This window comes from Ureibacillus aquaedulcis, assembly GCF_030418165.1.
GTDB lineage: Bacteria > Bacillota > Bacilli > Bacillales_A > Planococcaceae > Ureibacillus > Ureibacillus aquaedulcis.
Map to the genome: position 1 here is coordinate 1 of NZ_JAUHTQ010000001.1, position 115,343 is coordinate 115,343.

Genomic DNA, 115,343 nt, shown 5'->3' on the forward strand with positions numbered 1-115,343 from the left:
TATGCGGGATTTTTTCTTATGTAGGACGGATTGTTAGTAACTTGCTGCAAAGTAAATGGATATATATATTAAGGTGTTAATAGATGAATTTAAGTACTTGATGAAAGGCCTTTTATTGGTTAAGAAAGTCGAAATATGAAGTGGAAAGTTAATCTTGCAAGTTGCTTATGCTTGAAGACGCTATTTAAATTCCAAAAGGGGTAAAAATCATGACTCAATACATATACATCGCTTCGCCCATGAAACTGCCACAAGGTTCTTTCGGTTTAAATCCGGTTTCTTCCGAACAATCCAATGTCTATAAAAGTGAATTAGATTTTGCTCATCTCTATTTTGAAAATAATTATGATAGCGAACGTAAACGGAAATTTTCATATAGCCCTCATTTTTCATTCGCTCACCAAGTAGCAGTTTATGTTAATTATATACCTTTTAAGTATAGATTAAAGGGAACGGCGGAAGAAGAAAAGTGTTTGGAAATACTATATTCTTATTTAGAAGAAGCTCTTCACTCAAGTGGGGTTGTAGAGTATTTTACTTCCCTCAACGGTAAAGAGGATTTAGAAATTTTGAAACGAAGAAATGTTCGTTGGATGGAATTAAAGACTCCGTATGACCTAGTTCTGGAAGATCGTGAGTTTTGGGTAATTACATTATAAAATGGGTTTTAAAAACAACTTCCAAAAATAAGTGTGGGGTAGGGTCAACTCCCGAGGAAAGAGTGCGAAGCCTGGAACTACAGTTTCATGCCATCCAACGGGAAGCTTACCTAAAAAATATTTCCACTCTACCAGTATTTTTATCTGGTATCTAGATTCTATAAAACCTCTTGGTATTTTCATATAAAATCTCTGTCGTTTCTTTAACGGAACGATTTTGTAGTTCGGCAATCTTTTTTATGGAATAAACCATCATTTGCGGTACCGTTCTTTGATTTGTGAAGGGTCCCTCGAATGGCCATGGCCCATCTGTTTCAACCATCATTTGTTCTATAGGGAACTTGCAAATGAGCTCTTGAATTTCATCCTCGTATAAGCAATCAGGCGTAATCGATATAAAATACCCATTTTCAATTATCCGCCTTACCACGATTTCATCCCCCTTAAACCAGTGGAAATGAGCTTTTGTGACGCCATGCTTTTCTAGTAGATCACAAGCTATATGTGCATCTTCATATACTGCATGGAGAACAATAGGTTTTTGGTGTGAGGCAGCAAACGCCACAAATCGGTCCAGCAACTGAATATAAGGTGTGTAATTTAAAGGAACTTGACTTTCAAGTTTCTTATAGTAAGGTAATCCGACTTCACCGACTGCTACCATTTCTTCTATATGCTCTTCCATCCAGGAAAATAGTTCATCGACTTCCTCATTCGAAGGGATTTCTTGTTCAGGGTGAAAACCAAAAGCCGCTTTTATACGAGAATCCTCTAAAGAGAGGCTTCGATTCTTAATGCAAGAAGACAAGCCGAAGGACACCGTAACCAGGGCCACCATTCCATGCTCCGAAAGGCTGTTTAAAATCTCCTTGCGATCCTGCTCTTCATAATGATCGAGATGGATATGTGCATCAATCATCATCAGCAATGTCCTCCTTCATGTGTTGGAAAATCTGTTTCTTTAAATGGAAGAATTCATTCGTTTCAAGCAGACGCTCGTTTCTCGGGCGAGAGAAGGGGACTGTTATTTCTGCTTTTACATGTGCAGGTCTTTTTGAAAGTACGTAGATACGGTCTGCCAGAAACATTGCTTCCTCAATACTATGAGTAATAAATAAAATGGATTTGCGATTTTCTTCCCAAATCGAAAGAAGCCAATTCTGCATTTTGATTCGCGTAAATTCATCTAAAGCTGAAAAAGGCTCATCTAGACAGAGAAGACTTTGTTTACTGAGCAACGCCCGAATAAAAGCGACTCGTTGTTTCATACCACCTGATAACTCATTCGGATAAGAATTTTCAAATTCGGCCAACCCTGCTTTTTCAAGCAACCGTTTAGCTTCTTCATATTCGGGTTTTCCTTTAATTTCTGCTGCAAGGACCACATTTTCTAACACAGTACGCCATGGGAATAGGGATGGATGCTGCGGCATGTAGCTGATCAATCCTTTCTTTCCATTAATCGATTCTCCGTTTAACTGAATCATTCCGTTATCTGGTGTCAGAAGGCCACCAATAAGCTGAAGAAGGGTACTTTTCCCACTTCCTGAAGGACCAAGAATTGCAACGAATTCGTCATTATTCACTTGGAGATTCATCTTTTCCAGTACTGGAAGCTGTCCAAAAGCTATGTCTAATTCAGTAATAGTTAAACTCATTTCTTTTCCTCACTTCGTCCCTTGACCATTATTTTTTCCGCAAGGCGGATGACGCCGAACAAACCAACACTTAGTAACATGATGAAGCCAATTGCTACGAATACGCGGTCGATACGAAAAGAAGATTGCGCAAGAGTCATATAGACCCCAATACCTTTTTTGGCTCCGAGCCATTCGGAAATAACCGCTCCCATCACACTGTAGGTCGCTGCAATTTTCAACCCTGAAAAAATGGAGGGAAGGGCATGGGGCAGCTCGAGCTTCCAGAACAATTGCTTATTTGTTGCACCAATCATTTTCATATAATGCCTTAACTCAGGAGCGGTCTGTCTAAATCCATCCATACTGGCTACGACGACAGGGAAGAAGCAAACCAGGCTAATGATTATAAGCTTAGGTAGCAGCCCGAAACCAAACCAAATAATCAGTAGGGGAGCCAAGACAATCGTCGGGATATTTTGCGATAGGATTAAAAGCGGATATAGGACTTCATTTACTTTTGGCAATCGATGAAGAATGATTGAAATCAGAAGTCCGACACTGCAACCTATTACAAGTCCAAGTATCGATAAACTAATGGTGGAAAGTAGGTGACCATAAAAATCACCGAATCCTATTGCAGCTTCTTTCAGGACATCGCTTGGAGCCGGCAATAGCCATTTAGGTGTTTCGGTTAGCCGAATGAGCAGCTCCCACAGTATAAATAAAAAGAGGAGGAAGAAAAGAGACCTTCCTCCGTGCATACTCATCTTTCGCATTAATGATATTTCTCCGTTAGTGCTTCCATGGATGTTCCACTTGGCTGGTATAGAATTTTGACCTGTGTAATAACATTTACGCTACCTAGTTCAATCATCTTTTTATTCATTTTTTCAATGATGGATAAAAGCTCGGAAAGTTCGCCCTCCATGGTTGTTTCCAATGGCTGGACCTTGTATTTTACACCGGACTCCTCAATGACGGCAATTGCTGCATCTACCAAGGGAATCACATCTTCCAACACTTTTGTTTTGGGGATGATTTGTACACTAATTAATGAGTTTGCCATTTTATTCTCCTTCTTTCGGTAAGAATTCATTTGTAAATGCTGTTTCCGGGTCAAAGTCACCATCAAGTACTCCGTTTTCTTTCATCCATGCGGCATAGTTCTGCCAAACTTCCAATTTTTGCTCACCAAAGCGCGGCGCATCATCTTGATATTTATCAGCCAGCCATTTTTGACTTTCCAACACTAGCTCGGTATCAAGTTCAGGAGCTGCTTTAGAAAGGATAGCTGCCGCTTCCTCTGGTTTTTCGATTGCATATTGGTAGCCCTGAGATGCTCCTGCTACAAAGGCTTTTACGATTTCCGGCTTTTCTTCGATCATTTTTTCGTTTGTTGCGAGGACCGGAGTATAGTAATCGAGCTTGTCGCTATAGTCAGTCAGGTAGACCATGTTGATGTCTTCACCGCGAAGTTTTGCTTCAATCCCTGTCCATGCATAATAAATCCACGCAAAATCGATCCCTTGATTGGTCATTGTGAAAAAGTCGGCGTCACCGGCATTCACGATATCAAGTTTATCGATATCTGCATTTTCTGTGTTCATAAGAGTTTCTAACACAGCTTGTTCAATAGGGGAGCCCCAACCTCCATAAACGCGGTTTTCGAATTGTTTGGGGGAAGTAATATTTTTACCTGCTGGTGAAGCAAATCCGGATGTGTTGTGCTGAATCACTGCTGCAATTGAGACGATCGGCACATCCTGTGTACGCGCTAGTGTAATTGCTTCTTGGTAGCTAACGCCAAACTCTGCATTGCCTGAAGCAACAAGCTGATCGGCTCCCGCATCGCCTGGTTGAATGATTTCAACGTCCAAGCCTTGTTCTTCAAAATAGCCATTTTCTTTGGCAACATAAAGACCTGTATGATTCGTGTTAGGTGTCCAATCCAATACTACGCTTACTTTCTCCAGCTCTTTTGTTCCACTCGTTTGCTCGCTTGATGCTGTGCTTGTTTGGGCTTGGTTCGATTGGCAGCCAACAAGCGCGAAAACTGCCATGACCACTAAGGTGAAAAGTCTTTTCATGGGAATCCTCCAATAGATTGAATTAATCCATAAAAGAAGAAATAAAAAACGTCCAGGATTAAAATCCCAGACGCAATTAACATTTATTCCAAAATGAAAGAAAATCAAATTGAAGCCAATGTTCCCTACGCTGGTATTAACCAAATCAGGTTCAAAGGGTCAGTATCTAACGGATACAGTCTCAGCTGGCTAAACCAGCCCCCCTACATTCTTCTTGATATGAACTTGTATTTCAATTTTAGCCATAGTTAAAAGAAAAGTTCAATATTATTTTAATATATCAATTTTGATGAATTGGGCAAGAGAGAAACCTTTATACGGAACAAGACTAGAATTCCTGCTGTTCACCTGGTTACAGGAAGATGTAGGTTTTGTTATAATCAAGATAAGAGAATCTTCAAAATAAATAGAGTTGAACATTAGGAGAGAAAAACATTTGCCAATTGCTATCACTATCTTAGTACTTGCCATCATATTGACAGTGTATATCGGCCGGAACAAAGAGAAGAAAAAGAAACTTGTAACCTGGGGAGTGGCGACTATTGTTGCTATTGCACCTTTAATATCGTGGATTGCCGGGATTTTATTTGGTATGGATGAAGGAGATGGGTTTATAGGATTTACTGTTATGGTATACAGCTTCATCCTGCTGGAAGTTATCGGTTTTGCCCTTGTATATCTCGGGATTTTTAAAAGAATGGTAAAATAAGTGTTTCTGCAATTGTAGGGATGCTTTTTATTTTTGTACATCGTCCTAAAGATTCTATTGTATTCGCTTGTAAATAGAATTAACATGAATTTAAAATTAAAATTATGAGGTGTTTTGATGGCACTAGAAATTACATTTCGCGATGCAGCACTAGAAGATTTACCGAGAATTGTAGACATTTATAATTCAACGATTCCAGGCAGAATGGTTACGGCAGACACTGAACCGGTTACGGTAGAAGATCGTTTAAAGTGGTTTCATGAACATAACGCCTCCAAAAGACCGCTTTGGGTAGTGGAAACAAGCGGCGAAATTTGCGGATGGGTGAGCCTTCAAGACTTTTATGGAAGACCTGCTTACCAAGCAACTGCCGAAGTCAGCATCTACCTGGATGAAAACTATAGAGGACACGGACTAGGAAAGACCGTATTATCGAAAGTCATTGAAACGGCACCAAGCTGTGATGTGGATACATTATTAGGATTTATCTTTGGCCACAACGAGCCAAGCCTGCGTTTATTTGAGAAATTCGGCTTCGAAAAATGGGCCCACTTCCCGGAAGTGGCAACATTGGACGGAGTAAAAAGAGATCTAGTTATTTTAGGGAAAAAGCTTTAATGGTCTATTATAAAAAACCAAGTCATGATGATGATTTGGTTTTTATTTTTTTTGATATAGTAATTTTTATTTGAAATGTGAGTCCTCTAGGGGGGCGGTGAGAAATGCCTTACAGAATCTGGTTGAGGGGGATCATTTGAAGGGAATGAAGCACTTTTGAATAACGGTTTTCATATGAAAAATGCATCATAAAAGAAGTGAAGCACTTTCCATATTTTAACCGATAAAAAAGAACTTCATATTACCGAACTATTGATAAACGCTGCGTTACTTGATTTTTAAGTCTATTTAATAGTCGGAAAATTTGGTATACTGAGAAACGATTCCCTTTCTTTGGAAATTAAAGGGTATGAAAGACTTGTTATTGAAAAAGGAGGCTATCTATGTGGAAGCTTTTTAAGAATGATTTTCTTATAGAACGAACAAACAAGAAAAATATTATTGCCTGTATTGCCGTTGCACTATTTGTTTTTGGCCTGTTTTTTTATGTGAAAGTCGAAAATTCACAAAAACTTATAGATGAAAAGGCCAGTGAATATCAGTCAGTCGCATCGGCTTTGACCAAATTTCAAACCGCAGACGCCATGGATAACGGGAATGGAAGCGACTTATATTATAATTTGCTCAAGCAGCAAAGGTATGTTGTAAATCAAAGTATGTCTCTTAAAATCGGTCGTCCAGAATTATATTTAGAATCAGGCATAAAACTTGCGGAGTTAAGGGCGAGTGCTTTTGATTTGGAAGGATACGAAAAAGTTGCGGCTAATCTTCCTACCCAAACAGAGAATAGGCTGGATACGGTCCTCTATCAATTCATGGACAAAACGAGCCTAACAGTTTCTCTGGATACACTATCATTTTTTCCGTTTCTCTTAAATTTATTTATGATGTTGGGGTCCTTCTGGTTTATTTTCATCAGTATTTTTTCATGCGGTATTTTAATTGGGGAGTTCCGACATACTTCTTTAATCAAAGGGTATCCTGTTTCTTTTGATAAATATGTCCTGGCAAAATCTACTTCAGCTATGTTCTTTGTCTTTATTTTTATAGTGGAGATATTTATTTGCAGTTTGCCCATCATTTACTTTTACGGGATAGGGAATCCAAGCTATCCTACTGCTATTTTTGATGGCAGTTTCAAGGTAATCACCACTTTACAATACATAGGAATCACGTTGGTTTATATGATTTTCGCAGCAATTTTTGCAATTCTTTTATCTCTTATTCTAAATGTATTATTGAAGAATATGTACTTAACGTTATTTGTTCAACTACTATTATTTATTGCTCCTTCTTTATTTCCAGCGCTAGTAAGCCTTGTCCCATTTAATCCATTTAACTATATGAACTTTACTAGCCTATTGAATGGACAAAGTCTCGAGCTTGCAAAGCCAATTGGATTGGAACTGATTCATGGATTAATCTGCATCGGTATAAGTATTGTTCTGATGCTGATTGCTGTAAAGCTATTCTTTACTACTGGAAAACTAAAAAAGGTATAGGAGGAGACAAATGCGAGCCTATTTTAAATTCGAATTTATTCAATTTATGTTCAATAAGAAAAATATAGCCATCTATGTCATTCTGCTGTTTTTTGCATGCTTCTATGCATTAAAGATGGCTCCTTCCTATGATCCGATTGAGCAAGTCGATCGTGAAGAAATTGAAGCAAGGTTCTTAACACGAGAAGATTTTCTTACCAACTTGGTAATTGACGAAAATACATATCCTTTAACTAGATTTGCGGCAGCGATTTATCCGGAGTGGAACGAATACGATAAACAGAGGTTAGATGCAATAGACAACAACGATTTGAAAAAGTATGCCGAGTCTACTTATAAGTGGTATGAATACTCAGATTTTATGATCTTTAGAAATGGCAGGGACCTTCTTTATTATAATCCTCGATATTACACAGCAGGGAATCTTTATGCAACAGAGGATGGGCACTACGCTTATATGTATTCTGCAAGCCGTTTTAAAGGTTATGCGGAAGGAAATTCAGATTTATCGATGGATGTTTTTGAGGAAAGGACAGCCTTGCAAACGCTCCAGAGATTGCTGCATGGATATCTGCCTTTAATCCTCCTTGTCAGTTGCATTCTCTTTACTGCCGACATCGTGTTAAAAGATAAACGGAATCCTACGTTGATAAAGGGTTTTCCGATTTCGATTTGGAAAAGGCTGCTAGTAAAAGGTGGGATTGCCCTAATCGGGAGCTTCCTGACGGTCGTTCCATTGTCTGTTGGTTTTTTCATAATTGCGATTCAAAATGGGTTCGGTGATTTGAAATTGCCAGTTCCTATTTTTAGCTATGAGGCCAGGGCCTTTACTATGATATCGATGGGAGAATACCTATTCCAAAACACATTGTTGATTCTTTTCTGGTTCATGTTGCTGATTTCACTGCTATTGCTGATAAGTATCACCATAAGAAATGAGTTTGCCAATTTAGCATTAGGCCTCGTCGTTGTTTTTGCAGAGTTTTATTATTATGTGAGAGGGCTTGGATTTGTAAAGGATATTCAATGGTATCCATCTAGCTATGTTCAAGTAGGGCAAATAATTGCAGGTTACCGTGAATACCTCAATAATTCAATAGAGCTAAATTTGACAAATGGACTTCTTGTCATGTCTGCATGTACAGCCGTTTGTCTTCTAATTACTTTTTTGATTAGTAACAGAAGAGGGTTTAAGTACCTTAGGTAAACAGGAGGAAACGATATGATGGAGCTAAAAAATATAGGTGTGAATTTTTCCGGCAGAGATATATTAAAAGAGGTTTCAATCACTTTCCATCCTAGGGAAATCATTGGTTTGGTTGCACCTAATGGAACGGGGAAATCTACGTTGATGAATGTGATCATGAATTATCTCCGTCCAAACAGCGGGAAAGTCCTATTTAATAATGAACTGGAATATACAACGAAATCTAATGAAGTGAAAATTCACAAGCTCGTGTCCATGATGCCTGATCAAAGTGACTTATACAATCATCTATCCGGGAAGCAGCATCTCAAAATATATTCATCCATGTGGGATAGTAATCCAGAATTGATCGAAAGCACTATTAAGGCACTTGGGATGGAATCCTACGTTAATAAAAAAACCGGTACCTACTCACTGGGAATGCGTCAAAGACTTTGTTTTGCCATGCAAATTGTTTCAGATACGCAAATCATGCTAATGGATGAAGTAATGAACGGCCTGGATCCTACGCAGGTCGAAATCATTTCGCAAACCCTGGTAAAGAAAAAAGCGGAAGAAAAAACAATCATTATAGCTTCTCACTTACTGGAGAACTTGGAGAAATACGCGAATCGCATTTTCTTCGTAAAAAATGGGAAGCTGGATTTAGTTGAGGATATATATAAGGATTTAGGAGTAAATGGAAATGCCGTTATTCGAATTCCCGAAGGAACAGCGGAGTTAAAGGACAAGCTATCTGTTGCATACCCCGAACTGAATATCCAGTTACTAGCGAATAGTGTCATGCTTGTAGAGCTCCCTAAAGGTGGCTCGGGGATATTGGAAAAGGTATCAGCCTTCCTAAGTGAGAATCACAAACAAGCGTTTAGTGTTGGGAAGATGTCTTTAAGTGATCTTTATTCGAAGTATTATCATTGAATAGGGAATGTAGACGAGTTCACACTGTAGGGGGGAGTCGTCAAAAATCATTTATAGGGAGTTTCAGGGACAGCTTTTGAGCAAACGGAGGAAACTTGTCATGAGATGCCCCCTCAGAGACACCTTTTACACAAGTGGGGAAAACTTGTCCATGAGAAGCCTCCTCAAGGACACCTTTTAAACAAGTGGGAGAAACTTGTCCATGAGAAGCGCGTTCAGAGACACCTTTTATACAAGTGGGGAAAACTTGTCCATGAGAAGCCCGCTTAGAGACACCTTTTAAAGAAGTGGGTAAAACTTGTCCATGAGAAATAACCCCCAGCCCCAACATCATAAAGCAAAAAGTGCTGTTCTAAAGTCTAAAAGACTCCAGAACAGCACTTTTTTAATGATTAATGGAATAGCTTGTCTACACGTTCACAAACTTCATCAGCAGAAAGACCAGTAGCATCTATAACAGATCCTTTAGTAGTAGTATCGCTGATGCCCATCACATTGTCATCTTGCCCGGTAATTACACAAGCATCACAGCTTTTTGCATCTGCTTCACTACGAAGTTGAATGACTTCATAGCCTTTTGCTTTTAAAGCAGCTTCCACGTTTGATAGTGATTGTTCAACACCAATAGTATTCGGCATAAATCTTCCACCTCCCATAATGTAATGTGTCAATTAGGAGGGTGAATTATTCATGTCAGTCTAAAAAATAATTGAAATAAAAAAGATACCATACTTTTCTAGAAAGTATAGTACCCAAAGTAAGCATACTAAAAGTTGCTTAGTTTCTTTGCACGTTTTTTCTTTAATCCGCGTCTATGCATTTCGAGTTTAATAAGGGATAAGGCTTTTTTGCATTCGAAAAAATGATTTAAATCATACAACGACTGTCTCTTTTTCTGTTTAAACAATTTCTTTTCTTTCTTGTATTTTACATATAAATTGGCTAGTTCTTTGTCTGTTAAATTCATTATTTTTCACCTATCTCTATATCAACAAATAGTATTTACACTCACTGATCTGTGTGATGCATTCGGTGATTATCGCGAATACTAATCTTATACCACCCAGAACACAAGGTAAACCAAGTATACCCAAGTGACCAGCCAGCTAATACATCAGATGCAAAATGCCTGCCCTCTGTTATTCTGGAAAGGCCGATTAACATAAATATTATAATGGCTGCAACCCAAGCGATTTGTGAAGCTTTTTTTGATTGAACGAGCTTGCTGAACACAAAAGCAAGGGTCAATAAAAATAAAATTCCATGGGTGGCATGTCCTGATGGGAAACTAAATGTGGCCAATTGATCGACAATTTCAGGTCTCGGCCGTTCAACTACTCGTTTTAAAAATTGATATAACCCATAGCCCAGACCAATCGTTAAAAAGACAAAAAATATTAATTTATAATCCCGCAGTCGTACCCAGATAATAACCATAGCCATTAGAGAAACTCCGAATATCACATTGGTTTCTCCCAAATAATGAAAAGGGGTAATGAAGTCCATACGCGAAAAGAAGTCGGCAACTCGTTGGTCAAAAGCCTTAATTGCATGCGTTTCAAAAGTTATCCATAGAGTACAGAATACAACAAAAGTAAAAGCTGCAAAACCATAATGAAATTTATTCATTGCTTCAGTCCTTTAGTTAACTATATTCATCGTGAATTAAACCGTACCATAATTTGAAAATGGAAGGCAACTTCAAATTGAAGAATATCGTGAAAATAAAACCCATAATATGATATAAATAACTATACTTTAGTTTATAACGATGAACTAGTATTCCATATAGTCTTCAACTAATTTAAAGCATCTTGCTTCTGTTAGATTATTCAGGACGATTGCATATTCTAGATGTTCCATTGTCCCGCCTTTATATTTTAAGGATGCTTCAAGTGCAGTCCGATCACGATAATTTAGCCATTTACGTTGAGCTTCTCTTAGTTGCTCCATTTCTTGTTGAGGGAGTTCCTGCTTTAGAACCCCGTAGATTTCATTCAGCAAACCATCCCAGATATCATGTATTTCACCTTCCACGTTTTTAAGCGCGTATGTGCTTTCATCCGGAGGATTATTACGCTTGTCGTCCGTTTCTTTTTTCATGTTATTTAATTTCTTCAGATATTCTTCCTTCAGACTAGCTTTCGTATTCTCAGCAGACGAATCCTCAACTTGTGTGGGGTCATTCTTGGATGGATCAACTGTTGCCGTAGAATTACTGTTATCGGTATTAGATACCGTATTCTTTGGTAAGTCTATTTCAGTAGAATCATCGCTTCTATCCTCAGTTGAGTCATTATTTTGTGGGTCATTATCCAACGAGGCATTTACGTCATCAGGCGAATTTCCACAAGCGGCCAATAAAACGAAGAATACGGTTACCATTCCCATTAGAAATTTACGGCTGTTCTTCATTAAAATTCTACCTTTCTTCTTTTCGTCTTATTAATTGTTCAGAATACTTTCTTCCAAAACTTTGGATTTATCACCGTAAACCTTCATAATGTGATTATCTCCCCAATTACATAGGGCATTTAAGATTCCTTCCAAGCTTTTTCCATACTCACTTAGCTCGTACTCGACTTTAGGTGGAACTTGATTATAGACGATGCGATTGATGACGCCATCCTCTTCAAGTTCACGGAGTTGTTGTGTAAGCATTTTTTGTGTGATGCTCGGCATAAGACGTTTTAACTCGCTTGTTCGTTTCTTCCCATGAGTAAGGTGGCAAAGAATTACACATTTCCACTTACCCCCAATCACCTCTAAAGTAGCTTCAACTGATATGTTATATTTCTTTGTCTGCATATGTGAGTCCTCCAGTTTAATAGGCACTAAAAAGTACCTATAACACTTATTAGTACCTATATTACTTTTAAGTGCGTACTTTTATTTGTAATCTGTATATCTCATAATAACATTTGCCGGCCGATTCTTACTACACTTTCATACAATTTCAAACTTGTATGAAGGTTTGGAAGAATTACTTACTGGAGGGGAGAAAAAATGGTGTTAAGTAAAAAACAAAGTACCTGGGCATTACTCGCATTAGCGGTTAGTGCATTTGCAATAGGTACGACTGAATTTATCAGTGTTGGATTATTGCCACTGATTTCGGAGGATTTAAGTATACCGGTTACAACTGCAGGGTTGACGGTTTCTTTATATGCATTGGGTGTTACTTTTGGGGCACCTGTTCTGACTTCTTTGACATCTAACGTACCGCGTAAGACGTTATTGCTAGGGATTATGATTATTTTCGTTGTCGGCAACAGTCTTGCTGCATTTTCAACGTCTATTAGTGTGTTGCTTGTCGCAAGGGTCATTTCAGCTTTCGCACATGGTATTTTCATGTCAATTGGTTCGACGATTGCAGCTGATTTAGTGCCTGAAAATCGTAGGGCAAGTGCTATTTCAATTATGTTTACTGGTCTAACAGTGGCTACTGTGACAGGTGTGCCATTTGGAACATATATTGGGCAGCAACTGGGTTGGAGAACTGCGTTTGTTGTTATTGTCATAATTGGTGTAATTGCATTCATTGCAAATAGTATCCTAATTCCAACTACTTTACGTAAAGGGACAAAATCAACATTTCGCGATCAGTACAAGCTCATAGCAAATGGACGCTTATTGCTGGTCTTCATTATTACTGCATTGGGCTATGGTGGAACGTTTGTTGTGTTTACTTACTTATCACCGTTACTTCAAGAGATAACTGGATTTAAAGAAGAAACGGTAGCAGTTCTATTATTGATATACGGAATTGCGATTGCAGTAGGGAATATGATTGGAGGAAAACTTTCCAACCGCAATCCAATCAATGCATTGTTCTACATGTTTATTGTACAAGCCATCATTTTATTTGTTTTACTGTTTACGGCACCGTATAAAATCGTTGGGTTAATTACAATACTTTTGATGGGTCTCTTTGCTTTTATGAATGTACCAGGTTTACAAGTATATGTGGTAATGCTTGCCGAACGCTTTGTCCCAAGTGCTGTGGATGTCGCATCAGCTATCAATATTGCCGCTTTTAATGCGGGGATTGCAATAGGTTCATTCTTTGGAGGAATCATTACAGATTCTATCGGACTTATCCACACATCTTGGATTGGTGCACTAATGGTAGCTATTGCGGCAATTTTAACAGGCTTCAGTAGAAGATTGGAAAGCAAGGATCGAGCAAAAATTTCTTAAGTAATAAGGGCAAGAAAATATGATAATTTGGAGGAAATTAATAATGAATTTACAAGATACAACAACTTTGCATAACGGCGTTAAAATGCCTTGGTTCGGATTAGGGGTTTTTAAAGTAGAGGAAGGTCCTGAGTTAGTGAATGCTGTAAAGTCTGCAATTAAAAATGGATACCGAAGTATTGATACAGCAGCCATTTACGGCAATGAAGAAGGGGTAGGCACAGGAATTAAAGAGGGAATAAAAGAAGCTGGAATTTCGAGAGAAGAGCTATTTGTCACTTCGAAAGTATGGAATTCGGACTTAGGTTACGAATCAACTCTTTCAGCATTTGAGACAAGTTTAGCAAAACTGGATTTGGAATATTTAGATTTATATTTGATTCACTGGCCTGTGGAAGGAAAATACAAAGATGCTTGGAGAGCATTGGAAACACTTTATAAACAAGGTCGGGTAAAAGCAATCGGTGTAAGCAACTTCCAAATTCACCATCTCGAAGATCTTATGAAAGATGCTGAAATCAAACCGATGATCAATCAAGTAGAATACCATCCAAGACTTACACAAAAAGAGTTACAAGTTTTCTGCAAGGAGAACGGAATTCAGCTTGAAGCATGGTCGCCTTTAATGCAAGGAGAATTATTGGACAACGAAAGACTGCAAGAAATTGCCGCGAAATATAATAAATCCGTGGCGCAAATCATTTTGCGTTGGGACTTGCAAAACGGAGTGGTAACAATTCCTAAATCAACAAAAGAACATCGTATTATTGAAAATGCAGATGTCTTTGACTTTGAATTAACAAGTGACGATATGGCAACAATCGATGGATTGAACCAAAATCTCCGTGTCGGTCCAGACCCGGATAACTTTGATTTTTAATAGTTAGTAAAGTAAAAGCCGTATCTATCTGATGCGGCTTTCCTTTGTTCCTTTTAAGTGCTACTACATTTGTTCGATTGTTGTCCGTGAGTCAGCATCTCATGGACAAGTGCTACTACATCTGTTCAAGTGTTGTCCGTGAATCAGCATCTCATGGACAAGTGCTTCTACATTTGTTCGATTGTTGTCCGTGAGTCAGCATCTAATGGACAAGTTCAACTACATTTGTTCAAGTGTTGTCCATGAGTCTGCTTCTCAGGGACGAGTATTACTACTTTTGTTCAAGTGTTGTCCGTGAGTCCCTTTCTCATGGACAAGTGCTACTACATTTCGTCAATTGGTGTCCGTGAGGCTTCTTCTCATGAACAAGTGATTCTTCATTTGATGAAGTATTATCGATGGGTCCACTTCTCATGGACCTATGTTCTATATCCATTCGACAATGGCGCATAAAGTTGGTGAGTTCGAGTAAAACTAAGCGTGATATATAAAAGTCGTCAGGCACATGATATAATGTAGAACTTAAGAAGTGGAATAGGAGCCTAAGTAACCTCCGCTTAACTTAAATTGGAGGTGTAATAGAAATGAATAAACGATGGACGATTGGAAAAATTAAAGAGTTTGTTGAAAGCAATTCAGAAAGTAAGTTGCTTACAACAGAATATCACGGTTTTTCTCAAAAATTACTATTTAAATGTTCTTGTGGAACAAATTTTGAAAAGACATTCACGAAATTTAAAAATAATAACCAACGTAAATGTGACGTATGCCAGCCACCTAAAGCGTCGCGCTAAATGTATAGAGTGCCGATTTCTATTTATATAGAGGTCGGCATTATTTTTTTCTGAAAATGATTCTAAAAAGCATTGTAACTTTCCTCCAAGAACGAAGTCTAATAGGTTGACTGGTTTAATAATGGAGGTGAAGAAATGAGGTTCCTTACGATTATAATAATAGTACTATTCCTTTCAGCATGCGGAGTTGATAGCGGTAAAAAGGTTTTAACTAATGAAGGGGATAGCATTGAGAGCATTAAAAGTGAAAGTATAGAGGTTCAAGACGATTTCAAACTGGAAATAAAAAGCGAAAAATCCCAATATAACGTTGGGGAAGAGCTTAAAATCACTGCAAATCTAACGTATACGGGTGAAAAGGAGATTGAGATCGGCCATGGTGGATCCTGGATTTACCTCAATACCACTAATGTAACAAAAGGATATCAATTTTGGGCGGCAATGAATCAACCACATATTGTGACAGCAATGACGCCTAACGTACCAATTAAAGAACAATACCATTTTTCGGGGGGGACATATTATGCGGGAAGTGGTGGAAACCCTTATACAGAAGAAGAATATAAGCAAATGGCAGATATGAACTTCCCACCGGGCAATTACAAAATAGAAGGAACCACGGAATTTAACATTTTAGGTGAGGAATATACCTATGAGATTAAAACTGAAATCTCTTTTGAGGTAATCGAATGATGAATATAAAATTACACGGCGTTGATCCAAACAGGATAAAACGCTTTTTTTATTCCGTTATTTGAAAATTGTAACTTTATCATGATTTGCATGCCTATATGAAGAGGTGATTCTTTGGGGAAAATGTACATTTTTATTACGGTTATGGGTTTAATATTAGTGGGATGCTCTCAAAAGCAAACGGATGATATGAGTACAGCAGAAACCCTAACTACATTTCAAGCGGACTCTGGAAGTGAACATTTAAAGCTAGTGAAAACGGAAGAAAAGGAAATTTTTAAAAGAGCGGTAAATACTTCGAAAAAAGAACCAGGGGTAGTAAATATGGTGAGTCCACACTATCAATTTACCCTTGGCGAAGAGACTTACTTTCTTTGGATTACAGAAGAGTCGGGAACCATTATGAATATAAAAGATACCACACCATTTATATATTCTCAAATAGTTCGGCAAAAGAAGTCTATGAATTTATTAATCAAGAATAATTTTTTAAAAGGGATATTTACTAATATGTGGAAACTAATCAGTAATGTATTTAATTAAGGGGGAGGGGTTAAATGCAGATTAGAAGAGCTACTTCACAAGATATTAATGAATTGGCATCATTAGTGGAGTAGCTCGGCTGACTTCATGCCCCTAAATTTTATAAAAACATGTGGTATGTAGCTAAAAGTACAGGCTTTTTAAAAAGACTTATTTAAATATCAAGTTAGAATGTAATCTTCTTCATATTTAAATAGACTTCAAAAATAGATAGAGGTGGAAGAGTGAATGTAAAAATACATAATGATCTTTCGATTGTTAACATTGATGAAATGAAGGATATATATGCTTCCGTCGGTTGGACAAAACATACAAAGGAAATTATTAAGCATGTATTTGAAGCTAGTAATGTGAACGCTTTTGCAATGATTGATGATCGAATTGTTGGGTTTGGAAGAGCTATGTCAGATGGAGTGTTTAATGCGGCAATTTACGATGTGATAGTACATTCCGATTTTCAGGAACAAGGTATAGCTAAACAAATTATGGAGTATCTACTTGATAAATTAAGCAATGTTTCCTGTGTGCATTTAATCTCTACTACTGGAAATGAAGGCTTTTATAAGAAATTGGGTTTAACAAAGATAAAAACAGGCATGGCAAGATACCTAAACTCTGCTTTGGCTGCCGAGTATTTAGAGTAGATCCTGATTAATACCTTCGAAAGGGGAAATTTAATTGGATCCATACGCATTGATATACCAATTCGGAAAGGGTGGTTTTGTTGAATAAAGAACAATTAAAGGAACGGGCAAGAACATTGGTCCACATTCCTGGTCATTTGCAGCCTGTGATAGAAGAATATTTTGAGTGGGGAAATGGCGAAGGAGAAGCTATGTTTTCATGGGCAGATGAACAACAAGATGAAGGAATCTCGATTACTCTTGACCTTACTGGTAATTTGACAAGTTTATCTATTGAACAAGACACCATAGCGACTGATCATCATGCTTTAACTGAAAGAGAATTAAAGGAAATAGCGGAGCACTTTTTATGTAGTCATTACCCCGATTCGCTACAAAGCTTAACACACTATAAAACAAAAAAATTAACAACAAAGGCCTTCCGATTTTACTATGAGCAAATCGTGATGGACTTGCCGTTGCCAAATGCTGGTTGCTTCATTGATATTGGTCCAAGCGGAGAGATAGTTAATTTTAAATACTTTGGACTACAACCGGAGCCAATCATTCCTGAAGCGCTGATTGCAAAAGAAAAATTAATTGAACATGTCAGTAATCGATTGGATTTTCAGCTTACTATAACAAATCTAAATTCTAGTATTCATGATGTAGCCGAAGATGGTCTCCGTCTTTTATACGATGTGGAGCTTTTCATGAGGTATAAAGCAGGCGTGGCGGAACCGACGTTAACAATTATCCATGAGGAAGACGAAGATTATCCGGAAAAGTTTGTTTCCCTATCGCCACCGCCTGAAAGAATTCAAAAAGAGGTTTCCGTAGAAGAACTTATCGGAATCACGCAGCAAATGGAAGTCATTCGGGAAGCTGATTGGGGAGATGAAAAGGGAATTGTCTGGCGTGAAAAAGATTGGAAAACGGAAGAAACTGGTTTGTCGATGGATAGCTTTTTGCTAAGACACAATGAAGATACCGTAAAAGCGTTCATCTCGAAAGAAACAGGGAAATTAAGAAGGTTTATGTGGTTTAAGGAACGAGGAGGCGACCTTTCTTTAAGTCGAGAAGAATGTTATCAAAAGGCCATTGATTTTCTGCAGATGATTATCCCGAATTATGATCAGTATTTACAATTAGCTGTCCAGAAAGATGGCGACGATGGAGTCGATGAGCCAGAAATGACAGAAGCATTTACCTTTCACATACACAATCGGCATGGTGTAAAGGTTCGCTTGGAATTGGTAATAGTCACGGTTAATCGGCATTCAGGCCAAATAGATTATTACAGTGGACCTAGCTTTGACTTTGAACAGCTTAACTCTATTCCATCTGAAGCTGTTATTTCTCAAAAGGAAGCACATAACATTTTTCTAAAATCTCTGGATTTTGAATTAGCCTGGAACAAGAACATTGAAGACACTCACGAAAACTATATCCTTGCTTATGAAGCATGTGAGCGCCATAAAGGAACAGCAATCCGATACATTGATGCAATAACAGGAGCGGTGATTACAGAAAAAGAATAATAGCATCCTATAATAGGAGGAAATAAAAAATGAAACTTGAAACAGATAGATTACAAATCATACCATGTACTAAAGAAACCTTTCAAATTGCTGCAAACCAGAACTATATTAACGGTCCGCAAATTTCCAATCATTTGGAGAATCTAATTAAAGAGCCATCCTTACTTTATTGGGGATGTTGGTTTGTTGTTCGAAAATCAGATGATCAAGTCCTTGGGGACATTGGTTTCAAAGGGAAGCCGGACGAGAACGGAACAGTTGAAGTGGGCTATGGTTTCCTTGAAGAGTATTGGGGCAAAGGCTATGCAACAGAGGCTGTAGGGGCTCTGATGGCTTGGGCTTTTAATGAATCGAAAGTAGAGAAAATAAAAGCTGAAACACTAAAAGATAATCATGGTTCTATGCGAGTACTGGAAAAGCTGGGTATGCAAAGAATTCATCAAAGTGAATCAATGGTTAACTGGGAAGTAGACAAGCGATCTTATCAAATATAAGTATACAAATCTATTTATTAGTAAGGGGAGTGGGTAAAAGGCTTCCTTCCCATATCTAAACGACTTTTCAATAAATGGTAAGCATGCAAAGCGTGTCGAACTTAATTTTACTAGAAAAATATATGGCAAAACACCATTTTTTAATCAAAATGGTGTTTTGGGTTTTGCGAAAGCCTCATCTAGAGTTTACTGTTTAATCTTCTAATTCCTCGTTTGAATCAGATTCTGATTTAACTACCTCAATATACTGAAGCTGTTGACCTTCTTTTTCATGAATAGAAAAGTTATACCCCTGATGATGGAGAACTTTGGATAGGTCCAAATCTGTATCCTGTGTATAATACCAGCCGCCAATCGTATCAATGCCATCGATTTCAAAATCGACAAATAAAAGCTTTTCTACATCGGCAAGCAATACTTTCGAATCGATGATATAATGATTCTCACTAATTTTGCGGATATCCGGAATCTCTTCAGCATCAAATTCGTCGCGTATTTCGCCAACGAGCTCTTCCAAAATATCCTCTACTGTAACCATACCGCTTGTTCCACCGTATTCATCCAGCAAAATAGCGATATGAATCCGGTCTCTTTGCATTTTTTGCAAGAGATCCTGAATCGGAATCATTTCAATTACTTGAATAACAGGGTTTATATAGTTAGTTAACTTAAATGTTTCAGGCTGTATGCGATTATTTATGCCAAGTGTCAAGAAATCTTTGATGTTCAGGAAACCTATAATATTATCACGGTCACCCTCGTAAATAGGATATCTAGTATATTGTTCTTCCGATACTTTTGTTAATACCTCTTCAAAAGTGGCATCTAACTCGAAACCAATAATATCGGTACGTGGCACCATAATTTCACGTGCAATTCTGTCATCGAACTCAAAGACATTATTCACGAATTGCAACTCATTCATATTGATTTCACCGGATTTATAGCTTTCAGAAAGTAATATCCTTAGCTCTTCTTCAGTGTGTGACAGTTCGTGTTCCGATGCAGGCTTCATACCAAATAGCTTCAATAATAAACGGGCCGAACCGTTTAATATCCAAATGAAGGGATACAAAATTTTATAAAAGATTTGAATTGGTTTTGAAAAGGCCAGCGTTACAGCTTCTGCTTTTTGAATGGCAATGGTCTTTGGTGCAAGTTCTCCTACAACAACATGTAAAAATGTTGCAATAATAAAGGCGGCACCAATTGTGAACCAATGAATATAATCAGTTGGGATACCCAAGTTCTCAAATAGTGGATGCAAAATAAATTCAAACGTGGGTTCTCCAACCATACCGATTCCTAAAGCGGTTACCGTAATTCCAAGTTGACAGGCAGAAAGGTATTCATCTAAATGGGTTGTAACTTGTTTCGCAGCGGCAGATCCAGCTTTTCCTTCTGCAACAAGCTGGTCAATGCGTGATTGACGGACCTTAACAATCGCAAATTCAGTAGCTACAAAAAACGCTGTTAAAGCAATTAATATGACAAAAATAATTAGATATATGACGGTTGACAATAGGTTGTTCTACTCTGAAGGTAGAACATTCACCTCCCATGTTATTGTATTAAAAGAATTAAAGACTGCATTAAAGCTACACTTTCCGGCGTTACTTTCCGTTTTAGATTTTGTTTTTCTTGTTCACTTAACGAGTCCATTATTTTCGTGACATCGCTCTCCAGTTTTTTCATTTGAAGTCGAAGTTCATGGATATTTACTTCTTCATAGGGTTGATTTTCTGTTGCACGATTGCCTATAATTTTGGCTATTTCCGATAGACATTTCCCGGATTTTTTTTGTTGTTCAATCCACTGAATACGCTCAATCATCTCCACAGGGTAGAGTCGATAATTTGATGGTGAACGCTCCATTTCAAGTAATCCCAGATTTGTATAGTGATCGATTGTGCGTTTTGTAACCCCTGCACAATTTGCAAGATCACTAATCTTTATTTTCTCGTTCCCAATGTACCACCTCAAAACTATCACGTAATACTTAAAGTATAACGTGACGGTTCCTATTAAGCTATTAAAATGCAATAAGTTTTGAATATTGTAAAAAAATGAACAAAAATCTGAAGAAGTGTCATCGAAAGGGTTCTCATCACCTTAAAAGTAAAAGCTAAAAAATTTGAACAAGCACAGGGGAGTGTTGATTGCTTTTCAAGGCTATGAGAAAAAGCCGGGTATCCGGGGGAATTGAAATAAAGGGGACCAGGGGTATAGAAACTATTGGATTTAATTCTTTGTCAACAAAAAAGGGGAGGTTAGGTTATGAAATTCATGCAGTCCATTAGGGAAAAGGGTATTGCTCAGTACTCCTATATATCCTTTCATGGACGATATGACAAAAGAGGCGTTGATCCTAGGATAACGCCATAAATTTCCGGAAATGGAAGTGGAAGCTTACTTTTGCAGCTTCTCTAAAACCGCATCAACATTTTCCCATTCATAGATGAGCTCATCCAGAAGTTTTCCACCTATTTTAATTTGAGTGGTGTTATATAACTTTGCACCATAATATTCGTAAAAATGGCGTGTTTTGTTTTCTGTTAATACATCGACGAATACCCTTTCGATACCTTGGCTTTTAAAGTGCAGAAACATATGTTTAAGCAGTTCTTTACCGATCCCATGTCCTTGGTATTCCTCCAGTAGATAAATAGAGGTTAAGTCACTGGAGTTTGGGACAGCATTCGTTTCACGTTTTGAGCCAGTGGCAAAGCCGATAATTTTACCTTCCGAAGTATCAGCAACGATAATATAATTGTTAGTTTGTGCAAAGTTTTCAACCCACAATTTTGTTCTTTGTTCATAAGATAACTTATCTAAAAAATCATTTGGAATAATTCCTTGATAGGTTGTTCTCCAACTGTCTACATGAACTTTCGCGATTCCGGCTGCATCCTCCTTTGTTGCTCTTCGTATCTGCATATGAAGCACCTCCATAAAAAGTATTTCTATAAATCTTATAAAATCCCTTTTTAAAGCAGAGAAGCGAGTCTTGATAAAAAATACCTCCTTGGAAGTCAACATTAACTTAATTTCCGAAGAGGCATTTGATACTATTTCTTTAAATCAATCACAATCGGTTCGAGTTCAATTTCTATATGTCCTTCGCCTGATAGTTCGCTCACGATTTCAACCGGTTGGATGATAAGTTGACTGGCACCTGATTGGATTGTTCCAAAGTCCGTTGTTCCATTGAAGGTTTTCCCATTATTCTTGGAGACGCCACCACCACTGGATTCATCTACATACACATTACCCAGATTATCTGTAATTCGAAAAATTGGTGTTGCACTTGGCCACTTGGCAAGAAGCTCGTCTGACACGGTTTGTTCATAGGTAATGATCGTTGATACATCCGTGAACTCAATTGTTTGAAGAGTAAAGTTTACATCCTCTTGCTCAACTGTTCTATTTACGAGTAGTAGATCTCCTTCCAAGCGCTCCAAGGAAAAGTCAAACGACCAATCACCCTCAATTTCCAAATTATTGGACATACTTGTAAAGGCTTTAGGAGACCAAGTAATTTTCACTGTTTCTGGGTAAGCATCATCTTTGAAATGGGGGGTAAATGTTGCTAAGCCAACATAGCGTGTATTGCTAATCCTTGTAATCTGATCGCCTCCACCGCTTCCGATTGCACCGGCCACATCGAACCAGTAAGGTGCTTTAACCTTCATTGCTTCTCCAAAATCATGCTCCGTTTCAAGTGCATACGAAACAGTAATATTTGTACCGTCGTACACTGCATTATCAATCATGACCGTAATGCCATTACTAGTCTGCGAAAGATTGATATCAGAGGAAAAGTCTTCAAAGTTTGTATATCGAGCTTCCTCGTCACTAAAAAACTGAATGACATTGTCCATAAAGGGAAGCTGAGATGCAAGAGATGGGAAGGCAAAACCTGTTGCGGCAGCTGCACCAATAAAGATGCTTGAAGCTGCAGCAAACCTGCGCAAAATTGGTGTTTTGCCGCGTTTTTTTAGTACGTGTCGTTTTACACGGGCTTTCTCGGTTTCTGTTACGTCCAGCAACTCAAGTTGATCAATATCTAGGTCGAGCCATTCTTTTTTTGTCATACAAATTGCTCCTTTAGTTTTACGTTTGTGGCCAGGATTTTCTTTCCACGATAAAGCCGATTATCAACAGCCGCTTTTGAGAGGCCAAGGTTTTGGGCAATTTCGGAATTTGAGAGCTCCAAATAATATTTCATCATAAAAATATCGCGGTCCATTTCCTCTAAAAGGCTAATCGCAAATAATAATTCCGTCTTTTCCTCTCGTTGTAGGACGGTTAGGTCTGTCTGCAAATCACTTGCCTTCTGTTCAAGTGGGGCATCTGTTTGTTCGCGGACAATTTGCTTTTCAGCTTGCCTGTAGCGATCGATGGCTTTGTACTTTGTTATCATGCCAATCCATTTTTTAAAATCTTGCGCATCCCCGTGAAACTGATGGGCGTTTTGCCAAACGCTTAAAAACACATCATTCACACACTCATCAATGTCTTGGTGTCTCATTGTGTACAAAATTTTTGTGGCAATCGTTTTTACCAGCGGCAAATAGGCTTCGATTATATAATCCAGTGCATCTTCTTTTTGTTTCTTTAATCGGGTTATAAAGTTAGTCGCTGAACATTTCATTCACTTCGCTCCTTATGGTATTAAAAAAGGCTTTTTCATAAAGTACAACGAACGGTTTAAGTATTTATTCTCAAAAAAATTTTATGATTGCAAAAAAAGTATGCCATTTGTTTATGCTTAAGAAATAAATATTTTTTAGTGTCGAGATTATTTTACTTTAAACAGAACTGTTTTCGCGGTAAAGAAAGGACGTATTTTAAATTCGGTATAATCTTCACAGCTATGTAATAAACTCCATGAGGCAACAAAAAATAATGAGTAGAAAAGTCACCATGAAACTAAATTGAGAGTCATTCGTATATGTAAAATAATGGAGGGGGTAAAATGGTGAATCGATATACAATTGAAGAATTTATAAAAAATACAGAGCAAGTGGATAAGGGGCAAGGGTTCTTTGAACTTGAGACGCCACGTATACTGGAAGTGAACCTGGATGGTCTTGTGTGGGCTAAATCAGGAGCGATGATTTCCTACAACGGAAAGATCAAGTTTGAACGAGAAGGAATATTAGAAAACGGCATTGGCCATATGTTTAAAAAAGCACTTACCGGCGAAGGTACAGCCCTTATGAAAGCGAACGGAAAAGGGAAATTGTATTTAGCTGACAGCGGCAAGAAAATCATCATTTTGAATCTGCAAAAAGAGGCCATCCATGTAAACGGCAATGACTTATTGGCATTCGAGCCTTCCATCAAGCATAATATAAAACTAATGAGAAAAGTTGCCGGGATGATGGCAGGTGGATTATTTAATGTGAGATGCGAAGGAACAGGGATGATTGCTATTACGTCACACTATGAACCACTTACATTACGTGTCACTCCTGGAAATCCTGTTATTACCGATCCAAACGCAACAGTTGCATGGTCAGGAAATCTTCAGCCCGAATTCCAAACAGATATTTCATTGAAAACTTTTGTAGGAAGAGGTAGTGGTGAATCCATTCAGATGCGATTTGAAGGGGATGGCTTTGTAATTGTTCAGCCTTTTGAAGAGGTTAATATGCAGACAGGAAGTAATTAAACCTCAAACATACACTATCTTAGTAAGGAGCCCTTTCACAGAAAAAGGGTTCTTTTATTTGTATACGCTCTTTTTCTTTTAACACTTTGTTTCTTGGATGTATGCAGGCGAAAGTTCGGGAAAGTCTATACCTTAAGAAATAAAGAAAGGAGGAAGACTAATGCAGTATACGAAAGCTTTTCTCGTTAAACTTGCCATGACGATTGTAGTTTTGTGGATTGTATTGGGATTATTTTATGGAGTTTCTTTTGGAAACATACTTCTTATAAGTGCTATCTTAACTATTATCGCTTTCGTTGGAGATGTATTCCTGCTGCCCAAAGTCGGGAACTTTATAGCAGCAACTAGTGACTTGTTCCTCGCCTTTTTTGTAATTTGGGGGTTAGGGACATGGTTATTTGGCAACGAAAATACTGCAGTTTTTGCAGCCGCTTTTTTATCGGCCCTGTTCATTGGGGTAGGGGAAATGTTTTATCACCGATATTTCCGGGATCATGTGATGGAAACGGTTCAGGAACCAGAAAAGCATCAGGGTTATACCTATTCTCCCAGAATAGCGCAAACCGAGTATTCACAGGAATTTGATGAGGGCTTGGAAAAGAGAGAGAACAATGATATTACTAAAAGTGAAAACGAAGATCCAATGAAATAAAAGAGGAACTGCCCAATACTCTTCTAGGGCAGTCCTCTTGTTTTGCTTTATTATTTGTCATTAAACATATCGGAACTATGTGGGACATGTCCCCGTGTAGAAGGATCAATATAATGTTTGGCAGCATTGATGGCTATGGTTGCCTCACCAAAGCCGGTCGCTATTAGTTTGACTTTGCCTTCATAGTCACAAACATCCCCAACAGCATAGATGCCTTCGATATTGGTTTCCATCTTTGAATTCACTTGAATGGAGATTTTACTCATGTTCAAACCCCAGTCATTTAAAGCACCTAGAGAGGAAGTGAAACCATAGTTTATCACCAATTCATCTGCTTCCAAAGTTTCGAATTCACCAGATTCGCTATTTTTAAAGGTGATTTTTTGGATTTTTCCTTCAGTACCCTCTATCTCCGCGGGGACAAGGGGTGTTTTTATTTGTACGGTTGATTTTTTTAATTGTTCCACACTGTGTTCATGGGCAGTAAATTTATCCCTTCGGTGGATTATGGTTACAATCTCTGCAATTGGCTCCAGCATTAATGCCCAATCTACAGCCGAATCACCACCGCCTAGTACAATGACTCTCTTTCCATTGAACCGACTCATATCCTCGATAAAGTAATGAAGCGTCTTACCTTCAAAGCTTGCTGCATTTTCGATGGATAGTTTTCTTGGCTGAAACGCACCTAATCCAGCTGCTATGATAATGGTTTTTGTTAGATGACTTTCTTTATCGGTCATTATTTTGAACACGCCATTATCCAATCTTTCGTAGCTTTGAATGGTTTGTTCCAGTACGAAGGTTTGCTCGAAGATTTCCAATTGTTTTTCGAGATTATCGATTAATTCTTTGGCACGGACCTTCGGAAAACCTGCCACATCATAGATGAACTTTTCGGGGTATATAACTGAAAGGCGTCCACCTAGCTGGGGGAGACTCTCAATAATTTTGACAGACAAGCTTCGCATTCCAGCATAAAAAGCAGTAAACAGCCCAACTGGACCACCACCAACAATGGTCACATCATAAACTTTTTCATCGATTTTCATTACACTCACTCATCTTCTTTAATGTTTTTGTTATTAACTATTTATGTGGAGTATTACCGTAAAAGTAGTGTTTTATTAACTTTGCTGATAATCAATTTTTTGCATGTTTTGTGGAGTGGATAAGGGGAATGGATGGCGTCTACCAACACGGTGAAAATTTAATATAAAAAATCCCCAATCATATATGACTGGGGCAAAAATCTCATATTGATCACCTGAAATTAGGTGAGAGGCTAAGTTAATAACCGTTCAGAGTATTAACTGCCTTTATCATATAGGCTTAAGGATTTTTGCTCAATGCAATATTATTGCCAGCAGGTGATATAAGTGTTTGAAATGGGGTTATTTAGTATTAAAGGGGGAATGATTCTCCGAATAGAGCGATAAGAAAGATACTTTTGAAAACATTCTCAAAAGTACCTTGTCAAAGTTCGAACTTAAGGTTTTAACAGCACTTTAATACAATCGTCTTGTTTTGTATCAAAAATTTCATAACCATGTTTTGCTTTCTCGAGCGGAAGAACATGTGTAATGATATCACCCGCATTTATTTTTCCGTCAGCAATCAAGTTATAGACATGGGGCATTATATGAACTACTGGGGCTTGTCCGCTGCGAAGCGTTACATTGCGCTGGAAAATGTCTCCGAGTGGGAAGGCATTATAGCGGCCTCCATAAGCACCGGTAATTTGGATCGTGCCGCCTTTTCGTACAGCTTGGCTGGCTGTGATAATGGCTCCCATGGCACCACCTTGCAATTTTAATCCACTAGCCAGAAATTCTAAAGGCGACATTTTCCCGCTCATCCCGACACAGTCAATGACAACGTCCGCACCACCCTTGGTAATTTCTTTTAAGTATTCTCCACAATTATCATGGTCCTCAAAATTAACGATTTCAACATTATTTGTCTTCTTTGCATGCTTTAGACGATACCCGATATAATCGACTGCAATTACTCTTTCTGCACCTTTTAGCCAGGCAAATTTTTGTGCCAAAAGTCCGATGGGGCCGCAGCCTAGGATCACAACGGTATCTCCTTTTTTTACACCGGCATGTTCGACGCTCCAAAAAGCGGTAGTCGCTGCATCGGCAAGGAGTACGAGACTTTCATCTGGCACCTCGGATTTTTCGGGGATTTTGAAGGGAATAAAATTGCCATATGGAACGCGCATATATTCTGCCTGCCCTCCAGGAAATCCGCCTGTTGTATCAGAATATCCGAAGTAGGCGCCCATTTCGCCATTATCATTTGCATTATCACATTGGCTTTCCAAATCATGATTGCAATACCAACATTCTCCGCATGCAATATTAAAAGGGATAACAACCCGGTCACCCTTTTTCACCTTTGTCACACCTTTACCGACTTCTTCTACAATGCCCATCGGTTCATGGCCGATGACATAGTCCTGGCCGAGGTTTGGAATCATTCCGTGAATCAAATGCAGATCCGATCCGCAGATGGCCGTAGTGGTTAAGCGAACAATAATATCATCGGCTTTTTTTATTTTAGGGTCTTGTACTTCCTTAACCTCAACATTTTTTACACCTTGAAAAGTAACAGCTTTCATTAAAAAACATCCCTCTTTTTCGTTTATTTTTTCGGTGGGGTAGGGAACATTCCTTTTCGATTCATGCTTTCAGGGAATAAATCCAACTGTGCAATACTAATCGCGTTCTCTGCTGATTTTATATCAAGTACCTTTTGTGCCTCGAGATCATAGGGTTTAAGCCATTCCTTTTTCAACATTAGCTCACAAATCTCAAAATATAGATCAATCATGACATCCAGCTGGGTTTTCATAATTTTTTGAAGGGCAGGGGAAGCTGTTTCGGTTAAGGCGATTGTAAGATTTCGAATACCGGTTTTTGTAGTAAGCAAAAACTCCAAAGCAACTCCCGAGTCCGTTAGTTCAGGCATTCCCACCGAGTTAATAGGATCTAAATAGTCTTCCATCAAATTATCCTCCTAGTATTCTAATTCCGATTTAGAATAGAGCTTGATCATAGCCGTTAAGGCCGGCGTAGATAGCTTTACATTTTTGTCTAATAACGCCCTTAAATCATCATCAAACACGACACCTTGGCTTAGCTTCGATTTAAGTAAACTAGTTGTCATAAAGTTAATGACTTCATGAAATTCCATTGTTTCATGCAGTGCTAATTTTTTTTCGAACACGTGAACTGCACCTCCTGATTTTCCTTTAAAAAGGCTACCCTGTAGTAAAGTAATTTATACAAGTACACCTTCTATTTAGATTGCGCATTATACTAAGAAGCCCCTGGATCTAGCGGGTGGTTGTTGTAGAAATCTATAGGAATAGTAGATAATATAGAAAACTAACCATAAAGGAGTAATTTCATGAGTAATGAAAATAGAACAATTATAGAAGTTGACCAATTTATCGAAGGTTTGCCAGAAGAGATTCAGGAAATCACTTCAATGTTACGAAAAATTATTTTAGAAGCCTCCAGGGAAATCGTCGAAGAATATAAATGGTCAATGCCAAACTACTCGTATAAAGGATTAGTTTGTTACCTGCAGACAGCAAAAGAACATGTGAAGCTAGGCTTTCATAAAGGGAACCAGCTCCAGGAAGGTGTGGGAAAGGATTTCTTGGAGGGGACCGGAAAAACAATGAAATATATCACCTTGAAAAAGAAGGAAGATATAAAGCCGGAAGTTTTCACCACTCTTATTCTTGCTGCAATGGAATTAAATGAAGTTTAGCTGCTACAGGATCAGTAGGCGCCAGCACGGAAAAATAAGTCGATATTTACTATACTTAAAAAACCATCTTCCTAAAGGAAAATGGTTTTTGGGTTATTGCCCCTTAATTACTAGTGTGTCTTCAACCAAAAATTTGACCACCATTGACATGGAGAGTTTGCCCTGTAACAAATCTTGAATCATCAGAGGCAAGATAGACAAAAGTTGGGGCTATTTCAAATGGTTGCCCTTGACGGTCCATTGGGTTGCCTGCAAGGGGGACTTGATCAGCAGAAAAGCTTGAGGGAATAAGTGGCGTCCATACGCGTCCTGGAGCAATTGCGTTCACACGAATCCCTTTGCTAACCAAATTCCTTGCTAAAGCTCGCGTAAATCCAATGTTAGCAGCTTTTGTTGCACTATAGTCCATTAGTTGTTCGTTTCCATCAAAGGCAACAACTGATGCCGTATTAATAACGGAACTTCCCGCCTTTAAGTATTCCAGAGCTGCCCTGGTCGTGTAGAAGTGGGAATAGATATTAACTTTAAAGGTATCATCGAATTGTTCATCCGTGATATCGGTAAGGCTTAATTGCTGGAATTGGATTCCTACATGGTTGCATAATATATCGAGCTTTTCAAAGGTCTCTACAGTCTTTTCAACAATGTGTATGCATTGTTGTTTTTCTCTAAGATCGCCGGGTAATAGCAGGCAACGTTGTCCAAGTTCCTCAATTCTATTTTTCGTCCTCGTTGCATCTTCATGCTCATCTAGATAAGCAATGGCAACATCTGCCCCTTCTTTTGCAAAGGCAATCGCTGCGGCAGCCCCCATCCCACTATCGCCACCGGTAATTAGTGCAACTCTTCCTTTCAATTTATTGCTTCCTATATAAATAGGGTTTTCAATTATCGGTTTTGGTACCATTAAACCTTCCAGCCCCGGTTGACGGTATTGCCGTTGCTCAGGCACTGTTAGGGCAATATCCTCGAATCGGGTGATCCTTCCGAAATTTGGGTACATTGGATAATCCCGATTGCCGTTCTCTTTATCCATCGTTTCATATCCTCCTAAAAACGATTTTCTGCTTACCATATGCAAATTCAAAGATGGGTGTGCATCCCGGTTAAGGGACACAAACTTCAAATATCGAATAACATAGGGGAAATCATATCGATGGGAGAGTATGAAGGATGTACTACTATTACAATCCTGAAGTGAAATATCTATTAATCAATCGGTCAAACGAAAAGGAAGTCATGTATTATCAATCGATGAGGATAAAGGTGCCCAAAATAGGACCAAGACCACCATATTATATTCATCCACGCTATGAGCATTATTATCCCGTGATTTAGGAAGGGGGAATTAATTCTATTCCCCCTAATCAGTTACTCTGGGATCATCAAAGTATCTCCAGCATAAATCAAGTCCGGATTTTTTATATTGTTTCCGGTAGCAATTGAGTCTACTGTTATGCCAAATTGCTTGGAAATTGCCCACAGTGTGTCTCCTGGTTTTATCACATACGAAGTTGCCTTAATGATAGCTAGCTCATCACCAGGATAAATAAGATTTGGAGTTGCTATATCATTATTTGCTAGAATAGCTGATACGGTAGTTTCATGCATTCTCGCAATACTATAAAGGGTATCGCCGGATTTCACGACATACGTAGATGGTTTATCATCTGACTGCGCTGGTGCAGTAGATTCTCCGGGCTGTTCTACAGGAACTTCTTCTGTTGATGTGTTCTCTAGTAATATCCCATCATTGAAAATATTTAAATCGACATCCCCGTTGATCCCAGGGACAGATCCCGTGTCCGTATATTGCCAGCCTGCCCAAGTATCCCAGATTACTTCATCGGAAGGTTCGCTGCCGTCATATTGCGCCAGCCACAAGGAGTACTGCGTAAATGATTCACCAAAGACATTTGTTGCATTATCAGCGTTGCTATAGACCATTACAGGATGCCCGGTTAGACTTTCAACTGCTTGCGCAAAGGTTAAAGCGATTGCATTAATATCTTCAATAGATAAGCCTTCCAGGTCCTCAAAATCCATTACCGGCTTGATGTCTATTTCTTTGCCGTTAATTATGGATGCGAAAAAGTTTGCCTCTTCACGAGCCTGTTCCACAGTTGTAGCAGTTAAAAAGTGATAAAAACCAACTTTTAGACCTGCTGCCTTTGCGCCTTCATAATTGACTTCAAAGTTTGGATCCGTATAGTCAATGCCTTCGCTGGATTTGATAATTACAGCTTCCATTCCAGCATTTGCAACAGCCTCAAAATCGATATCCTCTTGGTACCTACTCACATCAATCCCTTCAAATTCCGAAGAGCTCTCGGGTTCAATTGCATAGGCACTATTTGTAAACGCGAGCACAGAGATAAAAAGAAGTGTAATAAAAATTTGCCCAATTTTCTTCACCATATTCACCTCCAATCTAGTAACTCGTTACAAGATATGCGAGATTAGTAGAATTGCTTGAGCGGGTATAATGGTTTTGAAAAATGCAAGGGTAGGAGAAATCACAAGGGAGTAATATAGTAGCCTTCATATTTTGCTGGATAAATGCAATAATCTACTATATAAAGATTCAATAAAATACCAGATAGCTTGAAGAGGAGAAAATTTGCAATAAAAAAGAGCTGATCCAGGCTCGGAACAACTCTAATAGAGAATTGATAGATTAGTATAATTGATAGAAATTAGTAAACTGCCCTTAAACCCTTCCCTTGGTGAATTTCTTCTATTCCTTCTTCGCAAACCCCAAGAGAACGCCAAGTGCAAGTTTCACAGACTACTCCAATATCCGAAGAGGTGATATGTTTCAATATACGAGTCTCGATTTCTTTCCATTTAAGAACCTGTCCAATTTCAAGGTTCATTTTTCTCAGGATCGATGCATCTCTATCATAAATATTCAAGTTTTGGCAATGGTATTCTTCTGTGGCAGGGAATTTATCGCATAAATGATCTGGCCCATTTACAATTTTGATCAGAGTCTCAGGATTCTTTCTAAAGTTTTGGTGAATCCTCGTCATATTTTCTACATATTCAGGAGAATAGCCCATGCCACGGTAGCCCAAAAGGCAAAACAGGTGGTGTCCTCGTAAGTAAATCAAACTATTTCACTCCTATTATCTTAGTTTAGTCCAGATTATGTTAACCTATATATGTTTAAGGTTTACCAAAATTCATTCTACCAAAAATAACCGAATGAGTAAAATCGTATTCTACCAAATCAATATACTCAATCATGACCTCTGCTAAAAAAATGACGAAGGTTACCCGGGAACTTCCAAAAGACAGGGGGGGACCGGCAGAAAGTGCATATGTAATATTGGCTAAAATTAATGATAGTCTTATTACGTCTTAACGATATGCCTATACCAATGGATTGCTATTACTCTGGGTATTGCCCTACAATATTAAAGGACTAAATCGAGTAAAAGGATTTCCACATTTTTTGTGGAAGTGTTAAATTAAGAGAAAAGTATAGAGTCATAATTAAAGGGGAGTTTTTTATGCAATCATTTGATGCCTTAGTTGTAAATAAAAAAGAAGAACAATTTTCCGTCGATATACAGAAGCTAACTGTAGAAGATTTACCAGCAGGAGAGGTTTTAATTCGTGTTCAATATTCAGGGGTGAATTATAAGGATAGCCTGGCTGCAATACCGAATGGCAATATCGTGAAAAGTTATCCATTTGTACCTGGTATTGACCTTGCCGGAGTGGTTGTTGCGTCAGAGGATCCACGCTTTAAAGAAGGGGATGAAGTCATTGCAACGAGCTATGAAATCGGTGTATCCCACTTTGGTGGATATAGTGAATATGCCCGAATTCCAGCACAATGGATTGTGCCGTTGCCAAAAGGTCTTTCTTTAAAAGAAGCCATGACTATCGGAACTGCCGGTTTTACGGCTGCTTTATCTGTTTTGCGATTAGAAGAGAATGGCGTAAAGCCTGAAAAAGGAAAAGTGCTGGTAGCAGGGGCAACTGGCGGCGTTGGAAGCTTTGCTGTTTCTATTCTTTCAAAATTGGGATTTGAGGTAGAAGCAAGTACAGGAAAAGAATCAGAATCGGGCTATCTAAAGAAGCTTGGTGCCGCAACGATTGTTCCCCGAGAAGAGATTTATGATGGGAAAATACGAGCTTTAGGCAAACAAAAATGGGCCGCGGCAGTTGACCCGGTCGGTGGAGAGCCACTTGCGTCTTTACTTAGTCAAGTTCAATATGGAGGCTCTGTTGCTGTAAGTGGTTTAACGGCGGGTACAAATGTGCCGACTACTGTTTTCCCGTTTATCCTTAGAGGCGTGAATTTACTTGGGATTGATTCAGTATACTGTGATATGGAAACACGCTTAAAGGTATGGGAACGTCTGGCGACAGACTTCAAACCAGCTGATTTAGAAGAAGTTATCCAGCAGGAAGTAACATTAAAAGAACTTCCGGAAGTTCTGCCTACATTGCTGAAGGGTCAGGCGAGAGGAAGAATACTGGTTAAATTATAGGGGGGCTATGAAAAATGGTCGTTTCTCAAGATGTGTTAGATCGATTTGGTGCGAAGGATGAAACTGCATTTATTGAACAGATGCAAACAAAGGCAGGCAATACACTGATAGAGGCGTTAGAAATTAAATATGTGGAGTTGTCATTGGATCGTGTTGTGATGACGATGCCTGTTGGAGCAAAAACAAGACAACCAGCTGGAATTCTGCACGGAGGCGCATCTGTTGCCTTAGCAGAGACTGCTGCCAGTATCGCCACCGCAATAAATGTGGATCTAACAAAATATAATCCAGTTGGGCTTGAAATCAATGCAAACCATATCCGCAGTAAACAAGACGGCATCGTTACCGCAATCGCAACACCTTTGCACAAGGGCCGTAAAACAATGGTTTGGGATATTAAAATTGTGGATGAAGATGAAAAGTTAATTTGTATATCACGTTGTACAATGGCAGTTATAGCTAAAAATTAATAAAAGAGGAAAGACTGTTTTAAAGCCAATTTTAAATCAGTCTTTCTTTGTATAACGGTCTTATTAAGCTTTAATTCAAATGGGTAAAAATCTAATAATTAAACTAGTTGACAAAAATACGGTGTAGGGTATAATGTATAGCTATCAGCAAAACACGGCATAGTAGTAGAAGGAGTGGATACAGTTGAATTCATACGATGATAAAATTAGAAACCGTGTAAAGCGAATGGAAGGGCAACTTCGTGGAATATTGAAGATGATGGACGAAGGAAAGGACTGTAAAGAAGTCATTACACAACTTTCGGCTGTCCGTTCAGGGGTAGACCGTTCAATAGGTTTAATTGTAAGCCAGAATCTAATTGAATGTATTCAAAACGCTAACGGTGATGAAGAAGTCTTGAATGAATCTGTTCAAGAGGCTGTTCGTCTTTTTGTAAAAAGTCGTTAATTTTAACCGACTTTTTATTTTGCTATATATAATACCCCCACATGGTATATGGGGGATCTTTGAAAATGACAAAGAAAAAGTGAAAAGCCTTATTTTTTATATTTTTTTAAATAATAAAATACCCCTATAAGTATTGAAATGCTGGATGATTTGACTATTAAAGCAAATAGCTAAATGCAGGGGGTTAGCTACCCGATGCCAGTCGGGGCGATAAGCTTTAGGAAGTAACGAGAAGAACAATCCTAGAATCTCATGTGAATTCTTATTTTCCCACCTTTAATGAAAACTTAATTTTAAAAGTTATTAAGTTTTTATTGAGATAGGGTGTTATTCTCTTGGTTCCTATAAAATAGGAAATATATTAATAGTTAAATACCTTTTTCATAAAAAAGTTTAAAGAAGGGTTTGTTGTAATAGACATCTTTCTCTAGTAGGATTAAAGTGCTACTAGATTTACATTAGAAAGAAGGAAACAACATGGAGTTTTATTATGTGTTACTCCTTTTCATCTTAGGTTTTATTGGATCGTTTTTATCAGGGATGCTTGGCATTGGCGGTGCCATTGTAAAATATCCGTTGCTGCTAATGATTCCGCCATTATTCGGCTATCATGCGTTAACTGCCCATGAAATATCTGGCATCAGTGCGCTGGATGTATTATTTGTCTCGATTGCTGGCGTACTTGGGTATCGTAATGGCGGCTATTTAAATAAATCATTAATTGCGGTCATGGGTAGCGTTGTTTTAATTGGTTCATTATTAGGTAGCTTTGGATCGGAGTATTTGACCGAGACTCAAGTAAATATTGTTTACGGTTTCTTGGCTTTAATTGCGGCCATTATGATGTTCATACCAAAAAAGCAGACCGATGAGTCTGATATAGAGCAAGTGACATTTAATAAACCCCTGGCTGGAATTCTTGCATTCTTTGTAGGGATTGGTTCCGGAATCGTAGGTGCAGGTGGGGGATTCTTGCTTGTCCCCATCATGCTATTAATTCTACGTATACCTACAAGAATGGCCATCGCTTCAAGTTTGGCGATTACTTTCATTTCCTCTATTGCGGGGTCAATCGGGAAAATATCAACCGGACAAGTAGAGTATCTTCCTGCAGTTATTATCATCGTGGCAGGATTAATCGCAGCTCCAATAGGGGCAAAATTAAGCACGAAACTAAACACGAAAGTACTGGAGGGTATACTAGCAGCCCTAATACTTGGAGTGGCAGTGAAGATCTGGATTGATATTCTATAAGTATAGCAGGCACGTATTCGAAAATATGTGTCTGTTTTTTTTTGCTATAAAACCATGGCCAATGGAAACACCTGATTTACAAGTAGCTTTTATTCACATAGAATGGGAATTATTAGAAGTGATGGGAGTGGTGAAATGGTTCAACAAAGCGAATTCCCAGTACTAGAAACAGAAAGATTAACTCTAAGAGAAATAAATAAGTCGGATGCGAGCAGTATTTTTAAATACTTATCAGATCCGGAAGTCATGAAGTACTATGGATTGGAACCTTTCGAGTCGCTACAGGATGCTTTGGATGAAATCTCTTGGTACCAAACTATATTTAATGAACAAACAGGTATCAGATGGGGGATCAGTTTAAAAGGCACCGATAAAATCATTGGCAGTTGCGGCTTTCTGAACACTGTTTCCAATCATTATCGAACAGATATAGGTTTTGAATTAAGCAAGGACTTTTGGGGACAAGGTATCGGAAGCGAAGCCATCATCGCAATTATCCAATATGCATTTGAAAACACGAATATCCAGCGTATTCAAGCACTAGTCGAACCTCTTAATATCGCATCACAAAAGATGGTGGAAAAAGCAGGTTTCCTTCAAGAAGGGCTGTTAAGAAAATACGAGTATACATGCGCGAAATTTGATGACCTATATATGTATGGGTTATTAAAAGAAGACTATGGTAAAAATCGAAGCAAAACATTAATCTAATAGATTAATGTTTTTTTAATATAAAGAATTTATATGAGATTCCATTATTTGAGGAACCCTTCAACCAACCATTCCCAAGGCACTATATTGAAAGATAGGGCCATAGCAACGTTTCAAAATAGCGCTTAAGGGGAATGAAAAAATTGGCATCTAGATTTTTATTATTCTATGTTAAAATAGTTGCTTGAAAGGAAGTCAAAGTCATCATGAATAGAAGTGCATATTTTGATAACGCAAAAGCAATATTAATCTACTTAGTCGTTTTAGGACATCTAATGTCTGGTTATTTGAAGGAAAATCAATACATAGATACTCTGTATTTAGTCATTTATTTATTTCATATGCCGGCATTTATTTTAATCTCTGGACATTTTTCCAGAACCATAAAAAGCAAGGAAGATTTGAAGAAGATAGGAAAAACATTACTGCTGCCATATATTATTTTTCAGCTCTTGTACACTCTATATTATAAAAATGTCTTTGGTGACAGCGTAGTATTTGAAATCTTCGAGCCCCGCTATGCAATGTGGTTTTTACTAAGTATGGCGATATGGAAGTTCCTTTTATGGGCTTTTAGTGGTCACAAGGTAATGGTATTAGTATCGATCGCTCTGTCATTGCTTATTGGATACATAAGTGAAGTGAATGAATGGTTATCCTTGGCCAGAACATTCTTCTTCTTCCCATTCTTTTTACTTGGGTATCACTTGAATCGAGAGAATTTCGTGAAATTGAAAAATAAGTGGAATATGGGTACAGCGTATATTATTGGGATTGTGCTCGTAGTACTCGTTTATCAATTTGGAGATGTACGCTGGAAAGAGTGGTTCTTCGGGAGAATTCCGTATGAAGATATAAGTTATGGGATCGTAGAATCTGGTGCATTAAGCCGATTGGTCGTATATGGGATGATGTTTATAGCGACCTATATCTTCTTATCGCTGGTTCCCAAAAATCAGCAAGGGTATACGGATATTGGCGGTAAAACATTGGCTGTCTATTTACTGCACTTATTTATTGTGAGGGCATTTAAAGAAACAACCATTTATGAATGGATTGAAGAAACTGGAAACTATATCGCATTGTTCGGTATCGCCTTTTTCATTGTCTATATCTTATCGAGCAAATGGGTATGGAAGATTACTTCACCATTCATTACCGGTAACATCATAAATTTATCAAAAAGATTCGTAGCAAGAATTCTAGTTTAAACATAAAGTGTTAACCAATAAAAGGTTAACACTTCTTTTTATTATCATAATACTTGACGAAAGGTTTACGGGACTGTGACATCAGTGGATGGGAAAATAGTAAGATAGTAGGAACAGTCCAAAATTAGAGGTATTTTGAGTAGTTGAAGAATATACTGACTAATGGTGTGGCTACTTGGATGATTCCATCTATACACCTGTTCGCAAAAGTCATTGGAAGAGTAATTGCCTACAATAAAAATGGTACTTACAAGGGGGAAAACAATGTTCTCAATTGGGGATAAAGTCTTTTATGGTGCACATGGCGTATGCGTAGTACAAGATATTCAAGAATTAACATTCTCGGGACAAAAGAAAAACTACTATTTATTGCATTCCTATCATGATGCATCCATCAGGTTATATCATCCTGTTGAAGCAAAGGATTCAAAAATATCACCGATTACAACGAAAGAGGCAGCACAGACGATTCTGGAAACATTCAAAAATCCTCCAGATGTTTGGCATAGCCGTATGAACGAGCGGACGCAACATTACCAAAAAGTAATCGAATCAAAGAATCATATTCAGATTGCCCAAATGATTAATACCATTTTGAGAAAAAAGCACGAATTGACTAAAGAGGATAAAAAACTGCCCAATCATGATTTGCAAATGCTCGAACAAGTGACAACACTTTTTGCCGAGGAATTAGCATTGAGTTTTAATCTTACGGCCAAACAAGTCATGGACAAGGTGGAAGAAATTATTCTAGCAAATTAATGTTTCGAATATAGATGGGCGTTTCTTCAGGACGAAGAAATGCTCATTTTTAATTTTTTTGGTAATGAAATAATCCACTTTCATCAACTAATAATAAAAGCTCCTCATTCACAACAATTTTTATTCGACTGACCACAGCAGCTTTTGCAGAAAAATACCAATCACGCTTTGGCGGCCCCAGTAAGATAAACGCAGCACCATTCGATTCTCCCATAAAATGAAGAGATGCAGCATCTAGCTTGGCGTTATTCCGTATGGGAATGCCGAGGGAAAGTAGTTGCTGACCTATATATAATAAATCATCCGTGGTTATATTAATTTCACCGATACTTAGTATTGCTTGTGCCGAAAATTGATCTGCTTGGACGATAGGATTTACCGAGTGACGGGCAATCAATTCAACGACATTTCCTTCTGGATCATAAAAATAGAGGGAATGTGCATCGATGCTTTCAAAATAGACTTCATCCTGACCCTGGTCAGTTAACAATGGGGTGTGAAGCTGAATCCATTCCTTTGCTTCTTTAAAGGTATTACTTGGAATGTTGAATGCAAAATGATATTGCTTTTGTTCATTGGGAAGGGCCTTCTCAAATGCTAGTATGCTTTCCCCAATCTTGATGGCCAAACTCGTGGAAGACCTCTCTAATCTTTGAAAACCCAGCTTCACACAATAAAAATTTTCAAGGCCCTCTAAGTCATGGGCATATAAAGTAACTTTACTGATCTTCATGTGAGCACTCTCCAAAACTATTTTTTAAGAGCATACCGCAATTTTAATTTTTTGTATTTGTACTAAAGTCTGAAATTTAGTATCAAAAGATTACTAGCAATATTAATATGGTATTATTTGGTATATATAAACGTGTGTGTTAATTTATAATATGAAACGAAATAAAATGATCTACATGGTATTGTTTCAAGGGGGGAATAATGGGAGAATTACTTGCTGCAGTTAATTATTTTTTACCTTTGATAATCTTGGCGGTTATGATTAGATGAATTCGTCATATTAAAATAAATAGCGAAATTCAAGTAGAACAAAATAAGCAGATTATTCATTTGCTCCAGCAAATAGAGAATAAGAAAAAGTAAATGGAGGCTAACCAGGATGAATCGGTGTGACTGGGTAACAAAAGAACCATTATATATTGAATACCATGATAAAGAGTGGGGAGTACCTATCTATGATGATCAGAAACTGTTTGAAATGCTCTGTTTGGAAGGGGCACAGGCAGGTTTGAGTTGGTGGACGATTTTACAAAAAAGAGAAAACTATCGGGAAGCATTTGATCACTTCGATGCTGAAAAAATTGTTCAATATACAGAAGAAAAGTTGCAAGCCTTAAAGGAGAATCCAGGAATCGTCCGGAATAAGTTGAAAATACAAAGTGTCGTAACAAATGCCCAAGTCTTTTTGCGAATTCAAAAGGAATTCGGTTCGTTCTCCAATTACATTTGGGGTTTTGTTGACCATCAACCGATCATCAATGAATGGAAGTCCATCAAAGAAGTGCCGGCAACAACTGAAATCAGTGATGAGATGAGCAAAAAGCTAAAAAAAGAAGGATTCAAATTTGTCGGAAGTACGATATGTTACTCATATATGCAAGCAGTTGGGATGGTGAACGACCACATCTTGGAATGTTGCTGTCATCCTTCACATTTAAAATAATCCTAGTGGGGGCAAGGGGAGTGAGGAAAATCCTTGAGATTAGAACTTATTCTTTAATGCTTGAATGGTTAACAAAAATAATTCAATCAAGAAAAGATTGATGGAGAGCATTGAATTGTATAGGAGAGTACATTACAGGACCTAAGTGTAGGCCTGTAGTGTACTCTTTTTTGTACTATGTACTAATTAATTTAGATTGAGTAAATTCCAGCAAAATCCAATAATATAAAAAATATTAAAATAGTACAACCAGTAATAGCGATGGTATCTCCAATACCGCCCCCCTTAAAGGCCGCTATGCGAAAACTCTTCTTGGTAAGGGGATATAGAAGGGGAATTCCTCTTTTGGTCATCATGTCTAAAAGTAGATGACTCCACATCCCGGAACTCAACCCAATAACAAAGGAATTTGATAGGTCCTGTACAGGTCCTGTTAACCCATTTGAAAATGAGAAAAGTAACGCCGAAAAAGCAAAGATGACGAGCGGAGTATGGACAACACTTCGATGTCCTAGTGTTTTACTAATGATAAAAGAAGCAATTTTCAGCTTTCTGCCGATATAGCTATTGCGATGATCAATGTCGGGAAGAAGTGAGCCCAATAAAGCGCCACAAATTACTGCCCCAATACTCACCATTCCATCTACAAGTCCGTTATGTGAAACAATTGGAATTATGTATTTTGATGCCGCGATCCCAGCTGTTAAACCACCCATTAAATGTGCGGGCTTATTCATGATGTTGCCTCCTTCTCAAAACCTCAAAAAATTGATAAAGGTTTGTACTTATTGTAGTTGAAAAAGTTCTTTTTGAAATAATTTTTATCATATTTCTAAAATTTAAAATTCAGTGAATCGAAGGAGAAAAAAAAAGGAACCTTTGCAGCAAGAATCAGTCATATATTTCGATAATAAAATATCGAGAAACGATAAAAAGGAGGCGATCTATATGACAGCTATAAAACAGCTTGTACTTTTTGGTTGGGTGCAGGCCCTATCTTGTTTGTTTCCCGTCGTTATTTTTGCTTCCTTGGCAATCACCCAGATAGTGCCGCTGCCATTCTTGCCTAGGTATGATTGGCTGCTGATTATCTGTCTACTAATGCAATGGTTGATGGTGCGGTCGGGGCTTGAAACACGCGATGAACTAAAGGTAATTACTTTATTCCACCTTATTGGACTTGCGCTTGAACTTTTTAAAGTTCATATGGGCTCTTGGTCTTATCCGGAGGAAGGATACTCTAAAGTTTTCGGAGTTCCACTGTATAGCGGATTTATGTATGCAAGCGTCGCAAGCTATCTTTGCCAGGCATGGAGAAGGATGGAGGTTGACTTGATTAAGTGGCCGCCGTTTTATTTAGTTGTCACACTAGCTGCTGCAATTTATTTGAACTTCTTTACTCATCATTTTTGGATTGATATCCGCTGGTGGTTATCGATGCTTGTGATAATTGTATTTTGGCAATCGTGGGTTATTTATGAAGTGAACGGAATCCGTTATCGAATGCCTATCGCATTGTCTTTTGTACTGATTGGATTTTTTATATGGATTGCCGAAAATATCGCTACTTTCTTCGGAGCGTGGCAATATCCAGACCAAGCCGAAGCATGGAGTCTCGTTCATCTTGGGAAAGTAAGTTCCTGGCTTTTATTAGTGATTGTAAGTTTCCTTATCGTTGCGACATTGAAACGGGCTAAGAGGGAAATTCCATATGAAGAAACAGTCGGTGACAAGAGGGTTCTCGAGGACTGTCAAACTGAAGGAATAGCTTCTAAAGTCCGCGACAAGGAATCACGAGGACAATTAAATTGAAGTAACTTCTTCTAAAGTCTGCGAAAGGAGATGTCGAGAACTATTAAACTGAGGTGATTGCTTTTAAATTCCACGACAGGGAGGAATTTTAAACTGAAGCAATTACTTTTATAGTCCATGACAGAGCTGCAACACTAAATGAAAGACATTCCGAATTGTCCTTCCTTCTTTTTTGATTAAAGAAGGCTACTTGCTAGCGGCTAGATAATTCTAATAAAAAACCCCTCGATGGTTATGGTTACCACCAAGGGGATGTCTATTATACTACTGGCTTGCCTTCAGCAATATGTTGATTGAAGAATTCGATGATTTTTCCGTAAACTAGGATTTCGTTTTGCTTTTTGGAGAAGCCATGGCCTTCATCTTCCAATACGATGTATTCCACTTGGCGGCCCTTTTCCTTTAATGCTGCGACAATTTGATCGGACTCTTTCTGTACAACACGAGGATCGTTTGCTCCTTGAATCACGAGCATTGGTTTTGTCATTCCATCCAAATAAGTAATAGGGGAATCCTTCGTTAATCTTTCTTTATCTTTTACAGGATCTCCCACCCATTGCTCCATATATGGCTTCCAAAACTCTGGTACAGATTCGATAAACGAGAAGAGGTCACTCGGACCGAAAATATCCACTACCGCTTTAAAGTACTCTGCATGTCTGCCATGAAGCAGGAGGGCCATATAGCCTCCATAGCTTCCTCCTAATAATAGAATCTTTTCTCTGTCTGCATACCCATTTTCGATTAGCCATTCCAGACCTTGGATATTATCTAGACGAGGACCATGACCCCAGTCACCTTCCACCATTTTAGAAAATTTCAGTCCATAGTTTGTAGACCCACGGAAGTTTGGAGCGAAGATTGAATAGCCACTGTAAATAAGAGATTGAAACATCGAACGGAAAGTTTTTCGTTCTAAAGCTTGTGGCCCGCCATGTGGCCAAAGAATAACATACCCATTTGCATTTTCTGCTTTGGCTCTAAAGAACAATGCTTCAATTTCCATTCCATCGAATGAAGGGTAAGTCAACACTTCCGGCACGACTAATTCTTCTTGGCTGACCCCAGGCACACGGTAATGTGTTAGTTCTTCCCAAGTTGTCCCCTTGTTTTTTGAGATAAAAATGTTCCCGGGTGTTGTTGCATTGCGACCCAGAACATAAAGATTGCCACTTGAAGCAACGACAAGTTTATCGATAACAGTTGTCGGCGCTTTTAAAGCGTTTAACTCGCCATTCTCTAGCTTGTATTCATATAAGCGGTCTTCTACACCATATGATCCAATCAGATAGAGAGAGTTATTTTTCTTTGAGTAAGTTATTTCAATAAGATCTTCTTTATCAAGCTGCAATTCGATTGAAAATTCTTTTGTTGCAAGGTTGAACTTCGCTAGATAAGTTAAATCAGCGTTGTACTCTGTTAAAAAATAAATCTCTGAATCGGATGTATAGGAAATTCCTGTAACCGTATGCTGTTCTGTTGTTTCAGGAGTTAGTAAAAATTTTTCTTCACCGATGTGGGCATAAGCGACAGAATGAGTGTTGCCATATTGTTTAATGGCTACAAAGGATTCTTCGTTCGGGCTCACTGCATCGATGAATGTAGGTGCTTCTTCACCCTTAAGCAAAAGTTTTTCTTCTCCTGTTTCAATATTATAAACGTAGTTATTAAAATAGGTTGTATTGCCAAAAGTAGTCGGATAGTAGAGTCGTTTACCATCTGCACTTAAATGTGAAAAGAAATGACGCTCTCCTTCATGTTGGCGAAGTGGGTAAAATGTGCCCCCTTGAGGAGAAACCGCATAAATCTGTGCATTTTCATCTCCATCGTGATCAAAGCCGGCAATAATGAATTCACCTGTTTTGGCGTATGAAAGAAATGCGGCACTTTGATTATTAAATGTTAGAGGATAGGGGAATTGATTTGGCAAATCCATAGCCCATAAGTTGAAATGTCCATTTAAATTCGTACCAAATACCAACTGTTTTTCATCCGGACTCACTGTGAAATTTGAAACAGTTAGCGTCTGGAAAAATTGTTCTACACCAGGTTTAGCAAAATTAATCATATCAACTCTCCAATTCTATTAAGATATATCGATACTATCACAATATTCTGTCTCTTAGAAATGGAGATAAGCGTCAAATGACTTTTTTAGTTAGGAACGAGAGTGAAATGTCTGTAATTAACAAAAAAACTGAGGCTTTACACCTCAGTTTTGATCCACTCGATTGCAATACTCTTAAGATCGATATCTTCTTCGTGATATTGAGAAATATATTTCTTTAAATCAATTTCACAAAGTCTTGAAGCTACTGGGGCCTGTAAATCACGGCGAAGCCCATCTTCAATGGACACCTTCATGCATTCCCTAGCCATTGCTATGATATCCTCATCAGTATGCCCAGCTGAAGAAGCGAATGAAAATCCTGCATCCATAAGATCAGGTATTCTGATATAAACGGGGAAATCACCTTCATCTGTTTCTTTATCTTCTACAGCAAAAATCACAGGGTATGTATATACTTTAAGCATTTCCTCACCTCCAGAACAATCATAATACAGAATCGGCTATTTGTAGGCTGGTAATTAAAGGTGCGAATTCCTATTAGACTTAGGGGTAGGTAAGAGTAGGTAGAGGGAACTTATGAGGATTATATGGTAATTCACAAGACCGTGATAAAGACGGTTGGGCATGTGAAAAGTAAAAATAGTAGAAAGGGCATCCAGTAAGATTCATACTGGATGCCCTTTTAATTTTCTTAACAAGATTTTATGTTAGGAAAGCCCACTATGCAAAACTGCTTATTTATCAGATGCCAACCACTTCTCTTCGAACTCGCTGGCAGGAAGTGGACGACTGTAATAATAACCTTGACCATAATCGCAGCCCATTTCATTCAAGTAGGAAGCCTCTTCTTGACCTTCGACTCCCTCGGCAATGACTCTTAATTCAAGCTGTTTTGCAATTGCAATAATCGTTTTTACAATGGCTGTATTTTCATGGTCTTGATTCATCCCAATGACAAACGACTTATCGATTTTTAACGAATCGAGGGGGTACTTGTTTAGATAGCTAAGGGATGAGTAACCTGTGCCAAAGTCATCCATCGAAAGGGTAACACCAAGTTTTTTTAATGCCATTAGCTTTTCTATCGTGGAATCTGCGTACATTGCAATACTCTCGGTAATCTCTAAAACAATGTTGCTTGCATCAACTCCAGAGCTCTCTATTGCGTTTTTCACATTATCTACAAACATCGGGTCAAGTAGCTGCCTCACTGAAACATTAATACTTGTCTTTAATGGCTTGTATCCTTCATTCAGCCATATTATATTTTGTTGGATTGCCATCCGCAACACCCATTGGCCAATAGGTATAATTATGCCGGTTTCTTCTGCAACGGAAATAAATTCGTCCGGTGTCACTTGTCCGAGAATTTCGTTATTCCATCTTAAAAGAGATTCCATCGCGATAATTTCATTGGTTTTCAGATCAATTATCGGCTGATAATAAAGTTCGAATTCGTTCTGATCGAGCGCTACCCGTAATTGTTTTTCAATCATCATTTTTCGGTAGAAATTTTTCTGCATTTCTGCCGTGAATAATTGGTAATTATTTTTACCTTTTTCTTTCACATAGTACATGGCGGTGTCGGCATGTTTTATAAGCGTATTTGCATCATTTCCGTCATCTGGGAAGATGCTGATCCCGATACTCGTTGTAATGAAATATTCACTACTTTCAATCAGAAAGCCAGTCTTAAATTGCTCCAATAATTCTAATGCAAAAGCTTCGCTTTCAACAGCGTCATAATGGGGAAGAAGAATCGTGAATTCATCTCCGCTAAGACGATAAATATTAGCAGCAGGATGTTTTTTCCTTAGTAACTTCTCAATACGTTTTGAGACTTCAATTAATAAAAGATCCCCAACATCATGTCCCATTGTATCGTTAATGTATTTAAATCGGTCTAAATCCAGAAACATGATGGCACTTTGACTACTTTCTGTTTTAGCTTTTTGGAGAAGGTTTGTTAAATCTTCATTAAACATTCTCCTATTCGGTAACCCTGTTAGGGAATCGTGATAGGCCTGGAACTTGATCTCATCTTCATGCTGTTTGCGTTCTGTAATGTCTGTGGAGACAGCGAGTATGGAAGAGCTCGCGTTTATACTTATTGGAACTTTAACAGTTTGAACCCATATCACCTCACCAGAAGCAGCTGTAATGGCTTCCTCGCGAATGAAGTTCTCTTTAGTTGGTTTAAACAGATTTTCCGATTGATCAAAGGTTTGTTTCTCACCAAACTCTTTCTTTTGAATTTCATAGTCAGACTTTCCAATCATATCTTGAATGTTCATTCCCTTTAACTGTGCATAGGCTTGATTCAACAGAGTATAACGTCCTTTTTTGTCTCGGGCATAAATATAATTCGGGTTTAGGTCAATTACTTGAAAAAGAAAATTTTTCTGTTCATTTAACCTGTTGTTCATATTATTCACTATCTCTAGATGCATTCTGCTAGAAATGATTAATGTAGAAAGGGCATAGACCAGCAACGCAATTGAGCTTGGGTACAATTTTGCTGCTGGAAACATATTCAAGCCGCCTATAGCATATCCAACAGACGAAAAGATACTAAAATAAACTAGAAAGGAACGTTCACTTTTCTGTTTTATATTTAAACTAATCAAGAAACAGGTAATCATACTAACTAGAAAAAATACAATATTAAAAATGAAAGTCCAGGATAGATTACCGTAAACAGGGAAGTAAAATATATTGGAGCCTATTTGCATAAGCTCTAGTTTTTCAACCCCATTCTCACTCCAACCGACGATATATACAAGAAAAGCGACTCCATAGAATAAATAGAGGGTGTTACGGTTTACAAAAGGTCGCCACTTCTTTTGTAAATGAATTGGCAATATTTCTTGCACAATTGTATAACCTACATGGAAGAATACAGGTGTTATCATAATAGAACCGAATCGAAAAAGTTTGAAAAGGAAGGTAATAACTTCTTCACTTAACAGATTATTTGAATATAAAAAGGCAACATCCAATTGCCAAAATGTTACCATTAAGAGAAGTAGAAATAGTACCTTTGATAGTTTGTATTTTTTAAATAACATTAATAGCGTAACTCCAACAACTATTGGAATACAGGATAATAAAATTAAAAAAGTAAAAAACATGAAGTGAGCCTCCTAGAAATGTGTCAGCAGTAGACAAGCATTATTCCCGCTACTTCCGTGAGAAGTAATGCATACGGATTCCACAGTTTGATATCTAGTTTCAAGGACAATTGGAAGATCTTCAAAACCAATGCCTTTTGTTTTAATGGTAGGAGGTATGAAACCATACTCCATTGAAATAAGTGATGAAATGATTTGAATGGCACCCATCGAACCAAAGGAATGTCCAGTCATACCTTTAATTGAGGTAATGGGTACGTCTGAGCCGAATGTTTCTTTAAGAATAAAACGTTCTACCTGATCATTTGCATCTAATCCCAATGCCTGACTGTTTACATAGCTTGGTCTAGTATCTAAAAGAGCATCTTGGAAAACCTCTAGCATATGTTTACCCGTCGTATCGGAGCTTAAGACTTTTTGTCCTTCATTTCTTGATACGACGCGTTCAATCTTCCCGTATATTCTCTGGCTACGTGCTTGTGCTGTTTGTCTACATTCCAGCACAATTACTCCAGCGCCCTCCGATAGAACAAATCCGCGATGAGTTTTTGAAAAAGGGACACCTGCATTCTCTATAGATGTCTCAGTTGAGAGCGCTCTTAATTTTTTAAAGCCATTGATTGTCCATTGACCCAATGGAGCATCTGTCCCACCTACTATGCAAGCATCTACTGTACCGCTCTCCAGTAGAAGCTTTCCCATTGAGACTGCATCTAAACTGGCAGTACACCCAGTTGATAAAGTAAATGCAGGCCCACACGAACCAATCGCTTCTGCAACAGAACCAGAGAGCGTGTGTGTGTCAGCATATGAAACGCCTTGAATAGGCGTTGTCTTTATATCATGAAAATCTGGAGAGTATTGTTCGATTTCTAGAATAGCTCCAGCGGATGTTCCTATAATTACGGCTACACGCTGTGGTTTAAAGTAACCTAAATTCGCCATTTCGGCAGCATCCAAAGCAGCAGCAATTGCCATTCGTCCAGAACGTGAGAGGCGTTTGTAATTCTGTCCTTTTATCATAAGAAAATTATCCTCTATTAAACCCGCAACAATATTAGTTTGTGTCTGATTCGATATATTCAATAGACTCTGTGTACAAATGCCATTCTTTAAAACATTTAAAAAGCTTAATTTATCTACTATACCGGGTGCTTTAATGCCATAACCGGTAATTACTATATCGTCCAAGTATTTCACCTACAAATTTCGACTTCTATTTATTATATACGACAAAACTAGAGAGAGTCTATAATCGATAGGTCTTAAGAGTAGGTAGATGAATTAATTAGAGTATCAATTGTATTAGGTTTAAATGATTCTCATTAACTATTTATGAAAATACTACTAATATTTTTGTAATTAGCATGAATATGGTAAGTGTTTTATTTTGATTTCCTAAAATAAAACCATTATGACTAATTTGAAAAGACCTATGAATACTGCTTAGAGGAGGATTTAATCCATTCTGATTGAAGTGAATTAAGATCATGACTTGATTATGGAGGAGTAAAAGTGCGAATCAAACAGAACTAAAATATCCATAAAATTACGGCTATTAAAAATGGAAGACAATCAAACGGTCTTAGAATGGAGTAAAGATGCAAGTTTTTATGAAGCAAATGGCTGGGAGAAAAATAGAAGTAATGAAGAAATATATAGCTGAATGAAGAAATATATATCTGGTGGAGTGGTTGTGTTAATAAAGTATCTAAAGATTTTATTCTGTGGGGTAAAGAGTTCAATGGCAAATTAATAGAGTACGGAGATTTAGCTAATATTAAAAATAATAGTGCCGAAATAGGAATTGCTTTTGGAGAGAGTAATTTGTGGGGGAAAGGTATTGGATTTTATTCTACCCTATGCATAATGGAGTATGCTTTAAACGGAAAAGGCATTACGATTTTTAGGGCCGAAACACATGCTGCCAATATCCGTTCAAGAAGAATGCTTGAAAAAATAGGATATAAGGAGGTTAGCAGGATTGGTGTGGATTGCTATTTGGGAGTAGAAAGCCAGCTCGTTCAATACAGATTATGTGCAGTAGATTTGTTTGGTGGGATTTGATAAGAAAATTTCAATATGATTTATACACCCTCATTGCTTTGACGGTAATGTTGTTTGTACGCAATCGGTGTTTTTTTCAAAAGCATATTATTTACTCAAAAAGGGTATGTTTGTTTAGTATATAAATAGTGTCTATAGTTTGTAGGCTATATGGCAATGTGTTTTATGAATAGATATGCAGATAGCCAAGGGGAGGAACTAAACATGAACGAAAGATATAAAGATTTATTAACAGCATTTACATTACCAAATGGAGTGGAATTAAAAAATCGAATCGTTATGGCGCCTATGACACATTATTCGTCAAATCCGGATGGTACGGTAACCGATGCAGAGGTTAAATACTATTCGCGTCGTTCAAGCGGGGTAAGTATGGTTATTACAGCCTGCACTCATGTTACACAGGATGGTCAAGGATTTCATGGACAATTTGCATCGTATAGTGATGACTTTATCCCTAGTCTAAAGCGTGTAGCAAACGCTATAAAAGAACAAGGGGCAAAAGCTGTTTTACAGATTTATCATGGAGGGAAAATGTCGCCTCCTGAGCTCGTTCCAAACGGGGAAATCGTAAGTGCAAGTGATGTGCCGGCTGTAAATGACGGAGTGGAAGCGAAAAAACCAAAACCTTTAACAGAAGCAGAAGCTGAAGAGATTATCGAAGCTTATGGTGAAGCAACACGCCGTGCGATTGAAGCAGGCTATGATGGTGTTGAGATTCACGGAGCTAATGGCTACTTGATTCAGCAATTCTTCTCAGGACACTCCAACAGACGTGAGGACCGTTTTGGCGGAAGCTTGGAAAAACGTATGGCTTTCCCTTTAGCTGTAGTGGATAAGGTGAAAAGTGTAGTAGAAAAACATGGTGATGCTTCATTTATTGTTGGTTACCGCTTTTCTCCGGAAGAGCCTGAAGAAAAGGGCATTACAATGGCAGATACGCTCGCTTTAGTAGATGTTTTAGCTGATAAAGGTTTAGAATATCTGCATGTTTCATTAGGTGACTTTTTCTCAACTGCTAGAAGAGGTGTCGAGGATTTATCAAAAACACGCATTGAGTATCTGCTTGAGAAGATCAAAAACCGTGTCCCACTGATTGGAGTAGGTTCGATTTATACTGCAGAGGACGCACATAAAGCATTTGAGACAGGTATCCCTTTATTAGCTTTAGGTCGTGAATTAATCATCGATCCGGATTGGGTTCAGAAAGTAGCAGATGGTAAAGAAGATGAAATCGTTACAGAGATTGATAAAGAGAAGCAGGAAGAATTGGTAGTGCCAGATCCATTATGGAGCAAGATAGTGAATATCCCTGGTTGGTTCCCTGGCGTTTAGATAATACTAGCGATAATCGGTTATTCACTAAAGGTGGTGACAGCAAGGGAAATGAAGGAGCATACTTTTGTTGAAGAAGGCAGCCTAAGGGAAAAAAGAAGGTTAACTACCAATTTGCCGTGGATTATGAAGCAAACTTGGAATGATATCCTATTTGCCCATTACCCCGTACCGCGTAAGATTTTGAGAGAATTGGTGCCAAAAGGATTGACGTTGGACACGTTTTATCAAACTGGTTGGATTAGCATTGTCCCATATCTAACGAGCTCCATGCATTTAAGAGGGGTGCCTCCAGTACCAGGAATGGCTAACTTTGCAGGCTTTAATGTCCGCACTTATGTAACTTTGAATGGTAAGCCCGGAATCTACTTCTTTGGTTTAACGGCTGCAAACTATCTTGCTGCCCATTTTGCAAAAACATTTTTCCGGTTGCCATACTTCTATATGAACATGAATCACAAGAAGGCAAAGGACTTAATTGTTTTTGAAAGTGAAAAAAAGTCAGGTATGCAGCTGTTGTGCAATTATAAGTCGAGTTCCACGCCATCATTGGCAGACAGAGGGTCACTGGAAGAATGGTTAGTGGAACGATATTGCCTCTATACTGTCAGTAAAAAAGGTATGCCTCTACGTGCAGATATTTTGCATGAACCGTGGCTGTTGGAAAAAGCAGAAGCAGAATTTCATCAAAATACATTGCTTTCTAACTTGAACATCGTGCCGGATAGTGAAAAGCCTGTTTTGCATTACGCCAAAAAGGCAGTGGTTCGTATCTGGCCAATAGTGCCAGTAAGTGAATAAAAAGAGGGGGCGATACTTTTTTGAAAGGTATCGCTCATTTTTTTGAAATTAATAGGATAAAGAAGGATTCCCAAAGGTCGATAAGGAATAAAATGGAGAGTTAGAATATTTTGATTGCAGGGGGGAATTATTTGAAACAGGCATTAGTAGTCATTGATGCACAGCAAGCATTAATTGATGGCGACCACGTTGAACAAGGAGTGGTTGGGAAAGAAAGGTTAATAGCGAATATTAACGCAGTTGTTCAAAAGGCGTTAGACGAAGATATTTCCATCATATTTGTTAGAGATGTTGATGTGGGAAATGGGGAAGGCCCAGGTTTTGAAGTGCATAAGGAAATTAATGTACCATCTCATGCGGTTATTTTTAATAAGGCTGCAACAAATTCATTTTATGGGACACCATTGAATGATTATCTAAAAGAACAAAACATCGAACATCTTGTCATGATGGGCTGTAAAACGGAATATTGCTTGGATACAGCTGTAAGGACAGCAACGGTGAATGGATTTGACGTGACATTGGTTGGGGATGCTCATTCTACTTCTGATTCGGATACATTATCCGGGCAGCAAATAATCGAACACCACAACCGGACATTGCATGGTCACTATAATGTGGACAATTTTTCACTTGTCCGAAATTCAACCGAAGATCTATTTATGCCTATACATAACAATTATCGGTAAGTAATTAATCTCATATAGAAACGATCTACTGCCGCTTTGGCAGTTTTTTTATAGATTTCAACTACATAAAGGGACGTAAAATATTGTTGAATGAAGAGAAGATTCTTTCGATTATTCGAGAGGATTCTTGGATGATGGAAATCTTGCAAACGGCAAAAATTTGAATTTGCCGGATTGGTGGATATGTGCTGGTTTGTAAGGTCAAAAATTTGGGATACATTACATGGCTTTAACAAACGTACACCGGTTCCTGATGTGGATGTAATTTATTTTGATTCATCCAATCTGAATGAATTAAAGGAGAAGCATTAATCAGTTGAACGATTAGTAGAATACTTAATAGGCATCATGTAGGGTGGATATATAAGGGTTGAAGGTTTCGATCAATTTTAGAGGTCTAAAAAAATCTTGTATGAATACAAATCCTGGAAAGACATAATAGTATTTATATATAACATTTTAGGGCTGCTGTTTTGAGAAAGGGGCAAGCTATTATATAATTATCATGGGAAATAAAAAATCGTAACTTTACATAACAGAACGAAACCAGATTGGAAAGAGGAAACGAGATGAACAAAGTGAAAAACAAAAAGCCCAATATAGTCAGGATTTTGACTAAGTCGATTATGATTATATTGGGTGGATTAATCGCAGCATATGGATTAGAGGCTGTATTAATTCCAAATGAAGTATCGGACGGCGGAGTAACGGGGCTAAGTATCGTTGGCTCAAAATTGTTCGAATTACCTCTGGGAGTTTTAATCGGGATACTAAACATTCCATTTGTATGGTTAGGATATAAGCAAATAGGAAAAAGCTTTGCTATCTATTCGGTTGTAGGGATTGTGTCATTAGCAGTAGGTACCGTGCTGATGCACCATATACTACCAATCATTGAAGGGGATACGCTATTAGTCACAGTTGTTGGCGGGATTATCCTTGGTTTTGGTATGGGGTTAGCGCTGCGTAATGGCGGAGCGTTGGATGGAATAGATATGTTGGCCGTGCTGCTATCTAAAAAATTGCCATTTGGTACAAGTGATTTGATCTTATTTCTAAATTTATTTGTTTTCATTGTTGTATCGACAGTATTTGGTTTGCAAGGGGCTTTTCTTTCAGGGATTGCATACTTTATCGCCTCTAAAGTAATCCATATCGTAGAAGAAGGTTTAAGCGGATCTAAGACATTTAAAATTATTACATTGGAACCTGAAGTGATGGTAGAAACGATTCGTGATCGTCTGGGGCGAAGTGCTACTTATAATGAAGCATATGGCGGCTATACAAGGGAAAAGTTCATTGAAGTGACGTGTGTCATTAACCGATTAGAAGAAAGTAAAATGAAAGAAATTATTCAAGAAATCGACCCGGGTGCCTTTGTTACAGTTTATGATGTAGCGGAAGTGAAGGGCGGTAACTTTAGAAAAAGAGATATTCATTAATAGCTTTGTGTGGGAAAGCGTTTCTGTCAAAAGAGACGCTTTTTTCTTATTTTTAAAAAGGGTTTATTGATTAGATAACGAAATTTTTATTGAAGGAATGGGGTGTGCATTTTTGGCAAGAGTAATTGAGATGGCTAAAGATTTAAATGAATTGTCACTATTTCTGGCTGAATTAAATACTGGAAAGTCATGTCACATTGGCTATTGTGGTGACAAAGTTGAAGAGATTTATGAAACGTTAAAAGAAGATTTTGTCAAAGAAAATGGCCAGCTTTCTTTTCATGTTGCCAGAAATGCCGACGGAAAAATTGATGCAGCAATTGGGTTGGACATTGATGATGATAGTGCGGAAGTTTGGGGACCCTTTAATAAAACTTCTTCCCAGGACTTGCAACAACAATTATGGGAACAGCTATTGGAACAATATCCAAACATTGAAACTTTTAATTTCTTTCTAAATAGTGAAAACCTAAAACAGCAGGAGTTTATGAAGATATCTCAAGCTTCTAAGTCAGGAGAATATCTTGTTTTAGTGGTTAAAAAAGAACAATTTGAAGCTGTACAGGAACTAAAAAGTACTCAATTTATTGAAAGTGACTTTCGAGCATTTGAAATTTTGCATGAGACTGTATTTCCGGAAACATATTATAATGCCAAAACAATTGTGGATCGCTTAAATGATAAATGTATTTTAAAAGTGCTTAAATCTGAAAAGGGTGAAATGCTTGGTTATGCTTATTTTGAAGTGGATTTGGCTATGGAAGAGGCTGCATTACACTATTTTGCTATCTCTCCAACCGCTCAGAACAAAGGTTATGGCACTATGCTATTAAAGGAAGTTATAACAGAGATATTCAATTTCACCCCAATCATGGAAATAAAATTATGTGTAGAACGGGAAAATACGCAAGCAAATCATGTTTATTTTAAAGTAGGTTTTAAAGAAAAGGACGTATTGTTTAGTTACCGGCTTACTCGGAATGATGGCGGCAAATAAGACTAAATTGTAATGACTACTTTCCCTTGAGCGTGACCTTGTTCAAAATATTTAAAGGCTTCTTTTAGGTCGCCCAACGTGTTCATGGGAACCCCCTCCAAAATGTGAATCTTCTAGTATGGGAAGATACTCCCGTAGCGGGGAGTTCACTACTGCGAAAGAAATTAAAAAGTTAAATATAATCTTGAAAATATGGTTGAAATGAATGTTTGATTAGGAGTTGTTATGATGGAGCTTTGTTTTTATGAGGAGACATTTAAAGAGGCAATCAAAAGTTACGAAATTACTGAATATCAACTAAGATTTACCGCTTCGCCAATTGAGTGTACGCTATTATCCGATGATGATCCAGACCGCTTTGCCATATTGGCTATCAAAGGCGGGATTTTGGTTACATATTTTAATCTGCATAAAAATGAAGGGGTAGAACCCTATTCTGGTAATCCTAATGCGATTTTATTAAGAGCTTTTTCCACAGACTTTCGCTACTTGGGAAATGGCTATGCAAAACAGGCGTTAAAGCTACTGCCGGCATTTGTAAGAAAACATTTTAATAATATTAACGAAATTGTTTTAGCTGTAAATATACAAAATGAGGTAGCCCAGAATGTATATAAGAAATGTGGTTATGTCGATGAAGGGGAACGTAGAATGGGCAAGAAAGGCGAGCTTATAATTATGAGCTATTATTTATCATGATAGCAAAGCGAGGGTTATTACGATGATTCAGGAAGAGAACTTTTCGGGAAGGTAGCAAAGCGGGGGTTATTAAGACGATTGGGGAAGGGAACTGTTTTGGGAGGTAGCAAAGCTTGGGTATTGCGACGGTTCAAAAGGATAACTGCATCGTGAGGTAGCAAAGCGAATGTGTTGCGAGTTGATTACAGATACTATAGTTTTTATTTTTCGATTCAAGCTATAAAGAGTAGCCAGATCGTAAGTGAAAATAAATGCACCAAAAGTATCGTTAGGAATACTCATAGTGCATTTACCGTTAGCTATTTATTTCTGTTCTTTTTTTGCTTTTTGTTGTTGTTTTTAATTTCTTGTACATCAAACTCTTGAGCAATCTCTTGGTTGTTATTGTTTAAATTATTGTTGTTATTATTGTTGTTGTTGTTTTTATTTCTCTTAGCCATTTTTAGTTCCTCCAATGTCGTTAGGTTAATTTATCTTTTATTTGATTGTTGGTCTTTTTCGTGATTCGTTGCATTGTTCTTGTTTTTTACTTTTGAATCGAACTCTTCTGCAATTTCTGCAGTATTATCTTCAGGATTATCCTGATGGCTTGTTGTATTTCGATGCAAATGCGCGTAGGTTTCGAAAGGGTTGTGGGTTCTTGCATTCATTGTTTCTTTGCTGTTTTTATTCCCCATGAATTCACCTCCTAGATACTAATTTGCTCCGGATCAATTGTTTTATTCCAGGGTGAATGACTTAAACATTTACATAGAAAAACATTTTATTCCAACTTTTTTTTCGAGGTATGTTCAAGGGATTCGCCAATTATTTGAAGAACTAATTAAAAATGGAGTTCGGAAATGAGGTGTACAAATGGCTAGAGTGATTGGATTTGAAATGAGTAGTCAAGATCCGGAAATGGCTGCTGCCTTTTATTCAAACGTGTTCGGGTGGGAAGTGGCTGAACCTAATTGGGATTATTGGGCAGTTTCAACAGGGGAAGCAAAACATGGAATTGATGGCGGCATTGGTAGAGGTCCAAGTAATTATCCTCATGGGACGAGGATACAAGTAGAGAGGCAATCGATTGATGAAGCACTGGTGAAAGCAAAAGAGAACGGTGCAAAGATTATTCGCGATAAGATGGAGTTTGATGATTTTTATTTAGCTTATTTAAATGACCCAGTTGGAATCGGATTTGGACTTTATCAAAATAAGTAAACCATTACGAAGGAGGATTTCACATGGAAAAAACAATTCCTATTAAAAACCAAATGAACGGCGTTTTTGTTCATGTTAGTAACCTAAAGGAAGCCGCAAAATGGTATTGTGAATTGCTCGGATTGGAAGTCGGGCTAGAAAAAATCCAATCACCCGTTTTTAATGTACCTGTTAGCGGAACTACTTCACTTACTTTGGATGACCACACCTTCGATTCTCACTATAAGCATCATGCCAGTCCAAATCCGATATTTAACTTTTATGCACCAGATATTGATGCAGCCTATCAATACATAAAAGAGAAGGACTATAAAGTGGTTCGAGAAATCGAGTGGCATTACGAAATGGCCTGGTTTAATGTAGAAGATCCTGATGGAAATGTTGTAATGATTTGCAATTGTTGAGCAATGAATATAGTTTGAAACCTAGCTTCATCAGGTGAACCACAACTTGCCGCTATGCAAGAAATCACGGTAGTGGACCATTAATAACAAAATGTCCTAGAAGCTCCGCTTCGTGCTTTCTTAAACAAGTAAATACTATGAGGAAATCGTGTGCTTTTTATATGAGTGCATCACGTTTCAATATCAATATTAGATTACCTATCGCAAAGGCATGATGGGGGTACTCTAAAAAGAAGTGAGAACAATGGAAACTCCAATGCTCTCACAGATCACTTCTATTTAATGTTCCATTAAATTCGATAAAGGAACATCCTGTTCTTTCTGGGGATCATCAAGAGGATAGATTCTGGCAGTCCCTTTGTCCTCGTCTACATGTTGAATGTATACTCTTTCTCCGTTATACAAAACATTTGCAATGACTGGTGATTCCGAAATTTCTTGGGCTCTTTGTGCATTCATCTTGATACCCTCCTAAAAAATTTATTGGCACTACCAAATTTATTATTTACACTCCTTTGCAAAATCAAACAATTTAGTCTGTGAATATGATTTACTCTACTGGATAAAAATATATTGTTTTAAAATTCCTCCAAAATGAAACAATCTTTTCTTCAATTCGTATACTTAATAAGTAAAATCGCTAAAAATTATGTAATCAAATGTCATATTTCGTTTGAATGAATCATATATTATCATTGTTGCCGATTTAATAAGGAGTGTCATGAAGTGTATAATAGATTCAAAAAACAAATAGTACTTATTATTTCATCCTTAGCCATAATGGTTGCTATTGGATTATCGATAGATATGTATTTAACCCATAAGGAAATATTGGATGCATCCAATGCTTGCTATGATCGTAACGGATATCCGATTGTACATAAAGAAGGGCCTGTATCGAACTGGTCCTTTACTTGCGATGGTTTATAACTTTTTAGAACAGAAAAAATCACCTCTTAAATTCTGAGGTGATTTTTCGCATAAAAGTTAGTGGATCGAAGATTACCGATCCACATTATATTTTGAAGTGTTATTTTCCAGCCATTCATGCTCCAGTATCCCATAGAGGTGCGAGTCTCTCCAACCATCATGTATGATAAAATCATCCCGGATCGTTCCTTCTCTCACCATGCCCACTTTTTCCAAAACCTTTACAGAGCCAATATTACGGGGGTCGCAAGTGGCTGAAATTCGATGCAAGCTCAACTGGGTAAAACCAAACTCGATTAGAATCCTTGCCACTTCTGTGGCATACCCCAATCCCCAAAAGTCGGGATGTACAACATATCCAATTTCGCCTTTCCTATCAATAAAATCCTGTATATTGATTTCTCCAGAACCGATTAATTTATTATCAACAATGACAGCAAAAACAAAACGAGATCTAGGAATTTCTTTACTATCGGAAATGACTTGCTGAACGAACTCCCATGAATCATCTTCTGAATTTGGTCCCCATGGCTGATAAATGCTAACCGGAGGCAGCGAGGCATAGGCATGCACATCTACCCAATCCGTTTCTTTCAGTTCTCTTAAAGTGACTCTATTACCGACTAAACTAGCAATCATTGAAATCCCTCCCGTATACATCTTTGTAAAGTTACTTGAATTCTGCAAAAAAAGTGAAAGTCCTCTTAAATTAATTAATTTTATCATCCTGCTTTGTCCAAATAAAATGTAGCCAGATAGCTAAATTTAAAGGATGTTGCTAACTGTATAGCGAAATAAGAATGGGGTGAATGCAAACTATGAAACTGAAAGTCTTCAGCATGAACGAGCAATATGCTATTCAAATACTAAATTGGAAATATGAACCGCCATATGATTTTTATAATAATGAGTGCACAAAGGAAGCATTGGAAGAATTACTTGATAACACATACTATGCTTTAGTTGGTACGAAAAATGAATTGTTTGGATTTTTTTGCATTGGTAAATCAGCACAAGTTGCAGCTGGACATGCTGCTTTGGCCTATGAGGAAAATTTTGTAGATATGGGCCTTGGAATGAATCCACTTTTTGTGGGAGAAGGAAGAGGAGCGGAATTTTGTTCGTTCATAATTAAATTTATAGAAGAGAAACATGAAAATACGCCCATCCGTTTAACAGTCGCAGAATTTAACGAAAGAGCCATACGATTATATGAAAAGATAGGGTTTAAAAAAGAAAATGCATTTCGAACGGACAGAGCAAAATTTATGACAATGGTAAGAGCACGTGGAGTGCCTTCCAACTAAAAATCGTCCCAAAGGTTGCTGTAGGCATTTTTTGGGACGAATATATAGGGGTTAGTTTATTTTAAATTTACTTATAGCTGTTGCTAGTTCTGTACTCAAGTTGTTAAGTTGTTCAGAGGCTTCTGCAACAGATTGGATTGCTGTAAGCTGTTCATCGCTTGAAGCACTTACTTCTTCACAAGCAGCAGCAGTGGATTGAGCTGTTAGTGACATTTCTTCAATTGTTTGAACTACTTGATCTTTATAAATTACAATCCCTTCAATCTGGGAAATGACATTTCTGAATGTACCCTCCATATTGTCGAGAAGAGCAGAAAGATTTTTGAAAAGGGAACTAGTATCTTCTACTACCACACCTTGGTTTTGGAATGTTTTCTGCATTTCCGTCATTTGGTTTGCTACTTGCTGAGATTCTGATTGCAGTTCAAGAATGGTTTTTTTCACTTGTTCTGTTGCTTTTGCTGATTGTTCAGCGAGCTTTCTTACTTCTTCTGCCACAACAGCAAAGCCTTTTCCATGCTCACCTGCTCGGGCTGCTTCAATACTTGCGTTGAGTGCAAGTAGATTCGTTTGAGCCGAAATTTCGGATATCGAACTCATCACAGTATCAATCGCACCAACTTTAGTTTCTAAGCCTTTGACTGCTTGTGCCATATTCGTTAACTCCTGCTTAGAATGGTCAAAGGATCCTAGTAGATTTTTCATTTTGTCATGGCCCAATAGGTTTAACTGATCTGCTTCTTCTGTAATTTCGTGCAAAGAATTAGTCTGAACCATCATATCATTAATCTTATCGCCAAGTTGGCCCGTGGTTTCCGTTACCATATCTGCATTTTCCGATGAAGCGGTAGCTCCGATTGCGATGTCATTCACTGCATTTGACACTTCTACACTGGAAGCGCTTGTTTCTTCTGCTAGCGCACTTAGATGATGCGAACGTTCCTCTACATTATTTGAAGAACTCTGCACGACTGTAATAATATTTTTCATGTTCTCAATCATGGAATTGAAATGCTGCGTTAGCTTACCGATTTCATCCTGGGATGTTACTTCGATATTAACGGATAGATCACCCTGAGATACTTCCTCCATTAATGTACCAAGTTTATTGATAGGTTTTAAAACGTTCGTTATAAATAGGAATAAAACAATGAAAGTAACCACAAGGATAGCTATTGCAATGTAAATAATCACTTGTTGAATGCTGTTAGCTAAGTCATTTAAATTATTAGCGTAATAGACTGCAGCTACTGTCCAGTTTAAGTCTGGTACCTTATTATAAACGACTACAGATTGTTGTTCGTTAATTGTAGCTTCCAGGTTGTTTTTACTTTTCGCGTCGGCTTGGATTGCTTGAACAAACTCCTCGGAACTGAGGTTTTCACCTGTTTTTGAAGGATGCACAATCGCAGCTCCTTCATTATCTAAAATTACTGGATATCCTTCATATCCTAATTGAGTAGATGCAAGCATTTCTGTAAGTTGATCCAATAGGATATCCACACCTAGAACACCCATAATTTCGTTCCCATCTTTAACGGCCATAGATCCTGTTATGGCATATTGACCTGTCACACTATCCAGGTAAGGGGGCGACCAAACAAATTTATCTGGATTTTGAATAGCATTCGTATACCAAGGGCGAGTTTTTATATCTAATTCATTGATGCCTTCAAAATGAGGTTCAATAATCGTGTATTCGCCATCAGTAAAGTAGATGCCTGAAGCAGCATCATATACAGAAAGATAGTCTGCTAAATCAGAACGGTATAATTGATCAGCGGTATCATTATATGTATTAGAGCTGGAATGGAAATTTTGCAAATCCGGTGACACGGCTAATTTCTTTATACTTTTCTCATAGATAGATAAAAATGTTGTAATGTTATTGGAAAGTCCATCCACCACTACTTCACTTTGTTCAATTACGCTATCTTCCGTCTTTGAAGTAATTAAAAGTGAGCTGACAGTCCCTAAAGTTCCTAGGCCGAGCACAATAATGATTAAAACGATGGCTAGTATCCGCCACCTAATAGATATCTTCAAAAGAAATCCTCCCAATATAGTAAAATTGTAATGACACTATAATAGCAAAAACTTATTGGAGAGTATGTTAAAAATTTATTCTATTTAGTATTTTTCTATTATTGGAAAAATATATTTTCGACATAAATACAATATAATCCATATTTTTACCATTAATTGCATATTTTCGTATGTTTAACTGCTTAGAGTCGCCATAACTTTGTATCTGGGAAAAAGAAAAGCTATATATGAAATAATGTGTAAAATACAAATGTATTTCAGTTTTCTTAACGAAAAAGTCTACATAGGAGGGAAGCAATGAATCAAGCGATTATTTTTGATATGGATGGTACCTTATTTCAAACAGATAAAATTTTGGAGCCAGCATTAGAAGAAACATTTGATGTTTTAAGGGAAAAGGGTTTATGGGTTGGAGAGACGCCAATAGAAAAATACCGCAAAATTATGGGTGTGCCTTTATCGGTTGTTTGGGAAACGCTATGTCCCAATTTTTCAAAAGATGTCAGACAGAAAAGTAATGAGCTATTTCAAGAAAAGCTTAACGAGATGATTCGTAGACACAAAGGGGCACTCTATCCAAATGTGATCTTGACTCTCCAAACATTAAGCTCAAAATATCTCCTTTTCATCGCCAGTAACGGCTATAAAGATTATCTACAAACAATAGTTGATACATATGACTTGAATCTAATTTTTAAAAACATCTATAGCATTCAGTTGATACCATCAGGGGATAAATCTGAATTGGTAAAGAAGGTTGTGGAAGAAAATAAGCTCATAAAAGCGTGGGTAGTGGGCGATCGATTGTCTGATTTTAAAGCTGCTAAAGAAAATGGGTTAATATCGATAGGGGTGAATTTTGATTTTGCCCAAGAGGATGAACTAAAGCAAGCTGATATTGTCATTAATGATATAAAAGAATTAACGACTTTAATTCCATAATTAGTGTGCAGGACTAAATAAACGTGTTATTTAACTTCCTGTAGTTTGGAGATAATAGCGGAGTAGGAAAATATGAACTCATTTGGGAGGAGAAATTAATTTGAGAAGCGCAAGTCCATATATCTTTATAGAAAACTGTCTTGAAATAATGGAGTACTATCGGAATATTTTAAATGGTGAAATTCAAAATGTCAGGCAAACGGAGGATGGAAAGTGTTTGCATGCAGAACTTGTTGTAGGTGATAGCATTATCAATTTTTCAGATGATTTTGGGGTAACCAAACAAGGTGATCATATACGGGTGAGCCTGAAGTGTGAAAGTGAAGAAGAAATCACAAGGGTTTATAACGATTTAAGTGTGTCGGGGAATGTTACAGTGGAACTCCAGCAAACAAATTGGGGAGCATTGCATGCAAATTTAATAGATCAGTTTGGTGTTGGCTGGCTTTTGAATTTCCAAAAGTGAGGAGAACCAGCTTTCGCTAATCACGAAGATGGTGGCAGAGCGTTATGATGGATAGCTTCCAAAAATGAGGAAGCATAATTTTTAGAAATCTGCGCATTCTAAGACTGGTCAGAACACAACTGATTCATCCTTCTAAAAAAACCGGTTTCGACTAGAAATCGGTTTTTTTATTTGCTTAAAATACCTGATTGGTTGATAATTTCACTAAAAATTAAGGGGATGAGTGGAGCATGATCAAACAAGCGAATTTGGGCAATGCGGGAATAGCTTCGGAATTAGCTGTATGGCTTTGGCCAGACAATACAATTGAAGAATGCATGAGTGAAATGGAAAAACTGATTGCTTCTGACCGTGCCGCGGTATTCCTTGCTATCTATGAAGGCATGGCGGTTGGATTTGCACAATGTGAACTGAGAACAGATTATGTAGAGGGAACAGAATCTAGCCCAGTAGGATATTTAGAAGGGCTGTTTGTAAAACCAGGTCACCGTGGGATGGGTTATGCGAAGCTTCTTGTTGCTCATTGTGAACAATGGGCAAAAAACAAGGGGTGCACAGAATTCGCCAGTGACTGTGAATTACATAATGAAGAAAGTTTGGCGGTACATTTAAAATTAGGATTCAAAGAGGTAAATCGAATTATTTGCTTTACTAAAAAAATAATATAAACCTCAATAAAACTAAATTTATGGTAATCTATTTAGGAACACGAAATAGAAATGAGGGTTACCTATTGCATGTGAAATCAATTACCTTAATTAGTATAATTAGCGTTATTGGGGCAGTACTCTTCGATGTACTGGGTTTGCCGGTCCCCTGGATGCTTGGTCCTTTATTTGCGGTGTTAATTAGTCAATTTTTTATTAAGATTGATCTTTCTTGGCCGGTTCAGTTTCGAAATGCAGGACTGATTATCATCGGGATTTCGATTGGCCAAACCTTTCAGTTAAATGTTTTTTCAGGGATGGGTTGGTTGGTGCTGCTGATGCTGCTCATCAATATTGCCCTAGTTATTATAAGTATTGCCATGGCCTTTGGCGTCCACAAAATCGGTAACGTTCCATTGAAGACTGCATTAACCTGTACAGTGCCGGGTGGCTTGAGCCAGATTGTTGTGTTTGCCGAGGAAGAAAAGGATATCAATTTGGCTGTCGTTACATATTTCCACGTTGTACGAGTAGTTAGTATTGTGATGGTCATTCCGTTTGTATTGTCGGGACACGTGGTTCAACCGGGAAATGCGGAAAGTATTCTAGATATAGAGCTGCTGCCGTTGCTCCTTTTATTATTGGTAGCCAGGGCATCTGTATGGATTGGAAAAAAGGTTAAGTTACCAGTACCATACTTTTTAAGTCCTGTTTTATTAATCATGGCGCTCACGCTATTTTCTATAGAAACCCCTCCTATTCCGGGGGTTCTATTACATATAGCCCAATTATTAATGGGGGCGTATATCGGTTTGCTGTTAAAGCCGAAGATGATCAAGCTTGGAAAGAAAGTCATCCTATTAGGAATAGGGAGTGCTTTATTATTAATTGCTTTAACATTTGCGCAAGGATTTTTATTGATGCATTTCTTGGGATATTCTATATCGACAAGCTTTTTAAGTACAGCAGCAGGTGGACTGGACCAGATGAGTTTGCTGGCGACTGCCATCGGGGCAGATGTCTCAGCGGTCACTGTGTTTCAGATTTTCAGGTTACTATTTGTATTTATAGTTATTTTGCCGCTCTTGAAGATGGCTTGCTCGTATCTAGATAAGAAACAAGCGAAAGAATTGCATGAAAAATAAGGAAGCAGCTCCCTTAAAGGGAGCTGTTTTTTTGAGTTTTAATTAGGATATTAGGATATTTTTTATTTCAGAAAAGGGATGGGAAAGTTTGGACTTTCATTATAATTGTCAATGAATATTCATATAAAAATAAGCTATGTGATTGTTGAAAGCTATTATTCAATGGTATGATAGAATATAGTGCTTCTGCGAAGGTTGCCTAATAATGAGGTGAAAGACATACTATGCAAAACTATCTTGATCTCTGGGCTAAGGCGGTTAAGACAGGAATCATTAAATCCAATTTGATTCCTATGGTCGCTGCACTTATGCTCGCTTTATATACGTACAACTTAAGTTTTATAGAACATATACCGCATATCATTTTTGCCATTGTAGGTTCTGCATTTATTATCGGAGCTTCTGGTATCTTTAATAACTTGTATGACCGAGATATTGATGCAATCATGCAGCGAACAAAATCTAGACCTACTGTAACAGGGGAATTGAGTGCCCGTACGATACTGATTGTCGGGATTATCCTATTGATTGCAGGACTAGCGATTCTTTCCTTAACAACATGGCTGGCTGCTTTTCTTGGCTTCCTTGGTGTGTTTTTCTATGTTGTCCCTTACACAATGTGGACAAAACGAAGAACGATTTGGAATACAGAAGTGGGAAGTATTTCAGGTGCGATGCCTCCACTAATCGGTTGGGCAACGGTAGCACCAAATATTTGGTACCCTGCAGCATGGGCATTGTTTATCATCATGGTAATTTGGCAAATGCCGCATTTCTATGCGATTGCCATCCGCAAAAAAGATGACTATGCAGCGGCGAATATTCCAATGCTGCCGGTTAAAAAAAGTATGAGAAGAACGTACTTGCAAACAAATATTTATTTAGCCATTATGATGCTGACGAGCTTCTTATTCGTTCCTTTAAGCTGGGGGTTAACTCTTGTTTCGCTTATATTGGGTGGAATATGGCTGTGGATCAGTATTGTAGGTTACCGCCAAATGGATGAGAAAAAATGGGCAAATAAAATGTTCGGTTACTCACTAATCTATATGATGGCAGTATTTGCAACAGTAATTATCTATTCAAGTGTCGGTATGATTTTTCAATAAAACGAGGAAAAGGTGTCCCATCCATTTGATGGGGCGCCTTTTCTGTTAATAATTTTGTTGATAACTTATCAGGTGTGCATACTCTTAGGGATTGTGTGGATAAGATCTATACTAAACAACAGTGGAATGGTGAATTAGCGTAGCTGTGCAGAACCACTATTATAAGGCAGGACTATTTGTTGATATCATGTGGATATAAGTGAGATGATTAAGAATGAACTTGTATAAATATACAGGAGTATAAATATTGTGTGCATCCTCTAATACTACTGTTACATAGCAGAGAAGAATACATTTTTAATGTGTGAGTTTTTGAAAGGCCTTTCAATAAAAGGGTTTTATTGATTAAGAGGGCAAAATAAGTAGTATTTGAAACAGATAATGAAGGTGTTATACAACAAAATATTTCGAAATTGTGAACGAAAATGTGATAAAAATGTGACATGTAACTATGTTGGATATTCAATCGCCAATTGAGATGTTAAGATAAAAACATCATAAAGAGGTCAACCTTTGACAGCCTCTTATGAGAAATCGCTCCTTTAGTAAAAGTGGTAAGTAAAGCTCATATGAACCTCGTAAAAGCTTGTTCGACAAGATATATAACCTCCCCTATGTTTATATATAAAAAATGCTTTTAAAAGGTCAGTCCAAAAAGCACCGTGCTCGTAGCACGGTGCTTTTTACTGTCTATTTTTAATTAAAGCCAGGTTTCCGTTGGAAGAGTAGTACAGGTAATGTTAGAAATCCAATGAATTAACGTATTGGATCAGGCGGTAACATACTTGAAATTTTGGAGGTTATATAGTTGTTTTTCATGTGAGTTAGTTGATTACATGACGACATACGTTCTCGTGTGTATATTTTTGACAATAGGGAGGGATAAGGAATGTTAAAGTTTTTATAAATTATATTGTTTATGTTTAGATAAATAGTTTACAAGACCGTTTTCATTTAATATATCCACCATTACATCCGGCATTTTTGTACCAAAATATGTGTTACCATTGACTTCTACTTTACCAGTTATTAAATCTACCTCAACAGTATCTTCAAGTTGAATATTATAATCCTTTACTTCAATAATTGGTAATCCAATATTGATTGCATTTCTAAAGAAAATGCGGGCAAAGGATTTGGCAATTATTAATGAAACGCCAGCAGTTTTTAAAGCAAGAGGTGCTTGTTCACGAGAAGAGCCACAACCAAAATTCTCACCAGCCACGACAATATCGCCTTGTTGTACTTTTTTGCTAAATTCAGGATCCAAATCTTCTAAGACATGTTCTGCTAAAGATTGCATATCTAATGTTTTCGTGTATTTACCAGGGATAATACGATCTGTATCAATATTGTCACCGTAAACATGAGCTTTTCCGATTATCTTCATGAACCACACACTCCTTCCAAAAGCTTTTGTGGATTTGTGATTTTCCCCCTTAACGCGGCAGCGGCAACAAAAGCAGGGGAGCCTAAGTATATATCCGAGTTTCGATTACCCATTCGCCCCAGGAAATTACGATTGGTCGATGAAACAATTACTTCATTATTGCCTGGGATACCTAGATGAGTTCCAACACATGGTCCGCATCCAGAAGGTAAGAATGTTGCACCAGCTTTGGTAAGTGTTTCAACGGTTCCGTCTTGTAAAGCATCTAGAAAGACTTTTCTAGAAGCTGGAGCAATAATTAACCGCACATTTGGATGAACTCGTTTATCTTTTAGAATTTCAGCTGCTGCATGCAAATCTTCTAATCTACCATTAGTACAACTTCCTATAAATGCTTGGTGAATGATAATTTCGTTTAGATTTTCAATGGAAACAACATTATCTGGTGAATGAGGTACGGCTACTTGACTAGTAACTGTAGATGCATCTATGTCAATGATTTGTTTATAGGTTGCATCTGAATCAGGTAAAACATGTTCAAATTCGTAAGGAAGGGATAATCCTTTTGTATGAATAAAGCCTGCTTTTGCTCCCATCTCAATAGACATACTTGCGATTGTCATTCTACTATCAAGGCTTAAATCTTCCATTGTAGTCCCGGTATATTCTATAGCATCGTAGGTGGCACCTTGGATGCCAATTATTCCAACAACATGTAAGACAAGATCTTTAGCAGAGACACCTTTTGGTAAGGAGCCGTTAATTTTTATGAGAATAGTTTCCGGAACCTTAAGCCAAGTTCTCCCTGTTAGCATAGCGCCTGCGAGATCTGTAGATCCAACACCAGTTGAGAAAGTTCCAATTGCTCCATAAGTACAAGTGTGAGAATCAGCACCCAAAACAAGTTGACCTGGTCTTGCATGTCTATTTTCTATCATCAATTGGTGGCAAATACCGTCACCTACATCGTATAACTTGATTCCTTGTTCATTTGCAAATTCTCGCATTAAATCATGTAATGATGCAATGCGTTGGTTAGGTGCAGGGGAAGCATGGTCTATAACAAGGGCCATTTTAGTAGGGTCAAAAATTCTCTGCCCACCCATGTTTTTAAATGCATTAATTGCTAATGGTGCGGTTGTATCAGAAGCCATTAAAAAATCTACATCCACCACAGTTAGATCTCCAGCGTGTACACACTTCCCGGCATGAGTTGAAACAATTTTTTCAACAATTGTTTGTCCCAAAAAAATACCTCCTTTGTTCCACTATATGAAACGTGTTTCTAAAATGTTGTTATTATGAATTTAAAGCGATAATTGACTTTTGTCAATTTAAATTTTTTAAATTTTCAGTTATAAGGACCTTAAGTTAGGCTGATTTATTTTTTTATTCTTTAAAATATTTAAAAAAATCAGAAAAAAAGAGTTGAAAAATTGCTTTACCCGAATTATTGTATTTATATGAATTAATTGTAAACATGTTCCGCAATGTGAAACCGGAATGGGGGATCGTGAAGTGTATGATCATTTAATCAAGTATTATAATTCCTTTAACCTCGAGAAGACACCGGAAGAAATTATCTCCAAAGCGAAATTACTAATTTTAGATAGTTTGGGTTTAATGTTGAATGCTCAAAACAGTACTAAATTACAACATCTCTATACACACCACGATGAAGAACCAACCATCTTATTCAAAAGTTTTATTGATGGAACACTCCTTGTTTCGAATGAACTGGACGAGGGGAATGTTCTTGCCAAAGGTCATCCAGCATGTCACTTTACACCGGCTCTAATCAATCTAGCCATACATCATAATGTCTCTACTAAGAACTTACTTGAGGCTTTTATTGTCGGGTATGAGATCAGTGCTCGGATTGGCGAAATTATTCAGTTGAAACCAGGAATACATCCACATGCTAATTGGGGAATGATAGGTGGAGCGTTTGCAATTGCAAAGCTTTTTCAGTGGAAGGAACAATCTAAAATATTAAATGCTGTATTTTTGGCAAGTCAGTTCGCATTTCCAACATTATGGGATTCAGTTTTTGAAGGAAAAGAAGTTCGAAATCTATTAATTGGTTTTAATAATTTAACCCTTAGTCTACTATCCAAAATCATTGAGGCTGGATATGAAGGGTCAGATAAAAGCATCGAAATTTTGTATAAAGATATATTAGGTACTAAGTTTGATATAGAAAAATTCAACACCGACTTTTCATATAACTATCTAGAAATGAGTTACTTTAAAATTTACGATTTCTGCAGATTTTGCCATGGACCAATAGATGGTATTTTAAAGATTTTACAAGATAATCAAAATCTAAAACTGTCTGATATAAAGAGAATCGATGTTTACACTTATAGAAGTGCTGCAATTTTGGATAGCCAATATTGTGAAAATGAGTTTGCAGGTAAGTTTTCTATTCCATATGCCATCTCTAAAACTATTTTATTGAATAAAAGAATCAACGTAGCACATGACTTAATAAATCAATTTTCAAAAAATGTCCATGTACATGATAGCGAGGAGTTTAACTTACTCTTACCAAAAATTAGGGCTACTAAAATTAGGTTAACTACTCATAAAGGCATTGAGCTTGAAAGTGAACTATCGACGGCATTGGGTGATGGCAATACAGATAATCTAGATAAATTGGTCATCGATAAATTTGAATCTAATGCATCGACGATATTTTCAAATATAGAGGTCTCTTTCCTAAAGGATTTTATTTTAAATCTACACAGAGAGAATAACATGTCGGATCTTGAATTTTTATTGAGGAGGGAAACCAATGGAATGGGATGCTGAGGTTGATGTAATCGTTGTAGGAGCAGGAGGCGGTGGAGCCATTACAGCTCTAACTGTTGCACAAGAAGGATTGGATGTGGCTCTCTTTGAAAAAACCGACTTTCTATTAGGGAATACAGCTGCAAGTGCTGGTATGATTCCAGCTTGTGGAACAAGATTTCAAAAAGATCTACAGATAGCAGATTCAATAGACATTATGACAAATGATATTTTAAAGAAAAATCATTTTGAAAGTAATGCAAAACAAGTACAAGCACTTGCTTCTATCTCTGGTCCGCTAGTCGAGTGGATGAATGATGATTTGAAGATAGAAATGTCTGTTGTTACCGAGTTTAAATATCCAGGACATTCCTCTTTTCGAATGCATGCACCTCCAAGCAGATCTGGATTAGAACTTATGAAGAAGTTGAAAAAAAGAATTCTAGAACATGAAAATATTTATTTGCTATTAAACTCGACTTTTAATGAGTTAATAACGGATGGAGAGAAAGTACTAGGTATAAAAGTGAAAACTCCCGACGGTGAACAATGTATAAAGGGAAGGGCAGTTGTTATTGCAACGAATGGATTCGGAGGTAATAAAGAAATGGTTAATCAGTACATTCCTGAAATTGCAGACGCCTTATACTTTGGATATGAAGCCAATGAGGGAGAGGGAATTCAAGCTGGGATAAAGATTGGAGCAATGACATCTAGTCTGACTGCCTATCAAGGGCATGCTGCAGTCAATGAACAGACAGGATTACTTGTAACTTGGGGGACCATTATGATGGGCGGATTTTATATTAACTTGCAAGGTCAACGATTCGCAAATGAAGCTCAAGGTTACTCAGAGTTTGCTAAAGAAGTTTTAAAACAAGAGGGGCAAAAAGGATATATTGTTTATGATCAAAATATTCATAACAAATTGCTATCTATTGAAGATTACAAGCAGATTAATGAAATGGAGGCTTACAAGAAAGCAAATACAATTAAAGAACTTGCTCAGCTAATTCAAGTAAATCCAAACACTTTATCAAATACGATGGATACTTATTTAAATCAAACAGAAGGTGTTGCTGATATATTTGGCCGAAATTCATTTGGAGAAAAGCTTCGTGCTCCATATTATGCAATAAAAGTAAGTCCAGCATTATTCCATACGCAAGGCGGGCTTTCTATTAATACAAATGCACAAGTAATAAATACCGAGGGGGAAGAAATCCCTAACCTATACGCTGTTGGTGGCAGTGCAGTGGGTGTATCGGGTAATCATGCTTATGGTTATATGTCAGGTAATGGTTTACTTGCAGCTCTAGGGTTTGGTCGAATTGCGGGTTTAAATATTATTAGTAATTTAGTAGCTAACAAGGAGGAAGTTATTAATGACTAGAGTCTGGGATTCTTCATTAACTGCAACAGATAAAATTGTAATCGAAAAAGGCGGTTATGGGCAAAGCAGGGGATTAGGAAAAAATCCACTATTGGTAATTATTGATGCACAATACAACTATATTGGCGCAGATAAACCAATAGCAGAGCAATTGGATGAGTGGCCAAGTGGCGGAGGAGATATTGCATGGAAAGGAATCCGCAAGATTGAAAAATTAAAAGAATCAGCAGTTGAAAATAATATACCAGTTCTTTATACACGAAATGTTCAAAAGAAAACGATTCAATTTGATTCATTTTCTACCAAGGCAAAACGTGATCAAACAAAATATCTAGATGGGAATCCTGCTTCTGATATTCTAGAGTGTTTAGCGCCAACTGAGCGAGATATTGTTGTAGATAAAAGTTATGCGAGTGCTTTTTTTGGTACTCCGCTAATTAGCTATCTCGTGAAATTAAAAATTGATTCTTTGGTCATTGTTGGAGGTTCAACAAGTGGTTGCGTTCGAGCAACGGCAGTAGATGCTGTTACACATAACTTTAATGTAGCGGTTATAGAAGACGCAGTATTTGACCGTATCGAGTTATCACATAAAGCAGCTCTTTTAGACTTATGGATGAAATATTGTGATGTAGTACCATCGGATAACATTTTTCATTACTTTAATGAAATCGGAAATACGCAAAAAGAAGAGGTGAAGTAAATGCTGGATTTATTAATTAAAAACGGTGAAGTTGTATTTCCACGTGTTGGCGTACAAAGAGTAAATATTGGGATTAAAGATGAAAAAGTCGTAGGGATTTATGGATCGGATGAACAAGTTGATGCTCAAGAAGTAATCGACGCGCAGGGACTTCATGTTTTTCCTGGAATTATTGATGCCCACCAACATTTGGGGATTTATAACAGTATTGAAGATGACTTTTTAGATACAAAACAACATGCGTTAGCTGGTATTACGACTATTGTTAACTTTGATAGACAACCAGTTAGTTACTTAGAATGGTTCCCAACAATAAAAGAAGATATTGAAAGATGGAGTTATATTGATTTTTCTTACAGTTTAGGGATTTTGACGGAACAGCATTTGGATGAATTGGAGGAATTAGTAAATAATGAAGGGATTACTTCGTTTAAGTTCTTCCGTAACTATGAGCGTCAACTGAATGATAAGTTCAAGATTACAAATGGCATTGATTTATCAACTTACGATTTAGGTCGTATTTTACAGCGATTAAATGAAATTTCACCTAAGCTATTATTAGCAGTTCATTGCGAAAATATGGATATTAATCGCAATTTAACTAAGCAACTTCAAAATTCTGGCGAAAATGAAGGATTACAAACTTGGTCCAAGACAAGTCCAGGTTATGCAGAAGCGGAATCCTTATTAAGCACGCTATATATTAATAAAATTCATGGTGGAAATTTATATGTGGTGCACTTAACTTCAGGTGATAGTGTTGAAGTTCTTGAAAATTCTGCATGGTTAACAGAAGGTAATGTAAAAATCGAAACATGTCCTCATTACCTTGTTCTAGATGACCAACATGAAGTAGATATCAAAGCTAAAGTTGGACCACCAATCCATAGTAAGCAGGATGCAGAAAAACTTTGGGAAGGTATTCGAAATGGCTTAATTAATGCAATTGGTACGGACCATGTACCATGTAATTTAGAGACAAAGTTGGGAAAGAGAGGTGATACATGGGATACTTTATTCGGTTTCCCAAGTGCTGGTGGTTTACTGCCATTAATGTTAACTGAGGGATATAAAAAACGTGGAATTCCGCTTGAGCGCATTGCCGACATTATGTCTTTGTCTTTAGCTGAGTCATATAATTTACCTTCCAAAGGTCGCATTGAAGTGGGGGCTGATGCAGATTTTGCAATTGTGAATTTGCAACAAACTAAACCATTAGAAGCGCAAAGTATGTCTAAAAGTAGTGATTTTTCCTTATATGAAGGGTTTGAACTTTGTGGTTGGCCGGTATATACCATCAGTCGAGGAGAGATTATCGTAGCAGAGGGACAAACAACAAAAGAAAGTGGAAGGGGGAAATTTATTTATAGGAATATTTAGGAATTAAAAAATAAGGGGGAGGAAAGTTTATGAAAAAACGGGGTATTCTTATAAATTTAGTGTTTGCAATGGTATTGCTACTAGCGGCTTGTAGTGGAAGTGAAGGTGGTACTTCTTCCAGTGGTCCTGCTTCTGGAGAAGGGGACACGATTAAAATTGGTTCACTTCATCCATTAAGTGGGGGGTTAGCACTTGAAGGTCAAGAAATGCGTGATGCAGTAAAACTTGCAATTGAAGATAAAAATGCTGCTGGGGGAATTTCTTCAATAGATGGAGCAAAATTGGAGCTTATAGAAGCTGATCACGAGGGTACACCGGAAAAGGGTGTATCTGAAGTACAAAAGCTTGACCGTGAAGGTGTTGTAGGAATTGTAGGGGCCTATTCTAGTGGTGTAGCGTTACCTGCAACTCAAGAAGCAGAACGCGCCAGACTTCCTTTTGTTGTAGATATCGGATCAGCAGATGAAATCACTGAGCGTGGTTTTAAATATACTTTCCGCTTACAACCTGCTGCAAGTTCATTCTCTGTTGATTTTTTAGAGTTCTTCCAAGATCTAAATGAAAATGCTGAAGAAAAACTTTCATCAGCGGTAATTGTACATGAAGATAGTGTTTTTGGTACAAGTATTGCTGAAGCAATTGTTGAAAATGCTGATGGCTATGGCTTAGATGTTTTAGAAGTATTACCTCATGCTTCTTCAACAGCAGACTTATCATCAACAATTAATAAAATATCATCCCTTAAACCAGATACTGTAATTGTGACAACATACCTACGTGATGGTGTAATGCTTGTAGAAGGAATTGAAAATTCAAACTTTGCACCAAAAGCAATCATTGGTGTAGCAAATGGTGCTTTTAGTAATGCTAGTTTCTTTAAAGACTATCAATCTATTAATAATTTAGTAATGGATGTAAACTATACGATTAATCCGCATAGTGAGTTAGCGAACGACGTGAAAGAAAGATATAAAGAGGCATACGGAAGAGAATTAGGACCAAACGGTGCTTATTCTTATATGGCAACAACTGTTTTGATTGACGCTATCGAACGTGCTGGCACAACAGATCGTGCGGCAATTCAAAAAGCCTTAACTGAAACAAATTTAGAGGAACACATTTTGCCGCAAGATGCGATTAAGTTTGATGAAAAAGGTCAAAACATTAACGCAAAAGCTGTATTGAATCAAATCTTTGATGGAGCTCCAAAAGTTGTAGGTCCGGAAGAATATAAAGAAACTGAAGCAGTATATCCAAGAAATTGAGAAATTAAAGTAAGGCTGTTCTACTAGTGATGACGATTACTAAAGGTTTGATTATATAAATATCTACTTTCCTTTAATAATAGAGTTGCTTTAGTAGGACAGCCTTTATACATAAACCAAAAAGGGGGGTATGAGAAATGAGTGTTGAACTTTTTTTTCAGTCGTTAATTGATGGGACACTTATGGGTGGAATTTATGGATTAGTAGCAATTGGGTTAACATTAATCTTTGGTGTAATGAAAATAATTAACTTTGCTCAAGGTGCCTTAATGATGTTAGGTATGTATGTATCCTATTGGTGTTTTGCGATATTAGGAATTAGTCCATATTTATCGCTACCGCTTAGTGCAATAATATTATTTGCCATCGGAATGACAATGCAAAGAGGTATCCTGCAGCGTATGGCAGGTGCTCCGGATCATAACCAATTATTAGTAACGTTAGGTATTACACTATTTATTGAGAATCTGGCATTAGTAATATTTAAACCTGATTTCCGTAGTGTAACTGTAGATAGTTTACCTGCTTCGCTATCATTTTTTAATCTAAACATTCACACGACAAAATTAATCGCCTTTTTATTTGCGATTGTCTTGGCGATAGGGTTGTTTTACTTTTTAAAGAAAACATTTATTGGGAAGGCAATTCGCGCAACTTCAATTAATAGTCAAGGTGCATCACTAGTTGGCGTAAACATAACTAAGATTAACTATATTGCTTTTGGTCTTGGCGCTGCATTAGCCGGGGTTGCAGGCTCGTTGATTACACCATTTTTCTATACATCTCCTACTGTTGGTGCAAGCTTCATACTTAAAGGATTTGTTGTAGTTGTTTTGGGTGGGTTAGGGAACTTCATTGGAGCCCTTGTTGGCGGATTATTAATTGGAATTAGTGAAGCATTTGGTGGGGTGTTATTACCAGGTAGTTTAAAAGATTTAATGACATATTTAATATTCATTATAATTCTTCTGCTTAAACCAAGTGGACTATTTGGAGGTAAGACGCGATGAAAAAATCTCATATCTTCTATGGAATTGGATTAATACTGATTGCATTATTTCCGTTCGTAACAGATAATCAATATTTTATGCATATTGCGATTCTTATCTTGTACTATGCCCTTGTTAGTCAAGCTTGGAATATCCTTAGTGGGTATGCAGGGCAGTTTTCATTTGGTCATGCAATATTTTTTGGTACTGGGGCCTATTCATCGGCTATTCTTTTATCAAAATATAATATCTCCCCTTGGATTGGAATGTTTATTGGAGCAATAATTGCTATCGGTATAGCACTTTTAATTGGTTTTCTATCTTTTCGTTATAAGTTAAGAGGGGCCTATTTCTCTTTGGGGACTTTAGCATTTGCAGAAATTTTACGTATTCTCGTTCAAAACATGGATTATTTTAATAAGACGCTGGGGATTTTACTGCCAATAGGAGATAATCCGTGGTTGTTCCAGTTTGAGTCCCGTGCAGGATACTTTTATATCATTTTAATTTTAACAATCATTGTAACTGTTGTTGCATATTTAATTAGCAAATCACGATTAGGATTTAATTTAATTGCCATTCGAGAAAATGAAGAAGCAGCCCAATCCTTAGGAGTGAAAACATTTAAAAATAAAATGATTGCAATTGCAATAAGTGGTGCGCTAACGTCTGTTGGTGGAACATTCTATGCTCAATATTTACTTTATATCGATCCGCCTACGACATTTGGCAATGATGTATCTATCTCAATAATTTTACCTGCTATTTTAGGCGGTATGGGAACAATCCTGGGTCCATTTATGGGAGCAATAATTATTGTACCGTTAGGTGAGTTAACTTCACATTTCTTTGGAGGGTTTGCAGGTATTCACTTGATGGTTTATGGATTAATTCTCGTATTGGTAATTTTATTCTTACCCGAAGGACTTGTTGGATGGTTTCAAGAAAAGATGCGGTCTAGTAGATTGAAAAAGGAGGGCAATCAGAATGACATTACTGAAACTTGAAAACGTAGTTAAGAAATTTTCAGGATTAGTTGCAGTAAACAATGTTTCCCTTGAATTACATGAAGGTGAGATATTAGGTTTAATTGGCCCTAATGGTGCAGGTAAAACAACACTATTTCATACCATTTGTGGGTTTCATAAGCCAACTACGGGAACAATTTTACTAAATGGTGAGGCAGTTCATGGTTTAAAGCCGGAGCTAATGTGTAAAAAAGGGGTTGCCAGAACATTTCAGATTGTTCAGCCGTTTGGTAACCTAACTCTCTTGGAAAATGTAATAGTTGGAGCATTTAATACAGTTGGAAGCTATAAAGAAGCATCGAAACTTGCAATGCAACAATTAGAATATATGGGGATGGAAAAAAAAGCACAAGACCGGATGAAGGATCTAACTTTTGCTGAGCAAAAGAAAGTCGAAGTAGCTCGAGCTCTTGCAACGAAACCGAAAGTTTTATTTTTGGATGAAGTAATGTCGGGGTTAAATCCTACTGAAGTAAACGAATTCATCGAATTGATTAAAGATATTCGTAATAGTGGAATTACAATTTTCTTCATTGAACATTTAATGTCGGCTGTAATGGCCCTTTCAGACCGTGTAGTAGTAATGCATCTAGGTGAAAAAATTGCAGAGGGGTCTCCGACTGTTGTCACAAAAGATCCTAAAGTAGTAGAGGCGTATTTGGGTGAAGAATTGGACGAGGTGAAAGAGGTGAAAGAGTATGCTTAAAGTAGAAAATATTAATGCGGGTTATGGCAACTTACAAATCTTAAGAAACTTAAGTTTTGAAGTAAACCAAGGTGAGGTTGTCAGTATCCTTGGTACAAATGGTGCTGGTAAAACAACTACTTTACGCGCAATTTCCGGTCTTATCCCAATACATTCAGGGACAGTTTACTTTAATGATGTTCTATTAAACAAAAAATCAGCTGAATTTATTGTGAAATCAGGATTAGTTCAAGTACCCGAAGATAGAAAGTTATTTACTGATATGACAGTCCTTGAAAATTTAGAGATGGGCGCATATACAAAAGGTGCACGTAAAAATTTAAAGAAAAATTTAGAGTATTGCTTTGAACTCTTTCCTATTTTAAAAGAAAGAATTAAACAAATTTCTGGAACGATGAGTGGTGGTCAACAACAAATGGTGGCAATTGCCCGTGCTTTAATGGCAGAACCGAAACTATTGATTTTAGATGAACCTTCTATCGGTCTTTCTCCATTATTAACAAAGCAAGTCTTCGAGATTATTTCAGAAATTAAAAAGAATGGTGTTACAATTTTATTAGTAGAGCAGAATGTGAACCAAGCATTACAATTAGCTGATCGTGGTTATGTGATTGAAAATGGCGAGGTTGTTATGAGTGGTGATGCGGGAGTTTTATTAAATGATGAAAATTTAAAAGCCGCATACCTTGGTATTACTACTGAAAAGGTTGCTCTTTAATTAGCTAGAAGGAGAAAACTATGATTAAGTCAATGGAAAAGATGATAGAGATACTCTCTTTATATTCAAGTGATTGTACACAACTATCAATTAAAGAAATTCAAGATGAACTCAACATGCCCAAAAGTACCGTATTTAGAATATTAAATACATTAGAAGCACATGGATATATCCATAAAAATGATGATACTCATTTGTATGCATTAGGTTATCAATTCTTCCGTTTAGGGAGTATCTATCAAAGCAATTTAGATTACCGTCGTGTAGCCCTTCCTGAGATGAAAAAATTGATGGAAGATACAAAAGAAACAGTTGAGCTAAATATATTAGATGGAAGCAGTCGTGTGTGTATAGAAAAAATTGATTCACCTTTAGATGTGCGAAGTTTTGTTAGGGTAGGAGAGCGGAAACAAGCATATTTAGGTGCTTCAGGAAAAGTACTTTTAGCTTTTTTAAGTGATGAAGAGCAGCAAATTGTGTTAAAGCAAATACAATCAGAAGAAAAGATTAATATAAAGAAATTGAAAGATGAACTTGTGGAGATTCGTTCAAACGGATACGCCTTTACACAAGGTGAGCGTATAGTTGGATCGTTTGCAATTGCAACTCCAATTTTAGGAGTTAACGGAACTTTAGTAGCCGGACTAACAATAGCTGGACCTCTGCAAAGGTTGTCTGAGGAACGTATTTCAGTATTGAAAACGGAATTAATAAAAACTGCAAAAACCATTTCAAATTATCTGGGCTATTTTGAGTAAGATATGAGGGGATTGGTAAAGGATGACGGTTGCTGAGAAACTATTGGGAAGAGAATTTCATTTTACAGATTCTTTATATGAATCTGCAAAAAAGGTTTTCCTTGATACAATCGGTGCCATGTTGATGGGAATTGGGGAACAAGAGCAACAGCAATTAATTGAAAATTATTCTTCAATTAACCAAGGTAACTATGCACTTCTAAAAAGTAAGTATAGTTTTGATTTGTTAAGTGCAGCATTTTTATCAGGTGTGACATCTGTTGCAGTAGAGTTGGATGAGGGAAATCAATGGAGTAAAGGGCATCCGGCTGTGCATGTGATGCCTGTTCTCCTTCTTTATGCACAACAAAATCCATCCTATAGTGGTGAACAATTCTTAAAAGATTTGATAAGAGCCTACGAAGCGACCACGTATTTTGGAAGGATTACTTCTTTAAAGAAAGAGCTTCATGCTCATGGGACTTGGGGAGTATTGGGAGCAGCCACTGCATATGCAATAGCGCAGAACACATCCGTAGAAGAGCTGGATTCCGTATTGGAGATTGCTTCTACTTTTGCTTCGCCAACAAAATGGGAAGCTGCACTGGAAGGCTCAGGAATTCGCAACGTATATGTTGGTGAGAGCTTGGAAGGTGGCATTAAAGCATGGTACTTAATGAAATCAAAATTCTATGCACCGAAAGGAAATATGAAGTATGTTTTCTCGAATATTTTAGGATATTCTTTTGATGATCAATTGGAAGAGAATGATGATTTCTATGCAATCGAACGAAATTATTATAAACAACATGCTTTCTGTCGTTATGCCCATGTACCATTGGAAACTTTTCAACAATTGGTAATAAGACATAATATCAATCCAGACCAAATTGAAAAAGTGTGTGTACGGACTTACGAAAGAGCGGCAACTTTGGAAAATAAAATTACAGAAAATTCATTATCTTCAAAATTTAGCATTCCATTTGCGCTTGCATCGTGGTATTTTCTTAAACAATCAGACCACCAAATCTTTAGAGAGAAAAAATATTTAGATACAACAATACGTTCCTTAGCTGAAAAAATCGAGGTTATACATGATCCAAAATTAGATGAGAATTATCCGGATATTATGCCTGCCATAGTTACGATTCTCTTGAAGGATGGTACTAAATATGAACATCGCTTAAATAATGCTTTAGGTGGACCAGAAGAGAATTTTGATTATGAAGATATTGAAAATAAATTCATACAAAATACAACAACTATTTTATCTAAAGATGTTCAACAGGAAATAAGCAAATTTGTAAGAAATTTAGAAAAAGAGAAAAGTGTAAAGGAAATTTTCGATATTGTAAATAGACAGGATATAACTTAACTAGAGGTATGGGGGTTGGAAAATGAACAATGGTCCTTTAACAGGAGTGAGAATTCTAGATTTATCAACAATGATTGCTGCACCATTTGGCGCCGTTTTACTTGGTGATTTTGGAGCGGAAGTCATTAAAGTAGAAATCCCGAATCGTGGAGATTCATTAAGGAATATGGGGCCATTTAAGGGGAATGAACCTTTAAGATGGCCTGCACTAGCAAGGAATAAGAAGTCATTGACGCTTGATCTACATGGTGAAGAAGGGCAATGCATTTTAAAAGAGCTAGTGAAAAAATCTGATATCATAATAGAAAATTTTCGTCCGGGTACTCTTGAAAAATGGGGGATTGGCTATGATGTTTTAAAAGAAGCAAATCCAGATATAATATTAATCCGTGTAAGTGGGTATGGGCAAACAGGACCTTATGCACATAAAGCAGGTTTTGGGACTCCTGCTACTGCATTTAGTGGATTTACTTATTTACATGGCTATTCAGATCGTCCACCAATTAGCCCCTCTTTCTCTTTAGTAGATTATATTACTGGTATTTATGTAGCTTTTTCTGCAGTTACAGCGCTCTATTATAGAGATGCAATACCGAATGGTAAAGGACAAAGTGTTGATATAGGACTCTATGAGTCTGTATTTAGAATGATGGAGTTTTTAGTCGCTGATTATGACCAAAACGGACTTATCAAGGAACGCTCACCTGGCTTAAGCGGACATTCAAGTCCGGCAGGTACGTTTCAAACAAAGGAAGGTCATTGGGTCGTTTTAGTAACAAGCTCAGATAGAACATTTGAACGTTTAGCGGTTGCTATGGGGAAAGAAGAAATGCTAAATGATGAGCGATTTTATACAAATAAGGTGCGATTAGAGAATTTTAACCTTACAAATTCAATTGTTGCAGATTGGGTAAAAACCTTAACTCGAGATGAACTGCAACAACATTTAGACAACCATGGTGTTCCTATTAGTGCCATTTATAGTATTGAAGACATTTTTAATGATGAACACTATAGAGAGAGAGAAAATATTGTCCAAGTTGAACACCCCCGTTTAGGATCTATAAAAATGCCGGGAATCGTGCCTAAATTTTCCGAAACGCCAGGTTCAATCCGTAATATTGGCCCAGATTTAGGTGAGCATACGGATACGATTCTGAAGGAATTAGTCGGGTTAAAGGATGAGGAGATTATTAAGTTACGTGAAAATAATGTTATATAGAAGAGGGAAGAGGGGGATGAAAGATGAATTCAGATTTTGTAAACATAACGGAAGTTAGCCCGCGTGATGGATTTCAAATTATAAAAGAAAAAATCCCGGCTGAAGAGAAAATTTCTATTATTAATAGTTTAATAGATTGTGGATTTAAACAAATTGAAGTGACCTCCTTTGTACATCCCAAAGCAGTTCCACAACTAAGTGATGCATCAACAGTGCTAGATGGCATTAGACGTGATAAAGATGTAATCTTTCGGGCATTGATTCCAAATTTAAGGGGGCTTGAGCGTGCGATAGAAGCAAAAGTTCATAAAGTTAAGCTTATGCTTTCTGCAACAGATTCCCACAGTAAACACAATGCTAATGCTACTACCCTTGATGCAATGAGGGATTTTCCAATGATTGTTGAACGGGCTAAAGAGGAAAGTGTAAAAGTATCCGCATCTATTTCAGTTGCATTTGGGTGTCCATACGAAGGGAATGTCCCAACTGAAAGGCATATTATGCTTTGTGAAAAGTACCGAGAAATTGGAATAACAGATATTTCATTAGCAGATACAACAGGAATGGCCAATCCATATGCAGTAAAAAATGTTGTCACAACATTAAAGGAAAAATTTCCTGAATTCAATTTTTCTTTACATCTTCATAATACAAGAGGAATGGCATTTGCCAATGCGGTAGCAGGCTATGAAGTCGGGATTAGAGATTTTGATAGTTCAATCGCTGGTTTAGGCGGATGTCCATATGTTCCGTTGGCAACAGGAAATATTGCAACGGAGGATATTGTGCATGGTTTTGGAGAAATGGGTATAAAAACAGGGGTAGATATAGATGCTGTATTAAAGTTAGCGCGTGGAATGCAACAAAAGTATCCGACCTATGCAAGTAGTTTCTTGGTGAAGGCAGGGAAAAATTCAGAGCTTTCCATTGCTCCTGAAGGACAAATGAAGTAATGATCGCCCATAGATAAGATAGAAGATATTTAGTTCTACGATTTTAAAGAAATCGTAGAATTTTTTTGTTTGTAATATTAAATTTATTTTCAAGTTATTAGTGGAACTCATAAAACCTACCCTCCAATTATAGAAGATTAAAGATTTGGAGAAAGTCAATTTAGATTGCAAATAAGTGATGGTGTGCATTTTATATAGAGAATAAAAAACCGATGAACCATTTCATCGGCTATCTCACAAAATTCAATTTTGTACTAGAATGCAGTAAATGAGTAGAAACCAAATAAAAGTGAAGCAGCTGCTAAAGAGTAGTAGAAAATACTATAATTTTTCTTGCTTTGTCTTTTCATTTCATATTGCCCCATTCCAAAGAACAGAGGCCCCATTAACATATATGCCCATGGCAATAAGTCAGGGCTGCCTACAGCGAATGTATAAATTCCAATGAGTACAAGTAAAAGTCCCACAACCGGCTGCATAAGAATTACAAGGCTCTTTCTATTTTCCATAAAAATCACACTCCTGTTTAAAAAAATAGCATGGCTAGAGATATGCTTATAAATTGTATATATTAAATGAATTCTAGAAATATTTAGAATTTTCCTTTTTGTTACAAAAATGAAATATTTTTAATAAAAAGGTAAGAGGTTTTAATAGACAGTTTTCATTAAAAATTAGCTACTTAAATAAAATTTGTCGATCGGACATAGAATTGGATCGCTGGAAATCTATAATTTTCAATACAATAAAAAAACCTAAAAGTTCGAGAAAGAACTTTTAGGTTTAAACTATATGTGATTAAAATTTTAAATTTGATACTTCGTACAAATAATCGCCTAAAACACGTAGACCTTTATCGAAGTTTTCCAGGTGGAAGTGTTCATTTGGCGCATGGAAGTTCTCGCTGTTTAAACCGAATCCCATTAAAACAACAGGTAATGAAAGAATTTCATCAAATGCCGCAACTATAGGAATCGAACCGCCGCCGCGAGTAAAAGCAGTTGGAACGTTGTAAATACGCTCATAAGAACGGCCTGCAGCTTGAATTAATGGGTGATCGAATGGCGTTAGGAAGGGCGCACCTTTGTCAAACTCTGATACCGTCACTTCTACACCTTTTGGTTTATGCTTGTCAATATGTGCTTTCAGTAGCTCGACGATTTCATTTGGATCTTGGTCAGGCACTAAACGGCAAGTAATTTTTGCCCCAGCTTCAGCAGGAAGGACGGTTTTGATTCCTTCACCGGAGAACCCACCGAAAACCCCATTAATTTCTAAAGTAGGGCGAGCCCATGTTTGTTCCAAATACGAGAATCCTTCCTCGCCGAATAATTCAATTACTTCAATTTCTTGTTTCAATGCTGCTTCGTCAAAGTTAAGTTCGCGATAAGCTTGACGTTCTTCCTCGGACAATGGAAGAACTTTGTCGTAGAAACCTTCCACTTGGATTGTTCCATGTTCATCGCGGAATGAAGCCAAAATGTCTGCTAGTGCATGGATGGCGTTTTGTACACCTCCACCATAAAGACCGGAGTGCAGGTCCCCCTTAGCCCCGCGAACATCAATTTGAACCCCTGTAAGACCGCGTAAACCATAGCATACAGCAGGTTTTCCCGGAGCATATAGACCAGTATCCGAAATTAAGATTAAGTCTGCAGCAAGTTTTGTTTTGTGCTCTTCTACATAGGCGGGCAGGTTAGGACTACCGATTTCTTCTTCACCTTCGTAAATGAATTTAACATTTACAGGAAGAGTGCCTTCTGTTGCAAATAACGCCTCAATCATTTTTAAATGCATGAATACTTGACCCTTATCATCAGAAGCACCACGAGCAAATAGTTTATTGTCCCGGATTACAGGGTTGAAAGGTTCCGATTCCCAAAGATGAAGAGGGTCCACTGGTTGAACATCATAATGACCATAGAATAATATAGTTGGCTTACCTTCTGCATGCAGCCATTCACCATAAACAACAGGATGACCAGCAGTTTGATCTACTGAAACGTTTTCAATGTTTAGTTCTCGAAGTTCATCCGCTAACCATTCGGCAGCCGTTTGGATGTTTTGTTTGTGTTCCGAGAGGGAACTGATACTTGGAATTCGAAGAAACTCACTTAGCTCTTCCAAATGTTTTTCACGATTCTCTGCAAAATAAGCATCTAATATTTGCAATTGACTCAACATAAACCCTCATTTCAAATTTAATTAGATAGTAGAAATAGTATAGCATACCGAAAGGGTGCGAGGCACACAAACAATTTTGAATAGCGAGGGTGCCGGATACATAAAAAAGTGAAAACAATTCTGAATATTCACGGGTGACTTTTGTGACTAAAACCTTACAGGAATGTAATGTAATTGAAAGCAAATCCGATAGAGTGTAATACAATTTTTTGGGAAAATGTAAACAGAAGGTATTTAATATTGGAGGAAATGAAACATGATTAGCTGTTTAAATGGAATTTACGAAGAATATAATCGTTATATATATCATCTATGTCTGAAATTAACTCGCAACACAGCCGAAGCTGAGGATTTGATGCAAGAGGTATGGGTAAAAGTTGTGCGCAATGAAGAACAAGTACAGAAGGTTGACCATGTAAAAGCTTGGCTTACTACAATTACCATGAATACATTCCGCGACCGCTATCGCAAGAATGTAAGAAGAAGCAAATATATGATGAGTCAACCTGAAACATTAGACGTACCGATTTTAGATTTGGTTCCCAGTAATGAAATTTCTACGGAAGAAAAAGTGGAAAAAGAAGTTGTAACGAAAATTGTTCAGGAGAAAATGCAGGAATTGGATGGAATCTATCAAAAAACATTATGGTATTTCTATGTGGATCAATATTCATTAGTAGAAATTTCGACATTAATGAAGGTTTCAATCGGGACGGTAAAATCCCGTTTATTCCGAGCAAAAGCCAGATTAAAAGAAATATTGCTTTCAGATTCATCACTTCAAGACGTGGTGATGGCATAAGTAAATAGTGCTAATAGGAAATTGCCTAAATTCATAGGTGATTTCCTTTTTTTTACTCAAAATTATTAGGATTGTAAGGTATTATTATGTATGGTTATTAATGTCTTTGATGGAATATATATCAAAATTAGATGAAACCTATATCAAAAAGGCAATGATTTAAATCGACAAATTACTTATAATCGTATTATTCAGAAAATAGTTGATATTTAGATTATTACTACTATGTTTCAGGAAGATAAGGTGCTGCAAATATCTTAGAATAAGTAGGTTAATTGCTTTATAGACGATACATAAAAGTGATCAGATTACTTTTATAGTGAGGGGTTTTATTAATGATTAAATTTGAAAATGTACATAAGCATTACGGAGATTTCCACGTTTTGAACGATATCAATCTCGAGATTAACAAAGGTGAAGTAGTTGTTATCATCGGTCCTTCTGGTTCAGGCAAAAGTACCTTGCTTCGTTGTATAAATCGATTGGAAACAATATCCGAAGGCCTATTAGAAGTTAATGGTGTCGTAGTGAACGATAAAAAAGTTAACATAAACGAATTTAGAAAGAATGTAGGAATGGTATTCCAGCATTTTAACTTATACCCTAACAAAACAGTTCTGGAAAACATTATGTTAGCACCCGTGAAGGTACTAAACAAATCCAAAGAAGAAGCGAAAAAGACGGCTATGTATTACTTGGAAAAGGTAGGAATTCCTGAAAAGGCCAATTCTTATCCAAGCCAGCTTTCAGGGGGACAACAACAGCGTGTTGCAATTGCCAGAGGTCTTGCGATGAGCCCTGAAATTATGTTGTTTGATGAACCTACTTCGGCATTAGACCCGGAGATGATTGGAGAAGTTCTGGATGTTATGAAGGCACTTGCCCGCGAAGGAATGACAATGGTCGTTGTTACGCATGAGATGGGCTTCGCCCGTGAAGTTGCGGATCGAATTATCTTTATAGATAAGGGTCAGATACTTGAGGATACAGATCCGACTGAGTTTTATAATGAGCCAAAAGATGAACGTGCTCGATTATTCCTTAGTCGAATTTTGAATCATTAAAAAATAGAAATAGGGGGAATTAAAATGTTCAAAAGTAAAAAACTCTTCACATTTATGTTTTTACTTATTCTATCCGTATTTGCTCTAGCGGCATGTGGTGGTAGTGATGAAGAATCAGGAGGCGATTCATCGTCTTCGTCTTCAGAAGGTGAGTCAACACTAGAAACAATTAAAGCAAATGATAAAATTGTTTGGGGTGTAAAAAACGATACTAAGTTGTTTGGACTTAAGAACCCAAGTACTGGGGAAATCGAAGGTTTTGACGTTGATATCGCAAAAGCAGTTACTGAGATTATTTTAGGAGATGCTTCTAAAGTGGAGTTTAAAGAAGTAACTTCTAAAACACGTATTCCAATGTTAAACAATGGTGAAATTGATGCAATTGTTGCAACGATGACTATTACTGAAGAACGTAAACAAGAAGTTGATTTCTCGGATGTCTACTTTGAAGCTGGACAATCATTGCTAGTTGAAAAAGGCAGTGACATCCAAAGTATTGATGATATTACTGCAGATACAAAAGTAATTGCTGTTAAAGGTTCTACATCAGCAATCAATATCCGTGAAAAAGCTCCAGATGCACAAGTTTTAGAGTTTGAAAACTATGCCGAAGCATTCACGGCTTTAAAAGCTGGCCAAGGGGATACATTAACAACAGATAATGCAATTCTTTACGGTATGGCTTCTGAGGATAGCAACTTTGAACTTGTTGGGGATATCTTTACGGATGAGCCATATGGTATTGCAATGAAGAAAGGCAGCGACGATTTTGTTCAAGCTGTAAATGATGCACTTGCGGAATTAAAAGAAAACGGTAAGTATGATGAGATCTACAACAAATGGATTAATTTCTAATTAAGTAAGATAAGTATTGGTTGACGGGCAGTCAAGAAATACTCTTTATAAGAGTGGCTGCCCGTTTTGTTATTAAAAATGTTCTAATGGAAATTTTGAGTTTCATAATGTTGCAATCTAAGGTTTCGAAGTTGTACAGTTTTTCTATTTTGGTTATTTAATGGAGTGATAATATGCTTGATTTTACTATCCTTTCTGAGAATTTTGATATGTTTTTAGAAGGATTCATAAATACTTTATATGTAAGTTTTCTAGCTCTTATAGGGAGTTTTGTATTAGGAGCTATCTTAGCGATATTTCGAATTGCTCCCATTAAACCATTAAATTGGATTGGGACAATTTACGTTGAGTTTATTCGAAACATTCCGCTATTAATTATCTTATTTTTCATTTTTACAGGGCTTCCTGTATTTGAGATTCGATTAAGTGGTTTTGTTGCTGGGACATTAGCATTAATGATTTATACAGCAGCGTTTATTGCGGAAGCGATCCGTGCAGGTATTTTATCAGTACCAAAGGGACAAATGGAAGCTGCAAGATCATCAGGTCTCACTTATACACAAGCAATGTTGCAGGTCATTTTACCTCAAGCTATTAAAATTGTTATTCCGCCATTAGGAAACCAATTTATAAATTTAGTAAAAAACTCGTCAGTATTAACGATTGTTGCGGCAGGAGAACTTATGTACCAAGGAGACTTGATTTCTTCTAGAACATTCGTAACATTTGATGTTTATATTTTTGTTGCTGTCTTTTACCTAATTATTACGCTTCCTTTAAGTTTGGGCGTAAATCGTTTAGAAAAAAGACTTGCAGTGAGTAATTAAGGGGGTTAAGTGAATGGATTTTATTGGAGCATATAGCCCTGACAATTTGATGTTTCTAGTTGAAGGTTTCTGGATTACACTTAAAGTAGCCGCAATTTCGATTGTGTTGAGTTTTTTAATTGGAGGTATATTAGGAATTCTCCGTTATGCGGATATTCCAGTTCTCTCCAAAATTGTAGCTGCCATCATAGAGATTATTCGTAACTTGCCTTTACTGTTAATCATATTCTTTGTTTATTTCGCATTGCCGGAAATTGGTGTGAAGTTTAGTATCGAAGCATCTGCAATAATTGCATTAACAGTATTTGAGTCTGCCATGTTAGCTGAAATTATACGAAGTGGTTTGAATTCTGTACCAAAAGGACAGATTGAAGCAGGACGGTCTTCCGGACTAACATATATCCAAACTCTTGGGCACATTGTTTTGCCACAAGGGCTAAAGAAGATGGTACCACCAATAGTGAGTCAATTTATTTCGTTATTAAAGGATACATCGCTAGCAACGGTTATTGTTTTACCAGATTTAATGCATAACGCCCAGGTAATTAATGCACAAAGTATCAATTATATTGTACCAATCTTTATTCTGGTTGCATTAATGTACTTTGTTGTGAATTATATCTTATCGATTGTAACAAGAAGATTAGAATTAAAAACGAGCTAATGAAGGGAACTACCTAATGGGTAGTTTCTTTTTTTATGGAAGATGCTGTTTTAGTAGAGACTATCGCGTTAGGTATCTATTAGCTTACATCAAGATTTTCTACCATGAAGTTACTTCGATAACTAAACAAAATGCAAAAAAGTAAGATGCATATTCACGCATCTTACTGAACGATTTGATGTACTGTATTTCGAAAATTAATATGCTGCTTTCAATCTTTTTTTATTTGCCCATTTCCAGTCACGAGACATTTTTCAAAAATTGTATGTAACGTTTTAATTTCCTCATTTGTCAGCATGCCGAACATAGTATTAACCATTGCCGATACTTGTGTACGCGATTCTTTTAAAATCTTTTCGCCTTCAGGGGTAATGGCGATCTGTGATGCACGGCGGTCGGCATTACTTTGTGTTTTTTCAATAAAGCCGCCATTAATAAGCTTTGATGTTAAAACCGTAACGCCACCCGTGGTCACTTTTAGGCGTTCAGCAATCGCAGAAGGGCGCTTTGGTCCTTCTTTTGCTAATAGATCTAACAGTAAAATATGAGATTTTGAAAATCCTAGTATATTTTGTTGGTTCCACTCATTTGCCCATTTACGCTCCAATGAAGAGACAACTTCGAAAAGGGAGGAAAGGGATTCATGTCGTTGGTTATCCATAATGTTCAGCTCCACTTACATAATTCATTTCGCAGGGTTGTACTTTTACGAAATTTCCTTCCGCTAGCCTAGCTGATTACCCTTGTGCAGCGATTTGCTGCATTGCATTTAACTCGTAAGCACGCACTTTACGTGGAATGAATCTACGAATATCCATTTCGTTGTAACCAACTTGAATACGCTTTTCATCAAGTAAAATTGGGCTGCGCAACATACGCGGATATTGCTGAATCAAGTTATAAAGATCTTGAATTGATAATTGCTCAATATCAATATTTAAGTTTTTAAAATCATTTGAATTTGTTGCGATGATTTCATCAGTACCATCTTCAGTCATTCTTAAAATATTTTTAAATTCTGCTAATGTTAAAGGTTGAGATGTAATGCGTTTTTCAGTGAAATTAATTTCATTTTCTTTTAACCATTTGATAGCTTTTCGTGAAGAAGAACAGCTAGATTGAGTATAAATTGTAACTGTCATAAAATCTCCCCGCTTTCATATATTTTAAAGTTTCGTAACTTTATTGGTAAGATATTTTGTTTATATTAATATCTTACCAGTAAGTTAATTGTAAGTCAATAGTAAGTGCATCTTTTTAAGTGGGCCTGTTACATTAAATTAATAACCGTTTTTCTATAAATATATACGTCTTTAAGGAAAAAAAGTTTCAAATATTTGCATATTTAAATTTTTGCTGCTAATTTGAAACACTCATTTTGAAGGTTAAACAATATTGAAAAGTTAAATTTCGTATTTTGAGAGACTTTGAAAAAGTTAGTAGAATACATGTTAGGAGGTGGGTTCCTAATGTGGAAAAGGCAAGAGCCCGTATCTATTCCAATGTTGGAGGCTTTGTTAAGACGCCTACCGATAGAGGAGGCAAAGTTTTTTGAGGAAAAGCTGAGGCGTGAAAAGTCAGGATTATACGGGGAGCAACGTTTAGACAGGGAATGGCTCGATTTTCAGATCCAGGCACCTTTTGTGCTATTGAACGGACTTAGATTTGAAAATGAGGCAGGGTATACACACCAGATAGATAGGATATTTGTTTTTGTCCTAATTTTGTTTTTGTGTTGGAAGCAAAAAATATTTCAGGTCGTATAGATATTGATGATGAAACCAATCAATGCACTCGAACAAGAGTGATGGAAGTATTGGGGGGTTCATGAATCCTATTGATCAGGTAAGGAGACACGGAGGCTTTGTTAGGGGCTGCTTGAGGGAACTCGGAATTTTAATGCCTGTGGTGTGCGGAGTAGTCTTCTGTAACTCTAACTCGATCATTGGGAAAGTGAATGCCCGGGATGTACTTGTATTTCAGGTAACCGGGTTAAGATATAAAATTGAGCGATTGTTTACTCAGTTCTCAAAGTCTGTAATCGATGTGAGTCAGATGCATTTTATTGCGGAGAAGTTGAATACTCGTTGAAAAAAGTATTCGTGGAAACCTAAATATGATAAAAGTAAGCTGCAGAGAGGAGTTTTGTGTAGTCTATGTAACTATCGTGTTCTAATGCAATATAGGTATGGGAAGTGGGAGTGCATACGGTGTGGGAATGTAGATGACTATGCGTTTTATGAAGCATTGCAAGAATATCGGTTACTGTAGGGGGATTGGATAAGCAATAGCGAATTTAGAGAGTTTATGGGGATAAAATCAGAAAAAACAGCTTATCGGTTACTAAAAAGTCTAAACTTGAGCAGTGAGGGAAGTTATTGGAATCGAAAATATATGATTCAAGTAGATATTCTTCAAATTTCCGGTAAACTATAAAAAATGTCCGGTAAATCGAGAAATGTGTCCGGTAAAAATTAAAAAGTGACCGGTATTATCATAAATTTGTCCGGTAAACAAATTTATATAGCTACACTATATAACCGAATCTGAAATTTTTAACACTTAGTAATAATTTTTTGACCAAACTTTAAAAATAGCCAAATTAATTCTTTCAGCGTCCTTTCAGCTGCACCAAAATAGCAAATCATAACCTAAAAGTTCACCTATCCGCAACCACACACCTATAAAAAAACGGATCAAGCTGCAGTTCAGCTCAATCCGCTTTCCATCAAATTCAATCCTATAAATCTGTCTTCCCGGTTGTAAACCAGTCTTGTACGTTCCATACTTTTGTCGCAAGGCCTTCGTAGAATTCTGGTTCGTGCGATACTAGGACGATTGTGCCTTTGAATTCCTTCATGGCACGCTTTAACTCCGCTTTTGCATCGACATCCAAGTGGTTTGTTGGTTCGTCAAAGATTAACCAGTTTGTTTCATCCATCATCAGTTTACATAGGCGTACTTTTGCTTGTTCGCCCCCGGATAATGAATTTAAAGGACGTGTAATATGGTCAGTTTTCAGGCCTGCACGTGCCAAAGCTGCACGAACCTGTGCCTGTTCCATCGACGGGAAGGCATTCCATACATCATCAATCGGTGTAATTTTATCCGCTTTTACTTCTTGTTCAAAGTAAGAAGGCGCCAAGTAGTCACCAAGAATTACACTTCCATCAAGTGGTCTTACTTTTCCAAGCATTGTTTTTAGAAGGGTCGATTTCCCGACACCGTTCATGCCGACAAGGGCAATTTTCTCTCCGCGCTCAATCATGAAGGTAAGGGGAGGAAGTAATGGCTTTTCTTTATCGTACCCGATCACAAGGTTTTCGGCTTCTACTACATAGCGACTTGGAGTGCGCGCTTCCTTAAAGCTGAATTCAGGTTTCACGGCTGTCTCTGGACGGTCGATTCGTTCTAGGCGGTCCAGCTGTTTGGCGCGAGATTTCGCACGGCCCGTTGTAGAGTAGCGGGCTTTATTTTTTGCGATGAAGTCCTCTTGCTTTTTAATGAATTCTTGTTGTTTTTCATAAGCATCGATATGCTGACGCTTATTAATTTCTGCAAGCTCCAGAAATTTCTCGTATGTTGCTGTGTAGCGTGTTAGTTTAGAGAACTCGAGCTGGAAGATAACGTCTACAGTTTCATTCATGAACTCTGTATCATGTGAAATTAGTAAAAATGCATGTGGATAGTTTTTGAGATAGTTTTTCAACCAAGTAACATGCTCTTCATCCAAATAGTTTGTCGGCTCATCCAGTAGCAGCACTTTTGGTTTTTCAAGTAATAACTTAGCCAGTAAAACCTTTGTACGCTGACCACCGGAAAGAGCTGCCACATCGCGCTCCAGACCGATTGCATCTAAACCAAGACCGCGAGCAACTTCCTCTATTTTGATATCTAGGCTGTAAAAATCCCCGGCATCCAAAGCATCTTGTACTTCGGCCATTTGTTCAAGCAACTCTTCTAATTCTTCGGGTGTAGCGTCACCCATTTTATTTGCAATTTCATTCAGTTCTTCTTCCTTTTTATAAAGAGGAAGGAAGGCATCACGTAATGCGTCTCGCATTGTGCGGCCCGCTGTTAGTACTGTATGTTGGTCCAAATATCCGTAATGTGTGCCGGGAAGCCACTCTACACGACCTGTGTCATGAATCGTTTGCCCGGTAATAATCCCCATTAATGTAGATTTTCCTACACCGTTTGCTCCGACTAATCCGATATGATCGCCTTCAACAAGGCGGAATGAAACATCCTTAAAAAGGGTGCGATCACCAAAGGAATGACCTAAATTTTCTACTGTTAATATTGCCATACCAAATTCCTCCGATAATAAATTCGTATCATGTGTTAATTACTATTAAAACTCGACTGTGGTTTTTTATATGAACACAAAAAAATAATCATCCATATTCGCAAAAAAACTCGCGGGTTACGACAACGCCGCGAGCTGTTTGTTCAGTTGGGCAAGTTGTTTTTCCATGTTGGAAAGGCGCTCTTCTGCTTTTGCAACAGAATCGGCATGACCTGTACTTTCAAGCTTTTCTATATCACCTTGAAGATTGATATAATCCATTTTTAATTCTGCAATTTGTTGTTGAAGCTCTGATTTCGTAGCCATGTTTCCAACGCTCCTTATTCTGTAAGTACTTAAGAATATTGTATCATAGGAAGGAGCAGTTTTTCATTAATAATGAAAAACCAGCTTTTCTAAAATCTATCAATCTATTCCTGCAAAATAAAAGCACTTTGGCTACTCGTCCAAAGTGCTTTCATCATAGAAGTTTTACAATGACACCATGTTATGGCGTTCATATGCGAAATCCAGTAGAAGTGATTTAATCACATCGTTGTTATCTTGAATTTCAAGCTGAAATTGCTTCCTTACAGCTCTTTCGCGTCTTGCTTCATGCAGCAGCATTTCCATTACGGCATTTTGAATATTGGATTGTTTCATTTTGCGGCCTAAGCCGAGATGAATAAATCCATTATGCTCCCTAGGGAAAGCATTGTTCAGCTCACGTTCATTTTGTGCGGCTGTAATGCAAGGAATACCAACTGCAGCCACTTTATATGGGGTGTAGTTCGCATTGCAAATGATCATATCGGCTTCAGGCAAGAGTTTGTCCAAAGCATGGTCATCTTTTAAAATCTTTGTATTGCGACGGCTAAGAACCATCATTTGCAAATCCTCCACTGAGTGCTTGTACTCCCGGTCAATAGCAACCGTCACGCGTAACGGAATTTGCAATTGTGTTAAATGACGCAAAGTTCGGTAGGTTAAATTGTTTTCGTCGCCATCCTCATAGGCAACAACAATATGTGGCGGGTTAGATAGTTCATTTGAAACTCGTTCATTCGCAATCGTCTTAAGAGATTCCCTTACAGCAAAGGCAAAGCTGCCTGATAAAATATTCTGGGCAGTATTCTCCCTGACTTCTTCAAAAAGAGCAACAATATTGCAGTCCGCAAGAATGGCCCCTTCACCAAAATCATCAAAATGTACAATGGTCTTACAGAACGGTCTTAGCTGTTCAATTTGTTCCACTAATGTATCTTTTCCATCCTGAATGATTAAATCTGGTTCTAGATTTCGGATTTGCGTTTTCAGCTCTGTGTAATGATCAAATAAGATAGGAGAAAGCTGTTCATCCGTGAAAATTTCGATGGCTTCTTGTCCATCCTGTTTTAAAAAAATATAGACACTCTCTTCTTCCTTTAAAAGTCTTGCTAGTATTGCTACACGTTCAAGTGGATAATATCCTTTAATTGCACTATGCTCAACGATAAAGGCGATTTTCTTTTTTAAAGAAGTTACACTAAGTTCATTCTGCATAAAATCCCATCCTTTCCCAACTATTAATTAAATTATGGTGAAAAATTAGAAAGTATGTGTGAAAATTAACAATAGAGTCATTACAAAGAGGTAACATAGATTTTCAAGTTTATGCGCTGGCATAGAGAAAGATGATAGGAAGTGAAAGAAATATGGAAATGCGCTCGGCTATTGTCGTTGGGGGAACGGGTTTAGTAGGCTCGAACCTGGTGAAATTACTGTGTGAAAGTGAAGAATATGTTTCCGTCACTGTCATCGCTCGAAGAGAAATAGCATTCGAGCACCCGAAGCTAACTGTGAAAATACGTTCTTTCAATCAATTGGAAGAAAAAGATATTGGGTTTGCACACGAAGTTTTTTGTTGTCTCGGTACGACAATCAAAAAAGCGGGGTCGCGCGCGAATTTTGAAAAGGTAGATGTAGAATATCCCCTGCAAATAGCATCTCTAGCCAAAAAGTGCGGCATCATGCATTTCATTATCATTTCGGCTATGGGAGCCAACGAGAAATCGCGAATCTACTACAATAGAGTAAAAGGGAAACTTGAAAAAGAGTTGATTGCTTTGGAACTGCCACAATTCTCCATTGTTAGGCCATCTTTATTGGTAGGGGAACGAAGCGAGTTTCGGTTTGGCGAGAAGGCGGGGGAATGGGTATTAAAAGTGATAAACCCGCTTTTAATCGGTCCAATGAAAAAGTACCGCTCCATTGAAGCTGTACAGCTAGCGTTAGCTATGAAAATCATTGCACTATCTGCGAAAAAATCACCCGTTACTATTTATAATTCTGCCGAACTCTCTAGTATGAAAATGCCCGAATTACAAGAAGATGAGCTGGTTTCACGAGATGCCCTTTTTAATTGGGATAAATTCAAAGACGAGGAGCTAGTACCAATTGATGAAGAAGTCGTGTTTAACCGGGAGAAGCTTCAAGAGCTGCAAGTGAAAAATCAAGCAAAACAATAAATAGTTATTATGGAATGAAAGAACGTCCTCCGCAAATACTAATTTAGCGGAAGGGCTTTTTTTATTTTCATCTTCGCAACAAAACAAATACTTCAACGAACAGTACTATCAATGTTTGGTATATGAAAAATTAATCAGTTGTATAAAGGGGTAGTACAATGCTTGATTCCTTACTCTTTCAAATAGTGGCGATTCTCGCACTTGGAATTTTGTCACAATGGCTTGCTTGGCGATTTAGGCTTCCAGCGATTGTCGTTATGTCGCTTGCTGGATTGATTATTGGACCGTTTCTTGGATTGATGAATCCAAAAGAGAGCTTTGGTGAAATCTTTAATCCAGTTATTTCACTAGCTGTAGCGATTATTTTATTTGAAGGCAGTTTGAGCTTGGATATTCGGGAAATAAAGGATTCGCGCAAGCCGATTTTCCGGGTATCTACAATCGGTTCCTTTTTGGCATGGATTGCCGGGTCCTTTGCAGCCCACTATTTGGCGGGCATCTCGCTCGATGTGGCATTTATCATCGGGGGGATCTTTATCGTCACTGGTCCAACCGTGATTATGCCCCTATTGCGCCAGGCAAAACTTAAGGAAAGACCAGCGACGATCTTAAAATGGGAAGGGATTGTTGTAGACCCATTTGGTGCTCTTGTAGCCTTATTTGCCCTGCAAGTGGTGTTATGGATGAATGATACAATCACCGGTAGTTCATTGCTGCTATTCTTTGGTGCCTCCATTCTTTCTGTCATCATTGGAGCAGGAGCAGGATTCCTGCTTGGTCGATTATTGGAGCATGGATATATTCCCGAGTTCCTGAAATCTCCCATTGTTTTAGTAAGTGTACTTCTGGTATTCGTGTTAACGGACACGATTATGCATGAGACGGGATTGCTTGCCGTTACGGCCATGGGAATCATCATGGCAAATATGCACCTGACAAGCTTGAGAGATTTATTGCATTTTAAAGAAAATATATCAGTCCTTTTGATTTCCGGCGTATTTATCATGCTGACGGCTTCTTTATCCGCCGACACCTTAATGGATATTTTAAGCTGGAATATGCTGTTCTTTGTTTTAGTGATGCTTTTTGTTGTACGTCCAGCAGCAATCTGGCTTGCAACGATTGGATTGGATTTAACAAAACAGGAACGCATTCTAATAGGCTGGGTTGCGCCCAGGGGAATTGTTGCACTAACCGTTTCCGGATTTTTTGCAAGCGTTTTAGGAGAGGAAGGTTTCGCCGATGCAGATATCGTTACAGCCTTAACCCTAGCCTTAGTGTTTGCAACCGTATTGGCACATGGCTTTTCAATTAGTTGGCTCGCAAGAAAACTAAACCTCCGAGCAACCGATGAGGCTGGTGTAATGATTGTTGGAGGGGGGTTGTTCAGTGCAGTCTTCGGGGAAGCTCTGCAAAGTTTCAATAAACCAGTGTTAATGATCGATCGCTTATGGGGTTCTCTAAGTCAAGCCCGTCAACTGGGCCTAAGAACGGAGGTGGGCGATATTTTAAGTGAAAAAACGGAGTATCATGTGGATTTGACACCATATGAAATATTAATAGCGGCAACAGAGGATGATGCTTATAATGCATTGATTTGCCAACACTTCGTCCCTGAGTTGGGGCGTGAACATATTTTTCAGACACCGAGACATTCGGCAGATCCGAGCGGCTATAGTAAATCAATTGGTGGAAAGACTCTCTTTGACGGGCAGTATGATATACATGCTTTAAATCGCCTGATTGAAGAGGGATATATGATTCGGAAAACGCAACTGACCGATCAATATACACTGGGTGATTTTATAAACGATAATGATCATAAAACAATTCCGTTATTCGCCGTGGATAGTGAAAATAATCTAGTTTTTTTAGCAAACGCCAAAAAGCGTTCATTAGATGTGGGAACAACTATTGTAAGCCTAACTTCACCAACGCGGATGATGGAAAAGGCAATGGAGAGGGCGACAAACATCGAAAATCCGCCAAAAGACTGAATTTTAATTATTCTAAACCGGTTCCCTATTCCACTTGTGCTGCATCTGTTAAAATAACGGTTGGAAATAAAAAGGTGGAGGAAACAAAAAAATGAAAATATTACTTGTTGATGGCACTGTGTTTGGAAAGAAAACGGGTGCGATTTTACGGCAAATTGAACAATACATTAAAGAATATAATGCTGAGTTAGAGCTTGAAACCTTATATTTTGCTGATTTAAAGCATCAAATCTTAGACGGAAGTCCGCTGAACGATGATATGCAGATGATGATTCAAAAATTCAAGGAAGCGGACGGTTACATTATCTCGACGCCCATTTATCAAGCATCGATTCCTGGAGTGCTTAAAAATGCATTTGATATGATTGATCCAAAGGCTATGCGATATAAGCCGGTTTCCATGGTAGCCAATGGCGGTACATATCAACATCATTTAGTAGTCGAAAATCAGCTAAGACCGATCTTGGATTATTTCCGCTGCTTAGTGACACCGAATTACGTCTATACACATTCATCGCACTTTGATGAAAACGACATGATTACAGATGAGTCAATTCATGAAAGACTACGTGAACTCGCTTATGTTTTCTTACAATATTGTAAATTAAGTGAAACATTGCCGCATAAAGACTAAAAAAATGGATCTCCCATTTACAGGAGATCCATTTTTATTTTGCTTTTAGGGAAGTGCGGGTGTTTCTTTAAGCTCAATTTCAATTTCCTCCACCGGCGAGGATGGAGAAACAAGTGCATGATGCTCCCATTTCCGACTTTTCCATCTAAACAGCATGATAATTGCTCTAGTCCATTCATCAGCTGCAATTGCAAGCCAAACCCCGACTAAGCCTAGATCGAAAACGAAAACCAATAGATATCCTAATGGCACACTCATGCAAAGCATTGACAAGAACCCGATTTTTACCGGGAATCTTGCATCACCGGAAGCTCGTAATGAGTTAATGATTGTAATGTTGATTGTGCGTCCAGTTTCCAATAGCATGCTTAATAACAGCACGGAAATACCAAATTGAATAACCACTGGATTGTCTGTAAACAGACTCATTAATGGTACACGGAATAGTGTTACAAGGGCTGCGACGACAGAGGTAAAAATAAGTGCTGCTTTCACACTGAACCAAAGTTGTTTATACGCTGCATCTTTTTCTCCCGACCCCACCAAACGGCCGGTAATAATTGAAGTCCCCATTCCGATGGCAAGTGCAAACAAATACGTAAACATGGAAATATTATTTGCATATTGTCTTGCGGCTAATGCCTCCGCACCAAGATATGTCACATAATATAGGAAGATAATTTGACACAGCTGATACAAAATCTGCTCCAGGGCACTTGGAATTCCAATGGATAAGATTTTTTTCACATATTCCTTTGAAAAGGTGATATAGTACTCGAATTTTATTTTTATCTCCAAAGCTTGATAGAGCAGCCATAGGAACACGAACACTGCAAGTAAACGGCTGACCACGGAAGAAATCGCTGCACCTTGCACACCAAGCTCCGGTGCACCAAAATTACCGAAAATTAAAATATAGTTCGCGGCTACGTGGAATATATTCATTCCTAGGGAAACATACATGGTTTGCTTCGTCCACCCGTGCACGCGGATGATTGCTGCCAGTGAATTAATGATTGCTTGAAGGAAGATTCCTCCACCTACGATGATTAAATAGCTTTGTGCATGCTCTAGCACTGCACCTTGTAGATTCATCATCATCATTAAATGGTTTGATGACAAAATAAAAACGACCGACATGATAAGTCCGACGCATAGGTTTAAAGTAACCGCTAATGCTGAAATTCTAGCTGCTTCAATATATCGACGTGAGCCAAGATACTGGGAGACAACAATTGCCGCACCATTTCCGACTACTTCCAGTATGAGAATCGCTATATGTATATATTGATTGGCTGTACCTACACCTGAAACGGCGTCATCTGAGACGGCGCTTAACATAAAGGTATCGGCGAGCCCCATTAACATAAATAAGAAAACTTCTAAAAAAATTGGCCAAGTTAAATGGAACAAGCTGAGTTTTTCAGCAGGTTTTTTAAGTGTTTCACTCATTCATTAACCTCTTTCTTTTGAGAATTCTGCACAGAAAAACATCGGCTCGATTAATTTTGGCCGAAATGTATTTTTCTAACATCGAGCAATATCTTATCACAAAAGTGGTAAAGAAAATATATATTTATTATTTAATTCATGTAACCGTTTTATAGTAGGAAAATGGTTCTTTTTTAAGTAATTACAAAAGAAGCAGAAAGAGTTTGAGTGAAGCCGATGCAGGAATTCCTTATATTTTTGTTATAGGGAGGTTTTAACTTTAATTATCTTGATCTTATTAGGATGCATACAGTTTTTTTCATTTTCTTCTTCCGTTCATCTATAGTTGGTGACATTAGTGAAAATAATATATTGTACAGAAGCTTCAAAAAATGAAAAGGATACAAAGATGTTATTTTGCTGATTTCTGATGAATGTGGTTTTGTTTTTAGTACCCTGGGAATTCTATATGGACTGATGGTGTTCTTCATTCCTTATGTTCACTTCATGGTGATGATACTAGCGGTGTTCTTTAGTTTATGGTTATGGACTATTTTAAATGAGCTTGGAAAGGTTCCGGTAGAGAGCGAATCATCCTGGCAAGTGTCGGGAGCAGTTTTTATTTTGGATTAACGGTATTATTTGTATATATGTATGTAAACATTAAGCCGTATTATCCGGTAAAGATACTTTTATGAGGTCTCTCGGTTTATGACTTGCTGGTATGGTAACAGCTGCAGCATGTACTACTTGCTTTGTTTATAACAGGCTTTTCGAAACAGACAAAGAACTTAGGGCACTGTGAAAAGTATAATTCAACAATTGAGGCTAAAAATAGTCAATAAAAAAAGAGAAGAGGATACTATGGGATTTGGATGGAATTTTGATAATAGTTATGCCAGACTTTCGGACACTTTTTATGCAATTGTCGGCTTGCATCCTGTGAGTGACCCGAAGATCGTGTTATTTAATGAAGAACTTGCTAAAGAGTTGGGTTTAAGCAGCGAGGAACTGCAAAGTGAAGAAGGGGTGCAAATCCTGGCGGGTAATAAAGCGCCGGAAGGATCGTTTCCAATGGCCCAAGCCTATGCTGGACATCAGTTCGGTTACTTCACAATGCTTGGAGATGGTCGAGCTGTTCTTTATGGAGAACAAATGACCCCGGAGAACGAACGTTTCGATATTCAGTTAAAGGGTGCAGGAAGAACACCTTTTTCCCGTGGTGGAGATGGTCGGGCAGCCCTTGGACCAATGCTAAGAGAATATATTATTAGTGAGGCAATGCATGGATTAGGAATTCCCACGACTCGAAGTCTGGCCGTTGTTTCCACGGGAGAAAAAATTATTCGGGAAACGCATCTTCCGGGTGCAATTCTAACACGTGTTGCTTCCAGTCATATTCGTGTGGGGACATTCCAGTTTGTTGCAAATTGGGGTTCTTATGAGGATCTTCAATCATTGGCGAGCTATACAATCATTCGTCACTATACAGATATTCCGAATAGTGATAACCAATACTTATATTTACTGCAGGAAGTTATTCGAAAACAAGCCGAGCTGATTGCCAAATGGCAGCTTGTGGGCTTTATTCACGGGGTCATGAATACGGACAATATGGCCATTAGTGGTGAATCTATTGATTTCGGGCCATGTGCATTTATGGATACCTATAACCCTGAAACAGTATTTAGTTCCATAGATACACAGGGGCGTTACGCATACGTAAATCAGCCAAAAATGGGTTTATGGAATTTAGCGCGATTTGCTGAAAGCCTTGTTCCTTTATTGGATGACGATGAGGAAAAAGCGATTGAAATAGCACAAGGTCAAATTTCTCAATATATGCCCCAATTCGAGAAGAATTGGCTAGATGGAATGAGGGCAAAGTTAGGACTGTTTGATGAAGAAGAGCAAGACAAACAGTTGGCGGATGAACTGCTCAACTTAATGGAGAGAAATCGAGCCGACTATACAAATACATTCCGGGCGTTAACAATTGGCCTGCATGAAAATTCTCCGCTTCATGGTAAGGAAGGGTTTGAGGAATGGCTTCAAAAGTGGGAACAAAGACGCGGTAGACAATCGCAATCCGCCGAAGAATCAATGGAGCTAATGAAAAATAGTAATCCATCTGTAATCCCACGTAATCACCGCGTAGAAGAGGCATTGGATGCAGCAGTCAATGACGGTGACTTGAGTGTGTTGGAACGCTTATTGGCAGCGCTCGCCGATCCATATGATTATTCATCCGATTTCGAGGAATATTGCACTTTGCCAGAAAAGCCGCAACGCCCATATCGGACATTTTGTGGAACTTAAGGGTATAATAGGGTGTAGGGAAGGTTGTTTGATGGAGTGAATTGCTCACCACCCCTACAGGAACCCAAATAAATACGCAAGCATGAAAATTAAAGGAGACTACGCTCATGGAAAAACACGAAGTGGGAGAAATTTTTACGATTACGGACGAGAACGATGAGGAATTAGAAGTCGAAGTTCTTGCTTCAATCAATATCGAAGGAACAGAATACGTAGCCGTTGGTTTTGTAGAAGAAATTCAAGAAGAAACAGAAGAAGATATCGATGTGTTCTTTTTGAAAGTAGATGGTGAAGGCGACCTTAGCGCAATCGAAAGCGATGAAGAATTCGATAAAGTATCAGCAGCCTTCGACGAAATCATGGATGAAGAAGAAGAGTAGAAACACATAGTTAGCGGCGCCTCCAATTTACTTTGGAGGCGTTTTTTTGTTGGCGAGGCATTTGACGGGATTGAAAATATACTTTAACTAGGGGAAGGGCACATAAACTTGAGGACGTCGCACGTAAAGAGGTAAAACTCGCACGTAAACATGGGGAAGTTGCACGTAAACAAGAGGAAGTCGCACGTAAAGAGGTAAAACTCGCACGTAAACATGAGAAAGTCCCAAGTAAATCGGGAAGCCCAACGTAAATAGGTGAAACTCGTACGTAAAGAGTGGAAAGTCGCTCATAAATATATATAGAGCGCGCGCAACGATGTAAAAGCCGCTTGTAATTATCGGAATTTGCTCGTGAAGGTATAAAACTCCCTCCGAACGAGTAGCTAACAGTTGTAACTAAAACTGTTTTTACGCGTCCAATATTCTGGAGACCTCTGCCACTATCCTAAAAAGACCCTTACAAAAGGCCATAAAATAAAAAAACATATAAACCGTCCTAATCAGGAGTAATCGTCTCAATAAAAAATGCTTGGAACTCCTTAAAAGTTTCCAAGCACTTTATTCTATCAACCTAAAGCTACATCCAAGATCATCATTAGGGTAAAGCCAATCATTAAGCTCATCACGGCGAGGTCTTTATTACCTTCTTCTTGAGAGCTCGGGATAACCTCCTCTGCTACAACGAAGATCATTGCACCTGCCGCAAATGCTAAAGCCAGGGGCAACAGCGGTTCAATAAATGCCACAGCCATAAATCCGATTATCGCGGAAATGGGCTCAACCATTCCTGAAAACTGGCCAAAGAGAAAGCTCTTTTTTCTAGAAAGTCCATCCCGAAGTAAAGGCATTGACACCGCAGCGCCTTCGGGAATATTTTGTATCCCGATACCGATTGCTAAAGCTAGGGCACCAGCCAATGAAGCAGAAGGCGAACCGAGGGCGACGGCACCAAAAGATACACCGATGGCCAAGCCTTCCGGGATATTATGCAAGGTAATCGCAAGTACGAGCAGAGTACTTCTTTTTCGCTTTTTTGGATGAAGCCCTTCTGCACTATTAAGTGGTGCGTTTGGGTGAAGGTGTGGAAGCAGCTTATCGATCAAGTAAATAAATTCTCCACCTAACAAAAATCCAACCGCTACAGGCACCCAAGCAGGCAGACTTCCTCCTTCAGCCATCTCCAAAGCAGGGGATAATAGAGACCAAAAGCTTGCGGCAATCATAACACCACCAGCAAAGCCAAGCATACTATCCAAAAACTTTTGGTTGAATGTTTTGGTTGTAAATACTAAAGCAGCACCTAATGCCGTCATTCCCCAAGTAAATAAAGTAGCAAGTGTTACTTGAAGAAGTGGATCAAGCTCTAAAATGTAATCCATCATTGGCCCTTACCCCTTTGTATACTTTCATACTAAATGTTTCCTTAGAGAAAATTCTAAGCTGTATAAACTGGAAAATCAATGGGAGACTATAAAAGTAATGATCTATCAAATCTGATATTGAAACTGATTCACATATTGTTGTGGAGTACCATAATAATACGACTTTCTGAATTGGGGAAAAGTCGATTCAAAAAGTATATAGATTGGTGCATCCAGGAGCAAAGGGTAATTTGATAAAAATGAACGATCTCCAAAAACCATGCCTTGCAAAGCGCCATTCATATGATTTTTAAATGCATTGTATCGCTTACTGGCTTCTTCCTCTGTATGCTCACCACTGTCTACGTATACTCTGCCTATTAAGCGGTACTCCCAATCATTTTGCCATTCTGCAATCACTTCATCACGTAGGTCTTCATTAATTGCCTCATAATTAAAATCAATTCCTATGTCCAAGAAAAGTTGACCTGTATCATCTGAGTGGGTAAGCGTATATTTTCTTCCCATAATAGGTTCAATCGGACTTGCCGGTAAAATAAATCTCACCTTTAACTTCAGGGGATTGAAATCCGTCATTATATCGCCTCCTAAAAATCCATTCAACAAATAACAAAATCTGATATTACGAGCTAATATATGGTCAACATACTTGGAAGGTTAGTAAATTAGGTTACTTGACTAAAAAAGGTCTTCTATTAAAAAATCATGCATATAGTAAATGGATTAATGTTTTTTATGCGATGGACAAACCTTATATACACCTTTTTAATGATGCGATGAAGAACAATAAACTGCATTAGAGGATTGCGCTCCGTAGTTAGCAATTGCTTTGCTTAAATTTATGCTCCTAATTGTTATATGTAGGTAGGTGAAACATAGTGACGAATGCACTAAAAGAAACAAGCTTGCAAATAATCGGCATGACCTGCGCCGCCTGTGCAGCTCGTATCGAGAAAGGTTTGAACAAGCTTGATGGTGTTGAAGAAGCGAATGTCAATTTAGCCTTGGAAAAATCCATCATAAAATTTAATCCCCAAAAGGTAAATGAACAGGAATTCGAAAAAAAGATTGAAGCATTGGGCTATGGTGTAGTTAAAGATAAAAAAGAATTCTCGATAACCGGCATGACCTGTGCGGCCTGTGCAGCTCGTATCGAGAAAGGGCTAGGTAAAATTGACGGTGTTACACTAGCGAATGTCAATCTAGCTCTCGAAAATGCAACAGTCGAGTTTAATCCAAGCCGTGTCTCTATGTCGGATATTATCAGCCGCGTAGAAAAGTTAGGGTACGGGGCAAAAATTAAAGACGACTCTCAGGCGGCGTCCAATCATCGGGAAGAAGCGATACAAAAACAACAAAGAAAATTTATTTTTTCAGCACTTCTATCATTACCACTTTTATGGACGATGGTCGGTCATTTTTCGTTTACTTCCTTTATTTATGTACCCGAAATTCTAATGAATCCATGGGTGCAACTGGTCTTGGCAACCCCTGTTCAATTTATCATTGGCGGGCAATTTTACATTAGTGCCTATAAAGCGTTACGCGACCAGAGCGCCAATATGGATGTTCTAGTCGTAATGGGTACGTCTGCTGCCTACTTTTACAGTGTTTATCAGGCCGTTGTTACAAATGGGCAGCCTCAGTACCCGCATCTCTATTTTGAAACAAGTGCGGTGTTGATTACACTTATTCTTTTGGGCAAACTTTTCGAGGCTAAAGCCAAAGGGCGCTCGTCTGAAGCCATTAAAAAATTGATGGGACTGCAGGCAAAAACGGCATTGGTTATTCGAAATGGACTGGAAAAAGAACTGTTAATAGATGGAGTGGTTGTCGGCGATCTGATTCTAATAAGGCCCGGAGAGAAAATTCCGGTTGATGGGGAAGTCCTGGAAGGCAATACGGTAGTTGATGAGTCGATGTTGACAGGTGAGAGTCTGCCTATTGAAAAGGAGACTGGATCTTTAGTGTTCGGATCCACAATGAACAAAAATGGTTTTATCACCATCCGCGCGACAAAAGTGGGACGAGATACAGCACTCTCTCAAATTATTAAAGTTGTTGAGGAGGCTCAAGGCTCCAAGGCACCTATTCAACGTCTAACCGATAAGATTTCGGATATTTTTGTCCCTGTTGTCATCGCACTGGCAATAATTACGTATATCGTCTGGCTAGTCTTCATCACTCCAGGGGAATTTGTGCCGGCACTGGAAAGTTTGATTGCTGTTCTAGTTATTGCCTGTCCATGTGCGCTGGGACTGGCAACGCCTACATCTATTATGGCGGGCTCAGGTCGTGCGGCAGAATTGGGTATTCTTTTTAAAGGTGGGGAACACCTTGAACAGACCCACCACATCAATACGGTTGTAGTAGATAAAACCGGAACTGTGACAAATGGACAACCTGTTTTAACAGATGTCGTAGTTGCCGATGGGATGAATGTTCGGATGCTCCTTTCTTTTATAGGCTCAGCCGAAAAACAATCAGAACATCCACTTGCAGAATCAATTATCAGAGGGATAGAGCAACAAGGGATCAAGCTTCGCGAAGTCCGTGATTTTGAAGCATTACCGGGATATGGCGTAAAAGCAACAGTCAATCAACGGGCAATCTTAGTAGGTACGCGTAAATTGATGGAAAAATACCATATTAAAATACCCAATGCATTAATTATTATGGAAAAACTTGAGGCTGAAGGAAAAACCGCCATGATTGTCAGTATTGATGGTAAGTATGCAGGCATAATCGCTGTAGCCGATACGATTAAGGATACTTCACGGCAAGCCATTGAACGCCTGCATGCCATGGGAATTGAAGTCATTATGATGACTGGTGACAATGAGCGAACTGCCAAGGCTATCGCACAACAGGTAGGGATTCAAAGAGTTATTCCAGAGCTTTTGCCTGAAGGGAAGGCAGAAGAAGTGAAGAAGTTGCAAGCGCTTGGCAGAAAGGTTGCCATGGTCGGGGATGGTATAAATGATGCACCAGCATTGGCAGTGGCTAATATCGGGATGGCGATTGGAACGGGCACGGATATAGCCATGGAAGCAGCGGATATCACATTGATTCGCGGCGATCTGAATAGTATAGCCGATGCCATTATTATGAGCCAGAAAACAATGGCGAATATCAAACAAAACCTATTCTGGGCGTTTGGATACAATACTCTTGGTATTCCGATTGCTGCGGCGGGGCTTCTCGCACCGTGGCTTGCTGGAGCTGCGATGGCATTTAGCTCCGTATCAGTCGTGCTGAATGCATTACGTTTACAAAGAGTAGAATTGAATAATAAATTTGCAAAAAAGGGGGATGTTCAATGAGCATCTCTTTTTTTGACTGGATTCCTGCACAGTTACGTTCATCATCTAAACTTTTACCATTTTTATGAATAGAATCTTAAGGAAAGTTCAATCCTTTAACTAGTTGAATGAAAGAAAAACTAGGAGGATTATGAAAATGGATAGTAAATTGCTATTAGTCACGATGACACTTCTTTCCGTGTTGCTTTTATCGGCTTGTGGATGGGGCGACTCTGACAATGATGAACCAACCGAAGCAGGAGCGGATGTTACGAATAACTTAAATGGGACCGACAAACAAGTGAATGAAGAGGAAACCGAGCCTGCTAATGAACATGCAGGTCACTCGGAAGGTGTTATGCCGGAAGGTTTGAAGGAGTCGGAGAATCCCAAGTTTCCTGTTGGAAGCAGGGTCGTTGTAAATGCAAGTCATACAGATGGCATGGAAGGCGCTATGGCTACGGTTAAAGGTGCATATGATACAACCGTTTATTCTGTTTCATACACGCCGACAAATGGAGACCCTTTTGAGGAAAATCACAAATGGTTTGTAGAGGGAGAAATCTCGGGCGTGGATGATGGAGAAATCGGTGTTGGCTCAGATGTCATTATTAATATTGAGCACCAAGATGGGATGCAGGGTGCAGAAGGTTCAGTCGATACAGTGGAAGATACAACAGTTTACGTAGTAGATTATACAAATTCCCTTGGCGAAACAGTGACAAATCATTTATGGCTCAAAGAAAGTGAACTTCAAACTGAAGAAGAGTCCAATTATGATAGTGATTGGGATGGAGATACAGGTTCAGATACCCAATAAAGAATGATAGAGGCTGGGACACAAGTAGAATTTTTAAAAAAATTAGGGAATACTATTGCAAGAATTGTTACTTTATAATTTGATTGGAGTGTAGGGTCGACTCCTGCGGGAATAGCACGAAGACTGAGACTACAGGCTCAGGCCGTGCCACTGGATTCGCGTACACGAAACGGAAATCAATTTTAGCTACATTGAAAAATACCATTTTCCCACTCGAGGGAAATGGTATTTTTTTCTTCTGTCCCGGTCTCTTATTTTTTTGCTCAAATAAGCGAGAAGATTTGCTGACATCCTCATGTTAAAAATAGATAAACCCGTGAAAATCAAAAATTAGCATATTTCCATCACTAGGCTGCGGAACTGAAAGAGTTCGAGCAAATTATTACATTATGGGTAAAGAATTTTAGCTATTTAACAAAAATGGATTGAAATTTATTTTGAAATTTTTTAAATAGTCTGATAAAATCATGTAACACTGATTCATTTTAAATCTAACCCTTTAGTGAATTGATTTAAACGGTTCAGCGACTATCGTAAAAAAGAGGGAATTATTATGAAGTACTCTGATAAAATGTTAAAAACTCCATCATCGTTTATCCGAAATATCTTGAAGGTGACGAATGCACCTGACGTCATTTCGTTTGCTGGAGGACTACCAAACCCAATCTCTTTTCCAATTGAAGAAATGCAAAATTCGATTAATCATGCCATCGAAGAAAATGGGGCAAAATTATTCCAATACTCGACTACAGAAGGTTACCTACCTTTACGCCAATATATTGCAGACAAATATAAAAAAGATTTCGGACTACAATTTGATCCGGAAGATATCTTAATTACAACAGGCTCACAACAAGCATTACAGCTTATTTCCCAAGTGCTCCTGAATAAGGGGGAAGGCATCGTCATGGAGGAGCCTGGATATCTAGGGGCGATCCAGGCATTTTCTTTAGCTGAACCGCAATTCTATTCGGTCGCATTAGAAGAGGATGGCTTAAACGCAGAACAGCTTGAAGAAACACTTGCTGCAAATGATAACATTAAATTTATCTATACGGTTCCGAATTTCCACAATCCTACAGGCATTACCTATTCTAAGGAGAAACGTGAAGCTATTTATGAAGTGGTAAACAAATATGATGTAGTGTTGATAGAAGATGATCCTTACGGTGAGTTACGCTGGAATGGCGAAAAGTTACCTTATATTGGTGCGGGTAGACTGGAAAATTCCGTATTGCTGGGGTCTTTCTCAAAAATCGTAACACCGGGTATGCGTTTAGGGTATCTCGTTACCAAAAATAAAGAGTTAATGCACCATATCAATACCGTGAAACAAGCGACGGATTTACACACGAATATTTTCTCACAAATGATTCTCCATGATTACTTGGCAAGCAACGATCTAGAATCACATGTACAGAAAATCATCAGCCTGTATGAAACACAAGCTAATGCCATGTTGAATGCAATGGCAAAGTACTTCCCATCATCTGTAAAGTATACGAAACCAGATGGAGGCATGTTCATTTGGGTAACATTGGAAGAAGGTACTTCAGCTCTTGATTTCTTTGACAAGGCAATGAAAGAAAAAGTAGCCTTCGTGCCCGGAGATCCATTCTACACGGATAAAACAAATGTAAATACTTTACGTTTGAACTATACAAATTCTTCGCCTGAAATTATTGAAGAGGGCATTAAGCGATTAGGAAAGATACTGTATTCTCTTTCTGCCAAAAAGCAAATGGTATAACTATACGAATTTCGCAAAAAAGAAGTAATATAAGGGAATGTGCGAAGTTAATAATCATTGTGGATATTTGAATAGACAGTTATTAATTTTAAGAATTGAGTCAATCTAATAGAAACTCAATTCTTTTTTATTTTTCATCTGAAAATAATGGCCTATATGCTAAACTGAGGGTAATTATTGAATTATAGATTGGGATTGAATAGGGGTGGTGTACATGAAGAAAAAATGGGTTTTCATCGTAGGGATAATCGCGATATTGCTGATAGCAGCCGGTTCCGTCTTCGGCTACCAGCAGTGGAATGAAAACAAAACCCAGGAAAAAAAGGACCGGGTTGCAAAAGAGTGGGTGGAAATGCTAAAAGCGCAGTCCTTTGAAGAAATTCCGCAGCTTGTTGCAAGTGATTCACTGGAAAAAGCAGGCTACACCAAGGAATCGATTGTTGAAAAGTACAAAGCCATTTTTGGTGGTATTGGTGTTTCCAATATGGAGATTGAATATGAAATGGATGAAGAAGATAACCTGGAATACGTTGCTACATTTGATACGGTTTTAGGAACAATATCCGAAATCCATTATAAAACGAAGCTCATTGAAAGCGACGAGGATTATAAGGTTGATTGGACGGCGGAGTTAATCTTCCCTGGTATGCTTTCGGATGATAAAATACGCTATACTGTCGACGAAGCAGTTAGAGGGGAAATCGTAGATCGGAATAATTCATCTTTAGCATTGAATACAATCACCTATCAAGCCGGTGTTGTGCCAAAAAATCTAGGTGAAGGGCAGACAAGAACAAACAAACTCGCCAATATAGCAAATAGGCTTGCGATAACTGTTGATTTTATTGAAGGTCAACTGGGACAAAGCTGGGTGCAGGACGAACATTTTGTACCTTTAAAAACTTTGCCCTATGGAGCAGACACACCAGTAATTGAAGGAGTTCAGTATCAACAGGTGGATACCCGTGCATATCCATTGCGGGAGGCTGCAGCACACATCACTGGATATGTAGGTGAAGTCAATGCTGAAGATATTGAAAAGGATCCCACTTTGCAAGCGGGAGATGTAATTGGCCGTACAGGACTTGAATTTGCATTCGAGAAGGAATTGCGCGGGCAAAATGGCGGGGAAATCTACATTGAAACGGCAAATGGTGATAAGAGGGCAACCATTCAAAAGATTGAAAAGCAGGATGGACAAACAATCGAAGTGACAATTGATGCGAATTTGCAGCAAACTGCTTTTGATGCACTAGGGGATGCTGCAGGGTCCACAGTGGTCATGGAGCCGAAAACTGGAAATTTACTTGCACTCGTAAGTAAACCATCCTACAACCCGAATCAATTCGTTGTAGGGATTTCCCAAAGCCAGTACGATGACTACAATAATGATGAAGACAAGCCTTTCATTAGCAGAATTACAACCCGTTATGCACCAGGTTCAACCTTCAAGCCTATTACAGCCTCCATAGGACTTGAATCAGGTGTGACAACAGTGGATGAAACACATCAAATTTCAGGATTGCAGTGGCAAAAGGATGAGTCATGGGGGAACTACAGGATTTCCCGTGTATCGGAAACGGCCCGTGTGAATTTAAGAACAGCATTAGTGAAGTCCGATAATATTTATTTCGCCCAGGAAGCATTGGAAATGGGCGAGGAGACTTTCCGTGAAGGGTTGAATAAACTTACTTTTGGCGAATCCTATGAGTTGCCTTTAACGATGGAACCTGCACAAATTTCCAATGAAGAGTCATTTGGTTCCGAAATCTTGTTGGCGGATACGGCCTATGGGCAAGGGCAACTGTTAATGTCACCGATTCACATGGTGACCAACTACTCGGTGCTTGCAAATGATGGTGTACTAACGTATCCAAATCTTATCGCCGGTTCAGAGGCAAAAACGAAAGAAGTATTTGCAAAAGAAACAATTGATACAATTAGACCAATGTTGGTAGAAGTTGTCACTGCTCCTGAAGGGACAGCGCATGAATTAAACGGGCTAGGAAATATAGCAGCTAAAACAGGTACAGCGGAATTAAAGAAAGCGCAAGGGGAGCGCGGAGTTGAAAATAGCTTAATAACTGTTTTTGATGCAAATGACGGGGGCTATATGGCTGTATCGATTGTTGAAGACCATCGAAAAGCAGGGAAAACAGCGACGCAATTGATCAAACCAGTTATCCAGTATCTTGAACTGTTGACTCAGTAGAAAGTTCATTAGGAATAAAACGTGCGATTTCCAAAAAAAGACTTGTAAAAAGAACCAAAGGAATGATTCCTTTGGTTCTTCTTAGTTAATCATCAAATTTAATACCTTTTAATAAATCCGCAAAAGCATTATTGATCGGCTCAGCTTCTTTATCTTGCTGCTTTAAATACTTCTGGACGCTTCGTTTATCAACTTTACCGCCGCCTTCTTTTTTGCGGCGCGCTTCAAATGCTGATAACTTTTCACGATACCCACATTTACATACGAAAATTTGTCCTTCACCTTCACCGCGTAGTTCAAGCTTTTTCTTGCATTGGGGACAGCGTGCGTTTGTTACGCGAGATACATTCTTGCGATGACCGCATTCCCGATCTTGGCATACAAGCATTTTGCCTTTTTTGCCATTTACTTCAAGCATCGGTTTGCCGCAATCCGGGCAAGCTTTTGTCGAGATATTGTCGTGTTTATATTTCTTATTGCTCGATTTAATGTCGGACACGATGTCTTTCGTATGTTGTTTCATTTCATTGATGAAATTTTCTTTTTTCATTTTGCCTTTGGCGATCAATTCAAGCTTTTGTTCCCACTCGGCAGTAGTTGTTGGCGAGCGCAGCTCTTCCGGTACTAAATCAAGAAGCTGACGGCCTTTCGACGTAATGAAGATATCTTTGCCACTACGCTTTTCAATCATGAAGGAATTGAATAGCTTATCGATGATATCTGCACGTGTAGCAACAGTACCGAGTCCACCAGTTGATTTTAGGGTCTCTGCAAGTTTCTTATCGCTTGTTTCCATATATTTCGTAGGATTTTCCATCGCGGAAAGTAAAGTCGCCTCTGTGAAACGTGCAGGCGGCTTTGTTTGCCCGGATGTCTGAACAATAAGTTTCGTTTTTAATATTTGGCCCTGCTCTAAGCGAGGTAATAATTGTTCTTTAATATCGTCGGTTTGTTCCTCGTCATCATAACGATTTGAATAGACCTCTTTCCAGCCGGCTGATAACACAGTTTTCCCTTTAGCAATGAACTTCTCGTTGGCAATCTGTGCTTGAACGGTTAGCTGCTCATACTCGTGTGCCGGTAATAGAACAGCCAAGAAGCGTTTCACAACTAAATCATAAATTTTTCGTTCTTTATCCGAAAAGGCGGAATAGTTCACGTATTCCTCAGTAGGGATAATTGCATGGTGATCTGATACCTTGCTGTCATCTACAAATGATTTAGAGGTCTTTATTGGTTTGGTTAAGACCTTATTTACTAGAGAGCGATATTCTCCTACGCCGCATGCTTTTAAGCGCTCAGGAATCGTGCTTATGATATCGGTAGATAAATATCTTGAGTCTGTACGTGGATACGTTAAAACTTTATGAGATTCGTATAGCTTCTGCATAATATTCAGCGTTTCCTTTGCACTATAGCCAAACAGTTTATTCGCATCTCGCTGTAATTCCGTTAAGTCGTAAAGGCCAGGCGCGAATGATTTTTTTGCCTTACGCTCAATGTTGACCACTTTTGCATCCTGGTTGCCTAGTGATTTCACTATGGCATCTATTTTCTCTTTATTGAAGCTGCGCGAATTACCATTTGCATCCTGCCATGTTAGATTTAAATCGCCTGTTTGTAATTCAATGCCGTAGAACGTTTGTGCTTTGAAGTCCTTAATTTCATTCTCGCGTGCTGCAATCATTGCCAGTGTTGGGGTCTGGACCCTACCGGTATTTAATTGTGCATTATGTTTGGTAGAGAGGGCACGAGACGAATTCAAGCCTAAAAACCAGTCCGCTTCGCTTCGGGCAACAGCGGCATGATAAAGATTTTCATAATCTTTTCCTGGTTTTAGATTTGCAAAGCCATCTTTAATGGCTTTGTCCGTTACCGAAGAAATCCATAAACGCTTAATGGGTTTGTTCACTTTTGCTTTTTCAATAATCCATCTTGCAACAAGTTCGCCTTCGCGCCCGGCATCGGTTGCAATGATAATATCCTTGACATCGCCTCGAGTTAGCTGTGATTTTACCGCATTGAATTGCTTGCCGGATTGTTTTATCACGGTCAGTTTTAATCTCTCCGGCAACATCGGCAGGTCTTCCAGATTCCATTGTTTATATTTCACATCATAGCTTTCTGGGTCAGCCAATGTAACAAGGTGACCCAGGGCCCAAGTAACGATGTATTGGTCGCCCTCTAAAAACCCATTTCCTTTTTTATGGCACTTCAGTACTTTCGCAATATCTCGTGCAACTGAAGGTTTTTCTGCCAGTACTACGCTTTTAGCCATGTATAACACCCTTTCGTAAATCCTCTTATCAATATAGCATATTTCAGCCCTGCTTCCGGGTTTTCTGCATTGCTTTTTATGCAGCGGCACACATCTTTTATATTGACAGAAATAAAATAAAAGCTTTTCTTCCTGAACTAGCTAGGAGGAAAAGCTTTAGATAAAATGCCTGTATAATTGATTCATTTACTTAAACGGTCACTCTTTTGAGCCTGGGTCCCAAAGTACTTAAAACATCGTGGCTTACGGTGCCGATTTTAACCGCAACATCTTCAATATGGATCGTTTCTTTAAGGTCTGTTCCTACTAAGGTAACAATATCGCCTACCTGGACGTCGTCAACATTTGTTAGATCGATCATCATATGATCGAGACAAACTGAGCCAATTATTGGCACGCGGTGTCCCCGTACCAATGCTTCTCCTTGCTTTTGGGATAATTTCTCGGGAATACCGTCAGCAAATCCGATAGGGAGAACAGCAATTTTTTTATCTACATCCGTTGTATTGGCTTTATCGTAACCGATGGTATCTCCAGCTTGAACATCTTTAATGATAATTATTTTTGTACGGATAGACAGGACCGGTCGTAAAGGGAGCTGTAGTTTGGTTGTGTTGTAGTGGCTTCTTATTCCATAAATGAGAGTTCCAATTCTGGCGTAATCATACTGTAAATGCGGATAATTCAACATGCCGTAACTATTTTGAATATGGGTTTTAGGAAGTTCTATACCTGACATTTTTAACTGCTCCAATAGTTCATTAAAACGATGAACTTGTTTAAGAGTAAACTCGATATCGCTTGCATCTAGAGTGTCAGACCTCGAGAAATGACTATAGATTCCCTCAACCTTTAAGTTCTTCAAATTGAAAATAGCCTTAATATTTGGAACATCCCAATGTTTTTCACCTAGGCGGTTCATGCCGGTATCCACTTTTATGTGCACCCGAAATACTCCTCCCGAAGAGTTCAGCTCTTTAGCATAGGGGTAATCAATCACATTCTGAATCAAGTTCCATTCGGTTAATTTGAAGGATTCCTCAATAGGAGTAAAGCTTAATATGAGGATGTCATTTTGATAACCGGCTTTTCTGATTTCTATGGCTTCATATAATGTTGCTACTGCTACTGCACTCACGCCCAGCTTCTGCAGCTCCTTCGCAATTTCTTGGCTGCCATGCCCATAAGCATTAGCTTTTACTACGGCCATCAGCTCAGTATTTATAGGTAAATATTCTTTTATAATTTGGAGATTATATGCAAGATTACTTGTATTTAATTCAATCCAAGCACGATGTACCATAATATAAAAAGGAACCCCCAATCCTAGATTTAGCTGGATCTGAGATTATTATTGTTAATTTAGTTAAGTTCTATTACACATATTTTTGGGATTGTGAGTTTTTTGTATATAGAGTCATTATTAGATTAAGCAGCTGAGTTTTAATAAGTAGATGTTGAGGGGGGAGAATTAGAAATGAGTTTTAAATTAT

118 protein-coding genes, 2 pseudogenes and 1 riboswitch are annotated in these 115,343 nt (G+C 38.0%); of the genes and pseudogenes, 74 read left to right on the top strand and 46 right to left on the bottom strand.

What is annotated here, in order from left to right; all coding sequences use genetic code 11:
• Positions 1–209: 209 nt before the first annotated feature.
• Positions 210–659: a hypothetical protein gene (locus QYB95_RS00005; protein ID WP_301136023.1), complete on the top strand. Its 450-nt coding sequence runs from the start codon at positions 210–212 to the stop codon at positions 657–659.
• Between the two features lie 151 nt (positions 660–810).
• On the opposite strand, the gene QYB95_RS00010 is transcribed toward QYB95_RS00005, so the two are convergent.
• From QYB95_RS00010 to QYB95_RS00030, 5 genes are read right to left on the bottom strand one after another with little or no spacing between them, the layout of a single operon-like run.
• Entirely contained in the window at positions 811–1,581 is a 771-nt protein-coding gene (locus QYB95_RS00010) for a TatD family hydrolase (protein WP_301136024.1), read from the bottom strand.
• Entirely contained in the window at positions 1,571–2,317 is a 747-nt protein-coding gene (locus QYB95_RS00015) for an ABC transporter ATP-binding protein (RefSeq protein ID WP_301136025.1), read from the bottom strand. The genes QYB95_RS00010 and QYB95_RS00015 overlap by 11 nt, the downstream gene beginning before the upstream one ends.
• Entirely contained in the window at positions 2,314–3,075 is a 762-nt protein-coding gene (locus QYB95_RS00020) for an ABC transporter permease (protein WP_301136026.1), read from the bottom strand. Before QYB95_RS00020 ends, QYB95_RS00015 begins: the two co-directional genes overlap by 4 nt.
• Positions 3,075–3,365 (bottom strand): thiamine-binding protein, encoded by a 291-nt coding sequence (locus tag QYB95_RS00025; RefSeq protein WP_301136027.1) that lies wholly within the window; start codon positions 3,363–3,365, stop codon positions 3,075–3,077. The genes QYB95_RS00020 and QYB95_RS00025 overlap by 1 nt, the downstream gene beginning before the upstream one ends.
• 1 nt (position 3,366) lies before the next feature.
• A complete protein-coding gene (locus QYB95_RS00030; RefSeq protein WP_301136028.1) occupies positions 3,367–4,386 on the bottom strand; it encodes an ABC transporter substrate-binding protein in 1,020 nt (339 codons plus the stop codon).
• A gap of 105 nt (positions 4,387–4,491) precedes the next feature.
• A riboswitch (TPP riboswitch) is annotated at positions 4,492–4,601 on the bottom strand.
• 221 nt (positions 4,602–4,822) lie between these two features.
• Between QYB95_RS00030 and QYB95_RS00035 the strand changes: the two genes are divergently transcribed.
• The 5 genes from QYB95_RS00035 to QYB95_RS00055 all read left to right on the top strand — a co-directional run bounded on the left by QYB95_RS00035 (position 4,823) and on the right by QYB95_RS00055 (position 9,340).
• On the top strand, positions 4,823–5,095 hold the full coding sequence (locus tag QYB95_RS00035) for a hypothetical protein (RefSeq protein ID WP_301136029.1): 273 nt from the start codon (positions 4,823–4,825) through the stop codon (positions 5,093–5,095).
• 117 nt (positions 5,096–5,212) lie between these two features.
• Positions 5,213–5,713 carry a GNAT family N-acetyltransferase gene (locus tag QYB95_RS00040; RefSeq protein WP_301136030.1) on the top strand — a complete coding sequence of 167 codons (501 nt, stop codon included), beginning with the start codon at positions 5,213–5,215 and terminating at the stop codon, positions 5,711–5,713.
• A 383-nt stretch (positions 5,714–6,096) separates the two neighbouring features.
• The gene (locus tag QYB95_RS00045; RefSeq protein ID WP_301136031.1) at positions 6,097–7,215 is read left to right on the top strand and encodes an ABC transporter; all 1,119 of its coding nucleotides are present in this window, start codon (positions 6,097–6,099) and stop codon (positions 7,213–7,215) included.
• A 10-nt stretch (positions 7,216–7,225) separates the two neighbouring features.
• Positions 7,226–8,422, top strand: a complete 1,197-nt coding sequence (locus tag QYB95_RS00050; RefSeq protein WP_301136032.1) for an ABC transporter permease — start codon at positions 7,226–7,228, stop codon at positions 8,420–8,422.
• A gap of 15 nt (positions 8,423–8,437) precedes the next feature.
• Positions 8,438–9,340, top strand: coding sequence for an ATP-binding cassette domain-containing protein (locus tag QYB95_RS00055; protein ID WP_301136033.1), 903 nt, complete (start codon positions 8,438–8,440; stop codon positions 9,338–9,340).
• Positions 9,341–9,732: 392 nt separating this feature from the next.
• Here the strand turns inward: QYB95_RS00055 and QYB95_RS00060 are convergent, their stop codons facing one another.
• The 4 genes from QYB95_RS00060 to QYB95_RS00075 form a co-directional block, all read right to left on the bottom strand.
• Positions 9,733–9,978, bottom strand: a complete 246-nt coding sequence (locus tag QYB95_RS00060; RefSeq protein ID WP_301136034.1) for a YkuS family protein — start codon at positions 9,976–9,978, stop codon at positions 9,733–9,735.
• A 370-nt stretch (positions 9,979–10,348) separates the two neighbouring features.
• Positions 10,349–10,783 carry a phosphatase PAP2 family protein gene (locus QYB95_RS00065; RefSeq protein WP_301136035.1) on the bottom strand — a complete coding sequence of 145 codons (435 nt, stop codon included), beginning with the start codon at positions 10,781–10,783 and terminating at the stop codon, positions 10,349–10,351.
• A gap of 333 nt (positions 10,784–11,116) precedes the next feature.
• The gene (locus tag QYB95_RS00070; protein WP_301136036.1) at positions 11,117–11,755 is read right to left on the bottom strand and encodes a lysozyme inhibitor LprI family protein; all 639 of its coding nucleotides are present in this window, start codon (positions 11,753–11,755) and stop codon (positions 11,117–11,119) included.
• Between the two features lie 30 nt (positions 11,756–11,785).
• Entirely contained in the window at positions 11,786–12,148 is a 363-nt protein-coding gene (locus QYB95_RS00075) for a winged helix-turn-helix transcriptional regulator (RefSeq protein WP_301136037.1), read from the bottom strand.
• Between the two features lie 198 nt (positions 12,149–12,346).
• Between QYB95_RS00075 and QYB95_RS00080 the strand changes: the two genes are divergently transcribed.
• The 8 genes from QYB95_RS00080 to QYB95_RS00115 all read left to right on the top strand — a co-directional run bounded on the left by QYB95_RS00080 (position 12,347) and on the right by QYB95_RS00115 (position 19,108).
• Positions 12,347–13,540, top strand: a complete 1,194-nt coding sequence (locus QYB95_RS00080; RefSeq protein WP_301136038.1) for an MFS transporter — start codon at positions 12,347–12,349, stop codon at positions 13,538–13,540.
• A 43-nt stretch (positions 13,541–13,583) separates the two neighbouring features.
• The gene (locus QYB95_RS00085; protein ID WP_301136039.1) at positions 13,584–14,420 is read left to right on the top strand and encodes an aldo/keto reductase; all 837 of its coding nucleotides are present in this window, start codon (positions 13,584–13,586) and stop codon (positions 14,418–14,420) included.
• A gap of 584 nt (positions 14,421–15,004) precedes the next feature.
• Positions 15,005–15,214 (top strand): hypothetical protein, encoded by a 210-nt coding sequence (locus QYB95_RS00090; RefSeq protein ID WP_301136040.1) that lies wholly within the window; start codon positions 15,005–15,007, stop codon positions 15,212–15,214.
• A gap of 135 nt (positions 15,215–15,349) precedes the next feature.
• Positions 15,350–15,907 (top strand): hypothetical protein, encoded by a 558-nt coding sequence (locus QYB95_RS00095; RefSeq protein ID WP_301136041.1) that lies wholly within the window; start codon positions 15,350–15,352, stop codon positions 15,905–15,907.
• A gap of 123 nt (positions 15,908–16,030) precedes the next feature.
• Positions 16,031–16,450: a YhfM domain-containing protein gene (locus QYB95_RS00100; RefSeq protein ID WP_301136042.1), complete on the top strand. Its 420-nt coding sequence runs from the start codon at positions 16,031–16,033 to the stop codon at positions 16,448–16,450.
• Positions 16,451–16,674: 224 nt separating this feature from the next.
• The gene (locus QYB95_RS00105; RefSeq protein ID WP_425609155.1) at positions 16,675–17,094 is read left to right on the top strand and encodes a GNAT family N-acetyltransferase; all 420 of its coding nucleotides are present in this window, start codon (positions 16,675–16,677) and stop codon (positions 17,092–17,094) included.
• Between the two features lie 71 nt (positions 17,095–17,165).
• Positions 17,166–18,614, top strand: coding sequence for a YcdB/YcdC domain-containing protein (locus tag QYB95_RS00110; protein ID WP_301136043.1), 1,449 nt, complete (start codon positions 17,166–17,168; stop codon positions 18,612–18,614).
• Positions 18,615–18,643: 29 nt separating this feature from the next.
• Entirely contained in the window at positions 18,644–19,108 is a 465-nt protein-coding gene (locus QYB95_RS00115; protein ID WP_301136044.1) for a GNAT family N-acetyltransferase, read from the top strand.
• A gap of 193 nt (positions 19,109–19,301) precedes the next feature.
• On the opposite strand, the gene QYB95_RS00120 is transcribed toward QYB95_RS00115, so the two are convergent.
• The 5 genes from QYB95_RS00120 to QYB95_RS00140 all read right to left on the bottom strand — a co-directional run bounded on the left by QYB95_RS00120 (position 19,302) and on the right by QYB95_RS00140 (position 23,762).
• Complete coding sequence (locus QYB95_RS00120; protein ID WP_301136045.1) at positions 19,302–20,630, bottom strand: hemolysin family protein; 1,329 nt, start codon at positions 20,628–20,630, stop codon at positions 19,302–19,304.
• Between the two features lie 41 nt (positions 20,631–20,671).
• Positions 20,672–21,091: a MerR family transcriptional regulator gene (locus QYB95_RS00125; RefSeq protein ID WP_301136046.1), complete on the bottom strand. Its 420-nt coding sequence runs from the start codon at positions 21,089–21,091 to the stop codon at positions 20,672–20,674.
• Between the two features lie 426 nt (positions 21,092–21,517).
• Positions 21,518–22,045, bottom strand: coding sequence for a GNAT family N-acetyltransferase (locus QYB95_RS00130; RefSeq protein ID WP_301136047.1), 528 nt, complete (start codon positions 22,043–22,045; stop codon positions 21,518–21,520).
• A 131-nt stretch (positions 22,046–22,176) separates the two neighbouring features.
• Positions 22,177–23,202 (bottom strand): DUF4179 domain-containing protein, encoded by a 1,026-nt coding sequence (locus tag QYB95_RS00135; RefSeq protein ID WP_301136048.1) that lies wholly within the window; start codon positions 23,200–23,202, stop codon positions 22,177–22,179.
• The gene (locus tag QYB95_RS00140) at positions 23,199–23,762 is read right to left on the bottom strand and encodes a sigma-70 family RNA polymerase sigma factor (protein ID WP_301136049.1); all 564 of its coding nucleotides are present in this window, start codon (positions 23,760–23,762) and stop codon (positions 23,199–23,201) included. The genes QYB95_RS00135 and QYB95_RS00140 overlap by 4 nt, the downstream gene beginning before the upstream one ends.
• Positions 23,763–24,089: 327 nt before the next feature.
• Between QYB95_RS00140 and QYB95_RS00145 the strand changes: the two genes are divergently transcribed.
• Complete coding sequence (locus tag QYB95_RS00145; protein ID WP_301136518.1) at positions 24,090–24,785, top strand: AIM24 family protein; 696 nt, start codon at positions 24,090–24,092, stop codon at positions 24,783–24,785.
• Between the two features lie 160 nt (positions 24,786–24,945).
• Positions 24,946–25,437: a YndM family protein gene (locus QYB95_RS00150; protein WP_301136050.1), complete on the top strand. Its 492-nt coding sequence runs from the start codon at positions 24,946–24,948 to the stop codon at positions 25,435–25,437.
• 50 nt (positions 25,438–25,487) lie between these two features.
• Here the strand turns inward: QYB95_RS00150 and QYB95_RS00155 are convergent, their stop codons facing one another.
• The 4 genes from QYB95_RS00155 to QYB95_RS00170 all read right to left on the bottom strand — a co-directional run bounded on the left by QYB95_RS00155 (position 25,488) and on the right by QYB95_RS00170 (position 28,671).
• The gene (locus QYB95_RS00155; protein WP_301136051.1) at positions 25,488–26,489 is read right to left on the bottom strand and encodes an NAD(P)/FAD-dependent oxidoreductase; all 1,002 of its coding nucleotides are present in this window, start codon (positions 26,487–26,489) and stop codon (positions 25,488–25,490) included.
• Positions 26,490–26,926: 437 nt separating this feature from the next.
• Positions 26,927–28,063 (bottom strand): zinc-dependent alcohol dehydrogenase, encoded by a 1,137-nt coding sequence (locus tag QYB95_RS00160; RefSeq protein WP_301136052.1) that lies wholly within the window; start codon positions 28,061–28,063, stop codon positions 26,927–26,929.
• A 23-nt stretch (positions 28,064–28,086) separates the two neighbouring features.
• Positions 28,087–28,449 (bottom strand): spore coat protein, encoded by a 363-nt coding sequence (locus QYB95_RS00165; protein WP_301136053.1) that lies wholly within the window; start codon positions 28,447–28,449, stop codon positions 28,087–28,089.
• Between the two features lie 12 nt (positions 28,450–28,461).
• Positions 28,462–28,671, bottom strand: coding sequence for a spore coat protein (locus QYB95_RS00170; protein ID WP_301136054.1), 210 nt, complete (start codon positions 28,669–28,671; stop codon positions 28,462–28,464).
• Between the two features lie 183 nt (positions 28,672–28,854).
• Between QYB95_RS00170 and QYB95_RS00175 the strand changes: the two genes are divergently transcribed.
• Positions 28,855–29,223, top strand: coding sequence for a DUF1801 domain-containing protein (locus tag QYB95_RS00175; RefSeq protein ID WP_301136055.1), 369 nt, complete (start codon positions 28,855–28,857; stop codon positions 29,221–29,223).
• Positions 29,224–29,344: 121 nt separating this feature from the next.
• On the opposite strand, the gene QYB95_RS00180 is transcribed toward QYB95_RS00175, so the two are convergent.
• Positions 29,345–30,259, bottom strand: coding sequence for an SDR family oxidoreductase (locus tag QYB95_RS00180; RefSeq protein ID WP_301136056.1), 915 nt, complete (start codon positions 30,257–30,259; stop codon positions 29,345–29,347).
• Positions 30,260–30,396: 137 nt separating this feature from the next.
• Here QYB95_RS00180 and QYB95_RS00185 point away from each other — a divergent pair, with 137 nt between their 5' ends.
• Complete coding sequence (locus QYB95_RS00185) at positions 30,397–30,561, top strand: hypothetical protein (protein WP_301136057.1); 165 nt, start codon at positions 30,397–30,399, stop codon at positions 30,559–30,561.
• A gap of 33 nt (positions 30,562–30,594) precedes the next feature.
• Here QYB95_RS00185 and QYB95_RS00190 read toward each other — a convergent pair whose 3' ends face one another.
• A complete protein-coding gene (locus tag QYB95_RS00190; RefSeq protein WP_301136058.1) occupies positions 30,595–31,641 on the bottom strand; it encodes a GH25 family lysozyme in 1,047 nt (348 codons plus the stop codon).
• 278 nt (positions 31,642–31,919) lie between these two features.
• Positions 31,920–32,336, bottom strand: coding sequence for a DUF1284 domain-containing protein (locus QYB95_RS00195; RefSeq protein ID WP_301136059.1), 417 nt, complete (start codon positions 32,334–32,336; stop codon positions 31,920–31,922).
• Positions 32,337–32,738: 402 nt separating this feature from the next.
• Here QYB95_RS00195 and QYB95_RS00200 point away from each other — a divergent pair, with 402 nt between their 5' ends.
• The 7 genes from QYB95_RS00200 to QYB95_RS00230 all read left to right on the top strand — a co-directional run bounded on the left by QYB95_RS00200 (position 32,739) and on the right by QYB95_RS00230 (position 38,584).
• Entirely contained in the window at positions 32,739–33,728 is a 990-nt protein-coding gene (locus QYB95_RS00200; protein WP_301136060.1) for an NADPH:quinone oxidoreductase family protein, read from the top strand.
• Positions 33,729–33,808: 80 nt separating this feature from the next.
• Entirely contained in the window at positions 33,809–34,198 is a 390-nt protein-coding gene (locus tag QYB95_RS00205) for a hotdog fold thioesterase (protein WP_301136519.1), read from the top strand.
• Positions 34,199–34,382: 184 nt separating this feature from the next.
• Positions 34,383–34,646, top strand: coding sequence for a metal-sensitive transcriptional regulator (locus QYB95_RS00210; RefSeq protein ID WP_301136061.1), 264 nt, complete (start codon positions 34,383–34,385; stop codon positions 34,644–34,646).
• Between the two features lie 477 nt (positions 34,647–35,123).
• On the top strand, positions 35,124–35,900 hold the full coding sequence (locus tag QYB95_RS00215) for a sulfite exporter TauE/SafE family protein (protein ID WP_301136062.1): 777 nt from the start codon (positions 35,124–35,126) through the stop codon (positions 35,898–35,900).
• A 135-nt stretch (positions 35,901–36,035) separates the two neighbouring features.
• Entirely contained in the window at positions 36,036–36,611 is a 576-nt protein-coding gene (locus QYB95_RS00220; RefSeq protein WP_301136063.1) for a GNAT family N-acetyltransferase, read from the top strand.
• A gap of 206 nt (positions 36,612–36,817) precedes the next feature.
• A complete protein-coding gene (locus QYB95_RS00225) occupies positions 36,818–37,822 on the top strand; it encodes an acyltransferase family protein (protein ID WP_301136064.1) in 1,005 nt (334 codons plus the stop codon).
• Between the two features lie 264 nt (positions 37,823–38,086).
• The gene (locus tag QYB95_RS00230; RefSeq protein ID WP_301136065.1) at positions 38,087–38,584 is read left to right on the top strand and encodes a CarD family transcriptional regulator; all 498 of its coding nucleotides are present in this window, start codon (positions 38,087–38,089) and stop codon (positions 38,582–38,584) included.
• Between the two features lie 49 nt (positions 38,585–38,633).
• Here the strand turns inward: QYB95_RS00230 and QYB95_RS00235 are convergent, their stop codons facing one another.
• Entirely contained in the window at positions 38,634–39,317 is a 684-nt protein-coding gene (locus QYB95_RS00235) for a hypothetical protein (RefSeq protein WP_301136066.1), read from the bottom strand.
• Between the two features lie 378 nt (positions 39,318–39,695).
• Here QYB95_RS00235 and QYB95_RS00240 point away from each other — a divergent pair, with 378 nt between their 5' ends.
• Positions 39,696–40,259 carry a DNA-3-methyladenine glycosylase I gene (locus tag QYB95_RS00240; RefSeq protein ID WP_301136067.1) on the top strand — a complete coding sequence of 188 codons (564 nt, stop codon included), beginning with the start codon at positions 39,696–39,698 and terminating at the stop codon, positions 40,257–40,259.
• Between the two features lie 191 nt (positions 40,260–40,450).
• On the opposite strand, the gene QYB95_RS00245 is transcribed toward QYB95_RS00240, so the two are convergent.
• Positions 40,451–40,996: a metal-dependent hydrolase gene (locus QYB95_RS00245; RefSeq protein ID WP_301136068.1), complete on the bottom strand. Its 546-nt coding sequence runs from the start codon at positions 40,994–40,996 to the stop codon at positions 40,451–40,453.
• Positions 40,997–41,207: 211 nt separating this feature from the next.
• On the opposite strand from QYB95_RS00245, the gene QYB95_RS00250 reads away from it, so the two are divergent.
• Positions 41,208–42,071, top strand: coding sequence for a DUF817 domain-containing protein (locus tag QYB95_RS00250; RefSeq protein ID WP_301136069.1), 864 nt, complete (start codon positions 41,208–41,210; stop codon positions 42,069–42,071).
• Positions 42,072–42,330: 259 nt separating this feature from the next.
• On the opposite strand, the gene QYB95_RS00255 is transcribed toward QYB95_RS00250, so the two are convergent.
• Both QYB95_RS00255 and QYB95_RS00260 read right to left on the bottom strand, forming a co-directional pair.
• The gene (locus tag QYB95_RS00255) at positions 42,331–44,139 is read right to left on the bottom strand and encodes a S9 family peptidase (RefSeq protein ID WP_301136070.1); all 1,809 of its coding nucleotides are present in this window, start codon (positions 44,137–44,139) and stop codon (positions 42,331–42,333) included.
• A 137-nt stretch (positions 44,140–44,276) separates the two neighbouring features.
• On the bottom strand, positions 44,277–44,606 hold the full coding sequence (locus tag QYB95_RS00260; RefSeq protein ID WP_301136071.1) for a hypothetical protein: 330 nt from the start codon (positions 44,604–44,606) through the stop codon (positions 44,277–44,279).
• Between the two features lie 122 nt (positions 44,607–44,728).
• On the opposite strand from QYB95_RS00260, the pseudogene QYB95_RS19265 reads away from it, so the two are divergent.
• Positions 44,729–44,779: pseudogene (locus QYB95_RS19265) on the top strand (excalibur calcium-binding domain-containing protein); the annotation flags it as partial.
• A 97-nt stretch (positions 44,780–44,876) separates the two neighbouring features.
• Here QYB95_RS19265 and QYB95_RS00265 read toward each other — a convergent pair.
• Both QYB95_RS00265 and QYB95_RS00270 read right to left on the bottom strand, forming a co-directional pair.
• On the bottom strand, positions 44,877–47,273 hold the full coding sequence (locus QYB95_RS00265) for a sensor domain-containing protein (RefSeq protein WP_301136072.1): 2,397 nt from the start codon (positions 47,271–47,273) through the stop codon (positions 44,877–44,879).
• A 12-nt stretch (positions 47,274–47,285) separates the two neighbouring features.
• Complete coding sequence (locus QYB95_RS00270) at positions 47,286–48,464, bottom strand: beta-ketoacyl synthase N-terminal-like domain-containing protein (RefSeq protein ID WP_301136073.1); 1,179 nt, start codon at positions 48,462–48,464, stop codon at positions 47,286–47,288.
• Positions 48,465–49,052: 588 nt separating this feature from the next.
• On the opposite strand from QYB95_RS00270, the gene QYB95_RS00275 reads away from it, so the two are divergent.
• The 8 genes and pseudogenes from QYB95_RS00275 (at position 49,053) to QYB95_RS00310 (ending at position 55,303) form a co-directional block, all read left to right on the top strand.
• Positions 49,053–49,340: a GNAT family N-acetyltransferase gene (locus QYB95_RS00275; protein WP_301136520.1), complete on the top strand. Its 288-nt coding sequence runs from the start codon at positions 49,053–49,055 to the stop codon at positions 49,338–49,340.
• Positions 49,341–49,544: 204 nt separating this feature from the next.
• The gene (locus tag QYB95_RS00280) at positions 49,545–50,675 is read left to right on the top strand and encodes an NADH-dependent flavin oxidoreductase (protein ID WP_301136074.1); all 1,131 of its coding nucleotides are present in this window, start codon (positions 49,545–49,547) and stop codon (positions 50,673–50,675) included.
• Positions 50,676–50,726: 51 nt separating this feature from the next.
• Positions 50,727–51,476, top strand: a complete 750-nt coding sequence (locus QYB95_RS00285; protein ID WP_301136075.1) for a YqjF family protein — start codon at positions 50,727–50,729, stop codon at positions 51,474–51,476.
• Positions 51,477–51,607: 131 nt separating this feature from the next.
• Positions 51,608–52,165 (top strand): cysteine hydrolase family protein, encoded by a 558-nt coding sequence (locus tag QYB95_RS00290; protein ID WP_301136076.1) that lies wholly within the window; start codon positions 51,608–51,610, stop codon positions 52,163–52,165.
• Positions 52,166–52,296: 131 nt separating this feature from the next.
• Positions 52,297–52,471: pseudogene (locus QYB95_RS00295) on the top strand (nucleotidyltransferase family protein); the annotation flags it as partial.
• 263 nt (positions 52,472–52,734) lie between these two features.
• Positions 52,735–53,607, top strand: coding sequence for a YitT family protein (locus QYB95_RS00300; protein ID WP_301136077.1), 873 nt, complete (start codon positions 52,735–52,737; stop codon positions 53,605–53,607).
• Between the two features lie 130 nt (positions 53,608–53,737).
• The gene (locus QYB95_RS00305) at positions 53,738–54,604 is read left to right on the top strand and encodes a GNAT family N-acetyltransferase (protein ID WP_301136078.1); all 867 of its coding nucleotides are present in this window, start codon (positions 53,738–53,740) and stop codon (positions 54,602–54,604) included.
• Positions 54,605–54,832: 228 nt separating this feature from the next.
• The gene (locus QYB95_RS00310) at positions 54,833–55,303 is read left to right on the top strand and encodes a GNAT family N-acetyltransferase (protein ID WP_301136521.1); all 471 of its coding nucleotides are present in this window, start codon (positions 54,833–54,835) and stop codon (positions 55,301–55,303) included.
• Positions 55,304–55,602: 299 nt separating this feature from the next.
• On the opposite strand, the gene QYB95_RS00315 is transcribed toward QYB95_RS00310, so the two are convergent.
• On the bottom strand, positions 55,603–55,743 hold the full coding sequence (locus QYB95_RS00315) for a hypothetical protein (RefSeq protein WP_301136079.1): 141 nt from the start codon (positions 55,741–55,743) through the stop codon (positions 55,603–55,605).
• 30 nt (positions 55,744–55,773) lie between these two features.
• A complete protein-coding gene (locus QYB95_RS00320; RefSeq protein WP_301136080.1) occupies positions 55,774–55,980 on the bottom strand; it encodes a hypothetical protein in 207 nt (68 codons plus the stop codon).
• A 178-nt stretch (positions 55,981–56,158) separates the two neighbouring features.
• Here QYB95_RS00320 and QYB95_RS00325 point away from each other — a divergent pair, with 178 nt between their 5' ends.
• Both QYB95_RS00325 and QYB95_RS00330 read left to right on the top strand, forming a co-directional pair.
• The gene (locus QYB95_RS00325; RefSeq protein WP_301136081.1) at positions 56,159–56,506 is read left to right on the top strand and encodes a VOC family protein; all 348 of its coding nucleotides are present in this window, start codon (positions 56,159–56,161) and stop codon (positions 56,504–56,506) included.
• A gap of 23 nt (positions 56,507–56,529) precedes the next feature.
• On the top strand, positions 56,530–56,910 hold the full coding sequence (locus QYB95_RS00330) for a VOC family protein (RefSeq protein ID WP_301136082.1): 381 nt from the start codon (positions 56,530–56,532) through the stop codon (positions 56,908–56,910).
• 279 nt (positions 56,911–57,189) lie between these two features.
• Here QYB95_RS00330 and QYB95_RS00335 read toward each other — a convergent pair whose 3' ends face one another.
• Positions 57,190–57,369 carry a small acid-soluble spore protein H gene (locus QYB95_RS00335; RefSeq protein ID WP_301136083.1) on the bottom strand — a complete coding sequence of 60 codons (180 nt, stop codon included), beginning with the start codon at positions 57,367–57,369 and terminating at the stop codon, positions 57,190–57,192.
• Positions 57,370–57,636: 267 nt separating this feature from the next.
• On the opposite strand from QYB95_RS00335, the gene QYB95_RS00340 reads away from it, so the two are divergent.
• Positions 57,637–57,840 (top strand): hypothetical protein, encoded by a 204-nt coding sequence (locus tag QYB95_RS00340; RefSeq protein ID WP_301136084.1) that lies wholly within the window; start codon positions 57,637–57,639, stop codon positions 57,838–57,840.
• Between the two features lie 72 nt (positions 57,841–57,912).
• Here the strand turns inward: QYB95_RS00340 and QYB95_RS00345 are convergent, their stop codons facing one another.
• Positions 57,913–58,479 carry a GNAT family N-acetyltransferase gene (locus QYB95_RS00345; protein WP_301136085.1) on the bottom strand — a complete coding sequence of 189 codons (567 nt, stop codon included), beginning with the start codon at positions 58,477–58,479 and terminating at the stop codon, positions 57,913–57,915.
• A 179-nt stretch (positions 58,480–58,658) separates the two neighbouring features.
• On the opposite strand from QYB95_RS00345, the gene QYB95_RS00350 reads away from it, so the two are divergent.
• Positions 58,659–59,147, top strand: a complete 489-nt coding sequence (locus tag QYB95_RS00350) for a GNAT family N-acetyltransferase (RefSeq protein WP_301136086.1) — start codon at positions 58,659–58,661, stop codon at positions 59,145–59,147.
• Between the two features lie 51 nt (positions 59,148–59,198).
• On the opposite strand, the gene QYB95_RS00355 is transcribed toward QYB95_RS00350, so the two are convergent.
• A complete protein-coding gene (locus QYB95_RS00355) occupies positions 59,199–61,193 on the bottom strand; it encodes a methyl-accepting chemotaxis protein (protein ID WP_301136087.1) in 1,995 nt (664 codons plus the stop codon).
• Between the two features lie 297 nt (positions 61,194–61,490).
• On the opposite strand from QYB95_RS00355, the gene QYB95_RS00360 reads away from it, so the two are divergent.
• The 5 genes from QYB95_RS00360 (at position 61,491) to cyoE (ending at position 65,502) form a co-directional block, all read left to right on the top strand.
• On the top strand, positions 61,491–62,135 hold the full coding sequence (locus QYB95_RS00360) for an HAD hydrolase-like protein (RefSeq protein WP_301136088.1): 645 nt from the start codon (positions 61,491–61,493) through the stop codon (positions 62,133–62,135).
• 100 nt (positions 62,136–62,235) lie between these two features.
• Positions 62,236–62,601, top strand: a complete 366-nt coding sequence (locus QYB95_RS00365) for a VOC family protein (RefSeq protein ID WP_301136089.1) — start codon at positions 62,236–62,238, stop codon at positions 62,599–62,601.
• Between the two features lie 230 nt (positions 62,602–62,831).
• On the top strand, positions 62,832–63,269 hold the full coding sequence (gene aac(6') / locus QYB95_RS00370) for an aminoglycoside 6'-N-acetyltransferase (protein WP_301136090.1): 438 nt from the start codon (positions 62,832–62,834) through the stop codon (positions 63,267–63,269).
• Positions 63,270–63,340: 71 nt separating this feature from the next.
• Positions 63,341–64,393: an AbrB family transcriptional regulator gene (locus QYB95_RS00375; RefSeq protein ID WP_301136522.1), complete on the top strand. Its 1,053-nt coding sequence runs from the start codon at positions 63,341–63,343 to the stop codon at positions 64,391–64,393.
• A 224-nt stretch (positions 64,394–64,617) separates the two neighbouring features.
• Entirely contained in the window at positions 64,618–65,502 is an 885-nt protein-coding gene (gene cyoE / locus QYB95_RS00380; protein WP_301136091.1) for a heme o synthase, read from the top strand.
• Positions 65,503–66,403: 901 nt separating this feature from the next.
• Here the strand turns inward: cyoE and QYB95_RS00385 are convergent.
• A complete protein-coding gene (locus QYB95_RS00385; RefSeq protein WP_301136092.1) occupies positions 66,404–66,892 on the bottom strand; it encodes a 3-isopropylmalate dehydratase small subunit in 489 nt (162 codons plus the stop codon).
• Complete coding sequence (locus QYB95_RS00390) at positions 66,889–68,139, bottom strand: 3-isopropylmalate dehydratase large subunit (protein WP_301136093.1); 1,251 nt, start codon at positions 68,137–68,139, stop codon at positions 66,889–66,891. The genes QYB95_RS00385 and QYB95_RS00390 overlap by 4 nt, the downstream gene beginning before the upstream one ends.
• 271 nt (positions 68,140–68,410) lie before the next feature.
• Here QYB95_RS00390 and QYB95_RS00395 point away from each other — a divergent pair, with 271 nt between their 5' ends.
• The 13 genes from QYB95_RS00395 (at position 68,411) to QYB95_RS00455 (ending at position 82,154) form a co-directional block, all read left to right on the top strand.
• Positions 68,411–69,706, top strand: coding sequence for an MmgE/PrpD family protein (locus QYB95_RS00395; RefSeq protein ID WP_301136094.1), 1,296 nt, complete (start codon positions 68,411–68,413; stop codon positions 69,704–69,706).
• On the top strand, positions 69,690–71,078 hold the full coding sequence (locus QYB95_RS00400; RefSeq protein WP_301136095.1) for an FAD-dependent oxidoreductase: 1,389 nt from the start codon (positions 69,690–69,692) through the stop codon (positions 71,076–71,078). The genes QYB95_RS00395 and QYB95_RS00400 overlap by 17 nt, the downstream gene beginning before the upstream one ends.
• Entirely contained in the window at positions 71,071–71,781 is a 711-nt protein-coding gene (locus QYB95_RS00405) for an isochorismatase family protein (RefSeq protein ID WP_301136096.1), read from the top strand. The genes QYB95_RS00400 and QYB95_RS00405 overlap by 8 nt, the downstream gene beginning before the upstream one ends.
• Positions 71,782–73,161 carry a dihydroorotase gene (locus tag QYB95_RS00410; RefSeq protein ID WP_301136097.1) on the top strand — a complete coding sequence of 460 codons (1,380 nt, stop codon included), beginning with the start codon at positions 71,782–71,784 and terminating at the stop codon, positions 73,159–73,161.
• 29 nt (positions 73,162–73,190) lie between these two features.
• Positions 73,191–74,426, top strand: coding sequence for an ABC transporter substrate-binding protein (locus tag QYB95_RS00415; protein WP_301136098.1), 1,236 nt, complete (start codon positions 73,191–73,193; stop codon positions 74,424–74,426).
• Between the two features lie 137 nt (positions 74,427–74,563).
• Positions 74,564–75,436 (top strand): branched-chain amino acid ABC transporter permease, encoded by an 873-nt coding sequence (locus tag QYB95_RS00420; RefSeq protein ID WP_301136099.1) that lies wholly within the window; start codon positions 74,564–74,566, stop codon positions 75,434–75,436.
• Positions 75,433–76,422, top strand: a complete 990-nt coding sequence (locus tag QYB95_RS00425) for a branched-chain amino acid ABC transporter permease (protein ID WP_301136100.1) — start codon at positions 75,433–75,435, stop codon at positions 76,420–76,422. The genes QYB95_RS00420 and QYB95_RS00425 overlap by 4 nt, the downstream gene beginning before the upstream one ends.
• Positions 76,403–77,149, top strand: a complete 747-nt coding sequence (locus tag QYB95_RS00430) for an ABC transporter ATP-binding protein (protein ID WP_301136101.1) — start codon at positions 76,403–76,405, stop codon at positions 77,147–77,149. The genes QYB95_RS00425 and QYB95_RS00430 overlap by 20 nt, the downstream gene beginning before the upstream one ends.
• Entirely contained in the window at positions 77,142–77,867 is a 726-nt protein-coding gene (locus tag QYB95_RS00435) for an ABC transporter ATP-binding protein (RefSeq protein WP_301136102.1), read from the top strand. The genes QYB95_RS00430 and QYB95_RS00435 overlap by 8 nt, the downstream gene beginning before the upstream one ends.
• A gap of 20 nt (positions 77,868–77,887) precedes the next feature.
• Positions 77,888–78,625: an IclR family transcriptional regulator gene (locus tag QYB95_RS00440; protein WP_301136103.1), complete on the top strand. Its 738-nt coding sequence runs from the start codon at positions 77,888–77,890 to the stop codon at positions 78,623–78,625.
• A 22-nt stretch (positions 78,626–78,647) separates the two neighbouring features.
• Entirely contained in the window at positions 78,648–79,979 is a 1,332-nt protein-coding gene (locus tag QYB95_RS00445; protein ID WP_301136104.1) for an MmgE/PrpD family protein, read from the top strand.
• Positions 79,980–80,001: 22 nt separating this feature from the next.
• Positions 80,002–81,201 (top strand): CaiB/BaiF CoA transferase family protein, encoded by a 1,200-nt coding sequence (locus QYB95_RS00450; protein ID WP_301136105.1) that lies wholly within the window; start codon positions 80,002–80,004, stop codon positions 81,199–81,201.
• A 23-nt stretch (positions 81,202–81,224) separates the two neighbouring features.
• On the top strand, positions 81,225–82,154 hold the full coding sequence (locus QYB95_RS00455) for a hydroxymethylglutaryl-CoA lyase (protein WP_301136106.1): 930 nt from the start codon (positions 81,225–81,227) through the stop codon (positions 82,152–82,154).
• Between the two features lie 254 nt (positions 82,155–82,408).
• Here the strand turns inward: QYB95_RS00455 and QYB95_RS00460 are convergent, their stop codons facing one another.
• Positions 82,409–82,663: a hypothetical protein gene (locus QYB95_RS00460; RefSeq protein ID WP_301136107.1), complete on the bottom strand. Its 255-nt coding sequence runs from the start codon at positions 82,661–82,663 to the stop codon at positions 82,409–82,411.
• 289 nt (positions 82,664–82,952) lie between these two features.
• On the bottom strand, positions 82,953–84,338 hold the full coding sequence (locus QYB95_RS00465) for a dipeptidase (RefSeq protein ID WP_425609157.1): 1,386 nt from the start codon (positions 84,336–84,338) through the stop codon (positions 82,953–82,955).
• 256 nt (positions 84,339–84,594) lie between these two features.
• Here QYB95_RS00465 and QYB95_RS00470 point away from each other — a divergent pair, with 256 nt between their 5' ends.
• The 5 genes from QYB95_RS00470 to QYB95_RS00490 all read left to right on the top strand — a co-directional run bounded on the left by QYB95_RS00470 (position 84,595) and on the right by QYB95_RS00490 (position 88,550).
• Positions 84,595–85,140 carry an RNA polymerase sigma factor gene (locus tag QYB95_RS00470; RefSeq protein ID WP_301136108.1) on the top strand — a complete coding sequence of 182 codons (546 nt, stop codon included), beginning with the start codon at positions 84,595–84,597 and terminating at the stop codon, positions 85,138–85,140.
• A gap of 335 nt (positions 85,141–85,475) precedes the next feature.
• The gene (locus tag QYB95_RS00475; protein ID WP_301136109.1) at positions 85,476–86,204 is read left to right on the top strand and encodes an amino acid ABC transporter ATP-binding protein; all 729 of its coding nucleotides are present in this window, start codon (positions 85,476–85,478) and stop codon (positions 86,202–86,204) included.
• Between the two features lie 24 nt (positions 86,205–86,228).
• Complete coding sequence (locus QYB95_RS00480; RefSeq protein ID WP_301136110.1) at positions 86,229–87,059, top strand: transporter substrate-binding domain-containing protein; 831 nt, start codon at positions 86,229–86,231, stop codon at positions 87,057–87,059.
• A gap of 173 nt (positions 87,060–87,232) precedes the next feature.
• Complete coding sequence (locus QYB95_RS00485; RefSeq protein WP_301136111.1) at positions 87,233–87,886, top strand: amino acid ABC transporter permease; 654 nt, start codon at positions 87,233–87,235, stop codon at positions 87,884–87,886.
• A 13-nt stretch (positions 87,887–87,899) separates the two neighbouring features.
• The gene (locus tag QYB95_RS00490; protein ID WP_301136112.1) at positions 87,900–88,550 is read left to right on the top strand and encodes an amino acid ABC transporter permease; all 651 of its coding nucleotides are present in this window, start codon (positions 87,900–87,902) and stop codon (positions 88,548–88,550) included.
• Positions 88,551–88,761: 211 nt separating this feature from the next.
• Here the strand turns inward: QYB95_RS00490 and QYB95_RS00495 are convergent, their stop codons facing one another.
• Positions 88,762–89,211: a MarR family winged helix-turn-helix transcriptional regulator gene (locus QYB95_RS00495; protein ID WP_301136113.1), complete on the bottom strand. Its 450-nt coding sequence runs from the start codon at positions 89,209–89,211 to the stop codon at positions 88,762–88,764.
• 76 nt (positions 89,212–89,287) lie between these two features.
• Positions 89,288–89,692: a transcriptional regulator Spx gene (gene spx / locus QYB95_RS00500; RefSeq protein WP_036198380.1), complete on the bottom strand. Its 405-nt coding sequence runs from the start codon at positions 89,690–89,692 to the stop codon at positions 89,288–89,290.
• A gap of 327 nt (positions 89,693–90,019) precedes the next feature.
• On the opposite strand from spx, the gene QYB95_RS00505 reads away from it, so the two are divergent.
• Positions 90,020–90,316, top strand: coding sequence for a hypothetical protein (locus QYB95_RS00505; protein ID WP_301136114.1), 297 nt, complete (start codon positions 90,020–90,022; stop codon positions 90,314–90,316).
• Positions 90,317–90,377: 61 nt separating this feature from the next.
• Positions 90,378–90,641: a hypothetical protein gene (locus tag QYB95_RS00510; RefSeq protein ID WP_301136115.1), complete on the top strand. Its 264-nt coding sequence runs from the start codon at positions 90,378–90,380 to the stop codon at positions 90,639–90,641.
• 649 nt (positions 90,642–91,290) lie between these two features.
• Here QYB95_RS00510 and QYB95_RS00515 read toward each other — a convergent pair.
• The 3 genes from QYB95_RS00515 to QYB95_RS00525 form a co-directional block, all read right to left on the bottom strand.
• On the bottom strand, positions 91,291–92,859 hold the full coding sequence (locus tag QYB95_RS00515; RefSeq protein ID WP_301136116.1) for an ABC-F family ATP-binding cassette domain-containing protein: 1,569 nt from the start codon (positions 92,857–92,859) through the stop codon (positions 91,291–91,293).
• A 117-nt stretch (positions 92,860–92,976) separates the two neighbouring features.
• Positions 92,977–93,165 carry an SE1832 family protein gene (locus QYB95_RS00520; protein WP_137727547.1) on the bottom strand — a complete coding sequence of 63 codons (189 nt, stop codon included), beginning with the start codon at positions 93,163–93,165 and terminating at the stop codon, positions 92,977–92,979.
• 165 nt (positions 93,166–93,330) lie between these two features.
• Entirely contained in the window at positions 93,331–94,380 is a 1,050-nt protein-coding gene (locus QYB95_RS00525) for a CMP-N-acetylneuraminic acid synthetase (RefSeq protein WP_301136117.1), read from the bottom strand.
• 152 nt (positions 94,381–94,532) lie between these two features.
• Here QYB95_RS00525 and QYB95_RS00530 point away from each other — a divergent pair, with 152 nt between their 5' ends.
• The 3 genes from QYB95_RS00530 (at position 94,533) to QYB95_RS00540 (ending at position 97,976) form a co-directional block, all read left to right on the top strand.
• Positions 94,533–95,345 carry an NAD-dependent epimerase/dehydratase family protein gene (locus QYB95_RS00530; RefSeq protein WP_301136118.1) on the top strand — a complete coding sequence of 271 codons (813 nt, stop codon included), beginning with the start codon at positions 94,533–94,535 and terminating at the stop codon, positions 95,343–95,345.
• Between the two features lie 158 nt (positions 95,346–95,503).
• Positions 95,504–97,342 carry a cation:proton antiporter gene (locus QYB95_RS00535; protein WP_301136119.1) on the top strand — a complete coding sequence of 613 codons (1,839 nt, stop codon included), beginning with the start codon at positions 95,504–95,506 and terminating at the stop codon, positions 97,340–97,342.
• A gap of 91 nt (positions 97,343–97,433) precedes the next feature.
• Positions 97,434–97,976 carry an NADPH-dependent FMN reductase gene (locus QYB95_RS00540; protein ID WP_301136120.1) on the top strand — a complete coding sequence of 181 codons (543 nt, stop codon included), beginning with the start codon at positions 97,434–97,436 and terminating at the stop codon, positions 97,974–97,976.
• A 45-nt stretch (positions 97,977–98,021) separates the two neighbouring features.
• Here QYB95_RS00540 and QYB95_RS00545 read toward each other — a convergent pair whose 3' ends face one another.
• Positions 98,022–99,428, bottom strand: a complete 1,407-nt coding sequence (locus QYB95_RS00545) for an MATE family efflux transporter (protein WP_301136121.1) — start codon at positions 99,426–99,428, stop codon at positions 98,022–98,024.
• Positions 99,429–100,271: 843 nt separating this feature from the next.
• On the opposite strand from QYB95_RS00545, the gene QYB95_RS00550 reads away from it, so the two are divergent.
• Both QYB95_RS00550 and QYB95_RS00555 read left to right on the top strand, forming a co-directional pair.
• Entirely contained in the window at positions 100,272–101,726 is a 1,455-nt protein-coding gene (locus QYB95_RS00550; RefSeq protein WP_301136122.1) for a protein adenylyltransferase SelO, read from the top strand.
• Between the two features lie 107 nt (positions 101,727–101,833).
• On the top strand, positions 101,834–102,106 hold the full coding sequence (locus QYB95_RS00555) for a DUF1292 domain-containing protein (protein WP_301136123.1): 273 nt from the start codon (positions 101,834–101,836) through the stop codon (positions 102,104–102,106).
• Between the two features lie 566 nt (positions 102,107–102,672).
• On the opposite strand, the gene QYB95_RS00560 is transcribed toward QYB95_RS00555, so the two are convergent.
• Both QYB95_RS00560 and QYB95_RS00565 read right to left on the bottom strand, forming a co-directional pair.
• Entirely contained in the window at positions 102,673–103,488 is an 816-nt protein-coding gene (locus tag QYB95_RS00560; RefSeq protein WP_301136124.1) for a ZIP family metal transporter, read from the bottom strand.
• A gap of 105 nt (positions 103,489–103,593) precedes the next feature.
• Complete coding sequence (locus QYB95_RS00565) at positions 103,594–104,064, bottom strand: staygreen family protein (protein WP_301136125.1); 471 nt, start codon at positions 104,062–104,064, stop codon at positions 103,594–103,596.
• Between the two features lie 302 nt (positions 104,065–104,366).
• On the opposite strand from QYB95_RS00565, the gene QYB95_RS00570 reads away from it, so the two are divergent.
• The 4 genes from QYB95_RS00570 to pbp4 all read left to right on the top strand — a co-directional run bounded on the left by QYB95_RS00570 (position 104,367) and on the right by pbp4 (position 111,572).
• Positions 104,367–106,811, top strand: coding sequence for a heavy metal translocating P-type ATPase (locus QYB95_RS00570; protein WP_301136126.1), 2,445 nt, complete (start codon positions 104,367–104,369; stop codon positions 106,809–106,811).
• 136 nt (positions 106,812–106,947) lie between these two features.
• Positions 106,948–107,610, top strand: coding sequence for a YdhK family protein (locus QYB95_RS00575; protein ID WP_301136127.1), 663 nt, complete (start codon positions 106,948–106,950; stop codon positions 107,608–107,610).
• A gap of 553 nt (positions 107,611–108,163) precedes the next feature.
• Positions 108,164–109,360, top strand: a complete 1,197-nt coding sequence (locus QYB95_RS00580; protein ID WP_301136128.1) for an aminotransferase-like domain-containing protein — start codon at positions 108,164–108,166, stop codon at positions 109,358–109,360.
• A 214-nt stretch (positions 109,361–109,574) separates the two neighbouring features.
• Positions 109,575–111,572, top strand: a complete 1,998-nt coding sequence (pbp4, locus tag QYB95_RS00585; protein ID WP_301136129.1) for a penicillin-binding protein PBP4(5) — start codon at positions 109,575–109,577, stop codon at positions 111,570–111,572.
• Positions 111,573–111,657: 85 nt separating this feature from the next.
• Here pbp4 and QYB95_RS00590 read toward each other — a convergent pair whose 3' ends face one another.
• The gene (locus tag QYB95_RS00590; RefSeq protein WP_301136130.1) at positions 111,658–113,850 is read right to left on the bottom strand and encodes a DNA topoisomerase III; all 2,193 of its coding nucleotides are present in this window, start codon (positions 113,848–113,850) and stop codon (positions 111,658–111,660) included.
• Between the two features lie 190 nt (positions 113,851–114,040).
• Positions 114,041–115,153, bottom strand: coding sequence for a serine racemase VanT catalytic subunit (gene vanT / locus QYB95_RS00595; RefSeq protein ID WP_301136131.1), 1,113 nt, complete (start codon positions 115,151–115,153; stop codon positions 114,041–114,043).
• Positions 115,154–115,343 lie beyond the last annotated feature (190 nt).

Excerpts from the sequence above, each read along its gene's own strand:
- QYB95_RS00250 (WP_301136069.1), top strand. The coding sequence starts at position 41,208 with ATGACAGCTATAAAACAGCTTGTACTTTTTGGTTGGGTGCAGGCCCTA.
- QYB95_RS00065 (WP_301136035.1), bottom strand. The coding sequence starts at position 10,783 with ATGGCTATGGTTATTATCTGGGTACGACTGCGGGATTATAAATTAATA.
- QYB95_RS00350 (WP_301136086.1), top strand. The coding sequence starts at position 58,659 with ATGAAACTGAAAGTCTTCAGCATGAACGAGCAATATGCTATTCAAATA.
- QYB95_RS00240 (WP_301136067.1), top strand. The coding sequence starts at position 39,696 with ATGAATCGGTGTGACTGGGTAACAAAAGAACCATTATATATTGAATAC.
- QYB95_RS00090 (WP_301136040.1), top strand. The coding sequence starts at position 15,005 with ATGAATAAACGATGGACGATTGGAAAAATTAAAGAGTTTGTTGAAAGC.
- spx (WP_036198380.1), bottom strand. The coding sequence starts at position 89,692 with ATGACAGTTACAATTTATACTCAATCTAGCTGTTCTTCTTCACGAAAA.
- QYB95_RS00400 (WP_301136095.1), top strand. The coding sequence starts at position 69,690 with ATGGAATGGGATGCTGAGGTTGATGTAATCGTTGTAGGAGCAGGAGGC.
- QYB95_RS00025 (WP_301136027.1), bottom strand. The coding sequence starts at position 3,365 with ATGGCAAACTCATTAATTAGTGTACAAATCATCCCCAAAACAAAAGTG.
- QYB95_RS00360 (WP_301136088.1), top strand. The coding sequence starts at position 61,491 with ATGAATCAAGCGATTATTTTTGATATGGATGGTACCTTATTTCAAACA.
- QYB95_RS00185 (WP_301136057.1), top strand. The coding sequence starts at position 30,397 with ATGTACTACTATTACAATCCTGAAGTGAAATATCTATTAATCAATCGG.
- QYB95_RS00510 (WP_301136115.1), top strand. The coding sequence starts at position 90,378 with ATGAATCCTATTGATCAGGTAAGGAGACACGGAGGCTTTGTTAGGGGC.
- QYB95_RS00180 (WP_301136056.1), bottom strand. The coding sequence starts at position 30,259 with ATGGATAAAGAGAACGGCAATCGGGATTATCCAATGTACCCAAATTTC.
- QYB95_RS00325 (WP_301136081.1), top strand. The coding sequence starts at position 56,159 with ATGGCTAGAGTGATTGGATTTGAAATGAGTAGTCAAGATCCGGAAATG.
- QYB95_RS00480 (WP_301136110.1), top strand. The coding sequence starts at position 86,229 with ATGTTCAAAAGTAAAAAACTCTTCACATTTATGTTTTTACTTATTCTA.
- QYB95_RS00580 (WP_301136128.1), top strand. The coding sequence starts at position 108,164 with ATGAAGTACTCTGATAAAATGTTAAAAACTCCATCATCGTTTATCCGA.
- QYB95_RS00315 (WP_301136079.1), bottom strand. The coding sequence starts at position 55,743 with ATGGCTAAGAGAAATAAAAACAACAACAACAATAATAACAACAATAAT.
- QYB95_RS00545 (WP_301136121.1), bottom strand. The coding sequence starts at position 99,428 with ATGAGTGAAACACTTAAAAAACCTGCTGAAAAACTCAGCTTGTTCCAT.
- QYB95_RS00155 (WP_301136051.1), bottom strand. The coding sequence starts at position 26,489 with ATGAAAATCGATGAAAAAGTTTATGATGTGACCATTGTTGGTGGTGGT.
- QYB95_RS00590 (WP_301136130.1), bottom strand. The coding sequence starts at position 113,850 with ATGGCTAAAAGCGTAGTACTGGCAGAAAAACCTTCAGTTGCACGAGAT.
- QYB95_RS00405 (WP_301136096.1), top strand. The coding sequence starts at position 71,071 with ATGACTAGAGTCTGGGATTCTTCATTAACTGCAACAGATAAAATTGTA.
- QYB95_RS00130 (WP_301136047.1), bottom strand. The coding sequence starts at position 22,045 with ATGCAGATACGAAGAGCAACAAAGGAGGATGCAGCCGGAATCGCGAAA.
- vanT (WP_301136131.1), bottom strand. The coding sequence starts at position 115,153 with ATGGTACATCGTGCTTGGATTGAATTAAATACAAGTAATCTTGCATAT.
- QYB95_RS00565 (WP_301136125.1), bottom strand. The coding sequence starts at position 104,064 with ATGACGGATTTCAATCCCCTGAAGTTAAAGGTGAGATTTATTTTACCG.
- QYB95_RS00530 (WP_301136118.1), top strand. The coding sequence starts at position 94,533 with ATGGAAATGCGCTCGGCTATTGTCGTTGGGGGAACGGGTTTAGTAGGC.
- QYB95_RS00030 (WP_301136028.1), bottom strand. The coding sequence starts at position 4,386 with ATGAAAAGACTTTTCACCTTAGTGGTCATGGCAGTTTTCGCGCTTGTT.
- QYB95_RS00435 (WP_301136102.1), top strand. The coding sequence starts at position 77,142 with ATGCTTAAAGTAGAAAATATTAATGCGGGTTATGGCAACTTACAAATC.
- QYB95_RS00550 (WP_301136122.1), top strand. The coding sequence starts at position 100,272 with ATGGGATTTGGATGGAATTTTGATAATAGTTATGCCAGACTTTCGGAC.
- QYB95_RS00310 (WP_301136521.1), top strand. The coding sequence starts at position 54,833 with ATGGAGCTTTGTTTTTATGAGGAGACATTTAAAGAGGCAATCAAAAGT.
- QYB95_RS00535 (WP_301136119.1), top strand. The coding sequence starts at position 95,504 with ATGCTTGATTCCTTACTCTTTCAAATAGTGGCGATTCTCGCACTTGGA.
- QYB95_RS00070 (WP_301136036.1), bottom strand. The coding sequence starts at position 11,755 with ATGAAGAACAGCCGTAAATTTCTAATGGGAATGGTAACCGTATTCTTC.
- QYB95_RS00175 (WP_301136055.1), top strand. The coding sequence starts at position 28,855 with ATGAGTAATGAAAATAGAACAATTATAGAAGTTGACCAATTTATCGAA.
- QYB95_RS00440 (WP_301136103.1), top strand. The coding sequence starts at position 77,888 with ATGATTAAGTCAATGGAAAAGATGATAGAGATACTCTCTTTATATTCA.
- QYB95_RS00100 (WP_301136042.1), top strand. The coding sequence starts at position 16,031 with ATGTACATTTTTATTACGGTTATGGGTTTAATATTAGTGGGATGCTCT.
- QYB95_RS00040 (WP_301136030.1), top strand. The coding sequence starts at position 5,213 with ATGGCACTAGAAATTACATTTCGCGATGCAGCACTAGAAGATTTACCG.
- QYB95_RS00230 (WP_301136065.1), top strand. The coding sequence starts at position 38,087 with ATGTTCTCAATTGGGGATAAAGTCTTTTATGGTGCACATGGCGTATGC.
- QYB95_RS00345 (WP_301136085.1), bottom strand. The coding sequence starts at position 58,479 with ATGATTGCTAGTTTAGTCGGTAATAGAGTCACTTTAAGAGAACTGAAA.
- QYB95_RS00385 (WP_301136092.1), bottom strand. The coding sequence starts at position 66,892 with ATGAAGATAATCGGAAAAGCTCATGTTTACGGTGACAATATTGATACA.
- QYB95_RS00445 (WP_301136104.1), top strand. The coding sequence starts at position 78,648 with ATGACGGTTGCTGAGAAACTATTGGGAAGAGAATTTCATTTTACAGAT.
- QYB95_RS00335 (WP_301136083.1), bottom strand. The coding sequence starts at position 57,369 with ATGAATGCACAAAGAGCCCAAGAAATTTCGGAATCACCAGTCATTGCA.
- QYB95_RS00075 (WP_301136037.1), bottom strand. The coding sequence starts at position 12,148 with ATGCAGACAAAGAAATATAACATATCAGTTGAAGCTACTTTAGAGGTG.
- QYB95_RS00515 (WP_301136116.1), bottom strand. The coding sequence starts at position 92,859 with ATGGCAATATTAACAGTAGAAAATTTAGGTCATTCCTTTGGTGATCGC.
- QYB95_RS00015 (WP_301136025.1), bottom strand. The coding sequence starts at position 2,317 with ATGAGTTTAACTATTACTGAATTAGACATAGCTTTTGGACAGCTTCCA.
- QYB95_RS00420 (WP_301136099.1), top strand. The coding sequence starts at position 74,564 with ATGAGTGTTGAACTTTTTTTTCAGTCGTTAATTGATGGGACACTTATG.
- QYB95_RS00415 (WP_301136098.1), top strand. The coding sequence starts at position 73,191 with ATGAAAAAACGGGGTATTCTTATAAATTTAGTGTTTGCAATGGTATTG.
- QYB95_RS00225 (WP_301136064.1), top strand. The coding sequence starts at position 36,818 with ATGAATAGAAGTGCATATTTTGATAACGCAAAAGCAATATTAATCTAC.
- QYB95_RS00005 (WP_301136023.1), top strand. The coding sequence starts at position 210 with ATGACTCAATACATATACATCGCTTCGCCCATGAAACTGCCACAAGGT.
- QYB95_RS00215 (WP_301136062.1), top strand. The coding sequence starts at position 35,124 with ATGGAGTTTTATTATGTGTTACTCCTTTTCATCTTAGGTTTTATTGGA.
- QYB95_RS00285 (WP_301136075.1), top strand. The coding sequence starts at position 50,727 with ATGAAGGAGCATACTTTTGTTGAAGAAGGCAGCCTAAGGGAAAAAAGA.
- QYB95_RS00260 (WP_301136071.1), bottom strand. The coding sequence starts at position 44,606 with ATGCTTAAAGTATATACATACCCTGTGATTTTTGCTGTAGAAGATAAA.
- QYB95_RS00320 (WP_301136080.1), bottom strand. The coding sequence starts at position 55,980 with ATGGGGAATAAAAACAGCAAAGAAACAATGAATGCAAGAACCCACAAC.
- QYB95_RS00140 (WP_301136049.1), bottom strand. The coding sequence starts at position 23,762 with ATGAAATGTTCAGCGACTAACTTTATAACCCGATTAAAGAAACAAAAA.
- pbp4 (WP_301136129.1), top strand. The coding sequence starts at position 109,575 with ATGAAGAAAAAATGGGTTTTCATCGTAGGGATAATCGCGATATTGCTG.
- QYB95_RS00200 (WP_301136060.1), top strand. The coding sequence starts at position 32,739 with ATGCAATCATTTGATGCCTTAGTTGTAAATAAAAAAGAAGAACAATTT.
- QYB95_RS00150 (WP_301136050.1), top strand. The coding sequence starts at position 24,946 with ATGCAGTATACGAAAGCTTTTCTCGTTAAACTTGCCATGACGATTGTA.
- QYB95_RS00460 (WP_301136107.1), bottom strand. The coding sequence starts at position 82,663 with ATGGAAAATAGAAAGAGCCTTGTAATTCTTATGCAGCCGGTTGTGGGA.
- QYB95_RS00220 (WP_301136063.1), top strand. The coding sequence starts at position 36,036 with ATGGTTCAACAAAGCGAATTCCCAGTACTAGAAACAGAAAGATTAACT.
- QYB95_RS00560 (WP_301136124.1), bottom strand. The coding sequence starts at position 103,488 with ATGATGGATTACATTTTAGAGCTTGATCCACTTCTTCAAGTAACACTT.
- QYB95_RS00410 (WP_301136097.1), top strand. The coding sequence starts at position 71,782 with ATGCTGGATTTATTAATTAAAAACGGTGAAGTTGTATTTCCACGTGTT.
- QYB95_RS00280 (WP_301136074.1), top strand. The coding sequence starts at position 49,545 with ATGAACGAAAGATATAAAGATTTATTAACAGCATTTACATTACCAAAT.
- QYB95_RS00205 (WP_301136519.1), top strand. The coding sequence starts at position 33,809 with ATGCAAACAAAGGCAGGCAATACACTGATAGAGGCGTTAGAAATTAAA.
- QYB95_RS00485 (WP_301136111.1), top strand. The coding sequence starts at position 87,233 with ATGCTTGATTTTACTATCCTTTCTGAGAATTTTGATATGTTTTTAGAA.
- QYB95_RS00300 (WP_301136077.1), top strand. The coding sequence starts at position 52,735 with ATGAACAAAGTGAAAAACAAAAAGCCCAATATAGTCAGGATTTTGACT.
- QYB95_RS00255 (WP_301136070.1), bottom strand. The coding sequence starts at position 44,139 with ATGATTAATTTTGCTAAACCTGGTGTAGAACAATTTTTCCAGACGCTA.
- QYB95_RS00160 (WP_301136052.1), bottom strand. The coding sequence starts at position 28,063 with ATGAAAGCTGTTACTTTTCAAGGTGTAAAAAATGTTGAGGTTAAGGAA.
- QYB95_RS00455 (WP_301136106.1), top strand. The coding sequence starts at position 81,225 with ATGAATTCAGATTTTGTAAACATAACGGAAGTTAGCCCGCGTGATGGA.
- cyoE (WP_301136091.1), top strand. The coding sequence starts at position 64,618 with ATGCAAAACTATCTTGATCTCTGGGCTAAGGCGGTTAAGACAGGAATC.
- QYB95_RS00060 (WP_301136034.1), bottom strand. The coding sequence starts at position 9,978 with ATGCCGAATACTATTGGTGTTGAACAATCACTATCAAACGTGGAAGCT.
- QYB95_RS00430 (WP_301136101.1), top strand. The coding sequence starts at position 76,403 with ATGACATTACTGAAACTTGAAAACGTAGTTAAGAAATTTTCAGGATTA.
- QYB95_RS00190 (WP_301136058.1), bottom strand. The coding sequence starts at position 31,641 with ATGGTGAAGAAAATTGGGCAAATTTTTATTACACTTCTTTTTATCTCT.
- QYB95_RS00135 (WP_301136048.1), bottom strand. The coding sequence starts at position 23,202 with ATGACAAAAAAAGAATGGCTCGACCTAGATATTGATCAACTTGAGTTG.
- QYB95_RS00095 (WP_301136041.1), top strand. The coding sequence starts at position 15,350 with ATGAGGTTCCTTACGATTATAATAATAGTACTATTCCTTTCAGCATGC.
- QYB95_RS00080 (WP_301136038.1), top strand. The coding sequence starts at position 12,347 with ATGGTGTTAAGTAAAAAACAAAGTACCTGGGCATTACTCGCATTAGCG.
- QYB95_RS00520 (WP_137727547.1), bottom strand. The coding sequence starts at position 93,165 with ATGGCTACGAAATCAGAGCTTCAACAACAAATTGCAGAATTAAAAATG.
- QYB95_RS00235 (WP_301136066.1), bottom strand. The coding sequence starts at position 39,317 with ATGAAGATCAGTAAAGTTACTTTATATGCCCATGACTTAGAGGGCCTT.
- QYB95_RS00575 (WP_301136127.1), top strand. The coding sequence starts at position 106,948 with ATGGATAGTAAATTGCTATTAGTCACGATGACACTTCTTTCCGTGTTG.
- QYB95_RS00470 (WP_301136108.1), top strand. The coding sequence starts at position 84,595 with ATGATTAGCTGTTTAAATGGAATTTACGAAGAATATAATCGTTATATA.
- QYB95_RS00085 (WP_301136039.1), top strand. The coding sequence starts at position 13,584 with ATGAATTTACAAGATACAACAACTTTGCATAACGGCGTTAAAATGCCT.
- QYB95_RS00305 (WP_301136078.1), top strand. The coding sequence starts at position 53,738 with ATGGCTAAAGATTTAAATGAATTGTCACTATTTCTGGCTGAATTAAAT.
- QYB95_RS00050 (WP_301136032.1), top strand. The coding sequence starts at position 7,226 with ATGCGAGCCTATTTTAAATTCGAATTTATTCAATTTATGTTCAATAAG.
- QYB95_RS00265 (WP_301136072.1), bottom strand. The coding sequence starts at position 47,273 with ATGTTTTTTACTTTTTTAATTTTATTATCCTGTATTCCAATAGTTGTT.
- QYB95_RS00245 (WP_301136068.1), bottom strand. The coding sequence starts at position 40,996 with ATGAATAAGCCCGCACATTTAATGGGTGGTTTAACAGCTGGGATCGCG.
- QYB95_RS00045 (WP_301136031.1), top strand. The coding sequence starts at position 6,097 with ATGTGGAAGCTTTTTAAGAATGATTTTCTTATAGAACGAACAAACAAG.
- QYB95_RS00020 (WP_301136026.1), bottom strand. The coding sequence starts at position 3,075 with ATGCGAAAGATGAGTATGCACGGAGGAAGGTCTCTTTTCTTCCTCCTC.
- QYB95_RS00555 (WP_301136123.1), top strand. The coding sequence starts at position 101,834 with ATGGAAAAACACGAAGTGGGAGAAATTTTTACGATTACGGACGAGAAC.
- QYB95_RS00115 (WP_301136044.1), top strand. The coding sequence starts at position 18,644 with ATGAAACTTGAAACAGATAGATTACAAATCATACCATGTACTAAAGAA.
- QYB95_RS00010 (WP_301136024.1), bottom strand. The coding sequence starts at position 1,581 with ATGATGATTGATGCACATATCCATCTCGATCATTATGAAGAGCAGGAT.
- QYB95_RS00055 (WP_301136033.1), top strand. The coding sequence starts at position 8,438 with ATGATGGAGCTAAAAAATATAGGTGTGAATTTTTCCGGCAGAGATATA.
- QYB95_RS00330 (WP_301136082.1), top strand. The coding sequence starts at position 56,530 with ATGGAAAAAACAATTCCTATTAAAAACCAAATGAACGGCGTTTTTGTT.
- QYB95_RS00450 (WP_301136105.1), top strand. The coding sequence starts at position 80,002 with ATGAACAATGGTCCTTTAACAGGAGTGAGAATTCTAGATTTATCAACA.
- QYB95_RS00465 (WP_425609157.1), bottom strand. The coding sequence starts at position 84,338 with ATGTTGAGTCAATTGCAAATATTAGATGCTTATTTTGCAGAGAATCGT.
- QYB95_RS00475 (WP_301136109.1), top strand. The coding sequence starts at position 85,476 with ATGATTAAATTTGAAAATGTACATAAGCATTACGGAGATTTCCACGTT.
- QYB95_RS00540 (WP_301136120.1), top strand. The coding sequence starts at position 97,434 with ATGAAAATATTACTTGTTGATGGCACTGTGTTTGGAAAGAAAACGGGT.
- QYB95_RS00425 (WP_301136100.1), top strand. The coding sequence starts at position 75,433 with ATGAAAAAATCTCATATCTTCTATGGAATTGGATTAATACTGATTGCA.
- QYB95_RS00490 (WP_301136112.1), top strand. The coding sequence starts at position 87,900 with ATGGATTTTATTGGAGCATATAGCCCTGACAATTTGATGTTTCTAGTT.
- QYB95_RS00505 (WP_301136114.1), top strand. The coding sequence starts at position 90,020 with ATGTGGAAAAGGCAAGAGCCCGTATCTATTCCAATGTTGGAGGCTTTG.
- QYB95_RS00495 (WP_301136113.1), bottom strand. The coding sequence starts at position 89,211 with ATGGATAACCAACGACATGAATCCCTTTCCTCCCTTTTCGAAGTTGTC.
- QYB95_RS00165 (WP_301136053.1), bottom strand. The coding sequence starts at position 28,449 with ATGGAAGACTATTTAGATCCTATTAACTCGGTGGGAATGCCTGAACTA.
- QYB95_RS00525 (WP_301136117.1), bottom strand. The coding sequence starts at position 94,380 with ATGCAGAATGAACTTAGTGTAACTTCTTTAAAAAAGAAAATCGCCTTT.